The organism is Aphanothece sacrum FPU1 (assembly GCF_003864295.1).
Taxonomy (GTDB): domain Bacteria; phylum Cyanobacteriota; class Cyanobacteriia; order Cyanobacteriales; family Microcystaceae; genus Aphanothece_B; species Aphanothece_B sacrum.
The window spans coordinates 457,836-573,178 of the sequence record NZ_BDQK01000013.1; the positions used below are offsets into that span (position 1 = coordinate 457,836).

Genomic DNA, 115,343 nt, shown 5'->3' on the forward strand with positions numbered 1-115,343 from the left:
TGTTAAATTCTTGAGATTTGTGGGCATAATAGTATTATGCCCCTACAGGGTTTTTGTAGGGGTTTAACACTGTTAAATCCTATCAAATTTACTCTGGATTAATGCCTAATTCCTTTAATTTTTTTGCTAGTTTCTCAGCCCGTTGACGTTCATTCTCAGCCCGTTGACGTTCCTCCGTATAACTCGAAAAGGGTTGTCCATCAGGATAAGAAATAATTAATTCAGGTTCTGCTAATTGAAACCTTATACCTAAACGGGGACTAACCCAATGATCAATTTTTTCAATCACTTCTAAGGTTTGAGCATTTCTTAATAAACCGCTAAAATCATTTTTATCTGGGTCATAAATATAATATTCTTCCACGCCATGATGCTCATAAAATAGCAGTTTTCTATTCATTTCTGTTTGAGTATTTCCTGGAGAAAGTATTTCAAACACTACTTGAGGTGCAATATTATCTTCCTTCCATTGTTGATAAGAGCCTCTGTCACCTTTAGGACGACCAAACACTACCATTATATCAGGGGCTTGTCTTTTTTTGTTATTATTTTCTGTAGGATACCATAGTAAATCTCCTGCTACAAATACCTGTTCATCCTTGGCAAATAACCAATCTAAATTAGCTTTAATGGTTGTAATCCAACGAAACTGAACCGTATTATCCGACATAGGATTACCATCTCTTTCAGGATAAATAATTTCGGGTTTATTAAGGCTTTCTAGTTGAGAAACCATAGGACTAATTATTAAGCATTTAAACGGCTTGCTTTCATATTAACATAAACGAAACTCTAGTGCTATAGTTATCTCTTAAAAATCAGCGATCGCCATGACTCCTAACAAGTCCCGTAAACCATAGAAAGGCTATCTTAAAAAAGTTGATTCTTTAATACTTACGCAAGCAAATTTTATTAAGATTTTAGCGAAGACAAAGAGTAATTTTTGCGTCTGATGTTGTTCCTTTTACAGAAATAATATGTTCACCAAGCATGGTAGTTCGGTAAAAAATTTCTGATCTTATTCTATCACTTAAGGAATTAATTTGATAAGGGGTTACTAATTTGCCCTGGTGAGTGACTGCAACGGTTAAGTTTTTATTAGCTTGAATGGTTAATTGATTTTCGTTTTGAATTAAAAGAGCAAATCTCTTTTCACTCTCTACACTTCCTTTATAAGTGGCACAAAAATCTTGATTAGGAAAATAGAAATTAGAGCGAGTTGCTGCTAAAGTAGGGATGATGTTCACAGCCCATATAGTTGAGATCGCCAATGTTGTTATAAACGCTTTCAATTTATTATCATCCTTGTGATGGGGACTATATTGAGTTGAAAGACGCAAGGAAGGTAAATATGTTGCAATGATTAAAGTAAAATAGTTACCTTAATATAAAATTACTTTAAACTAAAAAAAGACGTTGAGAGGTTGAAATATGGAACTTGAACAAATTAAAACAATGATTGAACGTGCTTTAGCCGATAAGAGATTATCTCCTCTCGAAAGTGACAGCATAAAAGCAGCAATTTATTCTGATAAGAAGGTAACACCAGAAGAAGCTGAATTATTTAGAAACCTTCAAGAGCAAATCTGGAATGGAGATGTCATCATTGAAGAATAATGCCAATTTGGTCTAGTTAAAAGATTTGTCTACTGCTTTTAAGAATATAGGGGTCAACGGCCGTTGACCCCTATATTTGTCTTATGGCTGAAGACTGATCGCTGATCGCAGTAAGATAACTGAATTTAAGCCTCTGAAGCTACACTTTCATTATCAGTTACATAAAAGAAACTCAGATGTAACAGATTTCTTTTCCAAGGATGAGCTTGTATTTCTCTAATTAAAGCATTCCCAGTCCAAGAAAGCTCAGGAATAGTCACTTCTATCACAGTTTTATTGGCTTTAACATCTCTTAAAAGCAGAAGAGCTTCTTTATGATTTACCGTTAAAGAAATAGATTCCGTGCCATTATGTCCGTACAAAGTAGCCGGAATTCGTCCATCTCGACGCAGGGCATTCGGTTTACTGTGTTCAGGTCTTTTTTGACATTCAATAGTAACAGACATAGATTTTTCCTCGATAATGGATGAAAAAGTTAGGATTCGTGGTTAACAAACTTAACGGGGTCTCCGTTAACATTTAATAATGCTCGTTTTGGCCCATGAATGGGATCTTCAACAATAATTGTTTGATCTCGACTGGCCCCCAAAGAAATGATCGCAATAGAAACTTCCATTAGTTCCGCTAAGAACTTGAGATAGTTCAAAGCAGCTTTGGGTAGGTCTTCTAGATTTCGACAATCTTCGGTTGATTGTTGCCACCCTGGCAAAGTTTCATAAATTGGGGTACAACGGGCAAAATCACTGGAATTACTGGGAAAATGATGACAGACTTCACCATCTAATTCGTAGGCCACACAGACTTTAATTTCTGCTAATTCATCGAGGACATCCAGTTTAGTAATAGCTAAACAGTCTAACCCGTTGACTCGTACCGCATAACGGCCAATGACCCCATCAAACCAACCGCAACGACGACGACGGCCTGTAGTAGTACCAAATTCTGCCCCGCGATCGCCTAATAACTGTCCAATTTCTTCATGTAATTCCGTGGGAAAGGGGCCTTCTCCTACACGAGTTGTATAAGCTTTCGCCACCCCAATGACCCGATCAATAACCGTAGGGCCAATACCTGACCCAACACAAGCTCCTCCCGCAATAGGATTAGAGGAGGTAACATAGGGATAGGTTCCGTGATCTAGGTCTAAGAGTGTGCCTTGGGCCCCTTCAAACAGGATATTTTTACGTTTGAGGATGGCATCATAGATCTTGAGAGAACTATCCACCACATGAGGTCGCAACTGTTCCGCATACTCTAGATATTCCCTGATCACCTCTTGGGGGTCAAGGGGTTCTAAGTTATACAGTTTGTCTAAAATGACATTTTTATAGTTGATCGTCCACTCTAGTTTCTCTGATAAGTCATCAGGATTCATTAAATCGACCACTCGAATCCCTGTTCGTTCTGATTTATCGGCGTAAGTCGGGCCAATACCTCGTCCCGTTGTCCCAATCTTCTGTTTTCCCCGTCTTTCTTCTGAAGCTTTATCCAACAAACGATGATAAGGCATCGTTACATGGGCCGTCTGGGAAATAAACAGGTTGTCTATTGATATCCCTAATGCCTTGAGTTGAGCCACTTCTTCTAGTAGAATTTTGGGATCGATTACCGTCCCTGAACCGATGATACATTCCGTGTCAGGATAGAGGATGCCTGAAGGAATTAAATGTAGCTTAAAGGTTTGCCCCTGCACTACAATGGTGTGGCCCGCATTAACCCCCCCTTGGGGACGTACCACCACATCGGCTGAACGGCTCAATAAGTCTGTAATTTTCCCTTTTCCTTCGTCGCCCCACTGTGCGCCGATGACGATTACGTTAGCCAAGAGTTTTGTAAAAGAGCTAAAGTTCACACAATCTATAATTATAGATAATCAATGTCACTTCTGTCAAGAATTGCTGCCATACTTTAGACCGTTCCTAGAAATGCCAATGGTTTTGAAACTGGTCAGGAGAGTTTAATATTTGGTAGTTGGGTAAGAACTGTACGCTATTAACGACAAATAATAAGACAGAAAAATGCTTCATAACATCAATAATCAACTATAATAGTTGAGATGTCTTTTGCTACTTTACCATAAATTAAGACCAATAAACACCGTTAAACCCTCTCTTAAATAAATTGGTAATTCATAATTCATAATTTTTTGACTCATGACTCAATCAAGCAGCAAACAAAGGATCTCTATTACCGTCGATTCTAAATTGCTTCAAGATATTGACCAACTGACACACAATCGTTCTGCTGCTGTCGAAGAAGGATTGCGACTATGGCACCGACAGCAGATAGAAAACCAGTTACGCGCCTTCTACCAAGCCCAAAAACCAACTGAACGGCAATTTGACCAAGACTGGGGAGAATTCGCTCAAACCCAAATGGAAGAAATCCTAGACTCTGAAGGAGTCTAACATGGAAGATGACAATTATCCCCGCCAAGGAGAGATTTATTTAATTCGCGCCCTTAAAACCATAGGAGATACCAAAAAACGTCCCGCCGTTGTCGTTTCTATCAATGTCAGAAATCAGCTTTCTAGTAGTGTTTTGGTTGTTCCCGTTACCAGCGATTTAACCAGTGGAGAAACCCCAACCCATATTTTGATAAAACAGGGAGAAGGTGGACTCTTAACAGACTCTCTCGCCTTGTGTGACAATATCTCAGCAATTCGCAAAGTTTATCTCGAACAGGGTCCCTATGGCGCAATTTTGCCTGAATCTCTACAACGAATTCAACAGGGAATTTCAATTGCGATCGCTATATTTTAAGAAGCTGTTTTTCGATTCTACAGGACTTGATGACTTTTTAGAATTCATAATTCATAATTCATAAAGATAATTAAGTGAAAATTAAAGATATTGGGGAACAAGGATTATTAAAAAAGCTTCAATCTTTCTGTCCAAGTGATATTATAGGAGATGATGGAGCGGTTTTATCGATTAATCCTCAACAACAATTAGTCATCACTACAGATGTTTTAGTCGATAATGTCCATTTTAGCGATCGCACAACTCCTCCTGATACAGTCGGATGGCGGGCAGCTACCGCTAATTTATCAGATTTAGCCGCTATGGGAGCCACTCCTATCGGTATTACGGTAGGATTATGTTTACCTGGAGATATGTCCGTCCATTGGGTTGAACAGCTTTATCAGGGCTTAGCCGAATGTCTACAAAGATACAATACCCCTATTGTTGGTGGAGATATTTGTAGTTCTTCCGTCACTACTATTAGTATTACCGCATTTGGCCAAGTAGAACCTAGCCGAGTCATTCGTCGTTGTGCTGCTCAGCCTGGGCAAGTTATTCTAATTACAGGATATCATGGAATGTCACGGGCTGGTCTAGAATTATTGTTAAATCCCAAATTGGGGCATAATCTAACACCATCAGAGCAGGAATGCTTAATTTTAGCTCATCAACGTCCTAATCCTCGTTTAGATGTCCTTCCTTATCTGTGGGATAAGATGGGAACGACTCAGATAGGGGGGATGGATAGTAGTGATGGGTTAGCAGATGCTGTGATTCAACTTTGTCGCATGAGTGGGGTGGGAGCAAAAATTGAGCGATCGCGGCTTCCTATTTCTCCGATTCTATCACAATGGGTATCTCCAGAACAAGCCTTAGACTGGGTTTTATATGGGGGAGAAGATTTTGAATTAGTTCTGTGTTTACCAGAAAATTTGGCCCTCGAATTACTCAAAAATTTAGAGGAAGGGGCGGCGATTATTGGTAAGATTATAGAGGAACCTCAAGTAATTTTAATCAAAGAAAATGGACAAAGAGATTTGAATTTATTTCAAGGATTTCAACATTTTTCTTGACTTAAATTAATTAGTTTATTGAGGATGGTTGTTTAATTATAGATTTATTAAATGATAAACATTTAATAAATTGAATTCGTTATGTCGCAGAAATTACGTAATCCCTATTGCAAAAAAAAAAAACTAGATCTATAATAGATTTTTATATAATTACTAGGGATTCAAAAATGGAAAATAATAATAAGCAAAATTTTGCTAAACCAACTTGGCAATTTAATTTAGCTCTTTACAGCTTTATTATCATTAGTGCCTTAATGATCTACGGATATAATTATCTTTCCTCTCAAATGATTCTGGAAATCCCGCCAATCATGGCAAAAGTTAATCCCAACCTCTATATTAAGGATTTTACAGTCCAAGAGAATCTTCTCTTTACCCCAAGGTACTATTATCAAAATCTCATCGCTTTTCTGGTTAATTTAGGTCTTAATTTTTCCTGGAGTCATTTTGTTTACTACATTATGTCTTTTTCCTCTTTTATCTTAGGATTATATGCCTTGGGTAAACACTTTGGTAATTCTCAATTATCTGCTGGAATTCTGGCTTTTCTAGGATTAATGGCCATTGAGGGAACGGTGGGCTATGTTTCTCTTTTTAGAACAGAACCCATTCCAGCAATTTTAGCAATGGGTTTCGCTATTTGGGGCGTTTATTTTAGTTTTTGTCAACGCTGGATACTTGGCTATTTCTTTTTTGGCTTAGCAGCCCTAATCCATATTTTAATAGGTCTTCTTGGCGGAGTTATGTTAGCTCCTTTATTATTGCTTAATACTCTCAAAAATCGTCGATTTCGTATTTTTATTTCTGCGGTAATTATCTTTACTATTTTTCTTGGTTTGATCTATATACCAATGCAATTAACAGGAACTACTAATACAGGAAAAATGAGCAATCAAGAATTTGTCTATCTCTATGGTTATCTTCGTGTTCCTCATCATATAATTCCTTCTGTATTTCCTATTCAAAATTGGCGCACTTTTATTAATTTTATGCTAGGGGGAATTTTGTTGACATTAATTTCAGATAAATTAGAGTTAATCGATAAGAAAAGCATAATTATTGTTATTTCAACTGCATTTTTTTGTCTTTTTTTAGGATATATTTTTGTTGAAGTATATCCCTTAGCTTTGGTAGCTAAAATGCAATTAGCCAGAACTACTCCCTTCGCTATGCTAATGGTGTTAATTGTTATTAGTGTATTAGCCCAAGAATACTATCAACAAAGGAACATTGGGTTAATTTTATTCTTAATTATCACAGCAACAACTCACAATGGATCATTCTTATTATTTCTCTTAGCCTTTGTTTTCATTATTTTAAAACTAACTAATAATACTCAAATTATTCAGTCTAGATTAACTGCTTGGATAACTGGAGTAGGTGCAATTCTCTTTTTGGTTTTATACCCTCTACCTAGTTCTTTAACTGAGATCATTAATCGTTTATTTTTCAAGTTTCTTTTACTGTTTATTTTTCTAATTCCCTTTTTTCTAGAACAATGGCTAGGTTATGGTCAAAAAATCCAGGTCTTAGTTTACGGATTATCTTTAGGAACTATTGTGTTTTTTGTGTTAGGATTAGCTCAAGCTTTACCAACAAATTTAGCAAATCTTTTTCTCAAAAACCTGGCAATTACAGAACAACCTCCGTCCAATAATAGCTTGGAAATAATTACCTTGAAATTTCGGGATTTAAGCCCTCAAGATGCCTTAATTGTAGTTCCTCCATCCGAAGCGGAATTTCGCCTATATTCTCAACGTTCTGTCGTTGTTGACTTTAGAAATTTTCCTTTTAGTGATCAAGGTTTACAAGAATGGGCTATTCGTATTAAGGCAATTTTAGGAACGAATAATCCTCCCTTATCTTGGCGTAATGTCGATTCCTTTTATCAAAATCGTAGTGCTTCCGATTTAGAAAAAGCGGCTAGAAGCTATGGTGCTAATTATATCCTAACTCAAAAAAAATGGCATCCAAATATCAAGGGAAAGATCTTTATCCAAGACAATAAATGGATAATTTACCAACTCAATTAAGGAAAACAAAACTGGGAAATCTTTACTCTTAAGTAACAATTTTTGTTATCATCAATTTTTAACGCTAACCCATGACTATAATGATTAAAAATCAGACGCTAATTACAATTTTGTGTTCCCTAATTTTGACTTCATTTTCTGGGGTATATACAAGTCAAATAAATCCAGCGATCGCGGCAGAAACTGAAGTAAATAACCCCTTAGACAATACAGAATGGGAATTAGTAAGTTGGGATGAATCTCAACCCTTGGGCGAAAAACGTCCTACCATATCTTTTACCAATTATCAAAAGTTATGTTAAAACTAATCAAGTATCTGAAAATACATTATGTTATTGTTACAATTTAGTACCTCTCATTATTGTCGAAAAGCTAGATTAGCATTAGGATACAAAAAGATTACCTATCAAGTCGAAAACTTGACCCCAGGATTACATATTCTGAAACTAAAACCGCTTACTGGGTTAACAACCATCCCCGTTTTATTACCCCAAAAAGCAGGAGAACCCGAAGCAGTCGCAGACTCAACCCGTATTTTTAAGTATCTCGAAACCTATCAAAGTGACCCTCCTTTATTATTACCTGATACCACTCAACAAACCCAAGCTTGGTTATTAGAAGATTGGTTAGATGAAAGTATTGGCACAGCGACCCGTTTTGTGTATTATAATTATCGAGCAGGGGAAGGAAAATCTATTGATTCATCATTATCAAGTCAACTGGTAATTAATGTTGTCCGTCGTCAATATGGTATTACTTCTGCGTCTGTAGAATTAGCTGCCCAACGATTAGAAACAGCTATGAATGTGTTATCTTGTTGGAAGACTCAACCCTATTTAGTTGGCGATCGCCTGAGTGTAGCTGATATCACAGCAGCAGCTTTACTTAGCCCTCTAGCTTTAATTCCTTTTTATCGTCAAACTTATCCCTGGTTGTTCGAGCGAATTGTTACAATTCATAACATATGTGGAGAAACTTTACCTCCGGGGTTGGAGCGATAATGAGATTAGCAGTCAACAGAAAGCAACTTTATGGGGTCATAGGCATGAGTTTAGTCTCATCCCTGTTAAGATTAGAGATAGCAGTGGCTTTACCCCCTCCAGACGAAATTCCTGAAGAAGTGTTACGGACAGAAATTATTACTGAGGGGCGATCGCCATTAAATGGAACACCCGTAACTGCGGCCGAATATGCCCAAATTGAGCAAAAATTAGCAGAAAGTGCCTATCCACCTCAATTAAGCTCTAATTTACAACATCTTATCTTCTTATTACAGGTAAGAAAGATGTTAAAAACATTTTTTCCCTTATAAGGGTATTTTTGTTAGGTATTATTATCCATTTCTATGATCAATATCACATCATAATTCAAAGAAACGGAGTTATAACTAATGTATAAGTTCCATTAATTGAGTGATTTTGAGGAAATAACATGAAAATAGTTATTAAACTTAGTTATATATTTAATTCTACTTTAGTTTTGGGGTTAATATTTATTTTGTTGGGAGATAAATTTCTTCCTCAACCTTTAAGTACCGCTAGTGCAAATACTCGGAATAGTATTCAGACAACTGTTATTAAGTTTATGAAAAATGAACGACAAGAGTATAAGAGTTTAAAAGGTGGAGAAGCAAAAACTCCAGTTAAATTTCGTAAAATGGGTACATATTTTGATGATCGTGTACAAGAAGCTGAAAAACAAATTAATGTCAATAATAGTAATTAAATGATGTTTCCTAGAACGAGTTAAAGTCCTTTATTTGTAATAATAAAGCATAACTTGTCCGAGGAAACACTTTTACTAGCTTCTTGAGATCGAAAAGTAGTTGAACCCAAAGGATAAAAGCGAATCTCTGCTTCAAATAAATAAGCTTCTAATAACATTCCGAGTAATTTTTTATAAGATTCATGACGGCGACTCGGTGACATTATTTGTAACATTCCTTCTAGATATGTAACTCTAAATTGAGATTTATCTCCCATAATATTTAACCATTGTTCATAAATTGACCAACTCACTCCACTAATAATTAATAATTCTTCTGATTCATTGTTTTGTAATTCAGATAAATTAAGAAGCGTTTCTAATTGATTCAGATTTTGTGTTAATAGTAAACTCATTATCTTAACTTTCCTCTATTCTCTCAATATATTCTATAATATAACTAGGTAACATAGCCATAAACTATCTATTATCTATTGTTAATTATCAAATGGACGTTCCTCGATTACATCCTGATACTCTAGAAGAAGTCAAACAAAGAGTTGATATTTATGATGTCATCTCAGATTATGTAGTGCTTAAAAAACAAGGTAAAGATTATGTAGGTTTATGTCCGTTTCATGATGAAAAAACCCCTAGTTTTAGTGTTAGTCCTACTAAACAGTTTTATCACTGTTTTGGTTGTGGGGAAGGGGGAACTGCCATTAAATTTCTCATGGAACTGGGAAAACAATCTTTTACTGAGGTTATTTTTGAGTTAGCAAAACGATATCAAATTCCTATTAAAACTCTCGAACCAGAAGAACGTCAAGAATTACAACGTCAACTGTCTTTAAAAGAACAACTCTATGAAATTATCTCTTTAACTTCTAGCTTTTATCAGCACGCACTTTATCAACCTCAAGGAGAAATAGCCCTTAATTATTTAAAAGATAAACGTCAATTAAAAGATGAAACTATCCAAAAATTTGAATTAGGATATGCCCCGTCTGGATGGGAGACATTATATCATTATTTAGTTGAACAAAAACGTTATCCTCTGACTTTAGTTGAAGAAGCAGGGTTAATTAAACCCCGTAAAAATGGCAGTGGATATTATGATCAATTTCGAGATCGTTTAATGATTCCTATTCGGGATATTCAAGGGCGAATTATTGCTTTTGGTAGTCGCACATTAGAGAATGAAGAACCTAAATATCTTAATTCACCAGAAACACCGTTATTTAATAAAGGTAGTATTTTATTTGGTCTAGATATAGCAAAAAATACAATTCGTTCTTTAGATAAAGTTGTTGTTGTAGAAGGGTATTTTGATGTTATTAAGCTTCATGAAGTAGGAATTACGAATACGGTAGCTTCTTTAGGAACTGCCTTTAGTCAAACCCAATTAAAACAACTATTAAGATATACTGAGTCTAAACAAGTTATTTTTAATTTTGATGCTGATAAGGCAGGAATTAAAGCAACACAACGAGCAATTAAAGAGATTGAATCTTTAATTTATTCGGGACAAGTTCAATTAAAAATACTGAATCTTCCTGATGGAAAAGATGCAGATGAATTTATTACATCTCATTCTGATTCCCTGACAAATTATCAAAAATTGATTGATAATGCGCCTTTATGGCTTGATTGGCAAATTCAACAATTATTAGTGGGTAAAGATCTAAAAAAAGCTAATGAATTTCAGGAAGTGACTAAACAAATGATAGAATTATTAAATCATTTATCTGATAGTAATCAAAGAACTTATTATATTAATTATTGTGCAGAAATTCTGAGTCAAAGTAAGGATAGATCAATGCTTTTTTATGTTGATAATCTATATAGACAATTGAAAAAGCCTCAATTAGTTAATAAAAAATTTTCCGTGAATAAGGTTGAAGATACTTTACTCAAAGAAGCAGAAGAAACTTTGTTAAGAATTTATCTACATTTTCCTGAATATCGCTCAGAAATTTTGAACCATTTAGAAGAAAAAGATCTCGTTTTTAGTTTATCTAATCATCGATTTTTATGGCAGCAAATCTTAGAGATAGAAGAAAAATTAGAAAGACCCGATAATCAAGAATCTAATCAACTGATTTATCAATTACAAGAAAGAATTTTACAATTATCTAACCCGATAAATAATATTAATCATTTATTCCGCTTAAATGAAACTAAAGAGTCTGAGGATAGGGAACGTTTTTCATTAGTCATTAATGCGGCTATTATTTCTATGGAAAAGACAAGTTTAGAAAAATATTGTAGATATTGTTATGAGAAATATATGAATCTTAACATAAAGATAAATGTCCCCTTTGACTCACAAGAAGATTTCTCCACTTTTCAATATTATTTCACTGAACACAGACTCAGCAAACAAAAAATAATGAAACTTGAACGGTTATTAACTATCTCTCAACTCGATATTTATGGTGGATAGAGGTGGTGATGAGGTGATGAAGTTGTTATAAATTATGAATTATAAATTATGAATTATGAATTATGAATTATGAATTATGAATTATGAATTATGAATTATAAAGGTTCTACCGGACAAGTTATGCTAAATTATTACAAATGATATAGCTTAACTCTTAAGAGTTAAGCTATACAAACAAAGGTTGCCTACGCAACCTAGAATGGCTGTCCGCGCAGGCGGACTTAGTCTTTATAGGATAAGACTTGAGTCTGTTATTAATTATTAATTTAGCATAGTAAGTCCGATAGAACCATTATAATTCATAATTCATAATTCATAATTCATAATTCATAATTCATAATTTATAATTTATAATTCATAATTCATAATTCATAATTCATAATTCATAATTCACCCAAAAGGGTGATTCTGATGGGGGAAGAATTAATGATGAACTTAGGGCTAAACTGGGCTTAAGTAGAAACACAGAGGAACAAGGCTATGATGACAAAGAGTTTGCTAAATCAAGCCCTTCAATGGATCGTTAATCAGATTGCACAAGAAGTTCCCCCTAATTTGTCAGTCTGTGAATTTGACTGTAATGTCCCTGTTTGTACTCAAGAAACTTGGCTAAATTGTAGCAATTGTAAAAAGTAGGGGCTAACGGCCGTTAGTCCCTACAGAGTGTATTTCGCCATTAAAAATTAACCCCTAAAAAGGGTTATTGTCCTTCGCATCAGATACCAATTGATCTAATTCTTGCTGCATTTTTGTGACAATTAAATTATAACAAGCATTCACATAAGCGTGATCATTAGCAGCTTTCCTCCCATATCTTTCAAACACAATGGGAGGACAAATGCGGGTATAAATAGGAATAGGTAAGGGAATATTGGGCAAAGGGCCAAAAGCCAACCCCCAAGGTAATCCTAAATAAATCGGAAAAACTTGAGGATCAACATTATGTATCCAAGGCATTATTCCCCATTCATTTAATTGTTTAGCTTGTTCATAACAATCACCAATCACAAATAAAGTTTCGTGAGATCCTACTGAAATCGCGGGAATGATAGGAACTTCTTGCCGTAAAGCTAACTTAATAAAGCCTTTACGTCCAGCTAACTCAATTTTATGACGATCATGATAGGGACGAAAGACATCTTGGGCCCCTCCAGGATAGACTAAAACACTGGCCTCCCGTTCTAACGCCGCGATCGCCATTTTAGGATGGGCGCGAACAGCCCCTGTTTGCTCCGCCAAACGAGCTAAACTAGGATTAACAGCCCAAGCATTGGGGTGCATCAAACCATAAGTCAGGCGTTGAGTCCCAAACCGACGAAACCAATCATACATCATCATTGCCGTATCAGGAGAGGCTAAGCCCCCATTATGAGACCCCACCAGCAACATTGGCCCTTGGGAGGGGATGTGATGCCAACCGTCCGTTTTAACGCGAAAATAGTGACGATATAGCCATTCCCAATAAGGCATCAACGACGCGATCACCTGGGGGTCACGTTCATCTAATGACCAACCTTTTTCTGGGGTAGAGGAGTTGTTTAGCTTCATTTAACTTCTAACAGGAAATTCTCTTGATATAATCAGCTTTTGGACTAGCTTAACAGGTAATAAGGATGACAGACTGGCAAGAGATAGAAGGCGGCATTACAGCCCCTAAAGGATTTTTAGCAACCGGAATGGCCGCCGGACTCAAACCGTCAGGGGCCCCTGATCTAGCCTTAATCGTCTCAGATACCGAAGCGATCGCGGCTGGAGTTTTTACTACTTCTCAAGTACGGGCCGCCTGCGTTGATTATTGTCGTCAACGTCTTCAAGATAAAGCCAGTAGCCGCGCTATTCTCTGTAATGCGGGCCAGGCCAATGCAGCAACAGGGGAACTAGGATTACAAGATGCCATAGAAAGTGCCAAACTGTTAGCCGAAGCTTTAAATATTGACTCTGATGCTATTTTACTCGCTTCTACGGGGGTCATCGGTCAACGTATTCGCATGGATGCCTTACGTAAGGCCATTCCTCAGTTAGTGAATACCCTTTCTGAAACGGGGGGACAAGCAGCCGCAAAAGCTATTACTACAACAGATTTAGTCACCAAATCTATCGCCTTAGAAACCGTGATCGAAGACCGTCCGGTTCGTGTTGGAGGTATTGCTAAGGGTTCGGGGATGATTCATCCGAATATGGCGACTATGCTGGCTTTTGTGACTTGTGACGCGGCGGTTTCTACTGCTTTATGGCAAGAAATGTTAACCCGGGCCGCTAATCAAAGTTTTAATCAAATTACGGTAGATGGGGATACTAGTACCAATGACAGTTTGATCGCTTTAGCTAATGGGCAATCTCGGACTTCTGCTATTACGGATATGAATAGTAAAGAGGCCCAAAAGTTACAGGGAATGTTGACGGCGGTTTGTCAACATTTGGCTAAAGCGATCGCCAGAGATGGAGAAGGGGCCACCTGTTTAGTGGAAGTGCAAGTTTCTGGGGCCTCCGATGATGAAGGGGCCAGACGCATAGCGAAAACTATTGCAGGTTCATCTTTAGTCAAGTCAGCGATTTTTGGACGTGATCCTAATTGGGGTAGAATTGCAGCAGCAGCAGGAAGGGCTGGAGTTAGTTTCCATCAAGAAGATTTACAGATTAAATTAGGGGATTTTCTGATGATGGAAAATGGTCAACCTTTGGCATTTGATCGACAAGCGGCAAGTAATTATCTTAAACAAGCCGCAGCAGGTACTTATCTTAAAGAAGATACAGTATTAATATCAGTTTGTCTGGGTAATGGTTCGGGAACGGGTATTGCTTGGGGTTGCGATTTAAGTTACGATTACGTCAAAATTAATGCCGAATATACTACTTAATTTGTGTATTTTGGCTAACAAATTTTTGATTATCCCTAAAGCTTTGATTGGGGTCGTTAATGACTTGTAGCGTCCCCATCAACAATCGTATCCAAACCAAAATAGTGGCGGTAATAACAATGAATTTTAGAGGTCTATAAATCATTTTAAATCTCCTGCACAACAAATGTTTTAATTACTTCCATTGAAACAAGATTTTTTACATGATCACCTCCCCATAGCAGATGAAATGGGATTCATTCTTTTGGGGGATGGCATTCAGCTAAAAGGAAAAATGTTTAGATAAGTAGTTTGTGTAGGTTGGGTTGAGGAACGAAACCCAACAATCTGAGTTAGCCCAATGATAGCCGTTGACCCTTACAAAGATGTGTCGCTTACATTTTTTGAGTTTGACTTAAGTTAAGGCTAATAAATATATTATACGCCTACTCAACTTAATTGCGGCAAACTTGAGCTAAAATCTCACCTGTAGCACTAATTAATTCAACTTGTAAAGCCATTTGTCCAGCCGCATGAGTGGAACAACTTAAACAAGGATCATAAGCCCTAATTCCAGCCTCTACTCGGTTTAACATTCCTTCAGGAATTTCTGAACCTTGAATATAATGTTTAGCAATTTGAGCAACGGTTTTATTCATGGCTAAATTGTTATTTCCGGTAGCAATAATCAAATTAATTTTCTTAATTAAGCCATTTTCATCTACTAAATAATGATGAAATAATGTACCTCTTGGGGCTTCACTCACTCCAATTCCTTCTAACTGATTAATTCCCGCTTCAGCACGAGTTCTAGAAGACAAAATATCAGGATCATCAATTAACCGTTCTATTCGTTCCAAAGACCCTAAAATCTCCACTAACCGAGCATAATGATAATAGAAAGAAGAAGTGGCTACACCCCCAACGCGATCGCGGTATTCTCTTAATTCTTGATCTGCTTCGGGAGTGCCAAAATTCTCACAAATATTTAATCTTGCCAGAGGGCCAACTCGATAAATTCCATCAGGATATCCCAAAGGTTTATAATAAGGAAATTTCAAATAAGACCACTTTTCTACTGATTCCCCAATATAATTTTGATAGTCATCTTCAGAGAGATTATCCGCCACAATATTACCTTGACTATCCGTAAAGCGAATGTGACCCCCATAATGTTCCCATTCCCCATTTTTACCTACTAAACCCATAAACAGAGAGGGAAAATTACCAAAAGATTGTATCTCAGTTTGAAAGCGATCTAAAAGTTGTTTAAATAGATTTAAAGCCGTATAAAGAGTCTCTTTAGACTCAGGTAAACGATCCTTGATCCACTGTCTTCCTTCTTCCGATAAAGGGGATCTGACTCCTCCTGGAACTGACCAAGCAGGATGAATTTTTTTAGCCCCTAATAACTCAATAATTTTCTGACCAAACTGTCGTAAACGAATACCACTTTTCGCCAATTCAGGATCAGCCGCAATTAAACCAAAAATGTTACGATTAGCAGGATCACTATCCCATCCTAAAAGAAAATCAGGACTACTTAAATGGAAAAAAGATAGGGCATGAGATTGAGTAATTTGAGCTAAATTCATTAAGCGACGTAGCTTTTCACCCGCAGCAGGAATTTTAACCGCCAGAATTTTATCTCCCGTTTTCGCCGCACATAACAGGTGACTAACGGGACAAATGCCACAAATACGGGCAGTAATACCAGCCATTTCCCACATAGGACGACCTTCACAAAACTTTTCAAAGCCTCGATATTCCACAACATGAAAACGAGCATCTTCCACAACTCCCGCGTCATCTAAGAAAATGGAGATCTTGGCATGGCCTTCAATTCGAGTTACAGGGTCGATGACAATAGTTTTCATGATAATCCCTCGCGCTTAGCCTCTAAACTTAGTGTAAACCCATTGTGGTGCGGATTTCAGCTAAGCAACAAAAGATTAACAATCAATTTTTTTCAGGGGGGTTGAATTTTCTAAATAGGTATGCTAATATTATTAATCGTGGGATAAATGGGTCGATGCCCGAGTGGTTAATGGGGGCGGACTGTAAATCCGCTGGCTATGCCTACGCTGGTTCAAATCCAGCTCGGCCCACCACGATATTTATGCCGAGTAGTTTGCCCGTGTGGCTCAGTGGTAGAGCACACCCTTGGTAAGGGTGAGGTCACGAGTTCAATCCTCGTCACGGGCTTATATTTGTGAATCCCTATATCACAAAGTACCCCATAAGTACCCCAAAACCGTAAGTGTACTGTAGAAGCAAAAGTCTTTTGGTACACTTTATATTGTATTTACTAGGAATAATTTAAGTATTTCCCTTAGCTTCCAACTGTAAATAATCAACAAATATAGCCTTATGAACTGGTGGCAAAAACTCAAAAATAATCCCTTAGCCCGTTTTGGGGCTATTTTATTGCTAATTTTCTATATAGCTGTCATAACAGCCGATTTCGTTGCACCTTACGATCCCTATACTTCCCAAATAGACGGTTCTCTGTTACCCCCAACTCCCATTTATTGGCAAACTCCACAAGGAAAATTTATCGGACCTCATGTCTATCCCACCACCCAAAGTCCGACGGATGTGAAAACTGGTGAACGTACTTTAAATATCAATTTTGCTGAACCTTCCCCCATTCATTTATTCCTTAAAGGTGATCCTTATCAACTATTCCAAATTCGTCTCCCTTTACCTCCGAACTTTAAGGAAGTAGAACTATTTTCTGGGATTAGATTTGATCGTCATCTTTTTGGAACCGTTGGCCCAGGAAAACTTAATTTATTAGGAACTGATGAACAAGGCCGAGACCAATTTAGTCGCATAATATTTGGTGGTCGAATTAGTCTATTTATTGGGTTAGTCGGTATTGTAATTTCTTTTCCTTTGGGAATGATTATCGGTGGAATTTCTGGTTATTTTGGAGGTTGGATTGATGGATTTTTGATGCGTCTGGTCGAAGTTTTAATGACTATTCCTGGCATTTATTTATTAGTAGCATTAGCCGCAATTTTACCCCCTAGTTTAAGCAGCGCACAGCGATTTTTATTGATTGTTCTGATTACTTCTTTTATTGGTTGGTCAGGACTGGCCCGGGTCATTCGCGGACAAGTTCTCTCTCTCAAAGAACAAGAGTTCGTACAAGCTGCACGAGCGATGGGGGCCACTCCTTGGCGCATTATTTTGCTTCATGTTCTCCCCCAAACCGCTACTTATATCATTATTTCAGCAACTTTGGCGGTTCCTGGATTTATTGTCTCTGAATCTGTATTAAGTCTGATCGGGTTAGGTATTCAACAACCTGATCCTAGTTGGGGTAATTTATTGTCAGTGGCCACTAATGCCTCAATTTTAGTACTGCAACCTTGGTTAATCTGGCCTCCCGCTCTTTTAATCATTTTAACCGTACTTTCCTTTAATTTACTTGGTGATGCTCTCAGAGACGCTCTTGATCCGCGCAGTTTAGAATAGGGACATTAAAGGAAATTTTTGTATATTTTTGTTACATTCTCAAGATTGAGACAAATTTTCCCTTGACTTTTTCTCAATGGTTAAGCCAAAATTACAATAAATTAGAGTGGCCACTGTTTTAAATGTTAACTTTTGCTAAAATTTGATTCATATTGCTAAACTGTCTAAAGATTTTTGTCTAAAGTCAAGGCAGCAATAGTCGTCTTCCATCTGCCATATTTACCCCCAAAATCCCCCTATGAGCATGGAAACCCTAGAGTTCATTATTTTTCCTGATGGTCGCGTTCAAGAGAAAGCGACAGGCATCGTGGGGGCCTCTTGTCAAGAGGTAACAGCAGCGATCGAAGCACAACTCGGCCGAGTGATGTCTCAGGAAAAAACCGATGATTATTACACTCAACCGATTCACCAATCAGCAAAAACTAGCAATCAAGCCTCTTTGATAGACTGGTAATTTTGTTTTGTTAATCCTTCTTTAATTTTTTGAGTTATAAGGCTTATGTCACATTTTAGTCAGATAAAAACCCAAATTCGTAATCTAACTTCTCTCAAAGCATCCCTGAAAGATATGGGGGTTGATTGGACAGAAGGGCCTCATTCTGTGAGAGGTTATCAAGGACAAACCCGCACTGCTGAGGTTGTTGTCTCACAAGATAATAACTATGACATCGGGTTTAGCTGGAATGGTAATGAGTATGAGTTAGTGGCTGATTTACAATATTGGCAACAGCCTTTATCGGTTGAAGGGTTTCTCAAGCAGGTTACTCAAGGCTATGCTTATCATACCGTATTGAATGAGTCTGCTAAGCAAGGATTCCAAGTTGCTGAGCAACAAAAGAACGAAGATGGTTCTATTCGCTTAGTGGTTCAACGCTGGAGTGCCTAATGGCTGATTTTTCCTCTACCCCTGATCGCTCCGGTTTAGAACCGGAGTTAGGGGGAATTTTCCGAGATATCCCCGAAAGAACGGGATTTGAGCCTGAATTGGGCGGTCAATTTCGTCAAAACGGTGTTTACGTTGATGAAGTCACCTGTATCGGTTGTAAACACTGCGCTCACGTGGCTCCCAATACTTTCTATATTGAACCAGAATATGGGCGATCGCGGGTTTATCATCAAGATGGTGATCAAGAAGCGGTCGTACAAGAGGCTATAGATACTTGTCCGGTGAACTGTATCCATTGGGTTGACTATACTAAAATCAAAGATCTTGAGGAGGTGCGTAAACTTCAGCAAATTAAACCATTAGGTTTTCCCCAAGTTCATCGTGATCCCAAGCCAAAAAAGGGTCATAATTCTTGATTAGTCAAGTCAATTAAATGTTCAATTTTCTTGATGTTTTGATCCCCTGCTAAATAACCAATTCCACGATGTAAGTGTAGGCGAAATTGATGGACTAAGGTGTCTTTATCGGTTCCTAATCCATCATTATAACATCGTTGTTTTAGGGCAATTAATAATATATCGGCCATTTCTCCCCCAAACACTCGCCAGGTCATTTCTACGTTACTATCGCTCTTGATAGGAACGGGGGAGGGTATACTCGTTTCTGCTAAGGAACGACAAAATCCCCATCGACATAGGATATTCCATTGTTCGATTTTTGTGTATCTTTTGAGTTTAATTAGTTGTTCTTTTCCTGTTTGTGATAGTCGAATTTGTTTGATCGGGGATTCCATTTTAAAAATTATGAATTATGAATTATGAATTATGAATTATGAATTATGAATTATGAATTATGAATTATGAATTATGAATAAATACAAAAAGATCTGTTTTTAAGCAGTTTTACTAATTATAGCAGTTCTCATACCATCGTTCCCGTACGGGCGAGTTTTTTACATAAATTTTGATATTGTAACCAGTATGTTAGATAAACCTGTCCCTACACCACACTTCCCACCTTCTGCTTTCTCTTGATAGGATAAAGAAGGGGCTTGCTTTTTACGGGATGGTGTGGGATAATAAAGTTAATGCTAAATAATGGGAGGCTTGAGGTTAGAGAATAAACGTCACCACTCCCATTATCCAGAATAATACCACAAGGCCAAGCGATTTGCAAGCACTTCTCGAAAATTTTAAATTTTTTTTGAATGGAATTACCAAAAATAGCGATTTGGATGAACAGTAGTTTGACGTTGAGCAGAATTATATTCTAACAGATATTGATGAGCGATCGCGTCTTGTTCTTGTAATTGTTGTAATTCTTTTTGAGTAATTTCGGTATCGGTGGAAAGAAGAATAACTTGATGAGAAGCAGTGGGAAAATAGCGTTCAACTAAATTATTACGGTGAGAGGAGTCTAGTCGTCCGAGGGGAGTATCAATAGCGATAGGTAAATTTCGTCCTGACACTCTAGCGAGTCCCCATAAAAACGCGATGGCCAATAATTGTTTTTCTCCTGCGGAGAGACGATGTTTCGGTACAGATTTTCCGTTAGGATCATAAAGAGAGAGACTAAAATTATAGGTATCAATAACGACACGATGAACCAAATCTGATTTATGGAGTAAATAACGAAAACATTCTGTTACCTCTCCTTCTAATTTATTCAATTTTTTCAACGTTAGTCGTTCTTTAAACAATTGTAAGGTATTTTGCACCTTAGCAGCAGATTTAATAAGATGTTCATTATTTTGTTTATCAATAGCTTCTTCACTATAATTTCTCAGTTCTTTTTTAATTTTCTCAATCGCTTTTTGTGCGTCTTTAAGTCTTTGTTCTCCTACTTGATAAGCAGATTGACATTGACCGACTTCTTGTTGTGCGAGGGTAAGAGTATCGGTTAATTTTTGATAATCTTCAGGAGAAGCAGCGACATTAACTTCTCGTTCTTTGCTATCAAGTTCACCTTCTAATTGTTGTAAAGTTTTGGTTGATTTTTGAGCGAGTGCAAGTTGTAAAGGTAGTTGATGGTCTAATAAATTAACTAATTGTTTTAACTCTTCTTCACTAATACCGAACCAAGTCTTATTATTAAGAGTATTATCTTGATTTAAGTTATCATATTCTTGTTTGAGGAATGATTGAATTTTACTAAATTTATCCTGAGTTAACTTAAGAGTTTCCAGATAAGATAAAAGACGTTGATCTCGTTGTTCTAAAATAGTTCTAGCAAGTTCAGCTTGTTGTAATTGTAGTTCGGTGTCTATTTGAGATTTAGCTTGAGTTAGTAAGGGAGAAATTAAAGATAAGGGTAAGGTATTAGATGCGAGTTCTATCATTACTTGTTTTTCAGCATTGATAGTATTTTTTAAAATCTCAATTTGTTGATCTAAATTACTTTTTTCTGCGGCAATTTTACCCCCTTCTATACGAAACTTTTCTGAAGCTTCTTTAAATTTATTTTGAGCGCGTTTTAATTGAGTTTGTAAAGATGCTTGTGCTTGTTTAGCATCTGCTTCTTCTTGATTATAATGATTTAGTTTACCTTCAATTTCTTCTAAATTTTTTAATTGAGATTTATTAGCTAATGCTTTACGTTTGCGACTGACTAATACTTCTAAATCAACGGCTAATCTTTCGACTAATTCTAATCCTAATAAAGACTGAATAGCATCAATAACAGACTGGGGAGGTGTATCTTGTTCTGCTAACTCTTTAACTTGTTCTCCATCGAATAAAAAGAGATTAGAAATACCTAAAGGAAGTAAGGTTTCGATATATTCATCCCAGGTATTTGCTAAAGCAGTATCGGGCCATTCTCCATTTAATATACCTAAAGTATCTTTACCGTCTTTTGGGTTATTTGTCCACTGTCTAGAAATTCTAAAAGTTTGCCATTGGTCATCTACAATATGTTCAAATGCGAGTTCAATGCGGGTAATATCTTTGAAGGTTGCTTGATTATTAATTGCTTGAAGTAAGAAGTCAGTATAACTTAAATTATTGCGGGTTGAACATTGGGCCCGTTGTCCATATAAAGCAAGACGAATAGCATCCATAAGAGTTGTTTTACCTCCTCCATTCATTCCCCCAATAAGAATGATGGGTCGATGATTATCCTCCGTTTCGGGACGTAAGTTAATGATATTTTTGCCTGCATATGGGCCAAAGTTTTCGAGAACTAATTCTGTGAATATCATAGATTATAAGGAGGTGATGGGGTGATGGGAATTATTTGGGTAATAACCATTTTTCGGCTGTTTTAGACATATTAACTAATCTACCAATAATATTGTCATAGGTTAGGTAAAGTTCTCTGCCTTTTTCGACTTCTAAGTAATTACATTTAACAGCAAACTCAATCCAAGTTTGAGTTTGCTGCTGCTTCGGACTGACAGTCAGTTAGTTTAGCTATAAATGCAGCTTCATACCGTCTTTTTCTCCATGCTTCTGCTAAGTTAGCACAAATTGAACGGGAAGAACGACGAATTTGATCAGTTAAGGAAAATCGTTCTTCTATGGGGAACTTTTTTGTTAAGTAAAATATCTGCATCGCTGCATCAAACGACATTTGATACACCTCCAACTCTCGATGACTTTTAATAAGTTTACTCATCATTGTTTCTCCTTTATTCTTACATAAATATCAAAAATATTCATATCCCATTACCTCATCACTCCCCTACCTCATCACTACATCACTCCATCACTCCATCACTATCATCATCAACTTGCTGACCAAATTTAAGAGTACCCCAAGTTAGTTGTTTAGGTTGGGGGTTTTCTTCATGGTTTAATGTCTCTTTAAGTGCGTGTTTAACTTGAGTAATGTCTCCTTCTTCGACGGCATTTTTTAGGTTACGTTTTAGGTGTGCATTTTCAATAGCATCATCTTTGGAACGGGAACTACTATCAAAACATTTTTGCAGTTCTCCATAGATACCAATACGACGAGATTTTGTATAAAATTGTCGTTCTGTGTCCAGTAATTTAGTCATTAATTCTAAGTGCATGGTATCTTCTTCACATAACTCTGATAAGATGTCCCATTCATCACTTCCTAATAAATTGTTGCTAACTCCTGGACGAATATCCTCAAAAGGTTCTCCGGTGACTTCTTCATAAATGCGGGGTAAACTATCATCAAATTCGTGTTTTTCTTCTAACCATATCCGACGTATTTCGCTTAATTCTTCTTGGGTAATGAGGGTGATGTCTTTCATGTCTTCTGGTGCAGTTTGACGAACTTTCACTTGTGCTTCTAATACTCCTTTTAACCAATATTCTCGCCAATATTTTGTATAGGGGCCAGGAATTGGAGCAATTTCAGTTTGTTCATCCGCGTTACGTTCAAAAAGTTCTACTTTTCCATAAATCCGTCGAAAGTCTCTTTTCTCTCGATCATTTTGAATATCTAATTCTTGACGAAAATCCATTAATGGTTGTAACCATTCTTTTTCTTCATCATTTCTGATCATTGCAGCTAAAGATTTATCACTATCCACTAAGGTACAAACCCAACAACCAAAACGAGAACTACCACAACTAGGTGTAGAAGTATCCACCACTAATGGACATTCATTATCAGCAGTTGCTCCTCGATACAAAGTAAATAAATCCTTATTATCTCCCCCCCAAGGATTTGACCACTGCATTAAATACATCCAAACTTCATCAGTTCTCCAATCTTCTATAGGACTATAAACTAAAGAATTGGGTAGACTTGCATTAGGACTTAAGCGATCGCGTACTCGCTTTTTTTCTAGTTCTTTCATTACTTTTGCTCGTCTAGAACTTTCGGACTTACGAGTTCCAAGAACAAGAATTGTCTCACCACAAGTTCGTATAACATCACGAATAAATTGATTGGAAGCATTTATTTTTAATCTACCAGTACACCAACGAAATTTAAGTCGAGGTGCTGGATATCCTTTACCAATTAAACCGGCCCAATATCTATCTTTGGTTTCTGGGTATAATAAATGAGGTTCAAAAGGCATATTTTTCTCTTTTGCGGCCGTTTCCAGTTTTTTCATACATTGACGTACCCAAGCAGAAACAATAGGATTCTCGACTAAGGTATCGGTCGTAATGACATGAATGGTTTTGTGACGCTTTTCGGGACTCAGTGCAGCAATCGCACTCCATACTAACTGCAACACTGCTGAACTGTCTTTTCCCCAAGACACACCAATAATCCAAGGAATATCATCAAGACAATAGAGATCCTGAATTTCCTGAGTCAGCATTTGAATGTCTTCAACTAACTCAGTAACGGTACGAGGGGGAAAAAGCGAGGTTTGGGTTGCTGTCATCATATCAGTGAATCAGGTTCACTCTTAAGGATACTATCGCTTAATCAAAAATGACAAAAGAAGATAATTTACAGGAACTAATTAGCGAACTTCAATCAGCAGGAATTAAGCACAATCCTAAAGAAATCATTAAAGCTATTCGACTATCTGACGGTAAAATAATTTTTTTAGAGCAAGGAAATCGTAAATCAGGGTTACAACATATTTTAGAGAGACATGGGGTTGATTTTATGAATCGGGGAATTGCTTATCATAGAATTGCTGAAGTCATTATCAAGGCTATTATAGAAGGAGAGATTATCGGGAAACAAGGAGAAACGCGAAATATCTATCAATTTGTCTTTGATGGAACAGTACAACATATCTCTATTGATATTGGAACTAATGGATATATTGTCGGTGCTAATCCCACTCCAAGAAAATTAATGAGTCTTTTAAGACAAGAGTAATCAAGATGACAAAGAAAATTAAATTAATGGCCGATTATAATTATTATCCACTTTGGGATATGGAAGATCCTGATAATATTGATCCTAATGAATTACCTTTGACACAGGAAACTAAAAAACGCTTGTTGCAGTGGTCAAAAACTTATGATCAGATTTTGAGTCTAGATGATCCTTCATCGTCTGATTTTGCTAATGAGATAGAAGCTAAAGTCTTTGAATCAGAAGGAATTCAGTTGTGGAAACAATTACAACAAGAACTTAAACCAGAGTACGAAGTTTTCTATTTTAGTGAAGAACGGGGAAAACTTTTAAGTCCAATTCTTCTATATTCATCTATCCGCATTAATTAAGAATGTCAAGTAGCAGTGTAAAAATTAAATTCGCAGTGCAAAAATGGACTGCAAGATAAACCATCAGTGTAAAAATTAACTCCAAAGTCAAGTAAAACAACTATTTGCCAATTTCTCGATGATCATAAAGAAGGGTTAAGGTAGAAGAAAGACGAACCCCCCAACGATTGAGGTCACAAAAAATCTGTTGCGATCGCTCTAATCGGGTATTAATATATAAAATCAGAGGAATAGTTTCATGACGTAATTGAGGATTTTTTCTGAGTGCCATTTCTAAAGCTAAACGTCGATGTAAACCGTCATGAATCATTAAATTCCCGTCCATAGGAATACGCAACCGTCCTAACTTACGTTCTTCGGCCACCTCACCCAAAGGTTTAAAGGTAGTATCAGCATCAATAGTAGCGGTAATGGCACTAAAAACATAATCTTGAGGATTATCTACAATATAATTAGTCATTTTCGGAAGACGACCCTTATTTATCTGTCGTTGGGTTCGTTTTTCGGGGTCAATATTTTGAATGGGTAAGGGAAACAACTTAGGAAGAATACCCAAAGGACACATCGATACATAATATTCCTGTTCTGCCTGAATACCGCGAATCACAGGTAAAACGTACTCAAACCCTGTCATAAGTCCTATCTCAATTTTTCACTAGGGCTATTATGACATAAAACCTTCTTGCAGTTTTTAAAAACATATGTTGACTTTTATATTTCTCTTAGGTACTTTAAGAATTGATGTTTAAGGGGTTATGGAGTGATGGGGTGATGAGGTGAAAAAAAGAGTATGAGGGATAAAATAGGATAATGTACGATAACGTCTGTAAATTTCTCGCAGAAAGCTTTAGTGAAGATTTTGCCCGTTGGTTATTAGGAAAACCTCTGACTTTAACCAATTTAAGTCCTTCAGAATTATCCTTAGAACCCATTCGGGCCGATGCACTAATTTTGTTAGAATCATCTGAGATAGTCCTACATTTAGAATTTCAGACGGGAACTGACCCTAACATGGCCTTTCGGATGCTAGATTATCGGGTGAGGGTTTATCGTCGTTTTCCTCATAAACAGATGCGTCAAATTGTGATTTACTTGAAACCTAGCGCGTCTGAATTAGTTCAACAACAAACATTTATAATTCCAGGAACTCGTCATGAATTTGAGGTAATTAGATTATGGGAAATTCCCACCCAACAACTGTTAACATCATCAGGACTATGGCCTTTAGCAGTATTAAGTCAAACGGAAAATCGAGTCAAGGTATTAGAAGATATAGGCAAAAAAATAGAAACTCTAGATAACAGAAGACAAAAAAGTAATGTAGCAGCATCCACCGCGATTTTAGCGGGTTTATTATTAGAAGAACAGGTAATCAAACAAATTTTGAGGGAAGAAATCATGAGAGAATCAGTGATTTATCAACAAATTGAAGCAGAAGGTATTCGTAAGGGTAAAGCGCAAGGAAGACAAGAAGAAGGAGTTTCCTTAATTATACGTCTTCTTAAACGTCGTATTGGGGAGGTTTCATCTGTATTAGAAAGCCAAATTCGTAGTTTATCCATTGAACAATTGGAAGAATTAGGAGAAGCTTTACTGGACTTTAAAAGTCAAGAAGATTTAATGAATTGGTTGACTAACAAATAAATCAATAACTATCAATTATGGAGCAGGATATCACTCATCAAATATTACAGCAAGAAACAGAAGAAAAACAGGCCCTTGCTTTACTTTTAGACCGTCATCTGTCCCGTCAAGATCAAATTATCGTACAAAAAACCCAGATGGGAACAACCCAAGGATATATTGCTTCCGTTTCCTTGGAATGGTTGGCCAGTCGTGTTCGTTTTGCCTCCCAATTACCTCTATTTCAGCAAAAATATGACCCAATTACTGATAATATTATCCGTGATGCTGAAACCGTTGAAGAATTACAACAACGTCCTTTAGACTGGTCGCGTCAGTCCCATTTGGCCCAATATTTAGGGGTGGTTAATAATCATAAATTTCCCCCTATTCTAGTGGTAATTAGTAGTGAATGGGTCAATAATCCTAATGCAACAGAATGGGGCAGTGATCGCCGTGCCTTAGTCAGTGTAGACGATTTTACCCCCTTAGATGGACAAAACACATTAGGACTACTAAATATTAACTCAGAATTCTCAATTTTTGCTCTAGATGGACAACATCGATTGATGGGAATACAAGGGTTAATGGAATTATTAAAAACAGGACGTTTAGAGGTTTATAATAAATATAAAAAGCCTACAGGAAACACTATTACAACACAAGATCTCATCGAAGAATATAATCTAAATTCCCCTGATTTGCAAAAGTTATCCCAAGAAAAGATCGGAATTGAAATTATTCCCGCAGTAGTCATTGGAGAAACGTATGAAGAAGCAAGAAGACGAGTCAGATCTATTTTTGTTCATGTCAACCGCATGGCCATTTCTTTAAGTAAAGGTCAGTTAGTTTTATTAAATGAAGATGATGGGTTTGCTATTATTTCTCGACGACTTGCTATTACTCATCCATTGTTAAAAGATAGTGATGAAAATGATGGGAACCCAAGAGTTAATTGGGATAGTGCTACTATTTCTAGTAAAGCAACGGTTCTAACTACTTTACAAGCATTACAAGATATGGCAGAAGGTTATTTAGGAGATAAATTTATTCACTGGAAAAATAAAGATAAAAAGAATTTAATTGCTTTACGTCCTGATGATGAAGAATTAGAAGAAGGGTTAGACGCTTTACAAGAAGTTTTTGATTATTTAGCAGAGTTACCCAGTTATAAACGATTAGAAAAAGGAGTAAAAACCTTTGAATTAAGACGATTTAGTCATGAACAAGGGGGAGGAGAAGCTAATATGTTATTTCGTCCCGTCGGACAAATTGCTTTAATGCAAGGGTTAGGATTTTTAGTATTTCGCAGAGAATTAGATTTAAAAATAATCTTTAAAAAGTTAAATCAATTTGATGCTAATGGGGGTTTTAGTGGTATAGAAAATTCTAACTCTCTTTGGTATGGTATCCTGTATGACCCCATGAAAAAACGGATACAAGTTTCAGGAAGAAAATTAGCAACTCGTTTATTAATTTATATTTTAGGAGGGGTTGATAATGAATTAGAAATAGCTGAAATTCGTAAAGCATTAGCAGAAGCAAGAACTATTAAAGATGCAGCTACAAATGAAGAAAAAACTATCGACTTTCATGGTAAATTTGTTAAACCTAGACAAGTGGGATTACCTGATATGTTATAATAATTTATAGACGAAGGACGGTAGGGGTGGAAAACTGCATGAGTTCAAACCCCCGACACTCCCACACTTGATGTCCCTCGCTATCGGTTAATAACATGGAACTTGAGATAATCCAAACAAATAAAGAATTATTATAAATATCTAAAGTTTTGAGGAAAAGTGCATTTTGTATGGTAATAATAAAAATGCTCCTTTAAAATTGTATAGAAAGTTACCATTATGACTCTTCAATTAGGTGATATCGTCCCTGATTTTACCCAAGAATCTAGTCAAGGAACCATTTCATTTCATGAATGGTCTGGAGATAGCTGGGTTGTCTTATTTTCTCACCCTGCTGATTATACTCCCGTTTGCACCACCGAATTAGGGGCCGTTGCTAGTCTCAAGTCAGAATTTGACAAACGGGGCGTAAAAGTTTTAGCCTTAAGTGTAGATAGTGCGGAGTCTCACAAAGGTTGGATTAGCGATATTAACGAAACCCAAAATACCACCGTTAATTATCCTATTTTAGCTGATGGCGATCGCAAAGTATCAGATTTATATGGGATGATTCATCCTAATTCTCTGAATAATCTAACAGTCCGTTCTGTCTTTGTTATTGATCCTAACAAAAAACTGCGTCTAACTATTACCTATCCTGCTAGTACAGGACGTAATTTTGATGAAATTTTGCGGGTTATTGACTCTTTACAATTAACCGATAATTATCAAGTTGCGACTCCTGTTAATTGGAAAGATGGAGATGATTGCGTTGTTGTTCCTTCTATTCCTACAGAAGAAGCGAAGAAAAAATTCCCTAAAGGTGTTAAAGAAGTTAAACCCTATTTACGGATGACTCCTCAACCCAATAAGTAATATATCTCTGATTTGACACTCCCGCGCCGTAGAACGGCGGGGATTCTTGAGCTAATCACTGCCCTTTCAAATTTCTTCTACTTAGGTCTGACACGATTATGTCTGAACCGAGCTTACTAGAATATCACTTGCTATCTAGACACCCTTTTTGTGGTTCACTCTCCAAGCGTTTTCCTATTTCAAGGAAGATTCGGGTATGCCCTACCCTATCTGTCTTACGACAAAAGCTTTTTCGTTTTCATTCACCGTTGTTTATCGGCTACTGCGCTATGTTTTACGAGGTTTTCGCTACCCTACTTTTTTGTCTCTTATGCAGACTTTTGAGTTCAAGGGTTCAAACTCAATTGAGTTGTATTACTACCACCCACTCAGGGGATTCAAACCAATTACAGTTTAACATAAAGCCGTCCTAAAAGGGACGGGGCTTTAAACCCAATTTTCCGGTAAATAGTCAAGGTAGGGGTTAACCACAGGCAAGATGCCTGTACCACATTGACACCTACATCAAATTTTGCTATTATTTAAACAATATAAAAATGAAAATTCTTGATCCTAATCAATCTTATACTTTTAGTAAAATCTTTGAATTAAAGGCAGAAATTGATGAATTAGTTGCTGATTTTGGCTATACTTTCTCTCGAAAAAAGCTTAATTTACCTCAATATCAAGGCAACTTAGATCGACTAGAACAATTATGCGATCGCATAACAGAAATCTTACCTAATGTCAGTTTAAGTACACCAAACAGCTAGACGAGAAATTCTCATTTCACCCGTAATCACTGAATTAGTACATTATACTAATGCTCAACTGAGAATTGAATATTCACTTAAAGTTTCTGAACAGTTACAAGGATATTTAGATTACTTTCTTTATAATCATAATCAGTTAATTATTATTGAAGCAAAAAAAGGTGATTTAGAGTACGGATTTAATCAACTTGCTGTCCAATTAATTGCTTTAGATAAATGGAAAAATGATGAGCAAAAAGCTACATTATTAGGTGCTATTACCATTGGCAATATTTGGCAGTTTGCTGAGTTAAATAGTTCTCAAAAACATATTAATCAAGGGTTAGAAAGTTATCGAGTTCCTGAAGATTTAGAACCCTTAATGAGAATACTTGTTCAAGCTTTAATTGGTTAAATTTATTATTAATTGGACACAGTGTTGTTAATTATTGCTCAATCATTGATAATAAATAATGAACAATTGACAATGCTATGACTGACTCTAACCCCATCTCTGGAACCCCTAAATCTCTACCTAGTCGTCTTTATTTGAATGGATGGACGATTTTAGTCATTATTATTGCTATTTTAATTGCTTTTCCGATTTTATTTGTTGTTAGTAGTATTTTTACTGATGCGGGGAAAGTATGGCAACATTTAGCCTCCACTGTCCTCGTTGATTATATCTGCAATTCGCTGTGGTTAATGTTAGGGGTAGGATTAGGAGTAGTGATCATCGGGGTAGGAACCGCTTGGTTAGTGACCATGTGTCGCTTTTGGGGGTCTCGTTGGTTTGATTGGTTATTATTGCTCCCCTTATCTGCGCCAGCCTATCTCTTAGCTTACACCTATACGAATATGTTGGATTATTATGGCCCCGTCCAAGGGTTACTGCGTCAACTATTTGGCTGGAATAGTATCCAAGACTATTGGTTTCCCGACATTCGTTCATTATGGGGAGCGATCGCCATGTTAACCTTAGTATTGTATCCTTACGTCTATCTTCTGGCCAGGATGGCATTTTTAGAACAGTCTTTATGTACCCTAGAAGCGAGTCGTTCTTTAGGGTGTAGTCCTTGGCGAAGCTTTTATCAAGTTGCCCTGCCTTTAGCCCGTCCTGCCATTGTAGCAGGTTCAGCTTTAGCTTTGATGGAAACCCTCAACGACTTTGGAACCGTGCAGTATTTTGGGGTTAATACTTTTACTACAGGAATTTATACTACTTGGTTTGGGTTAGGAGAAAGAGTGGCAGCGGCCCAACTTGCAGCTTTTTTAATGTTATTTATTTTAGTATTAATTGGTTTAGAATTATGGTCACGTCGTCAAGCAAAATATTATCAAACTAGCAGTTCTCTCCTTCATCTTCCCCGTTATCAACTAACCTCATGGCGAGGAATTTTAGCTTGGTTGTGTTGTTTTTTTCCCTTCTTTGGTGGATTTTTAGCCCCTGCTATTTATTTATTTCATTTACTTATTTCTAATGCTTCAGAAGCTTTTGCTAACAATTTTTGGCAATTAGCAAGTAATAGTTTAATCTTAGCCATTATAAGTGCGATCGCTGGTTTATTATTATCTTTAATTATGGCTTATGGACAACGATTACAGCCTGATTTTATGATGGGGTTAGGAGTAAGATTTGCTGCTATTGGTTATGCTATTCCTGGTTCAGTTATTGCGGTAGGGGTATTAATTCCATTAGGGCAATTAGATAATATAATTAATCATGGTATGGAAAACCTTTTTAATATTAAGACGGGGTTACTTATTAGTGGAACAGTTATTGCCTTAATTTATGCTTATTTAGTGCGATTTCTTTCTGTTGCTTTTGGGGCTATAGATTCAAGTTTAAATAAGATTAAACCGAACTTAGATGATGCTGCCAGAAGTTTAGGTTATACACCTACTAAAACATTAATTAAGATTCATACTCCTTTAATGTCTGGGGGAATGTTAACAGCAATTATGTTAGTGTTTGTTGATGTTATGAAAGAGTTACCTGCTACTTTAGTAATTCGTCCATTTAATTTTGATACTTTAGCTATTCGAGTCTATCAATATGCTTCTGATGAACGTTTAATAGAAGCAGCGGCCCCTGCTTTAGCTATTGTATTTGTAGGAATGGTTCCGGTTATTTTCTTGAGTCTTCAAATTGCTAAATCTAGAAGAAATTATGAATTATGAATTATGAATTAATACAAATTGTGTAGGAGTCAACGGCCCTCATTAGTGTCAACTTAAAATTAAACCCCAAGACACACAAGCTTTCCCACCATGCCATCCACACCCTGCCAAGGATGGGGTTAACTGTACAAAGCCAGCATTGGCTGACTAATTTTACAGAAAGTCCGCGAAGGCGAACTTTGTTGGTATAGCCACAGGCTTTAGCCTGTAGGCGTTTTGGACTAAGTTGACACTAATGACGGCTGTCATTAGTGTCAACTTAAAATTAAACCCTAAGACACATAAGCTTTCCCACCATCCCACACACACCCTGCCAAGGATGGGGTTAACTGTACAAAGCCAGCATTGGCTGGCTAATTTTACAGAAAGTCCGCGCTCGTCGGACTTTGTTGGTATAGCCACAGGCTTTAGCCTGTAGGCGTTTTGGACTAAGTTGACCCCTACATTAGCCATTGAACCTGAATAGGTTTGATTATTTTACAATTACTATTATAATAATTAATCATCAATTATTGATATAATATGGCAGTAAACCGTCGTCAATTTCTGACAATTTCCTTAACAAGTTTAGCTTCCTTAACTTATTTATCTCAACCCGTAATGTCTGCTAATTCCTCAATTATTAAACCTAAAAGATTAAAAGCAGGGGCAGGAGTTGGCTTAATTAGTCCAGCAGGTGCTACCTTTATTAAAGAAGATATAGAAATTGTCAAAGAAGCAGTAAAATCATTAGGATTAATTCCTTATACTGCCCCTCATTTATTAGATAAATATGGCTATTTAGGGGGAAAAGATAAAGATAGGGCAGGGGATATTAACCAATTTTTTGCTGACCCTAACATTGAGATACTTCTTCCCATTAGGGGTGGTTGGGGATGCGCTAGAATTTTACCCTATTTAGACTATAATTTAATTCAGAAAAATCCTAAAATTATAATAGGATTTAGTGATTTAACTGCTTTAATTATTGGTATTTATGCTAAAACAGGATTAGTGACATTTCATGGTCCTAACGGTTTTTCCTCTTGGCGTACTGAACAAGTAGACTCCTTTAAACAGGTATTATTTTTAGGCAATAAAGTTACTTATAAAAATCAACCTGATGGGGATGATGCTAACCGTTTAATGACCGTAAAAAATCGAATTACGACGATTACACCAGGAACAGCAAAAGGTAAACTAATTGGGGGAAATCTTGCTGTACTTTCTGGTATTCTGGGATCTCCCTATGTGCCTGATTTTAAGAATTATATTTTATTTGTAGAAGATGTAGGGGAAAATATATATCGTATTGATCGCTTTCTTACTCATCTTAAAATTGCCGGGATTTTAGACAAATTATCAGGGTTTATTTTTGGACAATGTACTAATTGTTTACCGGATGCAGACTACGCTTCTTTAACCTTAGAAGAAGTCCTTGAAGATCATATCAAACCGTTAGGTATTCCCGCTTGGTCTGGGGCGCAAATTGGACATTTAGAAAATATTATCACCTTCCCTATTGGTATTAATGTTGAAATAAATGCTAATCAAGGAACAATTACCTTGTTAGAATCAGCCGTTAATTAAATTATGAATTATGAATTATGAATTATGAATTATGAATTATGAATTATGAATTATGAATTATGAATTATGAATTATGAATTATGAATTAATACAAATTATTTTGGGAGCAACTTAGGCACAAAAAGCTTATTATATAAAACTCTTAGGATGGATAGATACGTCATTTCTGTAAATTATTTATAGTTTCTTTAAGTTCATTCATTTTTAATAAGAAATCGTTCATTCGTGACACCCCTGTATTAAATGTTTCCAAAACTTTATTAAGTCCATCTGATATTCTTTGTATGTTCTCCCCTTGCATATTTGGTTTTTTACATTCGTAGGCTATTTCTCTTAACCCATCTAATGCTTTCTGTGTTGTTTGACTATCTAATTCTGAATTTTCAACTATTCCTTGGTTGAGTTGGGTTAATAATTTTCTAACATCTCTTTGTTCGTCATTATAAGATGGAAGCTCATTTATAGTAGCTCTGATTATTTTATCTTCTATGATTGCTTTATTTTGGAAATAACCAATAATTAATATAATCCTTCCTTGACTAACTTTATATAACCATAAAGCAAATTTTTCAGGAATGGCTTTCACAAACCTATTTATAATCCATGGACAGAGTAAATTGAAAAATATTAGGGGGAGAATCATTGCTGACAATAAAATCAGCCATAAAATCCATAAATCTCCTTTATACCAACTTGATATTGGTTTATTCCAATAGCTTTTCAAAAAATTATCATACTTTTCTAATTCCTTTTTTGCTTCAGCACTAGCATTTGTCTGAATCCAAGTATTTATGACGCTTAATAAATCGTTAATTTTGCCATTTTTATAAATGATTACTCCATAATCTTCATCACTTAAAAGCCCATTTTGTGGAACAAGAGCATATTTTTCCGGATTATAATTGTTTTCATTTTTTTTAATCATTGCTTTCAAAATAATTTCGTCGGTTATATATGCAATAATATTTTCTTGTTCTCTAACTTCCTCAAGAGCTTTGACTCTGTCAGGAAATGCTTTTATTGTCGCCTTGGGATATATTGCCTTTACTAAAGTATTTGTCGTTGTAGATGGGCCAATAACAGCTATTATTCCTTCTTCATTGTTAAATAACTCATCTCTATAATATTTATTCAAATTTTCATTATCCGTTCCTTTTTTTAGTAGAATTTTGGCTCCCGTTGTAAAAAATGGAATTGAAAAAGAACCAGGATATGGCTTATTATTTAAGTCTTTATATTTGGGATTATTAATGTTTAAAATTAGATCATCTAGATTCTTTCGCCTCTCAGGGGTAATTGTATTTGCACTGCATTCAAGATCAAGAGGTACTGTTTCGTTTGTATTTTTATCCTTTCCAATACCTTGAAACCGTTGTTCATAAGCGACTGTTGCTTGTTTTATCTCATATTTTTGATAGACATTTTGTTGTAAATAATCCATTAAATTTTTACAATAACCTGAGAAGCCTTCATTTCCCTCAATACCACTAATAGGATAGGCATCAAGTAAGGCTCCAAAAAAGATTGTATCTTGTCTATTTGTAGGACTTTGACTTGTAGGAAGTTGTGATATATCTTGAGACCTTGGAACAACTCCAACAGAATTCTGAGATAGTATTAATAGTATAATTAAAATTACTGTCAAAAAATAGTATCTTTTAAATAATTTTCTTATAATTGTCATTTTTCCTTCCTGCCCAAGTCCCTCTTGTTTTTCTCCTTTTATAGCTGACTTGAAGCCAATTAAAGATAATATATTAGAATATTTTAAGTATTAGGACACACTTAAAGTTAACGGTGAGAGAAGGCAAGGCAACGGTAAAAGGTTTGAATCTTCGTATTGAAAAAAACTGTATAATAAGTTACAATATTTACAATGGTGGGTTACGACGCGCCCTGAAAATTATTAGTTTTTCATCAAAATCATGGCCGCGTCTAACCCACCCTACGAAGTATAAGATAGGGTTTTAACTACTAGATTCGGTAGAATCTAGCTGATTATTTTCGACTTTCGTAATACCTTGTATCCAAGTTGTGAAAATATGAGATAATAATCCAAGGGGGCCAGCTAATAGACAAAAAATCAAAGAATGAATTGTCCAAATACCTTTATTTTGTCCTTCTAAATAAACATAACGACCCACAAATAAATCCAAGACAATAAAATGAACCCATCCGGTTAAAGTAATACTTTCTTGGCTAAATAATTGAGCTAAAATTGGTAACGTGGGATTAGCAAAAGCGGCTGCTGATTCACCATTAAACGTGCCGATAAATAAATAGAGATATAAAAGGGCAAAAGGCACAAACGGGAGATAAGAAGTCATGACTTTTTTAGTCACTCCCCAATTAGGTAAAATAATCATTAAAGTCCAAAAAGGTAAGACTAAAAGATTAGCCCCATTAAACAAAAGATTCAGATCAAGCATGGTAACGTTTAATTAAGTTTATCAATTTTCAATTATCTTATGAAACGGGTCAGGAAAGATCAGGTTATCATGGAATAAAAGGATAGAGTGGAATTAAACCAACACACTTTGATCTTAGGCTCATTTTCCTATGCTCAGTCAACCTTTACTTTGGTTAATAGCAGGGGCTATCCTCTGTTTCATGGAAGCAGTATTTCCGGTGGCCTTTGTGGCCTTTATAATGGGAATTAGTGCCATTGGAGTAGCAGCGATCGCGTTAGTAGTTCCTTATTTTTCTGTGCAGGTTATCCTTTGGTTAAGTTTTTCTACTTTATTAGTAGTTGGATCTCGCCAGTTTCTGCCTAATAAAAAAGCCTTACAATCTCAATTAGGGGATTCTCAAGAAGGGGAAACCTTAACCGAAATTATACCCGGACAACCAGGACGAGTGCTATATGAAGGTAATTCTTGGCGGGCTATTTGTGCGGATGAAAATCTAGCGATCGCGCCTCAAAAAAAAGTTTATATTGTGTCCCGTGAAGGGAACACTTTAATTATTTTACCAGACTTTTTAACTAAGTCTGACAATTAATTTTATTGTTTAGAATAATATTAGGAGATGTCATCATGGGTCAATTTTTCTTATTAGTCTTCTTAGTTTTAGGGGGATCAGCCCTTTTTGGTTCCGTGAAAATTGTCAATGAAAAAAATGAGTATTTAGTAGAAAGAGTAGGGAGTTATAACAAAAAACTAAATCCTGGACTTAATTTTATCATTCCTTTTATTGATAGGATTGTTTATCAAGGAACTATTCGAGAAAAAGTTATTGATATTCCGCCACAATCTTGTATTACCAAAGATAATGTTTCTTTGACAGCAGATGCAGTAGTTTATTGGCGAATCATGGATATGCAAAAAGCCTACTACAAAGTCGAAAATTTGCAATTAGCTATGGTCAATTTAGTATTAACTCAAATTCGTTCAGAAATAGGTAAACTCGAACTTGATGAAACCTTTACCGCGAGAACTGAAATTAACGAAATTTTGTTAAGGGAATTAGATCTTGCCACTGATCCTTGGGGAGTGAAAGTAACTAGAATAGAATTAAGGGATATTATGCCATCAAAAGCGGTACAAGAATCAATGGAATTACAGATGGCTGCTGAACGCAAAAAAAGGGCTGCTATTCTAACATCTGAAGGGGAAAGAGATTCAGCTATTAATTCTGCTCAAGGACAAGCGCAAGCGAGGGTTTTAGAAGCAGAAGCACAGAAAAAAGCAGCTATTCTTAAAGCAGAAGGAGAACGTCAACAACAAATTCTCAAAGCAGAAGCAACTGCCCAAGCATTAGATATTATCTCACAAAAATTAAGTACCGATCCCTATGCACCTGAAGCCTTACAATTTCTCTTAGCCCAAAATTATTTAGAAATGGGTGTGACTATTGGCAGTAGTGAAAGTAGTAAAGTTATGTTTATGGACCCGCGTAATATTGTTTCTACTTTAGAAGGTGTACGTGCAATTGTAGGAAATAAATCTAATGACTATCAAAATTTAGCCGAAGAATTAGAACAACTTGAGCGTAATTCTGCTGAATAATTTTTTATTCAGATAATTACAGGATACAAGATTTTAGGGACAAAATACCATTAAGTCCTGAATTAAGCCAAAAACCGTTGTTGAAATTGCTCCGCTTTTTCGGGATCAGGAATTTTAGCGGATAAAGCTTTGATAAAATCTGCTTCAGACAAGTTAGGATTTTTCTTAAAAGTTTTTTGACAAATTAAACTCGCCATCGGCCCAATTAATTCAGCTAATTCTTCTTGACAACGATTAATAAACTGAGGATCTAACTCATTTGTGTGAGTAATAAACGACTGATCATCAGCTTTAGGTGGCAGAGGTAAAGGAACCATTGGGGGAGGAACGGAAGGTTTTGACTGAGTATTAGAAGCAACACGAGTAGGAGTATCTAATATGGCATTCCAATGAGCATCATCATCGCCTGGTTGACTAGGAAGATCATCAGGTGGTCGAGTCAAAAAATTATCAATCCCGTATAAATTGTGATAAAGAACTTCTAAAACCCTGATAATAGAAGCAGCAGATTGGGGACGTTGACTAGGAACACGAGCCATAATGCGATCAAGTAAATCTCCCAATTCAGGAACCAGATCAGGCACCGCATCACGCCAGTATAATTCATCTTCCTGAGAATTATACAAGTCGCTTGGATGTTTACCCGTCAATAAGTAAACAAAGGTACGTCCTAATGCAAAAAAATCCGATTGAGGAATTGCTTGACCATTGAGTTGTTCTGGGGGACTATATCCAGCCGAAAAGAGTCCAGTTACTTCTCCTGCTGACTGTTTAGATAAATAAGTTTCTGTAACTTCTCGTGCAGTGCCAAAATCGATCAATACTAATTGGCCATCAGCACGTAACATAATATTTGAAGGTTTGATGTCCCTGTGAAAAAAGTTATGCTGATGAATCTCCTGTAAAATTCGTAACAGTTGCATGAGCCATTGAATGCCCAGCTTTTGGGAAATACACTTACCACGCTGAGAAACATATTGTCTGAGATTAAGTCCCTCAATTTTTTCCATCACCAAACAGTAAATTGGAGTATTACTGTTGTGGAGATAAAAAGTAAAATAGGCATCAGGGTCTACTTTCGGAATACCAGGATGGTCAAAGCGAGTTAAAAATTGAGCTTCTCGTTCAAACAGTTCTACATACTTAGGATGGTTATGTAGAAGGACTTTTAAAACTTTTAAGGCAGTTTTATCTGAATTAGGATTAGTTGGGCTACGATCTTGTACTTCATAGGTTTTGCCAAATCCCCCTCCCCCTAATTCTTTAATAACACGATAGCGTCCGTCAAGCAGTAACTCCGAGCCACAGCTTTCACAGAATAAGATTGTATCCTGATTCTCAGGATGGGAACAGTGGGGGTTAATGCAAAGGCTCATCCGACATTGCCATGTTTTATGTCTATAGTATAAGTTAAGGTTTCCCCAAAATCTCTAAGATTTGACCACGAAGACCGAACAAGTGGCCTCAGCAACGACTTGACTACTCACAGAGTCTTCTATAACTCGTTCCACCCCTTTGAGTCCTCTTGTACCAATGACAATAAGATCAGCGTGGTGAATATTAGCCAAACGGATAATTTCCTCAGCCGGATCACCTGTGGTTATTTCAATTTGACTTCCTGGTAGTTCAGATTGATATTCCTGAAGCTCTTGTTCTACTTTTTGATAAATTAAGGAAGCTGATTGATGAGGCCGATCTGGTTCGGATTCGTTACCATCAGAAGATGGCAAGACATGACACAGAATAATTTTAGTGTGAGCTTCAACAGAAATAACCTCTAAGGCTTGAAATACTTTCTCTGAGGTCTTGAAACAGTCTAGGGCTACCAATATTGTTTTAACCACTAAAATCTCTCCTGGCGGGCTGTCCTCACTCTAGGATAACCTGATTTTGTTTTGATGCAACTTGGCCCTGGTTGAATCAAGGAGCAACCCTTAATCGCTGATTTGTGATAGGATAAGAAACCTTATGATAAAATGAAACCTAAGACTTGAGGCTTGAGAGATACTCTCGATGCTATTTAGCGGCTAAAGTCTTAATAAGGCGGTAGGCTATACCGTATCAGCCTGTGGAATGGGTGCTGCCGACAGTCCATAATGAAGCAGGAAGTAAACTTCAATGTGACGTAATATTAGACCACGTTGTATCAGTTTTATGTAGCAGATTGCAGCATTTAGTTCATTAACTTCAATATCTATGACTTTGACATCGACCCAAAAACAAACCCTCATGAGTCAATACCAAATTCATGAGACGGATACAGGTTCTCCTGACTTACAAGTGGCTATGCTCACTGAACGCATTAACCAACTAACTGGCCATTTACAAAAAAATCCTAAAGATCACGCCTCTCGTCGAGGACTGCTCAAAATGATCGGTCATCGTAGACGTTTGTTAGCTTATATTAACCAAAAAGATACAGAACGTTATCAAAATTTAATTAAACGTCTGGGCATTCGCCGTTAAACTAAGCTTTATAGTTACGACAAATCTATGTTTTCTAAACCTTCCGAGGGTTCTTTACCCTTTGAACCCGGTCAAAAAAAGAAAAAAGGCCCTAATCCCCCCCCTATTTCCCGGCCCCTTCCCCCTAAATCGGCTAAAAAATCTGATAAATCTCGTCAAGAGGCCAACCCTGGTACTATTCCCCAGAATGTTAGTCAAAGGATGATACGGCGTATGGCCATCTTTTCTGGCATTCCCACGGCATTAGGAATGTCCTCATTTTTTATATTTTATTGGATTGTTAGTCATGATTGGCTAGAAATTCCCACCTATGCTGTTGCTGGCGTAAGTTTTGGCTTATTTGGATTAGGAGTGTTAGGCTTAAGCTATGGCATTTTTTCCGCCTCTTGGGATGAAAATATAGTCGGTGGATGGTGGGGATGGCAAGAGTTTACCGCTAATTGGGGTCGAACCATCAACGCTTGGCGAACCGCCAGACAAGAAGCAAAAAAAAATTAGTGGGTTTTGACAATTAGATTGTCTAATAGGGTAAATAGAATCTATTGGGCAAGAAATCAGGCAATAAAGAACTAGTGATAGAGGAACACAAACCATGATCGTTGTGATGAAAGTTGGCTCACCAGAGGCTGAGATTGAATACGTTAGCAAAGAATTTCAAAGTTGGGGCTTAAGTCCCGAAAAAATCGTTGGTAAGCATAAAGTTGTCCTTGGTTTGGTGGGTGAAACTGCTGGACTTGACCCCTTACAACTTCAAGAGATTAGTCCCTGGATAGAAGATGTATTACGGGTAGAACAACCCTTTAAAAGAGCTAGTCTCCAGTATCGTCAAGGAGAATATAGTGAAGTGGCTGTTGCTACTCCTAATGGTGTGGTAATGGTAGGGAAACATCACCCTATTACGGTAGTCGCGGGCCCTTGTTCGGTAGAAAATGAAGCCATGATCGTGGAAACCGCTAAACGGGTTAAGGCTGCCGGGGCCCACTTTTTGCGAGGTGGGGCTTATAAACCTCGTACATCTCCCTATGCTTTCCAAGGACACGGTGAAAGCGCGTTAGAATTGCTCGCAGCAGCACGGGAAGCTAGTGGACTAGGAATCATTACGGAAGTCATGGACACGGCTGATCTCGACAAAATTGCTGAGGTGGCTGATGTGATTCAAATTGGGGCCCGCAATATGCAAAATTTCTCTCTCCTCAAAAAAGTGGGGGCCCAAGATAAACCTGTTCTCCTGAAACGGGGTATGGCTGCTACTATTGATGATTGGCTGATGGCTGCTGAATATGTTTTAGCTGCTGGTAATCCTAATGTAATTCTCTGTGAACGAGGTATACGCACCTTTGATCAGAAATATACCCGTAATACTTTAGATTTGTCGGTGTTACCTGTGTTGCGTAACCTGACTCATTTACCGATTATGATTGATCCTAGTCATGGTACTGGTAAATCGGATTATGTGCCTTCAATGGCGATCGCGTCTATTGCGGCTGGTACAGATTCTTTAATGATTGAAGTCCATCCCAACCCTGCCAAAGCGATGTCTGATGGCCCTCAATCTTTGACTCCTGAAAGATTTGATCGTCTGATGCAAGAGTTATCTGTGATGGGTAAAACTGTAGGACGCTGGACAGAAATGGCTGTTGCTGTTTAAATTCAATGAACAGTTAATAGTTAACTAGGGTTAGGGGCTTGACATACTCCCCCGTTACAACGAAGTTTAACGGGGGAGTATGGTTCTATCGGACAAACTATGCTAAACTATTAATGAAGTCGCCTTGGTAATAATTTAGCATAACTTGTCCGGTAGAACCATAGTTTTGCTTAGTAAATCACAAACTTCTTGATCTGTCGTTTGTGAAAAATTTTCATACCAAAGACTAATAGAATGTAGCTTTTCTGGCATTTCTAGACAAACAATTTGATCAACTTCTATGGCTAATTCTTCATACACTGTTGGTGGAGCGACAGGAACAGCAATAATAATAGCGTGAGGTTTTTCTTCTTTTAAAGTAGCGATCGCGGCTTTAATTGTTGAACCAGTAGCAACACCATCATCAACAAGTATAATCGTTTTTTGGTAAATTTCGGGTAAAGGTTTGTCCCCTCGATAAACGCGATCGCGGCGTTTTAATTCTTCCGCTTCAACAAGCGTCACTTCTTCAATAATATCAGAAGTAATCTTTAACCAGTCTACAACATTATGATTAATTACCCGAATTCCTTTGGGGCCAATCGCGCCCATTGCCAATTCTTTATGATGGGGAACCCCTAATTTCCTAACTAAACAAATATCTAAGGGGAGATGAAGTGTTTGAGCAATTTCAACGGCAACAGGAACCCCTCCCCTGGGTAAAGCTAAAACCAAACAATCAGACTGATTAGCATAACTTGTGAGTTTAATAGCTAATCTTTGGCCAGCATCAATGCGATTGCGAAAAATAACCTTCATAACCCCTTGCTGCCCCTCATTGACCATTTACCAATTAACTCATAGTTTTAACCCAACGCCAGTTGACACACCTATTGATTTAGCGTAAAAAACTACTAATAACCCAAAAGACAAAAAAGATAGTTAAACTAACAGGTAATTGAGTGGTTCCACCGGCTAAATTAGAGATCTGTAATAATTGAGCTAATCCAATTCCTAAACCTACCCCAATAAATAACCCGACTAAAGTCATTAAAAAAGCACGGCCAAACCGTTGTTCTTTGCGGTTAAGGAAATAAATATTGGCAAAAAATCCCAAAGATAATAATAAAGGGGCTAAAGAAGGTTGACCTATAGATGAAAAACCCGCAATTCCTGATAAAATCGCAAAAACACCTCCAGATATGAGAATATCTTTCGATGAAGGAGTATCAATAAATCGTTGTAACCACTGAGGAGAATTATTAGGGGAAATAGTGGGAGGATTGGCCGATACTTGGACGTTTCGTTCTGGAAAGCGAATCCGTTCGGGTACTTTTATCCTACCTTCTTGGCGCATTCTTAACCGTTCCATGATAATAGAATCATACGCAGTCTCAATACCTTCGACAACCTTACTATCATCCCGATACTGTTGAGTTAAACGATTTTTTGCTTCTTGAATCTCCTCAAAAGAAGATGCTTCCGTCACCCCAAGTTTTTCGTAGGGAGTTTGTTCGTTCATGTAAAACCTCCTTTAATATTTCCCTCATCAAACCATTAAGTAAGTTTACGGTCAATAATTCTTAAGGGCAATTAATGAATAATCCCAGAACTATCATTGACCTTGAAAATTACCCTCTTCCCGTTAGTTTAACTTGAGAACTCAATCTCCGGCCAATTTTAGCGAAAAATTTTTAGCCCAACTAACCGTTATCGGAACTATTAACCGTTGTCGTCTCCATTTTTGTAGAAGTCTTCTGGGGTTGTTTTTCCTCTAATTCAGCTTTCATGGTCACAGATTGCTCTAATTGTTCAGCTTCTCGCTTAAACTCATTCTCAAAGTCTTTTGAGGCCTCCTGAAACCCTCTAATTGCTTTTCCTAAACTACGGCCAATTTCTGGCAATTTCTTAGGGCCAAAAACTAATAAAGCAATGACCAAAATTAAGGCCATTTCTGGGAGTCCAATACCAAAAACGTTCATAATACTTCCTTTCCTTGCTAATTGCCAAAAAACCCGGATTAACCGGGGTAATTTAGCTCATCTGTTGTTCTCAATGCGAGATAATGACAGACTTTAGAACCCTATCACTTAACAGAAAAATATTACCAGTTGTTATCGATAGCTTACCAGGGAAATGAGAGATAAGCTGATCGACAATAACTAATAACTGGTTCTAACCACCCCAACCTACACTAAATCCATCAAGTAAGAGGGAAGAATTGTAGATTTGCAGAATAATCAACAGAAAAACTAAGAATAATCCCATGAAAACTCCCATCAGAGGGGTAGTTCCCCATCCAGGGACTACTTTTCCGTACTCAGAATTCAGAGGTCTGAGTATCTCTCCTAACCAAGTGCGCTGTGACATAGCTTACTAATGTTATCTCTAAATTAGATTCTGTAATGTTCTGTAATATTATAGAAGATACGGTATCACATTTAATGAAACTTATGGAACCCGCAACAGTTCTTAGCATCACCATCGCGGCTATTCTCGTCGTTATTACAGGATTTGCTATTTATACAGCGTTTGGCCCTCCTGCGACTCAACTCGATGATCCTTTTGAAGATCATGAAGATTAAACTGATTGTTTTATATCATAAAACTTTTTGTCCCTATTGGGAATAGATCAGCACTACAACACTGCTTCCATCAGCACTTCTTGTAGGTTGGGTTGAGGAACGAAACCCAACACAACACTTATCTTAACCGAGCAACATTTAGGGGCATAATATATTATGCCCCTACAGTGTATTGTCTTTATTTACCTTTAGGTTGGTTTTTAGCTTGTTCTAGAGCAATTTCTTTCATCGCTTCAAAGGAACTTCTATTAGAGGTTCCTTCAATAGCTTTGACGGCTAAATCTTGCACTTGTTTGAGAGAAGATTCTAATTGTTGACTTAAGCTATGATTACGAGTTTCTTGATTTTTAATGGTTTCTTCTAAAGACTTAATTCTGAGTTGATAATTTTGCTTTTCTCCTTCAATTTCTTTACTGCGTAAATCAGATTTTATTTTAGCTTGATAATATCCAATTCCTTTACCTTCTTCTTTTCCTTGTTTAATTTTCTGCTCTAGTTGTTGTTCTAAATTTTCAGCTTTTACCTTTGCTTCTGCATAGTCTTGCTCTCGTTTAGCAATAGTTTCTTCTCTTTGTTTCCATAGTTTTTCTTGTGTTGCTAATTGTTCTTTTAATTCTTGATACAAAACTTTCTTTTGAGAATCGTATTCTTCTTGATCTAATTTTCGTGTTAATTCCAAATTATAACGGTATTCATCATTATCTCGCTGTTTAGATTTAAAATGATTTTGTTCTCTTTCTCGTTTCTCAATAGTATAGGTTTCTTTCTCTTTTTGCCAATTTTTTCGTAATTCCTCTAATTCTTTCTCTAAACTTTCTTGTTGTTGACTCAATTCTTCTTGATAAGTTTTAGCATTTTCTTCATAAGTGTCAATTAAAGTTGATAAACTATCTTCTTTTACTTCATCAATTTCGTATAATTCCTCTAATTCCTCTAATTCTTCTGTTAATACTTTTTCTAGACTTTCTAAAGCAGAAGCTTCTGTAATTAATTGTTCTGATAAGTGACTGACTGCACTCCCAAAACTTGCTTGCAATTTTTCTAAGTTTTGAATCGTTAGAATAATATTATTGTTCATTGTTACTTCTTGTTTAATAGGTTTACTTTCAGGATTAACTATTTCTTTAATAGGGTTAGAAATAGGTTTATCTTGTTTTTTTATACTGGTATTTAGTTGTTTAATTTCAGTCTCTAACTGAGCTTTTTCCTTCATTAATTCTTCATAAGCTTCCATGATTTGAGCTTTGGTACTTTTAGAATTAATCTTTTCTGTCATGATTTTTCTCCTACATTTGAATGATTACATTTTTTTAACTATTAGAGGAATTAGAACTACTTTGAAAAGCTCTTAAAGCTAAGTTTTGTGATTGAGTAGTAACCCCTTGTAATTGAGTGGTTATTTCTGTAATTTGTTCTCTATTTCGTTCAATTGTTGCTTCGAGAGATTGAATCGTAAAGTCATAACCTTGTTTAGTTAATTCCCACTCTTTCTCTAATAAATCTGCCTTGACTTTTGCCTCTCTTTCTGCATCCTTTATCGCATCTCCTTTGGCTTTATTATATTCTTGTTTTAAAGTTTCTTCTGAGTCTTCTATTTTCTTCTGATTTGCTTGAAATTCTGGTTCTTTTTCTCCTAAAATAGTCTCCCTTTCTTGCCATAATTTTTCTTTTTCGGTATTATTTTCTCGTAATTGTCGCTCTTGTTGTCGTTTAGTATTTTCATAATCATCTGTTTCAATTTTTCGGATTTGTTCCATATTATATTGATAATCTTCTGCTTCTTGTTCTCGTTGTTTAGTGATTAATTGAGCTTCTTCTTCAATTTTAATAGCAAAGTTTTCTTGTTCTTTTTCCCATAATTCTCTATATTTTTCCTGTTCTTTTTCAATGGATTCTCGCTGACGAGTTATGGTTTCTTCTAAAAGTCTCAATCGTTCTTGATGTTCTTTTCTTAATAAATGAAGTGCATCTGCAACTAATCTAACTTGTCGTAACTGTTGCAGTTGTTCTTGTTTAACAGTAATCGCTTTTTTGAGTTCATCTAATTTAGAAGATTCTGTAGTTAAAGTTTCTGAAAGTCCTTGCAAAATACGACTAAAATCTAATTGTAAAGAAGCCATACCATTGACGATATTGTCAACCGTATATTCACCAGTTTTTTCTAAGAGTTGTTTATTCTTTTCCTTTTCTAGTTCTTCTTCTTTCGTAAAAACTTTTGATTCTCCTTGTTTATACTGTTGCAAAAATTGAGCAAACATAGTCATAATTTGCTCTTTGGTTTCTATTGCTGTTGTTTGAACCATAATTCTCATTCTCCCTTAATTAATAATGATTGAAATTTCTGCAATATTAATCATTATAGCAATTTATTTGCTTTGATGTGCTATAAAATTGATTTTTTAGTTAATATTATTATCTTAAATCCATAAGAAGATTAAGGGACTTCATATTCATATTTTTTAATATTACTTTTGAAGTCCACAATAATAAACTTTAACTCTTCATAGTAGGGGTCAACGGCCGTTGACCCTTACAAAATAAACAAAGGTTGCCTACCCAACCTATAATTTAGTCAGCGAAGCAGGACTTAGTTCTAGTAGAATAAAGCATAGCAGCCTTATTAATTAAGTAGAAGGGCCGTTGACCCTTACAAAATAAACAAAGGTTGCCTACCCAACCGATAATTTAGTCCGCAAGGGAGGACTTAGTTCTAGTAGAATAAAGCATAGCAGCCTTATTAATTATTAGTTTAGTATAGTAAGTCCAATAGAACCTAGTTTCTGATTCATAATTAATATATGCCCCTTCCTCGTCTGATCACCCTCATTATTGGGTTAAGTTTTATTTTTGGATTGATTATTTGGTTAATTAATTCAATTTATCGGTTGTACATTCAAATTTCCTTTACAGCACCCCTTTTAGCTAATATCCTCATTTTCTTAATTATGGGGCTTTTAGGGTTGCTTATTTATGGATTTATTTATTATTTTAATCTTTATTCTTCAGGTAAAACCAAAAAAAATAACCGTCAGCGTCGTCAGTTAAAATTACCTGAACAAAAAACAGAAGCTGCGGAAGAAACCCTTAAAGCTGTACGTCGTCAAGTACAACAAATTCAAGATAAAGTAACTCAAAAAGCCTTATTAAGTCGTTCTCATGAAATTGAAGCAAATTTAACAAAAGGTGATTTACAAGTCGTTGTTTTTGGCACAGGTTCAGCCGGAAAAACATCTTTAGTCAATGGGTTAATTGGTGAAATTGTCGGTAATGTAGAAGCGACAATGGGAACCACTCAAATAGGAGAAACTTATGGTTTAAATTTGAAGGGAATATCCCGACAAATTTTGATAACAGATACCCCAGGAATTTTAGAAGTCGGAATAGCAGGAACCGACAGAGAAAGGTTAGCTAGACAGTTAGCAACTCAAGCTGATTTACTCTTATTTGTTGTTGATAATGATTTACGGCAATCTGAATATGAACCCTTACAAGCTTTGATTAATATTGGTAAGCGATCGCTCTTAATTTTTAATAAAATTGATTTATATACCGATGAAGAAATAGAAGCTATTATTCAACAATTACAGGAAAGAGTTAAAGGTTTAATTCCGATTTCTGATATTATTCCCATTGCGGCAAATCCTCAACCTTTTGAACTAGGAACCGGAGAAATTATGAATCCACAACCAGCAATTATTCCCTTAATTAAACGTCTAATTGCTGTTTTACGAGCAGAGGGAGAAGATTTAATTGCTGATAATATTTTACTCCAATCTCAACGCTTAGGAGAAGAAGCCAGAAAAATGATTGATCGTCAGCGAAAAAGACAAGCTGATCAGATTATTGATCGTTATCAGTGGATTGGTGCAGGGGTTATTGCTGTTACTCCTTTACCCGTTATTGATATGTTGGCAACTGCCGCAGTTAATGCTCAAATGGTGATAGAAATTGGTCGAGTTTATGGCTGTGAATTAAATAGCGATCGCGGTAAAGATTTAGCCCTCTCTTTAGGCAAAACTTTAGTCAGTTTAGGGGTAGTGAAAGGAGCGGTAGAATTGTTAGCTAGAGTGTTACAATTAAATATAGCTACTTATATTGTTGGTAAGGTAATTCAAGGGGTAACAGCAGCTTATTTAACCCGCATTGCTGGAAAAAGTTTTATTGAATATTTTCGTCATGATCAAGATTGGGGAGATGGAGGAATCACCGAAGTGGTACAAAAACAATTTCAACTCAGTCGAAAAGATGAATTTATTAAAGCATTTGTTAAAGACGCGATCGCTAAAGTTGTACAACCTTTAAGTGATACTTGGGAAGAAGATACAGAAACCTTAGAAGAATTAGAAAATATTCCTCTACAACAAAAAGCCGTTTTAGAAGATGATGATTGGTAATTTATTCCAGCTAGAAAATGTAGGGGTCAACGGCCGTCATTGGTGTCAACTTAAGGTGAAAGTCAATAGGTGTAAGCTGTCCCATTATCTCACCCACACCCTGCCAAGGGTGGGGTTAACTGTACAAAGCCCTAGCATAGCAGGCTAATGTTAATAAAAGCCCGCCTTCGCGGGCTTTGTTGGTATAGCCACAGGCTTTAGCCTGTCGGCGTTTGGGACTAAGTTGACACTAATGACGGCCGTTGACCCCTACTGGTTGTTATCAATGGACAATTAATAACAACATTCTATCGAGATTCAATATAATTTAATTTAGTCCTCATTTTCATCAAATATTCGTTCAATTATTCGTCTATTTTCTATTTGTAATCCTCTCACTTCTGTTTGGATATCTCGAATTTCCGTTTTTATGTCTAGAATTTCTGCTTGTATATCTCGAATAAAGATAACAGATTCTTGAAACATTTCTGTTAAATTTCCCATTTGTTGAGTTAAACGAGCAATTGATTCTACATTTTGTCTATTTTGTTCTCGAATTTCATCAATTGCTATACTATGTCCATGAATCAGTTTAATACTGGTTTCTAGGAGTTTTTCCATTTGACTCATTCTAGCTTCATAAGTAGGTTCTGCCATATTTAGGTTATTACGTCGGTGGGTATAAATTAGGATAACATATTTAAGTACTTAAGCAAAATTAATTGCACAGCCAGGGCGGGTTTATTTTACTTCTTTGTGAGAATCATAAAAGAGAATCATAAAAGAGGGCGGGTTTATTTTACTTCTTTGTGAGAATCATAATTTCTGTAAAAAACCCGCCCCTACAAAAACCCGTTTCTACAAATTTTATGTAATTAATTTTGTCTATCTACTTATTATTTAATTAAGGAGTAATTTACCCAAAAATTCTTCAGTTAATTTAACAAAAGCTTTAGCCCCACTAGAACCTGGAATAGCTGTAACAACCGGTTTAAAACTATCAACAGCTTTAGCAACATTAACATCCATGGGAATAGAAGTATTAAATAATTGATGAGGTTGAAAATCTTGTTGAACCCGTCGCATAACTTTATTATAATAACGACTCAGTAAACCCCCACCGGATGAAATAAAGACCACTCCTAATAAATTGAGGTTCAAAGATTGAGTGGTTTGATGACTTTCTTTGAGTTTAGCAACTCGTCTTTCTAACAGTTGAATTCCCACTATTGATAAAGGTTCTGGACGGGCCGGTAATAAATAATAATTACTCGCACATAATCCACTTCTAGTTAATAAATTATAACCTGGAGCGCAGTCCATAATAATAAAATCGTAATATTCAACCACCGCATCTAAAATCTTTTTAACTAAGAATCTTTCAAAATGATTCCAAACATTTTCAAAATCGGGATTTTCTATCATTGTCGCTTGTTTATGAAGCTGTTGAGAAACAATATATTCATCATAAAGTTCTAAATCTCCAGGCAATAAATCTAAGCCTTCAATATCAGAGATATAAGGTTGAATAATATCATGAATATCTAGTTTACTATGAGGATTAGGTTGAATAATATTATCCAATAAATAACTCAGGGTGCGACGTTTTTTTCGAGTTTGAGCAAACTCATGAGGAGACATTAAACTAAGAGTTGCACTAATTTGAGAATCTAAGTCTAATACCAGTACCCGTTTGCCATGATATTTGGCTAAACAAGTGGCTAAATTAACTGTTAGAGTAGTTTTGCCTACTCCACCTTTCATGTTAACGGTACTAATAACTAATCCCATGAATAACTTCCTTGATTACTTGCTAAGGTCAATGCTGTAATTAGCTTTAGTTTACCAGAAAATGATAATAAAATCTTATATTTCTTGGGGTGGGTTAGACGCAGCAATGATTTTGATAAAAAACCCATAATTTTTAGGCTGCGTCGTAACCCACAATTAATACAATTAATAAAATTTGCACTTAGGTTAAGGTTTACTTTATAAATATTCTCTTAATTGTTAATTTCTAATTCTCTTATACTTACCTTAAATTTTTTATTTAATACTGAAAAAAATCTTAAATATCAGCATAAATATTATCTTAATTGTTAATTTCTAATTCTCTGATAGTTACCTTAAATTTCTTGTTTAATACCAAAAAAAATCTTAAATATCAGCCTAAATATTATCTTAATTGTTAATTTCTAATTCTCTGATAGTTACCTTAAATTTCTTATTTAATACCAAAAAAAATCTTAAATATCAGTCTTAATTCTTGCAAAAATATCATCTCTAAAGAAATGTTTAAAAGGGCTTTTCATCCCGTCAAATTGCCTTATTATATACAGGTGTACTGTATATTTTGATTTTTCCATGAACACAAAACTCTCTGTCGTTTTTGCCCTAGTAAATTCTGTTGCTATTCTTGTAGCAGTACCTAATATTGCCAGTGCTGCTTCTATCACTCATGAAGCTTCGTTTCCAACTGGGGGAGGTTTTGCAGATACAGATTTCAAGGCTAATTTCTTCTTACCTAAATTTAATTCCAGTTTAGGGACACTTGAAAAAGTTATTGTAATGTTAACGGGTAGCGTAAAAGGAAAGGCAGAATACGAAAATAGAAGTGCGTCTTCGAGCGCAATTACACTAAATCTCACTGCTAATATAAAATTAAAAGAAACAGCCAATGAACAAGAATTAGCTTTTGTTAAGCCATTAGTGGATGTAGAATTGACTGCTCCTGCGTTTGATGGCATAAGAGACTTTTCTGGAACATCAGGAGGAGTTTTCGAGGGGTCTGCCACCAAGATGGACACTAAGACTTACGACTTTGTTGACATCCTTACCTTGTTTACTGGCTCCGGGGATATTGGTTTAACCCTAGATGCTGAAGCTAATTCTATCATTCAAGGTTCAGGAAAGATAAGTAGTGAGTTGGACACATTTGCAGGAGGAAATGTTAAAATAATCTATGAATATCTTGAAAAAGAGGATGATGTTGATCCCATGGTTCCCGAACCTTTAACTATGTTGGGCGCAGGAACTGCTTTAGGGTTTGGCGGTTTCTTCAAACGTAAACTCGCACAGAAGAAAAAATAATTATCTCTTAGCCAGTAATTCAAGAAAATTACCCCACTTTTAAGGTTGGTTTGCTCTCCCGTATCTATGTAGGAGTTACGTAAAAGCCTTGTTTTTAGTTCTGAGTTCGTAACTCCTACTTATGAATTATGAATTATGAATTATAAATTAATAAGAATTGAACTTAGCTTTCCGGGGCGAGAATCTGTGAGGTCTAAATTTCAAAAATCCCAATTTATAATTTATAATTTATGTATGGCAAGTCCCCCTTGGTGAAGGGGGATTTAGGGGGATCATATTTTTTGACGAACAGTCTCTAACACTCAGAAGGAACCCGACTTAAATCAACAATAGGTTGATGAGTTAAACAATGCCAATAGCAAGTAAATAAGTTAGACTGTTGATAGTTTAAAGAAGCAATAGTTGGGGCAGCCGGGAACGGCCATAAACGATCAAAAACAATAGTTTCACCCATCAAGCGAAACTGAATTAAATACACAGAAGGAGGTGCATCCAGGGAATCTAATAATCCTTGAGCCAAATCATACAAAGGACGACGCAAATGAGACTCAAAATCAACGGGTTGTTGATAAGAATTAGGAAAAAATCCTTCTCCAATCACTTCCCCATAAATCAATTCTTTTTTAGTTAATGCTACAGGTAACCATAAATTACCCAAGCAGGAATCTTTTAGACTCGTTTTATAGCCTAAATTTTTCTCAACCCATAGTCGTTGACTTTTGACATCCTTACACTCTTGATAAATCTTTTGTCCAGGAAAAGGCAACCAATTAGGAATATCAATGGTTAGGGGACAATAGATTACATTAGCATTGGATTTGGGCAAGTTGAAACTTTTTGACCATAACGTAGCTGCCGAAATCACCTCAACTTGAGTCGAAGGTGAATCGGCAGCGATCGTCTGTTCCAGAGCAAATACCATTTTTTCGGTAGCAGGAGAGGACATATAAACTGTCCCTTCTGCTTTTACCTCAGCATTGACAATGATTAAAGCTTTTTGCATTTCCCCAGATGATTGAGCGATATTTTCCTTGCAGTTAGAGTAAATAAACCAGATGTACTCTATGATAACTCACTATGATTAGAGCAGTCCTAAATCATTTGTGATAAGTGGCACAGGCATCTTGCCTGTGGGATACAAAAAGATCAAATTCTATTGTCTCACAAATCAAATAGGATCGCCACAATTATCTCACATTCTGGCAAGCCACATCTTGCCTGTGAGACCATAATTATCTTGAAATGTCGGACTGAAGACTCTGTGAACCAAGAATACCCCGTCGAGCGCGTCAGCTTGACGGTGGGAGTGTCAATTCAGATTAACGATAAACAGGTAAAGTAAAGTGAAAACAACTACCTTGTCCTAGTATACTATCAACCCAGATTTGTCCATAATGAGCGCGCACAATTTTACGACACAAAGATAAACCCAATCCGTAACCTTCTTTTTCTTGATCTCGTTTAAGACGGAAATGACCTTCAAAAATTAGCTCTCGTTTTTCTTCAGGAATACCAGGACCCGTATCACAGACACTGACTTGGATTTTTTGAGTAGTTCGGTGCAAAATTGAAACCGTTACTTCTCCCTCCTCTGGAGTATATTTAATCGCATTATCTAATAAATTGACAATCACTTGACGGATTAATTCTTGATTTCCATAAACCAGGGGAATATCTTGGGGTATATCTTGACTCAAGGTGAGGCATTTAGCGTTAAATCTATCCTGATATTGTCTGAGGATTTCTTCACATAACTCTGGTAAGAATACTTGACTATATTTGACCTGTAACTGACCATTTAAGCTTTTAGAAGCTTGAAGCATATCAGTAATCAGACGATTCATAACGCGGAACTGTTTACGGGCCTGTTGATAAAGTTGTTCTTTTAATTGAGCATGACGTTGGATATTTTGGTTATTTTGAGCTATTTCCAGGGTTTCTACGGCAATAGAAGCCGCCGTTAAGGGACTACGCAAATCATGAGCGAGCATGGCCAACACTTGATCCTTAAATTTTAGCTGCTGTAACAGTTCTTCTTTTTCTTGGTTCAGGCGAAAAATTTGATCTGATAGACGGATGAGTTCGGATGAATACTTCAGTGAGTTCAAACTCTCAGATGTTTTTGCGATATTTTGCCCATTTTTAGACTGCTCTATTTTTTCTTCTTCAATGGCTAATTTCCATCTGGGCCACCATTTTTTGAGTTGATTGACAATGTTACTCCCGGCTAAAGTCTGTCTGGGTTCGGGGGCCACTTTAACTAAAGCTGGAGTTGCTACTAAACGAAAATGTTCGACTAAATGAGGTTGTTCATGGATTTCAATGACTTGCAGTTCCCAGAGATTATCGGTTTTCACACTATCAAGATAACCTTGTATTTGCCGAATATGCTCATAAGAACTGGGACGCTCATCGACAAACAACAAAAGCTGAATGGACACAGGAGCGGGAATGTCTGATTCAGAGGTTGTTTTGAGGTTGGGGGGTTCTAACACTGGAAGTCAAAAATAAATGCTTACAATAGGGTAGACTCTAGGATGAGATAATAAAGATTTAGGAATTGGATTGATTTTAATGTGGATTAGCCTAATTGGACAATTAGTTTTTTGAGTTGGCATTTAACCTAATCAACTGAACTATACCTGATAAACGACTAACCTCCACCAAGCCATAACTTTTTTGGCATCCCTTCTATTTTAAAATCTTAAGATAGTATAAAATCAATTACACTTAATCTTAAAGCTTAACTCTAAAAACTTAAATCGTAAACCGTTGGAATTATTATGGCTCTTGGCTACGTTGCCCTCGTCCTTCACGCTCACTTGCCTTTCGTTAGACATCCAGAAAGCGACTATGTATTGGAAGAAGAATGGCTCTATGAAGCTATTACAGAAACCTATGTGCCTCTCCTTCGCGTTTTTGCTGGATTAAAACGGGATGGGGTCGATTTTAAAATGACTATGAGTATGACTCCTCCTTTGGTGTCTATGCTCAGAGATCCTTTGTTACAAGAACGCTATGATGAGCATTTAGCGAAGTTACAAGAATTAATTGAAAAAGAAATTGAGCATAACGAAAATAATGGTCATATTCGCTACTTGGCTGAATTTTATGCCAAAGAGTTCCAAGAAATTCGGGAAATTTGGGAAAGTTATGACGGGGATTTAGTCGCCGCTTTTAAACAATATCTCGATAGCAATAACCTGGAAATTATTACTTGTGGGGCGACTCACGGTTATTTCCCTTTGATGAAAATGTATCCTCAAGCAGTTTGGGGCCAAATCAAGGTTGCTTGTGAACATTACGAGGAAAATTTTGGCCGTCCTCCTAAAGGTATTTGGTTGCCTGAATGTGCCTATTATGAAGGGGTAGAACGAATGCTGGCTGATGCTGGCTTACGTTATTTCTTGGTTGATGGTCACGGCATTTTATATGCTCGTCCTCGTCCTCGTTATGGCACTTATGCCCCTATTTTTACGGAAACGGGAGTGGCGGCATTTGGTCGAGATCATGAGTCTTCTCAACAGGTTTGGTCATCTAAAGTCGGTTATCCTGGTGATGCTGAATATCGGGAATTTTACAAAGATTTGGGCTGGGAAGCTGAATATGAATATATTAAGCCTTATATTATGCCTAATGGTCAGCGCAAAAATATAGGGGTTAAATATCATAAGATTACCAGTCGTAGTGCAGGACTCTCGGATAAGGCTCTCTATGACCCTTATTGGGCTAGGGAAAAGGCGGCTGAACACGCGGCCAACTTTATGTATAATCGTGAGCAACAGGTGGGACATCTAGCAGGTATTATGCAGCGTCCTCCTGTGGTTGTATCCCCCTACGATGCGGAATTATTCGGTCATTGGTGGTATGAGGGCCCTTGGTTTATTGATTATTTCTTCCGTAAGTCTTGGTACGATCAAAATACGTTTGAGATGACCCATCTAGCGGATTATTTAAAGGGTAATCCTACTCAACAGGTTTGTCGTCCTTCTCAGTCGAGTTGGGGTTATAAGGGATTCCATGAGTATTGGCTCAACCATACTAATACTTGGATTTATCCCCATCTTCATAAAGCGGCTGAACGAATGATTGAGATTAGTTATCTTGAATCGGCCGATGAGTTACAAGAAAAAGCTTTAAATCAGGCGGCGCGGGAGTTATTATTGGCTCAATCTTCTGACTGGGCGTTTATTATGCGGACGGGAACGATGGTTCCTTATGCCATACGTCGCACGCGATCGCATTTATTGCGCTTTAATAAACTCTATGAGGATGTGAAGGCCCAAAAGGTTGATTCTGGTTGGTTGGAGAAAGTTGAAGCTATTGACAATATTTTCCCCAATATTAACTATCGGGTTTATCGACCTTTGTAGCTAACACCTTAAAAGGTGCAGCTAGACAAACAAAGCCCGCCTGCGCGGGCTAAATTTATGGTTAAAAAGCCTGCGACGGCAGGCTTTGTTTATATAGCCTCAGCCTTAAGGCTGAAGGAATGTCAATAAGCTTAGTTACTGCCGCTAAATACGACCAAAGGAAATTTTGATTGAGCTTCGGCCATGGTAACAATTCTGCCCTGATTCTTGAGATCTTGCCAATAATTAATGACTTCTGTTGCTTGGTTCAACACTTCTATTCTTTCTGTTTCAGATATCCAGTGTTTCGCTTCTAACTCGTTCTTGAGTTGTTCCCACGCATCATTACGAGGCCAGAAAAAATAAGCCGTCAAAGGACTTGTTCCTTTTCCCACAATGTGATCAACTGCGATCGCTACATTTGCATCTAACCAAAGTACCTTTAAAATAAATCTTGAATCCAATAATGTCTCCAACTGATAGACCTCATCAATAATCATAAACAGTACAATTCTCTATTATACCTCAATTTACAACAAATTGTCCACTAAATTACAACAACACGATTATTATAAAGGCTCATGGCTTTCTCAACTCCTTGTTTAAGACTCATTTCTACTGCTTCAATGACCAAAGGAAACATTTGGTTCAGGTTGGCTTTTTCTTGGGGTGAAAATTTTCCTAATACATGGGAAATAGTGGCATCAGAATGATTAGATTTGCCGATACCTAAGCGCAAACGAGGAAAATCTTGACTATTGAGATGAGAAATAATAGATTTCATGCCATTGTGTCCACCAGCAGAACCAGATAGACGTATTCGCATTTTTCCTATAGGTAAATCCATGTCATCATAAACTACCATAATAGCATTAGGTGAAACTTTGTACCAATCAGTAACCGCCCTGACAGATTGTCCTGAAAGATTCATATATGTGAGGGGTTTAAGGAGTAAAATCTTTTGATTTCCTCGGAGTGTTCCTTCTGCTAATAAGCCTTGAAAACGGCGATTTTCTTTCCAAGATAACTGCCACGCTTGGGCTAAAGCATCAACTACTTCAAAACCGATATTATGGCGTGTTTTGTCATATTTTGGCTCAGGATTGCCTAAACCGATGATTAATTGCGGGATAATGATACTGGGGGATTGTTCTGCTGACATGAGTAATACAAATTTAGGGGAAATTTAATCAATATAAATTAAGTTTGATACAGGCAAGATGCCTGTATCACAATGGTGTTCTTGTCACAGCTTATTTATCATCATTCTCGCCATTATTAACGGCTTCAGATAAATTGGGTTGCATGTTAATATTAGGAAGAAATTTGTCAATCATTGGTTTGAAATAATTTATTCCTCCTACTGAAAATATTACTACAAGCAACCATTTAATGAAAGTCTCTTGAGAGAAAAGAATAATGATTCTAGGAAACGTAATAACAATGCTTCCCTGTGTGTTAGAATTATCCTTTTCTTTCTCTTGATGATTGTGTTTTTTCCTGAATGAGTTAAACATTGTTTCCTCCAAATGAATAATTTGTCTGACCCGATATTGCTACTTTAAGGTGTTCTTTTTTGATAATCTAGATATAGTAAAAGTACAGTCCTTTTTATGTACTTGACAATTTTATTAAAATATGTATTTAAAACATGAGAGCATCCAGACAAGGTAAAACACTTATTGACAAGACAATACAAGAACACAATCAAAACAATAAAGATAATAAATATACTAGAACCAATGATAGTCTAGCGATCGCGGATGGTGCTATTCAATATATAAATACAGTTAAAGTTCAAAATGGTTGGACAGATAAAAGTAAACTTTGTTTAGAACAAATTAAAGAATTAAAGATTATTAATAATGGGGTTCCTTTATCTAAAGAAGTTTGTCAAGCAAAAAAGATTCAGTTACCTATTCCTCTTAAAGATATAAAAGAATACGTTAAAAGTCAATATTGGAAAGTATCTGGTTTTTCTGATAGAAGTTGGAAAGATTTTGTAGGAGGAAAAGTACCAATTAAGGATTATGTATTTATTGCTTATTGTGCGATTTTAAATTTGTCTATTGGTAAAGTAGCGAATTTTGGGACTTGTGGTGATTCCTCTAAACGTTTACCAAGATTACTTTATGAATTTAATCATCATTCCCCAAAGAGATTATGTAATCAAGCTACTGCTCAAAATAACAATTTAATGATTTTAAAAATTGCGACAAGACCTGATAATAAACTAAAATTATATTGGTTGCTTAACCGTTTAAGGATTGCTTTAAAACCTGATGATGAGATTGAACTAAAGAAATTTGATATGAACAGTCCTACTTATAATAAGATAGATGATTTATTCAAAGAAATTATAGAAAAATTTGGATTACCTCAACGAACTCAAAGTTTGTCTAAACAAGTTTATAAACAAATAAAGGCAAAGGATAAGTCAACTTTTTTGGTATTTTTCAATGTGGATAAAAAACCGAAGTCTGATTTAGATTTGTTATTAAATAAATTTTGGAAGCCTTTAACTGAAGAATGGACTAAAGAGCAAAATGAACATCATTTAATTATGTGTTGGATTGATTATCAAGAAGATATAGACTGGCGAAAAATGTATTTTTTTCATGATAATATGAGTCAAGAGCTTGATAATTCATCTTTATTTAACTGTAACATTCCCGATAGGTTTACTTTAGAAGATATTAAGCATTGGTTAAACTTAGATTCAGTTAGCCGTTTTACCGCACAATATAATACTTTCAATCTTTCTAATATCAGTGATATAATTTGGCAAGAAAGTGAGCAAGGAAATGCAGAATTATTACTTAAGTCTATTTATCAACAATGTGATTTAACATGGGAGGAGCATCAAGATTTATGGCTGAAACTATAATTTATCCTAAAAATCCTGAATTTGAAGGATTGCCAGAATATCAACCCACACTTGGTGAAAAAGATCCAGAAACAGGAGAGCCATTATATCCTTATTTAGCTAATATTTATACAGGATTAGTGTCAGCAGTTAATTTATCTATTAAATTAAAACGTCCTTTAATTTTAGAGGGGGAACCTGGATGTGGAAAAACTCAATTAGCTCGTGCTGTTGCTTATGAATTTGCTAAAAAGTATAATATAAAGAATTATTCTTATACGGAATGGACTGTTAAATCAACTGATCGTGCTAGTGATACTTTATATGTTTATGATGCTATAAAAAGACTTTATGATGCTCAGTTAGTGACAACAGATCCTTTAGAAAAAGATAAGATTTCTGAACATTTACGTGATCCAGAACATAATGAATATATTACTTGGGGTGCATTAGGAAAAGCTTTTATTGCTTCACAAAATGAGCAAAGAATGATTGTTTTGATTGATGAAATTGATAAGGGTGATACTGATTTCCCTAATGATTTACTTTTAGAAATAGAATCTAAAAAGTTTAAGGTTAGAGAAAGAAACATCAATCAAGAAATTAAGGCGATGTTTGATTATGCCCCTATTATTTTTATTACCAGTAATGCTCAAAAACAACTCCCTGATGCTTTTTTAAGACGTTGTTTATATCACTATATAGAATTTCCTAAAGAGGCAGATTTAGAAAAAATCATTAAAGCTAGATTTGGTAATGAATGGTCAGATGATTTAACTAAAATTGCTTTAAAAAGATTTGTTAAGTTACGACAATTAATGGAGGAAGAAAAGGGAGATTTAAGTAAAAAAGTTAGTGTTAGTGAGTTAATTGATTGGATTCAATCTCTTAAGTTTCATCCTACTAAAAGTAAAACTAAACAAGCTATTACTAAAGAAATTAATCAATTATTAGAAAAAGAAGTATTGCCTTATCATCATACTCTTTTAAAAACGAAAGAAGATTTAGAGTTTCTTGATTATTTAGCAGATGATCTCAGTTCTACTGCATAAATTATGCTAAATTATCACAAATAATAGACTTTAACTCGTTCATAGTTAAGCTATACAAACAAAGGTTGTCTACGCAACCTAGAATTTACTCCGCGCTCGTCGGACTTCGTTTTTATAGGATCACGAATAAGATCTCTTATTAACTATTAGTTTAGCAGAATAAGTCCTGTAGAACCGGAAATGCTATATATTTTAACTAACATGAATGCTCAATCTTTACCTCTTTATCAATTATTTAATCGTCTGAGACATGAGGGTTTTTCTTTGGGAGTCTCTGAATATAATTTATTATTGGAAGTGTTGTTAATAGAAGAATATTCTGAGTCATTTAGTTTAAGCACTCTTAAGGATATTTGTCAAGCTATTTGGGTAAAATCTTGGGCTGAAAAGCAAAAGTTTGAAACAGTTTTTCAAGAGTTATTTGTTTTTCCAGAGACAAAAAATAAACCTGCTAAACAAATTAAATTAGTTGAAGTAACAAGGGAAATAGATACAACATCAAAATCGGATAAAAGTGATAAAATTATTGAGGAAAGCGAGACTGATGATAATGAAATAGATGAGTATTTTTATTTTTCTCCTCAAAGCGAATCTTCTCAATTTCCAGATAAGGAAAAAGATATTGTTACAGCCCTAAAAACTGGTAAAATTAGAGATTGGACAACTTTTAAATCTAGTCGTATTGCTGATGAATATTTACCTGCTACTGCGGAACAAATTCAACAGGGATGGTATCAATTACATCAACCTATAGCATTAGGAAATCGCCGAGAATTAGATCTAGAAGCAACTATTAGAGAAATTCAAAGACGAGGAAAATATCAACCTCCTATTATTAAATCATCTCAAGTTCGTTCTCAATTAGTTTTATTTCTAGATCAACGGGGTTCTATGCAACCTTTTCATGTGCTATCTAGATTATTAAAAGAAACTGCTATTCGTGTCGGTTGTCTTCGTCCTCAAAATTGCTATTATTTCTATAATTATCCTATTAATGAACTTTATAATGATCCTGATTTTATGCAGGCTGTTCCTTTATCTCAAATGATGGCTAATCTTCATCCTAAACGAACTATGGCTATCATTTTTAGTGATGGGGGAGCAGCTAAAGGTCATTATAGTTTAAAAAGGTGGGAGGCAACTCAAAAATTTATTGCCAAAATTAGGTCACAAGTTCATTCTCTTTGTTGGCTTAATCCTTTACCAGAAAGTTACTGGAAAGGCACAACTGCTCAAGAAATTAATGAAACCATTATACCTATGTTTCCTCTGGATAAAAAAGGATTTAATGATGTTATTAAACAGTTAGAAATATGTTATAAATAAAGAAATGCTCCCAGGCTGAAGCCTGGAGCTATAGGAACGAAGCCTGCCTACGCAGGCTTAGATATTAATAATTCATCGGATAGCCCGCGCAGGCGGGCTTTGTTTCTATAGCCCAACCCTTTAGGGTTAGGGTATTTTAGAGAATGAAATAGGATTCGGATTTGTTGGGTTTCGTGCCTCAACCCAACCTACGTTATATAATTAGAAATTGGTAACATTTTATGAATCAAGATATCACACAAAAACAAATAGAAGCCTTTCAAAATCGTTTTGGTGAACCTCATTTACAATTAGCTTTTTATGCAGCTTTTCCTTTAGGTTTAACACCAGATTTACTTTATCGTTTACGCGATCGCTTTGAAATTTCTGTACCTTGGTTAGCCATATTTGATTTACTCTCATCTAACTTGTGTTACGAATCAGGAAATGAACTTTATTTTATGAATCAAAATGTGCGTCAACGTCTTTTACAATCTTTAGATGAGACGCAACTAAAACAACTTTCTGATTTTTTACTTGATTATGTAGATCGACATTTAAAACATTCTAAAGGACAAACTTTAGCACAAGCACAACGATGGACAGCATTAGCTTATACTGAACCAAATAAAACAGCAAAAGAATTAGCTAAAACTCTTAATCAACTGTTAGAAACAACCCCTTCTTCAGAATGGTTACAAAAGGCGACATTTATAGAAACTATTGCACCGAAACTGATAGAAGCAAAGTTTGAACCCTTATTAACTTTATCTCGTGGCATGGCACAAACGGCAAAAGGGAACTTTTCCCAAGCAAAAGAACTTTTTGAGGAACTATCACCAACAGAGTCAGCAAATATTGTTAATATTGCAGGAATTTCTATTAATTTACCTCAAGCTGTTCGAGCAAAGCGTTTTACTTTTGACACTCCTACAGTTAACCGCAAAGGTGAAATTATTAAGACCCAAACCTATACAGCTAAATACTTCAGCGAACAGTTAGAAAAGTCTACAGATAAAGAAATAATTCTCGACATGGTATATATCCCTGGTGGCACTTTTACTATGGGTTCTCCTAAAAGTGAAAAAGATAGCCATAATGATGAACGTCCCCAACATAATGTAACCGTTCCTCCCTTCTTTATGGGGAAATATCCAGTTACTCAAGCGCAATGGAAAGCGATCGCATCTAGAACAGATTTAAAAGTCAAAATAGACTTAAAGTTAGATCCATCAAATTTTAAACAATCTTATAAAGACCAAGACAGAGAAATAGACAGATGGCAAAGACCTGTTGAAGAAGTTAACTGGTATGAAGCAGTAGAGTTCTGTCAGCGACTCTCTAAGCTAACTAGAAGGCACTATAGATTACCTTCTGAAGCAGAATGGGAATATGCCTGTAGGTCAGTTAACAGTGAACAGTTATCAGTTATCAGTGAAAAGTTAGCAATAGAAGAATGGAATCAGAAATATAACCAACCGTTTCATTTTGGGGAAACTATTACAGGAGACTTAGCTAACTATTCTGCTCAAAATACATACGCTGAGGAACCAAAAGGACAATATAGACAACAGACAACCCCTGTAGGTCAATTTCCCCCTAATGCCTTTGGATTATATGATATGCACGGTAATGTGTGGGAATGGTGCGCTGATGACTGGCATGATAATTATGAGGGTGCGCCTACTGATGGTATTGCTTGGCTTGATAGTAATCAAGGAGAAAATGTCAAGTCTGAAAAAGACTCATATTCTGGCAAAAATGATGATAATTCGTCATATTCGGTGCTGCGGGGCGGTTCCTGGGGCAACTATCCTAATAACTGCCGTTCTGCTTTCCGCGTCATCAGCCTTTCGCGCGACAACCACAACTACAATCTCGGTTTTCGTCTGGTATGCCTGTTCGGTATAACTCTTTACAGTGAGAGTTGGCAGGTGAGAATCTGTCAAGAGTGCGCCAAAGAGTTCAGTCTACTCCTGAGATGCTGGCAACGGTATCCAGAAATAAAACTGGGTTGGGAAGCTTGGTAGGGTCAAACCGAACAGTTTCTCAACTCTCCACCAATATAGAAGCCCCACCTATAGGATAGGTTATCAATACAATTTTACAAAAATTTGGCTAGATTAGCTCTGAATAAGCTAAACTCAAAGCAGCAATTACTTGTCTAACATCACATTATATGCGTGTTCGACACTTCTGCTAAACTCCATGCGAAATAGTTCATTTTTTACAAAGGTATTTGATTGAATGGAAAATGTGATTAAAAAGTCAGATTTTATTCTGAAACCTTACATGAAAAGCAACGACTTTAGAGCAACTTATCAAATTCTCAATACTGTCGTTCCTTATTGTCTATTATGGTTTCTCGCAGTTAAAGTAGCCCCAATTTCTTGGTGGCTACTTATACCTATAATGGTGTTGATGACCCTATTTTCAGGGCGTTGTTTTTCATTAATGCACGATTGCGGACACTATTCCCTTTTCAGTTCAAAAAAAGTGAATCGAATCATGGGTTTTATGTTCGGTATTCTTAATGCTATCCCCCAATATCCTTGGTCAAGAGGTCATGCTTTTCACCACAAACATAATGGAAATTGGGATAAATATCGTGGCCCCTCTGCTTTGATTACTACTGAGCAATTTGCCAAACTTACGCCACGGAATAAGTGGTTTTATGCTTTTCTGAGACATCCTTTGATGTTGTTTCCTGGCGGTTTTTTCTACCTTGCAATTAAACCAAGAATCGCTCTAATTGCAGGAACTTATGATTTTATTGGTCATCTGTTTACTTGTTGGAAACAAGAACCTAAAATGACTATATCAGAAATTATAGCTTCTCATAAATCAAGAAATTGGTACACGAGAGGAGAATTTTGGGATTTGCTGTTCAACAATATTTGTGTTGTCAGCAGTTGGGTTATAATGAGCTATTTACTAGGAGCAGGATTCTTTTTAACAATTTATTCAATAACCTTGACTTTTTCATCGGCAATGTTCATTTATTTTTTCTTTGTACAGCATAATTTTGAAGGCTCTTATGCTCACAAAACAGAAGATTGGGACTACTTGCAAGGAGCGATTGAAGGTAGCAGTTACTTAGAATTACCAAGTATATTGATGTGGTTTTCAGCCGACATCGGTTATCATCATATTCATCATCTTTCTGAAAGAATTCCTAACTATAATCTCCAAGCTTGTTATAAAGCCAATATGCACCTTCTCACACAATCCAAAATACTGCACTTAGGAGATATGCTTGGTTGTTCTAAATTTATTCTTTGGAATCGTGACTCAAATAGTCTTGTATCAATTGAATCATTTCGTCAAGAGGCTCAATTTAAAACTCAAAATTCCGAACTTATTCAAAATGCTAAACAATTAGTATGATTTAATTAGGTACATACAATTAATTAAACAAAAATTGTCTAGGGGTAAATCTTTGTAGGGGCGGGTTTTTTACACGAGTTATGGTATTCACAAAAAAATTAAATAAACCCGCCCTGCCGCCGCGTACATGATACTCACTATTGTTTTTGTCCAGGGGGAATAAACCGAATTTCTATTCGTCTTCTCGCCTCATCTGAGTTACGATTAAGAGGGGCTAATTCTCCTGATGGCAAATACAATTGTGCGGCTGAATAAGCACGAAATTTAATGTTTTTAAGCTTGACAGTTTTTTCAAGTTCCTGAACAACGGCTAAAGCTCTCATTAACCCTAAATCAACATTAGAACCTGGACGAAGAATATTAACTAATTGATTTCCTTTAGCTACCTTTTCTAATTGACCATCTAAATTACTTAGTTGATTATTTTCTTGTCCATCAGTATGCCCTATAACTTGAACAAAGTCAATATCTCTTTCCTTAAGAATTTTATCAATTTCTGGACTCACTTCTGCCGCAATATATTGTTTTAATTTAGGGGTTAGTTCGGCACTTCCTGATGAGAATTTAAAGTTTCCTGAATTTTCCTGAATTACAATAGGACTAGCTGATAGTAGTCTTTTATTGAGATTTAAAACATGAAAAAAAGCTAATAATAAGAAGAAACTCAAAATCATAAACGCATTGGACATTAAGTCTGTAAATGATTGAAATATATTAAGTTCTTCGGGTTCATTGATATCGAGATACTTTTTAACCATAAAGACAATTAATGTTGGGTCTACCGAACCTAGTATGTAAAACTATATACAGGGAACAAGGAACAGGGGATTATAAACATCTCATAAATCATTCCTGATTGCTATATTAGAAATTATAGAGTTAAACCCGCTCATGGTTAAGCTATAAAGACAAAACCCGCCTACGTGGGTTTAATTTAGCCTCCGTAGGGAGGCTTAGTCTTTATAGTATCAGACTTTAGTCTGTCTGTAAGCCTTGATTTAATATAATAAGTTCGGTAAAATCTTAATTTTAGATATTATTTAGCTTATCTTTAATGTCTTCAAGAGACAAAATTTTATCCTGAGATTTTTCACTCTTTATTATACTTCCTATATCAGTCCTAATCTTATCGATATTTTTCTTAATTTCTCTAATTATTTCTATTACTACAGTTTGCTTTTCATTTTCTCTTATTTTAAGTGCTTCTAATCGATCACCTAACATTTGTAAACTGATAGATTCTTGTTTAATCCGTTCTTTATTTAACTCTATCAATTCTGTAGATTTGTCAGTTAATTCACCTAATAATTTTTGATGGTCTTCTTGACTAATAGTTTGAGTATCTAAACTTTTAATTAAGCGATCGCCTAACATTTGTAGACCGAGAGATTCTTGTTTAATTCGTTCTTTATTTAACTCTATCAATTCTGTAGATTTGTCAGTTAATTCACCTAATAATTTTTGATGGTCTTCTTGACTAATAGTTTGAGTATCTAAACTTTTAATTAAGCGATCGCCTAACATTTGTAAACTGAGAGATTCTTGTTTAATCTGTTCTTTATTTAAGTCTATTAATTCCGTTGATTTTTGATTTAAGTTATCTATTTTATCCCCTAAGTTTACTATACTATCAACAGATTGATTAATATTACTTATACTTACTTGTAAAGTATTAATTAAATTATTAACGGTTAAAATTGTATCAGAAAATTTGCTTTGAGTTCCCATTAAATTGTCAGTCACTGAGGCTAACTTTTCTGATAACGCGCTATTCTTAATCATTTCTGATGCTTCCATAAAAACGATAGCAGTATTTTCTAAACTTTTACTATATTCGACAAAATTATCATGTTGAACAATTCTTTTGAGAGATTTAACTTGCTTTTCTAACAATAAAGCCGACTGATAAAATGTTATTGAACCTCGATCTAATGTCCCCGCAGTTTCAGTCATCTGTTCATAAACTTGTTGAGCTAATTTAGCCGTTTCCTGATTACCTTTAGTAATTTGTTGTGCCACACCGTCTAAAGATGATTGAACAGATTGAATAACACTTTCATGGAATTTAGTTAAGAATAAATTTTGTTGATTTACCATACGATTAATGGATTTATCAAATCTAGTTTCTCTTTCTATTGTCGGTTGTAGAATATTATCCAGATAATCTTCTAGAGAACTCATTAAAAAATATTTAGCCAAAGTTGTATTATAACGAAGATTAATCACCGTTAATACAGAACTACAAACTAAAGCAATTAAGCTAGTAATAAAAGCAATTCCCATGCTTTGGAGAGGTTGTTCAAACTTTTCGATGAAATTATTAGCTTCTCCACTAACTTGACTAATAGTTTGACTTAAAGTTGATAAATTAAGAGTAATACCTAAAAACGTTCCTAATAAACCAAAAGCTAACAGTAAATTTGGTAAATTTCGACAACAATAATCCCATTGTTCGCAAGAAAGAGAATAACCTAAAAACTTAAATTTATCTTGACTATATATTCCATGTATTAAAGCTTCAGTATTAACCTTATCTACCCTTAAACTAGCCCCTTTAAATCTTTTTTCTAAGTTTTTCACTATGTTAGGTTTAGCATCTTCATTACTATGAGAGATCACCAAAGATCTAACATCATTAGCAGACTTAACTAAATGTCCGTAAAGGCATCTTCGTATAATCCCCGCTAATATTGTAATCAGAAACACAAAAATAGAAGGTAAAATAATTGAAGGAGGAAACAATTTAAAGGATTCAAACATCAACAAAACCTCTTGATAATATAAAATTAATTAAAACCCTAAACAATTAATATGACTCATCAATCTAAAGCAGTTGTTCTTTTATCCGGAGGATTAGATTCTGCTACCTCGGCAGCGATCGCGGCTAAAGACGGTTATCATGTAATTGCCCTATCTTTTCGTTATGGACAACGACACCAACGAGAATTAGACTCCGCCCTAAAAATCGCTCAAGCATTAGACATACAAGAACACTATATCATTGATGTTAATCTGGCTCAATGGGGAGGTTCATCCTTAACCGATACCTTCATAGAATTGCCCCAAACAGGCGTTAATGCCCATATTATCCCTTCTACATACGTTCCGGGCAGAAATACCGTTTTTATTGCCATCGCCCTGTCTCTGGCAGAAGCAAAAGAAGCACAAGCTATTTATTTAGGCATTAATGCCGTAGATTATTCAGGATATCCTGATTGTCGTTCCGACTATTTACAAGCTTATCAAATGTTAGCTAATCTTTCATCTAAAGCAAGTTTAGACGGAAAAGCACCTCAATTAATTGCACCATTAATTAAAGATTCAAAAGTTGATATTATCCATCGTGCCATCAGTTTGAAAGTGCCTATTTCTGATACTTGGTCTTGTTATCAAGGAGATAGCGAACCCTGTGGATTATGTGATTCTTGTCGTATCCGCGATCGCGCTTTAATTGATGCAGGATATCCTGAATTAGCAACAGTAAAAGGACAAGAACTTTATAATTTATAATTAAAATTATACCATGATATTAAGCCAAATTAACACAAAATTAACCTTTGAAAAATGGTTCTATCGGACTTACTATGCTAAACTAACAATTAATAAAAGGCTAAAGCCTTATCCTATAAAAACGAAGTCCACCTTCGTGGACATCCATTATAGGTTGCGTAGGCAACCTTTGTTTGTATAGCTTAACTCTTGAGAGTTAAGGTCTATCATTTGTAATAATTTAGCATAACTTGTCTGGTAGAACCATTTTGTCTACCTACTTAGATATAAATATAATCTTATTCATGCCAACTAGATCGCCAAGCAGCTTCAGCTTCAGCTTGAGCATATTCTTGTTGGGTTAACCGATAATATTTTCTCATTTTTTTGAGCTTTTCTAGACAACTACGAATCTCTTTTCGTTCAATACTTAAAGTTGTATCAGCAAATTCTATTTCGGATAATCTTAAGTTAATAGCTGAAATTTTAGTTATTTTTCCATCTGTTTCATTATCATCCTCATCATCTTCTCCTTCATTTTCTTGATCAGTTTTGCGTTCAACCAATAAATTTAAAATATTAGGTGAATTTCCTGAAGTAACCCCTGCTTCTTCAGCTTGTAAAGCCATTTCTAATATCTGAGGTGGTAAGTTACTGCTAATAATTTGTGCTTTTTGTAAATAATTATTAGCCTCTTGAGATAAATGATTTAAAGTCTCCCGAATACCTTCTTCTACTCCCTGACACCAATGTACTAACATCTCAGGATTATTAATCTCAGAAATCTTGAATTTTTCCTTTGACTCTGTTACCTTAAAAGAAGGTTCTTGCTCAGGAGATAATCGTAATAAAATTTGTTCTGTCAGCGTCGGTTGAGGAGGACTAACAAAAGGAGAAACCTCTAAATAAGAGAAAAATCTACTTTGAATTTCCCCATATAACTGACGAAACTTTTCTTGAAGTTTTTCCCGTTGACTAAAGGATAATTTTAAAAAAGTTTCAGGATAAATTTGCGTACAAATCTGATAACAAGCTAAAATAAATTGATTTTTAGTTGACTGACTCAAAACCTGTAAATAGTGACGATAAAGCCGATCTAATTCAGTTGCTAATTCTGTTGATTGAGTCTCTAAACTTTCTAGTTCTTGTTTAATCTTCTGAAGCGATTTAGCCATAATTCTCAAACCTTCATACTAACGCTTTAATTAGAAAATGACTTACCTACAGACGCTATTTGTAGGAGCAATTCATACAAAAAATACAATTTATAGAAGCTTTGCATAAGTCCTGTAGAAAAAGGCAAAAGTTGAACAATTATTTCCTATCTTTTGCCTTTTATCAGTACGATAAATCGAGAAAAGTTTACTTTTTCTTCTTACCCTTTTTAGGTGGAGGTGTTTCAGCTTTTTTCACAGGTTCAGCAGCAACAGTTTCAGGTATTTCCTCAACTTCAGGAGCTACAGCTTCAACGATTTCCTCAACCGCAGGTTCAGGAGACTGAATAGTTGGAGCAGTTTGAGCCGCAACTTCATCAGCAAAATTAGTCTCTTCTTTTGCGATACCTTCCCCTAAAACAAATCGAGTAAAGCGTCGAATCTGAATATTTTCCCCCAATTGAGCAATAGTTTGTTTAACCAATTCTTCAATAGTAACGCTTTGATCTCGAATAAAAGGTTGATCCATCAAACACAATTCTTTGATTCGTTTTTCAATGCGTCCTTGAACAATCTTTTCTCGAATATTCTCAGGTTTACTGGCCAAATCTTCTCGGCCCATCTCGATTTCTTTCTCTTTAGCAACGATTGCTTCAGGAATTTCCGTACCCGTCACATATTCTACATTAGGACAAGCAGCTACCTGCATCGCCACATTACGTACCAATTCCTTAAACTCATCACGACGGGCCACAAAATCAGTTTCGCAGTTAACTTCCACCAGGACACCAATACGTCCCCCAGTGTGAATATAACTATCCACTAAACCTTCTGCAGTTTGACGGCCGGACTTTTTCTCGGCTGAGGTAATACCTTTTTGCCGTAGCCATTCCGTCGCCTTAATCATATCACCCTGGTTTTCTTGAAGTGCCTTTTTGCAATCCATCATACCAGCGCCAGTTTTTTCTCGGAGTTCTTTAACCAGTTTTGCTGAGATTTCCGCCATGTTAACTTACGTTCCTACTCTACTAATATCTTGACACGACAAGGGAGTTGTTCCCTCATCAGTGTCTCTTAAATCTTAGTCTTTTGTCTGACTAAGCTTCTGTTTCTTCATCGTCTTCTTGTCCATGAGACTCAGCCGCTATTTCTTCGCCCTCGTCTTCTTCTTCATAATCTTCGTACTCTCCTTCTTCGAGATTATCTTCAAATTCTTCATAATCTTCTTCCGAGTCGAGTTGACCATGACGACCTTCGTAAATCGCATCAGCTAATTTGCCTAAAATTAGCTTAATTGAGCGAATAGCGTCATCATTAGCCGGAATGGGAATATCCGCATAATCGGGATCACAATTGGTATCTAGTAAAGAAATAATAGGAATGCCTAATTTTTGACATTCTTGAATTGCGTTATATTCCCGTCTTTGGTCAACAATTACGACAATATCTGGGGGTTTACGCATGGTTTTAATGCCTCCCAGGTATTTATTCAGTTTACCGAGTTCTCGACGTAGTACAGAACCTTCTTTTTTGGGACGACGATCAATCTGTCGATTTTCTTCCATAGACTCTAATTCTTTGAGCCGTTCTACCCGATTTTTGATAGTTTCCCAGTTGGTTAACATTCCTCCTAACCAGCGTTGGTTAACATAGTTTGCTCCACAACGGGAAGCTTCTTGAGCGATAATTCCTGCTGCTTGACGTTTTGTCCCTACAAAGAGAAACTTTTTGCCTTTTTCGGCGGATTTACGCACATAATCGTAAGCATCCTCCATTAATTGGGCGGTTTGCACTAAGTCAATGATATGAACCCCGTTGCGGGCCGTATAAATATACGGGGCCATTTTCGGGTTCCAACGGCGGGTCTGATGACCAAAGTGTACCCCAGACTCTAACAATTCAGCGAGAGAAACAACTGGCATATTAATATGAACTCCTATTCGGGTTTATCCTCCATCTAGGTGTATTTCTCACAAGAAACACCCGAAGTCCCAGATGTGCGATATTTAGACAACTTTTCTAGCTTAACACACAAGAGAAATATTGAAGGACAATGTAATGAGTCTCAACAAGCACAAAGAAACATGGCTTTTGCTAAGGCTAAACGCTTTGTTAAAAACGCGAGTCAGCAAGGTGGTGTCGGACCTGAAGCGCAGCCTCCCTCATTTCAAAATCCTAGGCAAAATGCGAATGATCTTTCAGAGATTCAGACTGACAGAGCGACTGAATTTTTAATGGCAGTATGTCCAGCACTTTCAGAAACTACTGTTAAACGACGCGCTCAGACACTACAATCTTGGTTAAAGATATTTCTTAAATACTGGTAAGAGAAGAAAGTACAGAATTTTTTAACTCAATACGGTACATCGTAGGGGCCTAATAGGTTCCCCCGAAATCTTGGTAGAAATTGTGTGCTGGAGCTACAATATTTCAACGGGGGGGTTACGACGCGAATAATAACTTATTAGTTTTTCCTCAAAATCATTGCCGCGTCTAACCCACCCTACAATCAGGTAAGATTTTATATCAGCATAAGTACAGGAGAGTATTTTAATTAGGACGTATTCCCCCAAATAAACCAATTTCAAATATTTTCATAAAACAATCAACATCAACAAAACCGATATTTCTTAACCATTCACATTGAGTTTCGACTAAAGTTAAAATATTAGCAGTTTTATCAGCACGACTATAATATTGTTTATCAATTTCTTCTCTTGATTTGTGAGGTTCTTTATCTTGATGAAAAGCATAAAGAGAATCAACAAATAGCTCATCAAATGCTTTTTCACCTAACTTTGAATGAGAAGCAATATGTTCTAAATTAAGAAATAATCCCCCAGGTTTCAGAATTTGATATATCTCTTGATAAATTTCTTGTTTTCTCTTATCGGGTTGATGATGAATAGCAAAACCTGAGACAATTACATCAAATGGAGCATCTTCACTCAGAGAATTTATCCAGTTATTTTCACCAAAGTTTTGAGTAATAAAATTAGATTTATATTGAATTCCTATATTATCTTGTGCTGCTTGAATCATGTCATCTGAAAGGTCTAGAAAACAGCCTGTAGCATCAGGATAATCTTGATAGATAGCTTTTCCTAAAACTCCATCGCCACAACCTAAATCCAGAAAATTATTAACCTTAGATTGGGTTAAATTGATGAGACGAAGAATGATTTCAATTTGTTCTTTAGCTAAGGGAATCGCGCCTCTAACTCCTGTTAAAAAAGCTTGAGAGACTTCGGCTTTTTGCCAAACTTTATAATCTTGATTTTCAGACATTGAGGTTAATAAAGAACAGAACAAAGATTTGATTTTTTAACTCATTCCTAAACTTTCTAAAGCTAATTGAATATTTTTCCGTACAGATGTAGCTGAAGTATTTAATGCTTGTTTTTCAATTTCAGTCAAAGTCACTTCTAAAATTTGTTTTACCCCACTACATCCTAATAAACAGGGAACCCCTAGAAAAATATCATTTAACCCATATTCCCCTTGCAAATAAGCTGCCGTCGGTAGGAGTCGAGACTGATTTCTTAAGATAGTTTCTACCATTAAACAAGCGGAAGAAGCAGGTGCATAATAAGCCCCCCCTGTTTGCAATAATTTGACGATTTCTGCCCCTCCGTTGCGGGTTCTTTCCACTAATCGATTAATGGTTATTTCGTCTAAAAGTTCCGTAATGGGAATGCCATTAACGGTACAATAACGAGGTAATGGTAACATTAAATCTCCATGGCCTCCCAACACCATCGCGGTAACATTGGCAGTAGAAATCCCCAACTCCATCGCAATAAAGGTTTGTAGACGGGAAGAATCTAATACTCCTGCCATTCCCATCACTTGATATGGGGGTAGATCAGTTGCTTTCCACGTGAGATAGGTCATTACATCTAAGGGATTGGTAATCACCAAAAAAATCGCATTAGGAGAGTATTTAATGGCTTGTTGAGCCGCGTTAACGACAATTTTGGCATTAATTTGGGTCAAATCGTCTCGTGTCATCCCTGGAGTACGAGGACGGCCAGCCGTAATTACCACTAAATCAGAGTTTGCGGTGTCCTCATAACTATTAGTGCCGATAATTTGGCTATTATGTAACTCAATGCCTTGGGCTGCAATTAAATCGAGGGCAATTCCTTGGGGTAATCCTTCGATAATATCCAATAACACCACATCAGCCAGATTTTTCTCGGCGATACGCTGAGTTAGGGTTCTGCCTACATTACCGGCCCCAATAACAGAAACCCTTGCCGATTGACAAGTCAGAAAAGAATCGTCAGAGACATTCATATATACTCAAAGTTAAGCAAACTCAAGCTAATTCTAGTTGATCGATGCGTAACCAAACATTCGGTGTGGGAACGGAGAATTTGACTAACGCATATTCATCATTGAAATCTACGACTTCTCCTTTAGTTTCAAATAGATAGGGAGGAAAGCGCGAATCGCTGGCCTTTGCTTCTAGACTATTTTCTAGTTTGTCCCGTACGGCACGAACTAAAGTACCTTTTTTTATTGTATCTGCCATAATTGTCACTTATGCTGAGTTTTTTTCCCGACTTTTGAATTTTACCAAAAATTTACGGTTTTAGTGCTTAATAGTATTAATTCTCAAGCTTGGGCCATACGAATCTGAAAACAACACCATTGTTGACGTTTCCAAAGGGCCGCCACTATCCATCCATGTTGTTCTAGGGTATCGGCGATCGCTTGAGACTGTTCTAATAAAATGCCGCTTAAAATGCCCCAAGCATTAGGTTTAGCTAGTTTAGAGAATTGGGGAATTAATTCAATAATCACTTCAGCTAAAATATTACAAATAATCCCGTCTACTCCTTCTGGCACTAATTCTAACAATTGTTCAATACTCCCTTGATTAATCACAAGGGAAGAAGGATTAATGTTGTTGAGATGACGGTTATGAAGGACTGCTTGCACCGACAGAGGATCGATATCTACCGCATAAGCTTGAGCCGCACCTAATAATATAGCACCAATGGAAAGAATGCCTGATCCGGCACCGATATCAGCTACAGTGAGTCCACTGGTGGGCTTAGATAATCGCATTTCTAGGGACTCTAAACACAGTTGAGTAGTTTGATGGGTTCCTGTACCAAAAGCAGCCCCAGGATCAAGACGAAGAATCAAACGATCGCTTTTTTCAGGGGGGGTTAACCAAGCTGGATAAATCAAAAATAGATCCCCTACCTCTGTGGGTTCCCAGTGTTGTTTCCAACTTTGGGCCCAATCTTCTTCATCGATTAACTTCCAACGGGCCAGAGGTTGAGGTAATTCGAGAATGAGTGCGTCTTGTTGTAACCAAAGGGATAAGGCGGACAAATCGAGAGATTGATACTGAAGTTGGGGGACATAAGCCCGAATAACGTAAGATTTTCCCTTAATTTCCTGAACCATGCCCGAACAGCCAAATTTTTCTAATCGCCAAAAAATGGAGTCTTCTAAATCAGGGTGACATAAAATTGTAATTTCCCACCAGCTTGTTGACATGAGAATGGGGTATGAGGAACAGTGAACAGTTACCAGTTATCAGTTATCAGTTATCAGTTACTACCGCAAACAAGTCCATAGCTTGAAGCAACGAATATTTTTATTTCTATCCCCCTAAAAGGGGGAGGTTTTCAAACCAAAATTTCTGATAACTGATTTGTGTAATACTTACAGCTTAACTGTATAAGCGTCTCGAATACCAGCGACTTTGGTAATTTCAGATAATAATCCTTCGGGTAAGGGATCATCAAGACTCACTGCCATAACTGCATCACCGCGAACGATTTTCCGTCCTACTTGCATACTGGCAATATTGACGTTAAAACTACCCAATAAAGAGCCAATTTGCCCAATAATCCCTGGCATATCTCGGTGTACCGTAAATAACATATAATTACTCGGTGGCACATTAATGGGGAATCCATCTACATCAGTGATCCTGATTTCGCCGTCACTCAAAAGCGCACCCGTAACAGAATGTTCTCCCATTGAACCTTGGGCCGACAGATGAAGGGAACCAGAATAGTCACGAACCGAAGCGTCACGGGTTTCGATAATGCGTATACCTCGTTCTTTAGCTTCGATCGCGGCGTTAACATAGTTAACCCGTTCTCGTAAGGCTTGAGAAAGCAGTCCTTTCATGGCGGCCACAACTAAGGGTTGAGTTTTATTAGTGGCTAGTTCTCCTTGAAAACGAACGGTTAAGCGTTCAATACGTCCTCCGGCCAGTTGACCGACTAAATTACCTAAAGTTTCGGACAATTTCAGGTAAGGGCGCAATTTTTCCATGACATCGGGGGTTAAACCGGGAATATTGACCGCCGAACGGGCAGTTAAGCCTAATAATACATCCCTGATTTGTTCAGCTACATCAATCGCTACATTTACTTGCGCTTCAGCCGTAGACGCGCCTAAATGGGGGGTTAAAATTACACTTTCTAAACCTCGCAGTTTAGATTCTCCGAGGGGTTCTTCTTCAAATACATCGAGGGCGGCCCCTGCGATTTGACCAGCTTCTACCGCTTCTGCTAGGGCATCTTCATTTACAATACCCCCACGAGAACAGTTAATTATACGGGCGGTAGGTTTCATTTTAGCTAAAGCCTCCCGTCCGATGAGGTGGGTAGTTTCGGGAGTTTTGGGAACGTGAAGGGTAATATAATCGGATTCAGCAAAGAGTAAATCCAGGTCAACTAGGGTACATCCTAACTGTTCAGCACGGTCTTGAGAAATAAAGGGGTCAAAGGCTAATATTTTCATGCCCATTGCTTTAGCCACGTTGGCCACATGGGAACCAATTTTTCCTAAGCCTACCACGCCCAAAGTTTTCTTATAGACTTCTGTCCCCATAAAATTCTTACGATCCCATTTATTAGCTTTCATGGATTGGTTGGCTTGGGGAACATGACGGGATAGGGATAACATCATAGCTAGGGCGTGTTCAGCCGCCGCAATGGTATTACCTTCGGGAGAGTTAACTACGACGATACCCTGACGAGTGGCAGACGGTACATCGATATTATCTACCCCGACACCAGCCCGTCCAATGATTTTGAGTTGGGTTCCGGCTTCAATAATCTCTTTAGTTACGCGGGTTCCAGAACGAAGCATGAGGGCATCGTATTCAGGGATGATTTTGACCAATTCTTCGGCGGATAACCCTGTTTTAACGTCTACTTGCGCTACTTGGGAGAGGATATCAATGCCTACTTGGTCAATGGGGTCGGATACAAGAACTTTTGCCATAGTGCTTTGTCTGTGTCGGGGTGATCAGTTATTGTCGTAAGTCTCATGGTTGCAGTAGCTTATTGTAGCGGTCTATGTGCGCTTTTCTCCTAAATCGTTAAAAAGATTTCCAGTTTTGCTGTTTAAATAAGACCAGGGGTTCTAAACTTCTGGGTTAAAACCAAATAATGTTCACTAATTTAAAGGGGAATTATTAATTATGTCTCAAGAATTATTAAATGAGTTAATGAGTCAATCTGAAGCTTTAAACATTGAAGAAAAGCTGCAGTTAATGCGTTATTTATCAAGTAATCTAAAAACAGATAATAATTTGACCGAAAAACCTCGGCGTAAATGGCGTGAAATTAGCAAACTATAATTTAGCTTTACCTGATGCTTTACATGGATACTGAAGAAACAACCAAAATTTTAAGACAGTGGTTTGAAAGCTGGGTAAAGGATGATATTGAAGCTGTTCTGAACGGCTTATCAGAAACTGTTGTTTTCTATGCTCCCCAGAACGAATACAATCAGGTGATCCCCTATCTTGGGAGGAGAGTGGGACGTCAAGCAGTGGCCGAAGCCTTTGAAATTCGGGCCAAAACCGTTGAACTTCTAAGCTATGATTTACAGGAATTTATTGTTGAGGGCAATAAGGCCTGTATCATTTCTCATACTCAAGAACTCTGCAAACAAACTCAGCAAGTTTTTGAGGTTGAAGATGCCCAATTCATTGTTTTAGATGAAGACGGCAAAATTGCCTCCTGGAGCTTTTACTTTGACCCAAATCTAGAAGTTGCCGCCTTCACAGCCAAATTGGACAAGTGCTTAATTCAGGATGTACAAGGCAATCAACTCCCTGATACTAAAAGGTGGCATTGTAGAAAGATAGGCAGAGGATGTAGAGGTCGCAGAGGAGGCAGAGGAGGATGGAAACAAAGCAAAAACAGACTATAACGCTTTTCTGGGACTCTGGCAAAAGTCTTATCGAAAAGCCTTTGATACTACTTCTCATTTATGGAAATTTCCGAAATGGATTCACTCAAACTACTGCAACCCTTAAAGCTTAGAGATTTGGAGCTACCGAATCGCATGGTGATGGCTCCGCTAACTCGCAGACGAGCTGATTATGATCTCGCGCCGACTCCCCTTAATGCTCTGTATTATGCTCAACGGGCTTCTGCGGGGTTGATCATTAGCGAGGCCACCCAAATTTCTCCCCAAGGCACCAGTCTTCCACGGACGCCCGGAATTTATAGCCCTAAGCAAATTGCTGGTTGGCAATTGGTTACTCAAGCCGTACACGACCGGGGTGGGCGCATTTTTCTCCAACTGTGGCACGGCGGACGGTGTTCTCACCCATCTTTACAACCTCATGGTGCATTACCTGTTGGTCCTAGTGCGATCGCCCCTGGAGAAGAAACCGCGTTAACCGCCACCGAAGATGAAGTTCCCTTTGTTGTTCCGAGATCACTTTTAAGCAGCGAAATTCCTGGCATCATTGCCCAATATCGTCAGGCTGCTGAAAATGCCTTGCGAGCAGGAGCCGACGGGGTGGAAATTCATAGTGCCAGTGGTTACTTACTGGATCAGTTTCTGCAAGATAACAGTAACCATCGCACCGATGCTTATGGGGGCAGTATTGAAAATCGGGCCCGTTTGCTAATGGAAGTCACTGCCGCCGTTATTGAGGTATGGGGACCATATAGGGTAGGTGTGCGTCTGTCTCCAAGTAGTACGTTCCAGGATATGAATGACTCTAACCCGGAAGCTTTATTTAATAATGTAGTGGCTCAGCTTGATCAATTTAAGCTTGCTTATCTCCATATTGTAGAACCCCGAATTAAAGGCAGTCATGACGACTTTACCGAAAAAAAAGTACAGCTTGGTGTTCACCATTTTCGACCCCTATATAGCGGGACCTTAATAACGGCAGGGGGCTATACTCGCGACACGGGAGAGGCTATTATTAATCAGGGTGATGCTGATCTAGTCGCATATGGTAGATTGTTTATTGCCAATCCTGATTTACCTAAACGCTTTGCTCTCAATGCCTCCCTCAATCCCTATCATCGTCCAACATTTACGGGTGGTGATGAACGAGGATACGTAGATTACCCATTTTGGGAATAATCTGAACCATATAAATCATCAGACCTATTGCTAACGTGAGGTGGACTATGATTACTCAAACGCTGATCGGATTATCAGCCCTTTTTGCGTCGGGAATACTGTTTTGGCTCTGGGAAATTAAAGATCCTCTGCGACCAGTTGCATACCGCTCTTGCTTTCCCAGAGAATTCGGTGCTGCCATGATCTCCGCAGTGTACAGTATTATTCTTGCCTATTTTTTTGTAGCACTGGTCAAACTAACTATTTCTCCGTCCGTGATGACCTTTATTGGTTGGACGGGGTTGTTATCTTGGCCTTTGTGGATGCGCTTATTGATTGCCTATATCTTAAAAGACTTTAGTTTTTATCTAACTCATTGGATCAAGCACACAAACGATATCCTTTGGCTCACTCACAACTGGCACCATTCCATTGATCAGCTTTGGTGGTTGGCTGCCCAACGAGAAAGTTTAACGGACGTACTACTTTTCAAGGTGGGATTTTTGGCCTTTCCATTGTTGGGAATTCCCCCTGAAATTATGATTTTTGTAGGAATTCACTACATCGTCCATGATAACTGGATTCATCTGAATGTTAAGTGGCGTTCTTGGATGAAGTTCATCGAGTGGTTCTATGTCACTCCTCGAGTTCATAGCATACATCACTCCCAAACCGGCTCTGTCACCAAAAATTTAGGCGCTCTGCTGACCATCTTTGACCGTCTTTTTGGTACCTATGTTGACCCAGAAGAAGTAGCCCTTGACCAAATACAGTTTGCATCGGGAGACAACGCAGTCGTTACACCACGCAAAATCATTGGGGTCTAGTGCCGCCAAGCGGCCCTCAAAAGGCAAAAGTAAGAATGGTTAGATAGTCGGGAGAAGAAATGATTACACAAATTATGATCGGGTGGCTAGCAATTTTTGTCACGGGTGGGCTGATCTGGCTACTCTGGGAAAAGCCTGATCCGCTAAGAGACATTAGCTATACCGAAGAATTTCTCAAGGAGTTTGGTGCTGCCCTGATATCACTTGTATTTATCATCATTATTACTTATGCCTACGCTGATATCGTTAAGTTTTTAATCCCTCCCTTTCTAATGGAATGGCTCGGCAGGTTCGAGGTACTTTCCCTGCCTCTATGGGTGCGGGTCATTTTCGCCTATGTCATTAAGGATTTTTGTTACTACGTTTTTCATTGGTGGATGCACCATAATAAATATCTCTGGCAAACCCACCTTTGGCATCACTCCATTCAACAGTTGTGGTGGTTGGCTGCCCAAAGAACCAGTTTCACCAGCCGTTTTTTATTCCAAGTGGGATTTCTGGCCTTTCCAATCCTCGAAATTCCCCCAGAAGTTATGTTTTATTTAGGGTTGTTCGGTGCTCTTCACGAGAATTGGACTCACTCAAATGCGAAATGGCACTCTTGGATGGGGCTTTTGGAGTGGATTTTTGTTACCCCTCGCTACCATAGCCTGCACCATACTCAAGTTGGTGCCTACAATATGGGTAGCTATTTCACCATTTTTGATCGCCTCTTCGGAACCTACCTTGCTCCAGACTCTTTTGACCCCGACGAACAAACCTTTGGAACGGTGGATCAGCCAATCACTTGGCAAAAGGTGGTTGGGATTTAGGCATCTTGAACAGGGAATAAGTAAGTTGTTGGGCAAGTGCTTCATTTAGGAAATATAGCTTGTTCTGAGAGGAAAAGTTTAATGCAATACAAAAGACTCGGTGATAGTGACTTGGTGGTTTCTGAAATTTGTCTGGGAACCATGACTTATGGCCAGCAGAATACTTTGGAACAGGCCGAGGCACAACTCAACTATGCAGTTTCTCAGGGGATCAATTTCATTGATACGGCAGAAATGTATCCGGCACCTGTCTGTGCAGAAACCCAAGGCAAGACGGAGGAATATATTGGCTTCTGGTTACGCAAACAGCCACGGGATAAGCTGGTTATCGCTACTAAGGTATCAGGCCCGTCCATCGGCAGAATCTTACCGTTGACCTGGATTCGGGAGGGGAAAAATCGAATTGACCAAAAGAACATCCAGGAAGCAGTAGACGGCAGCCTCCGAAGACTACAGACGGACTATATTGATCTTTACCAAATCCACTGGCCAGATCGGTATGTGCCGTTGTTTGGCTCTCCCGATTACGACCCCTGCCATGAAAGAGAGACTGTGCCAATTCTAGAGCAGTTGGAAGCTATGAGAGGGCTGGTTCAGGCAGGAAAGATTCGCTATCTGGGTGTCAGTAACGAGACACCTTGGGGAGTAGGTGAGTTTTGCCATCTGGCTCAACAGTTTGGATTACCCAAAATTGTCTCGATTCAGAATGCTTTTAACTTAACCAACCGAGTTTTTCAGATTCATTTGGCGGAAGCCTGTGGTTTTAACAAGGTGGGATTAATGGCCTACAGTACCCTGGCTTTTGGTCATCTCTCAGGTAAATATATTGCCCAAACGCCAACCGGATCGAGAGTTGATTTGTTTCCAAGCTTTGACCAGCGCTACCGTAAACCAAACTTTCAGGAAGCAGTCCAAGCCTATGTGGAACTTGCCCATCAAAATGGATTAACTCCAGTGCAGATGGCACTGGGGTTTGTGCGCTCGCGCTGGTTTGTTACCAGTACCATTGTCGGGGCATCTACCATCGAACAACTAAAAGAAAATCTGATCTGTGTCGATATCGAATTATCTCAAGAAATCCTAGCCGCCATCGACCAGATTCATGCCCGTTATCCCAACCCAACCCCCTAATAATTTTGGCTGCACCGCGGCCTTAGCAGAAAATGTTTCCAGAAATCTAAGGGGAGCATCCCATTTTTGTAATTCGACAGTGTGAGTGAATTTTAAATTCGCGAATAATTATCGCGAAGTAAAATCTAAATGTTTATCACAGTCTTTCAAATCTGACATAATAGGGGTGTAAACCGGAAAATTATCTTGTTATGACTCCATCTGAAAGAAAAGAGCTTGACGCTTGTTTAAGAAAGGCTAGTGAAATACTTTATAATAATGCAGAGGGAGCATCCCATTTTTGTAAAAATAGGAAGTTTATTCGCGAGTTAAAATCGCGAATAAAGGCAATTTATTTACTTTCTTGTTCCCCATCAAAGGCGATTTAGAAAAAGAATTGATGTAGAATTGGTTAATAAAATCAATGAAAAAATGGTCAAAAGAGGTCAAGAAACAAGAGAAAAGGAAATAAAAAAAAGTATTTAACCCAAGAAAAAAGAGAAGCAATACAAAATCAAGGTAAACTAATTTTAGATGCTAAGCTGTTGTGCATTTAAACTGCTTATTGGTTAAATTGAAGGAAATAGCTACAACTCTCTTTCTTTTTGCCTTTTGCCTTTTGCCTTGGAAACATCTATCGCTATCACTTTTTTAGTGGTCAATCTTTCCAGACTGCTGCGGCAGTTTTTGTCGCTTTATTTGTCCTTATTATTTAATAGCAAAACTATTGAACTAAACCAAGAAAATAACATTAAAAAAAATTATGTTTACAACCAAAATATAGCAGTAAAAATTATTGATGGAGAAGAAAATTGTCTGCTAAAAGCAGCCTAAATTTTTGAGACACTTTTTCAGCAAACCCTACTTAATGAGATTAATTGATTTCAGCAGGGCTTCATGGTTTTTGTCAACCTCAGCCGCAAACCGATCAAAAAACTCAAACTCCTGAAATTCCTGAGAACTAGTCTTATATCCCGCATCTCGCAAGTTTTGCTGGGTATCTAGATTCTTTAGATATTCGGCTTGATCTGGTGTCAGGGAAAGACCCAATTGGCGATAAACAAGTTCCACAGAATCTTTGATATTTTGAGTAAGTCGATCAAACGAGAAACCAAGCTTTTGTTCAGGGGATAAACTATCGAAAAACTCAATGGTTTGGTGCGCCGCTTCAACTCGCACAGTTCGCTGCATTGGCTCCCAATTTGGAATCAGTGTTACATCGACACCCGACTTGCAATAAGCTGACTGACAGATTAAAGTCAGATAAGAGTTCATAAACTTTTCTGATGGTCGAGTAATTGTCACAAATAGGGCATCGGGGTAGAGTGACTTCATTATATTCACTCGCTGGAGACATTCATTATCCTTGGATACGTAAATGAGATTTCTACCCCGCAAGTACAGAACCTTTTGAATTACCTTGTACTGAGTCTGTAGCATTCGCTCCTGGGTTTTACGGGAAAGCTTAGCAAAGTTATCTATATCTTCTAGTAGCTTAGGATAAGGAAAGCGATTAATCACATAAAACTGATGGAAAAAGCACTCTTCAAACAAAAAGCCATCATCTTCGTAGTCATTCAGATAGCTGTAATGCATTTTTTCAGTTAGATCTGCTTGGTGATTGTTTCCCCAGTAATTCACCAGGCTCATCCGCTCTAAAAAGCCTGTTGACTGCAAGATCTTTTGCAGTAGAATGGAGGGATAGCGCCACTCTAGCAGTCGAATGCCAAAAAACGTTTTTTCGTCGGAAGCAAGGGTTCGGTGTAGAAATGTGGTAGCACTACGGGGTTGAGCAACAATAAAAACAGGAGTACGAATCGTCTGTAGTCGATATTGAGGAAACAGTAGGTCATCAAGACACCAGCAAAGGGCGATAAATGGCAGTTTAAATGCGTAGTTGAGTAAATAGAAAACCTGCTTTTGCCTATCTTTAAAGCTAATTGATGGCTCTGGATCAAACAGCACATGGTGCCAGATTCTAAGGTAGGTAGGCCAATGAGGAAAAGGGGTCAGAAGCATAGCCCCGATGAGAACTGAACAAACTGCCAAAAAAGCAATAGAGATCGAAAACAACATAACTGAAAATCAAAAAGTTAAATCGAAAATAATATAACTGAAAATCAAAAATGGACTTAGCTAAAATAGTCTTCCAGAGAACCTTCACGAACGGTATCGAGGGTGAAACAGTGGAACCCGCCGCCAAAAATTCTTCGATGTCGATGCTGTACAGGAATGGGGGTAAACCCGTGCTTTTCCAGTGTTTTAATCAGTTCTGGAAATAAAGAGTTAACGATGATTTTGTCTTCATCAATCGACAATACATTTAAATCAATGTATTTTGTGGTGAGGATCAAATCATCATCTTCGTAGGTGGGGAAGATGTTCTCCGTCGGCTCTGGTGGGTAGATGATATCCCACTTTTGTAGTGGCGCAGGTAAGCGACTCAAAAACTGGGGATTACGTAGCAGCAGCGTACCGGGCTTTAAGGGTAGGATAATGCTGTCAATATGGTTGTCAGCAAATTGATACAGCATATGAAAATTAAATTGCCCTTCAAAATGTCGCTGCAACCATTGATAGGCCAGATAATGATTTTTAGTTGCCACGTTGATCAGAATATCCTTGCCAAAGCGGATGCACTGAGCGGCATCAAACATCATCTCATGACCAATATCAAATTCTGATTCATTTTGAGGATAAACTTTCTGCATCGCCGGCACATTTTGACCCGAAATGTAGGAGGTGTCAAAGGATTTATCTGTCATAATGGGCTTTGGCATATTCGTCCATTTTGCGCCCTGCTCAAAGTATTTGTAAAAGATTGGCTTTAGCAAGTCATTTTCAAAATATCTAGCGCGAACCTGGGGCGGAGTTTCCAAGATTTCGTTGCCAAAAATAATCGCTTGATCTCGAATATTTAAGGCGGGAATACAGTCAGCTTTCCAGTAAGGTGTCTCAAATTTTATGGCTTTACTCAGAGCAATCGGTCGATGCACCTTAATGTCCAACTGCTGCAAAGTGCTTACCAGTGACTCAACATCTTCGTTCAACTCTTCTAAGTATTTTCTCTTGAGGGTATGAGTGACAAGGCCCTGAGATTCCTGAGTTTCATTGGGACGATCACTTGCACCATTAGTTTCGTAATAGGGATAGCAAAATGCTGAATAGGCAACATCGTGAAAGAAAACCTTAAAGGATAATTCTAAATCCTGCGTATCGTAGTTAATGGGGGAACCAACAACAACCTCTTTTAGGGTAGACCATTCATTGAAACTATTGACCATAGCAGTTGATTCATCCTTAATTTCATTAAAACGCAATTCAGTAAAATTTTACATTAATTACACCAGATCTCTTGAAAAAATATCTATGCCAAGATGTTAGGGATATACAAATAACGTAGTTAACCAAGGTCAAATAGCGTCAATTGCTTATAATTCGCTCTCTGATTGACCTTACTCGTAAGTTTACGAGTAGGTTCTAGAGTCTGGGGTTTATCCTTACCCGACGGTGCCTCAGTTTTCAACAAAGAATCCTGAAACTTCTGAGTCCGTTTTAGCAAGATTACTTTTACATCGGAATGCTTCATGTATCGAGTGATTTCAACATCACTCATTCTTGCTAGAACATTATCAGCAGCGTTAGTGTCTGAGTGCATCACAACCCCATCGTGTCCGGTAAACTTGTCACCATTTCTACTGCCCGTTAAGGTAGCAAATCTGGAGTCAAGCTGTGATGTGTATGCACAATTGACACTAACAACCGTACAACCTGTACGGGTTGAAACTTGTTTTAGAGCATTTGTAACTATTCCCTTGCACCATGAAGAAACGTTTCTTTTCATACGCTTTCTCATGGGTTTTTTGCTTTTTATTTGCTCCGTCAAATCTTCAAAAGCTACCTTGATTGCATTTGTCATCAAGTCATGTGTAGCAGTAAAAACGATTGTTTGAATCTTACCTTTAAAAGATGTTTCTCTGTTATTCCACTTGCTAAAGCCAAGATTATTGCGCTTAATTCTATCGGCTTTAGCACCATTCCCTTGAGAAATAGCTTTATTAAAAACTGACCTTATTTTGTTCCGTTTAACTTGTTTTGCTGTTCTGTAATCAGTTTCTTCTGTTTGGATTTTACCAAAGTTATTACCTAAAAATCTAGCACCATCATTAGAAGATGTTGCATAAACTTCTGTATAACCCCTATCACATCCAATTATTTTACCTTCAGTCTTTTTTGATGCTTTTTGGATATTAGTCGTGTAATGTATTTCCCATCTACCATTTCGCTTGATTAACCTTAACTGACATTTTACTTCTGTTGGTAAGGTCGTTGGTAGCTTGAGGGTTTTACCTTTCGTTAGTCCACCAAAACGCAACCACACCACACCTTTGTCGTCTATTTTAGTGTCAAAAGCCTTTATAATAATTTGGTTGCAAACTTTTGTGTGACCTCGATACCAAAACTTTCTAACCAAGGTGCAAAGTTTGGGGTGTTCCAACCATTCACGGCTCTCTAACGTAAGTTGTAAAACTCCTTTTTTAGCCTGAAACGGTTGGAACGATTGACCCAAATATTTCATCACCTTTTCGACACAAGCCGCCTGAACTAAATGGATATCATCAATTACGTCATAGAGGGTTGCTTCCCATAACTTAGCGGGTAATTGGTACTTGTCTTTCGATGCGGCGGTTCGCGCGGACAGAAGCTTCTGTCCGTCGACACGCCGCGTGCGTAGCTGTTTGTCAATCTCAAATTTAGAAACGCCCCAGGCTTTTAATGACCCGAACTCGTTCCACAAATCAGAGCGTAGTTGTCCCAAACGCAAAGCAATTAAATCAAGTTCGTCAGATTTCCATTTATTTAGTTTTTGAGTCCCTAAAATTGCGATTCTCGTAACGGTTAACTGATTTTTAACTTTGAGTTTCATTGGCTGAACTTACTACGCTTTCTATCATTATACTTTTTAAAAAGTTATCTCGCTATTTTATCTAATAGGCTAGGAATTGGGAAGGTCTCTGTTCTGAAAAGAAAAAAATTGTCAAACTTCCTCTTTATTTCAATGAGGGTAAAACAGATTCAATGCAAGATTTGTTAAAGTCTTATATTTTTCTACGCTAAAATAATTGATGTATAAATACGCGATCGCACCCCTTTAGCGATGAGGAAGTTTATTTTGTGGTAGCATCTAATTAAATGCGTATTATATGCGAAAGTAATGCTTAACCTTTCAAAAGACATTCATTCTCTAACTGAGTTTAAACGAAATACGACTGAGTTTATCGAGTATCTCAAGCAAACCAAACACCCCTTGGTGCTTACGGTTAATGGAAAGGCAGAACTCGTTGTGCAAGATGCTGAATCCTATCAAGCACTTCTTGAGGCGGCAGAATTGGTTGAGACGCTTAAAGGAATCAAGCGCGGTATCGAAGAGATGAAACAAGGCAAAGGCAAGAAGGCAGAGAGAGGACTTCTTCTCTGAATTGTTCGATAAACTGGACAGTTCTCAATGAGCCAAAAGTATCAAATCGTCATACAACCTGAAGCACAAAAGGGAATTGAAAAAGCTTATCTGTGATTCAGTAATGATTCTCCCCGAAAAGCGAGGTTGTGGCTGGAAGGATTGTATAAAGCAATTCTCTCCCTAGAACAAATGCCTTACCGTTGTTCACTGGCTTTTGAAAATAATTTCTTGGAGGAAGAAATCCGACAACTTATTTATGGTTTGCTGAATAAGGATAAAAGCCTGATACAATAAAGGTTATAGTCGCACTCAGTGGGGAAAAAAGATCACTATAAGTGTCAGCAAACCCGCTAAAATTCGTAGCCAACCCTTACACCTCTTTATTTAGAACAAATGTATCGTAAGTCTCAAGAGCCTTCCATTACCCCAGAAAATTTTGAATTGCCCTTTGAGGGCTCCATCCCTGTTTGGATTTAGCGATCGCTGTTGGATTTAGCGATCGCTGTTTGGGTTTAGCGATCGCTATTTGGGTTTAGCGATCGCTGTTTGGGTTTAGCGATCGCTGTTGGATTTAGCTATCGCTGTCACTGTACCTCATGAGTTTGAGAAACGCTATAGTTTTTCTAGGAGTTTTCTGGTGGATTTGTAAGAAGATTTAAGTGATAAGAATCTTCACCACGAACTATGATGCAAGGAATCGGATTTCCACTAAACCCTTTGATCTCAACATCAGGTTTGGCAAAACGAGCCACAAGACCGAAGCGGGTTCGAGAGTCGTTATTTTGACTAACACCATGCCAAATTCCACCTCTCGTAAAGCAGTACTGACCTGCTTTCATCTGTATGGCTTCAATTTTGTGAGGTGCGTTTTCTGGGTGCATTCGATCAGCCAACTTGATCATACTCCCAGCGTCGGTGAGATCGCACTCTCCTGCTTCTGCCAAGACCACAAGGTCTGCATCATACTTGTGGGTTCGAGGGATAACCAACAGACAACCCGTTTTCATGGTCATTTCAGTTACTGCGATCGACACATGAACGCCTTTGATCCAGCCATTAATTACATCAATATGCCAAATTTGACCAGTTTTTTCTACAATATGACCATCATGACCAGGCTCTCTAGAAATAGTCTCTGCCATCCAAAATAGAAGATTTTGTCCCAGAAAATCGGCCACATCATCTAAAATTGGCGGCTCTGTAGATAGGTCATACACTAACTTAGATGTAGTATGAGCAATCCTGCGATCCATCACATGACTTTCCATTGGAGAAGATGAGGTTTTTTGCTCCTGATTTTGAGCTTCTTCAATAGCTTGACTCATAGCATCGCGTAGAGCCACTAAACTAGGAGTTTGACCCAGGGTAAATGGCCCGACAAAGCCTTCTTTCTCGAAAAAAGCGACTTTCTGCTCAACTTGATTAAAGTTAGTTTGGCTAGTGCTAGATTTTCCAGAATATCCAGTAGTTTGCATGATTAAACTCCTCTTATTAACATGACTGCACAAGGACTTAGATGACTTAAATTTTATGCCTCTTTACAACTGAATCTTACCTAATTTACTAAACTTAACGGGCTAACACTGGTTTTTTCGTTGATATAGCCTCTTCAATAATATCAACAGCTTTTTCCACACCTCCTGACCTCTTAATAACTACTTGTAAATCTAAAGCTCTCTTCCTGTAAAAATCATCCACTAAAACTTTCTTCAGCGTCTTATGAAGATTTTTTACCGTAAGTTTATTCAAAGGTATAAGTTCCCCACAACCAGCCCACGCAACTCTTGCAGCCATACCGTGTTGATCGCTGAATAATGGAATTGCTACCATAGGTAATCCATTGTATAAACTTTCTAAAACTGTATTAATTCCTCCATGAGTAATTGTCATAGTTGCTTTTTGCAGTAATTCTAATTGAGGAGCATTATTGACAAGCAAGGTATTTTTAGGAAGTTCCCCAGGAAAATCACAATTATTTATTCCTCCCCGTGAGATCACTAACTGAACATCCAGATCTTTGCAGGCAGAAGCCATCACTTCTATGACCCACTGAAGACCACCTAGCATACTTCCTAAAGAAGCATAAATTAACGGCTGATTTGTTAACTTATTATATGGGAAAAAGATGGGACTTCGGCTTCCTGAATAATGGTATGGCCCAGTAAAATGAAAATATCTTGGCAAGCATTGCCTGGGAAATTCCAGTTCGGCAATTTGTTGGCTGATCTGAGCTAATGGAGAATAATCATCATCAAAACTTGAAAGTAAAGGCAAATTCCACTTTCGACGATAATAATTAATCACCTTCAAGACAGAAGCTTCTCTTTTTTTCAGGTATACATAACCAATTTGATTCCGCAGAATTCCCCACGATGAAGAATCGTAAGACCAAGTTGTATCAAAAGGAGGAACAGTAGCTTCAGAATGGGATATTACTGAGCTAAATATGCTGACAAAAGGAATGTCAAGATACTGAGCAACTGTTGCCCCTGCTGAAGCTTTTGAATCAATTAACAGTGCTTCTATACCTGCTGACTTAATAGCTGCTGGAGCATGGGTTAAATACTTTTCTTGATAAACTATGCTCTGTCCCGGTATCCAACCAATCTTGATTCGCAGAGAATCAATTTCCCTTTGTTTAGAAAGTAGAGTCGAGAATTGAAATTTTTGGGTTACATTTGGCGAATTATACTCTAGAGATGATTCAGGAGTGTCAGGTTGCCAAACTGCTTGAAATTCCAAACCTTCAGCCAAAGTTTTTGCTTGTGTTTGAAACCCTGTTTTAGTGATGGGAACTCCTACTAATGTAACCCGATGACCACGCCGTTTTAACTCCTGACCTAAAGGAATTATTGTATTGAGATGCCCAGATGCTGATGGACAGATAAGACCAAAATGAGTCATGGGATTTGTTTTGATTGTTGATCACAACTACAGGCTTTATTATTCCCTAATCAATTACCTTCCTTACTAAGCTGTTGTGCATTTAAACTGCTTATTGGTTAAATGCAAGAAAAAAGCTACAATCCTCTTCCATGAAAGCCTTTTGCTTTTTGCCTTTTGCCTTGCTAAAACGCATTGTAAATGCGTTTTAGCTTACGAGCTACCTGGCTACATAGAATTTATTGTTAACAACAAAACCATCTAGCTTTTGTTGTTGGACATAGTAAACAAGATCGCTCATCTCGTTAATAAAACCCGTTCCCAAAAAATTCAAGGAAGTGTTGCACAGAACTCCAAATCCACTTAAGCCTTTGAATGCCATTAATAATTCATGTAGCTGGGGATTTTGTGAACTATTTACTGTTTGAACCCTTGCAGTATTATCCACATGAGTCACTGCCTTTAGCTGGTTTGTTTTAAGCTTCTGAAAATAGAGCATATAGGGACTAGGATCTGACCAATCAAAATGTTCTGATACGTCCTCCTCTAAACAAATTGGAGCAATGGGGCGATACCCTTCTCGTTTCTTAATCTGATTTAATCTAGCCTGTATTTCCTCTTGGAAGGGAGAAGCGAGCAGTGACCGATTTCCCAAAGCTCTTGGCCCAATTTCATATTTCCCTTGCACCCAAGCTATAATATTATCTTCATAAATGAATTTGGCAACCTGGTCATAATTTAAGTCGTAAACCTCAAACATACCATCACAATTGATGTCTTCTATAAACTTTGTTCCCGCATAGACATCCCAGCTAATCTTGGCGTTACCAGAATAATAAAACTGGGCATCTATCGCTGTTCCAATAGCAGAACCACTGTCATTTGTACAGGGAGGAACAAAAACTTCTGGAAATAAACCACAATTTTTCCATTGTGTATTCCAATCGCAATTTAATCCACACCCACCACTAATAAGTAGCGGTAGCTTTTCTGTCAAATTCTCTTTGGCAAACTTATAGAAAACATCAAAAATCTGATCGGATATTTTTCCAGCTAGATTTTTAAATTGAGGGTGTTCTACGCCAATATTTAAGAAGGAAGACCAGGCGAAATCTTTGTCAGTGAGTTTCCAAATTTCACTAGGATGATTCATGATGAGGTTGATGAACTTCATTTCTTCATCATTGGGTGTTGAATGATCGCAAAAAGCTGCTAAAGCCATCATTTTTCCGGCGGCAGAGAGGTAACTTCCTCCTTGTCCAGTTCCTCCATTAGAAGACCTATCGGCTACGCAATATGGAAAACTATATCTAGAACCTGGCCCTTCCAAAACTTGACCCAGGGAAGTGATATTAACATTTTTATCAATTTTGTAAAAGTTGCCAAGTACCCCCTCCCAAACCAGTGCATAACAAGGTCTTCCTTGCTCAAATGGAGACATCCCATAAGAACACATCAAATGGGAACGTTCATGAGAAGAGGAGAATCGTTTGATATCCTTGCCTAGAAAAGTTGAGTTTTCAGACAGAATGTTGTCTAAACCATCATAACCGCTATCACTTACGGTGGATATATTGTCTAACGGACCTACTCCTTTGTACCAACCACTTACTGCCACTACTTCAGGCAGTTCTTTGAGGTAAGACATCGCCTCCACAAAAAGATTGACGGTAACAGCAGAATATCTTCTGAAAGAGTTTTTCTCACCTTCAAAGGAAAACATCAGTTGTCCTTCATTGAGATAAACAATGGTGCCATCGTGACCAGGTTTAAAGGATAGAATCTTCATGATCTTTGAATTAATTTGTAATCTATTCAGCCTGTGTTTTACAAAACTAGCAATGACTTGAAATCAACGATCTTGTACTTTTCTTGTTACACTATGAACTGCTATGAATGTAAATTACCCCTCTTTTTGCTCCTTCAGCTTGATCGTTGTAATAGTAAGCATATTCATTACCGTAAATTGCCTCGATACTTGGCTTAATCCATTCAAATGTATAGTCTTGACCGTTATAGGAGTCGTATCCCAAGTCAGGACGATCGGGAATTTTCCAATCATGGATAACAATAACTGGTTTTATTTCTGCTTCAGCGATCGCTTTTAGTTCATCAAGCAAAGGTGTCTCAATATGGGAATGAGCATCCAGGTAGAACAAAGTATTGCCATGATCTCGCTTCAGCAAATTCCTTAAGAGTTCGGGACTACAGCCCTCCATAATAGTAACATTAGTTGAATCTTTGAGATATTCTGTAGCTTCAGGAATATTTTCTGAATCTACTTCGATCGTATAGACCTGATTAGCAAGCTGGGCTAATTTTTTGGTTGTCCCTCCTAGAAAAGTTCCTGTTTCAATTATGGTGTTTATCTCAAATTTCTGAACCAGTTTTTTGATTTCTTCTTCAATATAGGAATCTCCTTCAAAACCTGTCAAGTTACGACTTAGTTCTTCTTGAGTTCTGCGAGACTTTTTCATTTTTTATATCTCCTTTTGGCAACACAATTGAGTTTCGTTTAAATTTAATTTACTTACAAATTAATTTCTTTCAATAGTATACACCCTTCTTGAAGTAAATCAACCAAATTTTGTGAATATCTCTAAATTTTGCTGTTTATGTCATGTAATACCAGAGATAAGACTTTCTCTAGCTTTAAAGGATCGACCCATGTTTGCCAATCACTGCTGACATTTTCTCCAAAAATATGCCAGTGTTTGTGTCCCATAAAGCTAGAAATAATTCGAGATGAATGATGCCAGTATTCTTTGTTATAAATTTCAATAATACTGGTTCCTGAATTACAAAAAAATTGGTTATAAATTCCTGCTCCATGGGGTCCAAGAACAATTTCCGCCTCGGAAAAAATCCTAATCTGTTCAGCTAAACTCATTTTTTCACAGTGTATAACCTGAAAGTTGTATTTTATTAAAATCTGTAATACCTCCTCTTCATTAACTATCTTTCTCGAAGATTGAGAGCGAGAAACATAAATTCGTGTTGAGGCTAAACGGACACTTTCTTCATCTATAAATGAGGAGAGCAATTTATTTCGGATCGCTAAAAAGTGCATTTTTTGGGGTCTACCTGCTTTTTCTGCTGCACGACACAGGATGAGGTTTTCAACAGTGATGCTTTCTTCTTGGATTTGTATTGTTTGCTCTTCCTGAATGCTCAATAGTTTGAGAGAGTCAACAATATAATGGGGTGAGCCATCAGGAATAATAAACTTTAAATCCTTCTTAGCAATGCTATCTAAAGATTCTATCAGAGCAAGTTTTGGCAGACAATCCATCAGCCAATGAGCAAAGTTTAGGCTATGGCTCCAGTAAGATAAGAGCGATATGTATGTTCCTGAAAGGATCTCACTATCGTTAAATTTGTCTTTTATTTGTCTGGCTTTTAAATTAATATTTATTTTTTGACCCTCAATAGATTGGCAAATGATTTCCCGATCAGACGTAATCACTAATCCAGTCTGGTTTACAACTAAAGCACGAGGGATAGAACATCTAAAGGTTTCGCCAATTTCATAATTTGTGACGCAATGAAGATGATAAAAATATTCTTCTCTACCAAGTTTAACAAGTTCTTCTGAAGTGTGTGTAAGAAGCTCTGACCAATGTGAAATAACGTACAGTATGTCTTCTTCAATAGTATTTGAAGGATAGCTAATCTGAATGCTTGGAGGAGTAATAACCTCGAAGAGCCACCCACGCTTTTTAGCTAATTCCTTGAGGTTTGTATTAATACTAAGTTCTGATTGTTGTTGAGAATCTACTTCTTGTTGAAAATGGGATGAATCAAATGTCATAAAAAGTTACTGCTGAGTATTTAAAGCCGGTGAGTAAAGATTCCCTCTCCTGAGGAGGTGACAACCAGGTTAAAGTGTGGACAGGGGTTAGGGGTTAGGGAATAGGGAATAGGGAATAGGGAAAAATCGACGCTCAATCCTAATTCAACCACAATAGACATCTCCACGCATCCCAGATTTCACCCCGAGGTAGTCCTGTAAAAGTAGTGATGTTATAATTTACAGGCGATCGCCAAATTATAATGATGAATAAAATTCCAGATAGCTCCGATATGATTTTCTATTTTTTTAGAGAAAGATAAAGTCTGTATAACAAACAGCACATTGCCTATAAACAGATGGTAGAGATTCCCAAAGTCTTTTAGCTCCAATTTCTCCTCGTTCTCCAACATAACAGCCGACAATTTCTCTAGTCTTTTTATCCAAAGCTAACCAAATTCATTGTTTAGAGTAACTTATCAATGAGTTCTTTTGTCTCGTTTTATATAACTAATTAGTAAAAATAGTAAATAAACTTTAAAAAATCAACATTTTAAAATTAACTAATTTCCTTTATCACTACATATTTACTACTACCCTATTACGAGAGTTAGAAGTGATCGAATCTTTGATCAATTATGATAGAGCTTAAGAACCTATCATATTTGTCCCATTGATGGGATCCACCTCAAATTTTAACTTAAATGTCGGGCTAAGTCCCGCGCTATAAACGAGCGGGGCGCATCGAACCGCAGGTGAGTAGCCGCAATGTTGAGGCAGTTCGGTCTTGGACGGCAGTCGCTCAACTTGGGGAGACCCCAAGTTGAGCGACTGCCTCCGTTTTCCGTCGAGGAGAAACTGCCGTTTAGCGTCGGGATACAGCCCGACCAATATATCAACGTGCGAGAGCATCGGCCTTGTCCGATAATTTATGTTAGCATATTCTTTATTGTGTGCTAACATGGATTCATGCTCACTCTAAACTACTCATACCGAATCTACCCTGATAGTAATAAAGAAGTAATGTTAGATGAATGGCTAGAAATTTGTCGGCGTTCCTATAACTATGCTTAGAAACTACTACCCTGGGACTCAGGGGAAAGGAAACCGTCTGTCAAGTCGAGGTGTCGGGGGTGATGAGCCTTTTCGGACTGGCGTAGAGGAGCCACTGCGGTCTTGGGGTCTCCCCAAGTAGAGCAAGTGGCGTGTACTACACCTCTGTGGGCAGAAATATCTCAATGTGAATTGGGAAGCCCGCGCTATACTGCTAGACGCAGTTAGCGTCGGGAGGATGTCACCCTCTGTTCAAATAATCAACCGTAAATCATGGAGCTAAAGGAAATACCCTGGGTGATTGCCCAAGCAGGTGGCAAAGGAACGCGATTAAAGCACTACACTTGGAATAAACCCAAGTGTTTGCTTTCAATTGCAGGTCAACCACTTATATATCATTTATTTGAGCGTTTTTCATCAGCAAATTTTCTTGTCATAGGAGATTATCTCCATGAAGTTTTAGAGAAATATTTAAGGGTTTTTCCTCCCCAAGCTTCCGTGCAGTTAATTAGAGCAAAAACCAAAGGTACGCTCTCAGGAATCGATCAAGCCTTAACCCACATCCCTGAGCATGAGCCATTTTTATTAGTCTGGTGTGACTTACTGCTTGAAGAAGTACCTAATTGTCAAATTGGTGAAAAGAATTGGATTGGCCTCAGTCGTTCTTTCAATTGTCGCTGGTCTTATGATAAAGCCGGAACTTGTGTAGATCAACCTTCAACAGAGCGAGGAATTGCAGGATTTTTTGTATTTCAAAATAAAGCAGTTCTCAAAGATATCCCATCATCAGGGGAATATGTTCGTTGGCTCTCGAAAAAACCCATACAATTTGACGAATTTTTTCTTGATAACACCTATGAACTAGGTAATCTGGATAATATCACACAATATCAACAGAGAAAACTTGTTAGTCGCTTCTTTAACTCTGTTGAGATTTCAGGAAACCGAGTGATCAAAAAAGCACGAGTTCAAGAATTTGAGCAATTAATTGATAGAGAACGCAATTGGTATCATGTTGTTCATTCACTTGGATTTAATCGCATACCAACATTGATTGCCGAACACCCGATGACTATCTCTAGGATTCTAGGGTCACATCCTTTTGAGTTAAAAGTTGACTTTCAAGGGAAAATAGATATTCTCACTGACATTTTTCAGACTTTAACTCGGCTCCATAGTTGCGCCAAAAAGGTCGCCGATCCTAAAGTTATAATGGAAGTCTACCTTCAGAAAACTTATAGTCGTGTTAATAATGTTGCTCAACTAATTCCTTTTTTCGACCAACCGACAATTCAAGTTAATGGTTTTTTATGTCGAAATCCCTTTCATCCTCGACATGAGAACTGGTTTTCCCAACTCGTTGATGAAATTCAAGTTGATGAATTTACACTCATTCATGGGGACTCAACTTTCTCTAATATACTTGTTGATGATCACAACAAAGCTTGGCTAATCGATCCAAGAGGTTACTTTGGATCAAGCTTGCTTTATGGTGATCCGATGTATGATTGGGCAAAACTGTACTACTCAGTTGTCGGAGATTACGATTGTTTTAACCGTCGTCAATTCCAGCTTCAAATTACGGGGAAACAAGTTGATATTCAGATAAAAAGCAATGAATGGAAAGATTTAGAGCCAATGTTTATAGAAAAAATTCCGACACAAATGTCTGTTATTCGCCTATTACATGCTTTAATTTGGCTATCATTGTCAGGATATGTAAAAGATGACTATGATTCAATCCTAGCTAGTTTTTACAACGGACTATTTTGGTTGGAGAGCGTAGTAAAATGACAGAATTAGTATTAAGTTGTTTACCCAAAACTTGGTTGATCGACATTGATGGTGTTATTCTTAAACATAACGGCTACAAGCAGCATCGGGAAATCTTACTCCCCGGTGTTAAGAAATTTTGGCATCAAATCTCCAAAGAAGATTTTGTTGTTTTGCTCACCGCCCGCACAGAGGAAATGCGTGAAGCCACATTGTCTCTATTAGATAACCACGGACTGCGCTACAATATTGCCATTTTTGGTGTGCCTACAGGAGAACGAATTTGTATCAACGATAAAAAATCATCAGGACTGCTCACCAGCTATGCTGTAAATTTATGGAGGGATGTAGGATTAGATAGTTTGAACGTTGTCGAAAATCCAGACCTCTGAATTTGGAGTAAATGTAAGGATTCAGGTGGCATTCATGCTTGAAATTGAGGCTAATTGATGGATATGAATAATCCCTATTGGGATCTTATCTTTGACCACAAAAACATTAGGGACTCCTTTCTCTTTGAAAAAAATGAGTAATTCTGACATTGTCAGATCAGGGGAAATAGATAGAGGAGAAGGTGTCATGTGTTGACTAACAGGTTCTTCCAAAGAAACTTCAGCTTCTAAACTTCGACGAAGATCTCCATCTGTAAAAATCCCAACGTATTGATTTCGATGATTAATAATACCAACACATCCTAGACTTTTAGAGTTCATTTCAATAATTGCTTCTTTAATGGATGCGCTTAAGTCAATTAGAGGCATTCTATCGTCCACATACATCATGTTCTTTACTGGAACCAGTCGCGCCCCTAAATTCCCCCCAGGATGAATTTCCTTAAAATTTTCCGATGTAAAACCCCGTAAAGACATAACAGCTATAGCTAACGCATCACCTAAGACTAGTTGACAGGTAGTTGACGTAGTAGGAGCCAAACCGTTAATACCTGCTTCAGGAAAATCGGGAATTTGCAAGACAATGTCGGCAAAATGGGCTAAAGAACTGGTGGGATTCTTCGTGACTATAATAATTGGTACTTTTAGGCGTGAAGCATACTGTACTATATCTAATAGCTCAGTTGTTTGGCCGGAAGCGGAGAGTGTAATCAGAACGTCTCTGCTCTCTAGTAAACCCAAATCTCCATGACTGGCTTCTGTTGGATGAATAAAGATGGAAGGCATCCCTGTGGATGTAAATGAAGCCGCAATCTTCTGGCAAATATTACCGCTTTTGCCAACTCCAGAAACGACTACTTTACCTTTACAGTCTCGGATTATTAGTACAGTTTTTGACCAGGAATCATCAATGGTTTCACAGAGTTTTACCACTGCGCTAATTTCTTTTTCAACAACATTTTTTAGTTGGTTTTTAATAATTTCATGAATCAACATTTTCTACCCAAGGCTTTAGTATAAGAGTTAGCACTGCTTGACTTAAATTCACAACCCAATTTCAAAGCTTAAAGCTTCTTTGACGAATCATTCTCCTTAGTTTTCTCCAACAACATCATGTCCCAATTTTTGTGAAAACTGAATTCCTTCATATGTTTGAGGGAACTTAATAGTTCTTCTTCATATTTGTAAGCATACTCTTTCCCTTCAATTAATTTAGTTTTTACGGAAGCCCAGTTAGTTGTACTTTGTTTGTCTCCGGTTAAATAAGCCACATTTTTGAATCTAGCAACTTCTACTCCACAATAGTCTAAATGACTCTTGAGATGTCTTTCATGATTTAAATTATTTCCATCTAGGTCGTTATAGATATAAACTAATGCTTTCAAGCTAAGCATAAATTCAAATAAGCTTAAATAATCAGCAACATTTTGGTCACTACAAATTGCGTGTCGATCATTGTAGCCGTTATAGTTTTCTCCTGTAGGTATCCAGAGCAATTTTGGCTCTAGTAAATTTAAGGGTGGATGTTCTACCAGCCAGAATAAATCTGTTCTTGTTATAATAAATCTCTGATAATCGGAGCCACCCTTTTTAAGATTCTGTAGTCTTTTAAAGAGTTGCCAATAATTAAAATTTAAGTGAAAGCCGGAACCCCTACGCCCCTTTAATCCTCCTAGCCAATTTCCTTCAATGTCAAAGTATTTATGCCATTGTCTCTGTTTTTCTGGAGTTAGTTGATGGAAAAATTTATCTAAAAAGTTTTGATATCCGTTTTTCCCATCCTCGTAGATACAGATATCAACGATATTACAACCCCTAAACTTTTCTATACAAGCTTCATCTTCTGAACTCATTTGAGATACGCAGAAGATTAAATCAGCATTTAAAGGTTCAATTACTTTCTCAATCAAATTTTTATAGGTTAAATCTACTGCCCTCAAAGTGCCAACCAGAATGACAACTGGGCGATTTTCTACCTCTGTTACATTTTTGGTTGATGTCATATTATCCATGGTAATTTCTCAATTAAACACTATAGCAATCAGTAATCAGTTGTGAGAATTATAGCAGTAGCCAAGGCAACGCCGGACATTTTAAAAGCTCAAACAAGGGCGATGACAAAGGTTTTACTGTTGCCTTCTGCTATAAATCTGAGTCAAAGGCAACAGGCAACGGGCAACAGATAAGAAAAAATATCTCAGGAATCATTCCTGATTGCTATATATGTGAATTGTATTGTTCTGGTTTCAATTTGATCTGTTCATGCAATACCTGCTTGAATTTGGAGAGATCTACTTTAAAATCAGCATTCTCATCAAACTGATCATGGGTGATAAAGTAATGTTCCTGATCAAGTCCTTTGAATTGGGTAAAGAAAAATGGTGTTGGAGAACTTTCTGGGTACAAAACTAATATTTTAATTTTTCCCGAAAAGAGAGTCGTTGCTAAACCCGCACCGTGAGGTGCTATAATAACCTCCGCCTGAGTAAAGAGTTTCACTTGTTCTCTAAACGACATTTTTTCAAGAACCACCACTTTAAATCCATAGTTCTTTAGATACTGAATCACTTCATCTTCATTGATGACTCTGCGATGTTTTGCCTGGGAGCGGGAAATATAAATTCGTTCAGTGGGATGTTCCACGGGAGCGAGAGCAAATTTCTTGAACACACAATTTCTAATATATTCATAATACTCAGAAGGCAAAAATCCATTTTCACAACGGCTAACATAAGATGGCATAATCAGACGGTCTACTTTAACCCAAGAGCCTTGTGGCACAGATATCGTGTCAAAATTTTCTGGCAGGACACAGGATAAAAGTTCTTTAAAGGAATCAGACAAAGAGTCAGGTACAAGAACTGTTAGTTTTTGATTAGGTCTTGCAAGCATCGCCGAATAAATTCGGGGTAGGGAGTCATATAAAAAGTGCCAGAAGTTTTCTGCTGAAAGCGAAAAAATATAGACGGCTGTGATCGGTAGATGTTGCGACCAGAGAAGTTTCAAGCGATCAAAGTACCCCAGTCTCCATCTGGCAATTGTAACCCGATACTGCATACCCGAATCAACAATTACTCTAAAGTCTTTTGTACAGATAGTTCCTAAACCTATATGTACATAAGCAGGAACAACATCACATACAAATATTTCCGAGCGCTGAAAGTAGTCTCTTTTATAATAAAGACAAATTTCGAGAAAATCTCGGTCAATATCATTGACTCCAAACGGCACTTTTGCAGGGGAAAACAGGACTTGGTAGTTTTCAACATCATCTCCTAATGTTTCTTGGGGATGAACGGTTTTCCTAAGTCGCAGTAGCCGCAGTATAGGAATATAATCTACAAGGATAAAGATAAAATTTTCCTGAGATAAAGGGGTATTAGGATGGTCAATTAAATGGGTTTTTATCGCTTTTAATCGTCTTTGCCTCCCTTCATTGAGCAAAGCCAAATAACGCTGAGAGATACGCCTTTGAATTTGAGCCTGAGTTTTCATCGCGGTCTTTATAAGAAGAGCTTGACATACTCCCGCCGTCAAGCTACGCTGTGACGGGGGATTCTTGAATTCACATTTAAGATTTCCTGCTTCACAGATTCATAGATCAAAGAGCAGTGTGCTTGGTCATCTTAAGCCGCCTTGGGATTAAGATAGTATTGCGACGTTGAGGAGAAACGAGTCGATGATTCGTTAGCTCTAGCTGATAGTGAGAAACAACAGTCGCCAGAGCCAGTTTTAGTTGATAAAGAGCGAGTTCTCCTCCAATACAACTTCGTATTCCCCCACCAAAGGGCAAAAATTCATAGGGAGAAAATCGACTATCGAGAAAACGTTCAGGGTTAAAGATTTTGGGGTCTGGATAAATATCTTCGCGCTGATGAATGAGGTAAGTTCCCACCGTGATTAACACTCCAGAATCAACCCGACGACCATTGATTTTAGTAGCTGCTTTCACCAGCCGAGGAATCATAAACATGGTAACGGGATACATCCGCAGAGTCTCATTACAGACTGCACTCAGATAGGGGAGGCGAATAATATCAAGCGGGTCGGCAGAATTTCCTAAGCTATTCAGTTCTGCCAACAATCTAGCTTTAATTTCAGCGTCACAATAAACCCGATACCAAGACCAGGCAATAGAAGCTGCGGTCGATTCGTTACCTGTAAACAAAAGCGACAATACCTGTCCCAATAATTCCTCGTCTGATAGAGCATTTCCCTTTTCATCAGTTGCCGACATTAACAAAGTAAGAAGATCTTCCCATTTTAGATCAAGACGGGCGCGACGTTCCGCAATTTCTCTATAAATTAACTCTTTTATTTGCTGACGCTGCTGAAGAAACTTTCTCCAGGGACTTATCGAACCTAAATCCCGTTGTAAAAATCGAAAAAATAAGGGAATACCAGCAATATTGGCGGCAAATAAACTTACCATCTCAACCATGAGATATTTGATTTGTTGATAGCGCTCTTGGTGGTAGGAGCCAAACAAGAGCTTAATCATCACCTGCATGGATATATCCTGAGCCACTTCCAAAACCGAAAAAGGCTGATGGGCTGGCACTATCTGCATTACATCGTTTACTAAGTTACAAATTAACTGACCATAGGCTTGAATGTGTTTCCCCTGAAGCATAGGGATCAACAGCTTTCGCATCTGTTGATGGCGTATGCCTTCGAGGGTGAAAAAAGAACTGTCGCCAAAGATCGCCTTCAGTTCGCTGTCAAATGATGTCGTACTCAAGTGTCCATTACGGTTTTCAATAATTTCCTGAGCCGCTTCCGGCGTATAAAATACCATTAGGGGACAACCAAAATCGATTCCCTTTGCCCAAAAAGCATCCGGATCTGCTCGGTAAGCCCTTTCCCAATAGCCAACTGGATTAGCGATATATTCAATTCTCTGCATCCAGACTGGTGTCTTTAATGATTCAACCTCTTTCATAAAGCAGTTTCCCTCAATAAATGGCTCCTTTACACTTTAGGACATCTTATATGGCACTACGCATTAAAGTTAGGACGTTGGCATAAGCTGAAATCTTATTGTATTGTAAATAGGGTTTGCTGAATAAGGACAAAAACCTGATACAATAAAGGTTATAGGGGTACTAAGTGGGAAAAAACATCACTATAAGTGTCAGCAAACCCTCAAAAATTCGTAGCCAACCCTTACACCTCGTCAGAAATCAAGTTGATTCAAAGGCTAAGCTGTGGCATGATTGAGGGGATAAATACGAAAATTAAGTTGATTTAAAGGCTAAGCTAAGGACATGGCACAACTCAAGGACTACACCCCGTGGCAAGTTCAAGAACTGCTCGATTCTCAATACTGGAATTACCACCTCACTCCAGAGGAAGTGGGAGAAATTGAAACAGCCATTCACAACTTGAAAGTCTCTGGCCCCCAAGCCGTATCCTTTAATCAACTGAAAAAGACACTGGCGGCTGTTTCAGAAGAACTGGAGAATGGGACAGGAACCGTGCTTTTGAAAGGGTTTCCCTTTCAAAAGCATTGGGAGGAGGAACTCGCTGATATTTACCTTATCCTATGCCGGCAAATGGGTATTCCGATTCGACAATCGGGTTCCGACTGGGATTCTCCCTCCAGAGAAAAATCTCAGTTTGTCACCTATATCAGGGCAGAGGCAGATTCTTCTAAGAATGGCCAACAGTCTAATGATGCCTACAAACTCCATACGGATCGATATGATCTGTTGAGCTTACTTTGTCTTAGACAGGCACGAGTGGGTGGAGAAAATCGGTTAGCCAGTGCGGTCACCATCTATAACGAAATGCTTCAATCTCATCCTGAACTTGCTGAGGGTTTGTTTCAAGGAATGCCCTGGCTTTATGAGGGAGAAGGGGGGTGGATCAGCTACCCGACATGGCAAATTCACAAGGGGAAGTTTACCACCCAGGTGTCTAGTACCTATCCACGTTTGAGTCAGTTTGTCGAAGGAGCACCCCGACTTACTGAGAGTCATCAGGAAGGATTAAATTTATTACAGGTTATTGGTGATCGAGTCGGGATACAGCTAAAGTTAGAGCCAGGGGATTGGCTCATGGTCAATAATCATGTGGTTTACCATGCCCGTGCTTCTTGGGAAATCGAGTCGGGAGACTACGATCGCTTGCTGCTGCGAGTCTGTTTCTCCCCACATAATAGTCGAGAATTACCAGACACTGAGGCATTTAGACGCATTTGGGGAGCGGTAAAAGCGGGTCAGCCTAGGGGTGGTTTTTTACCCAATCATAAGCTGTCTCCAGATCAGGCGATTAATGAACCTTTGTCTCTAACTGAATCTTACTGGTTAGACAAATATCTTAAAGTTAGATGGCTAGGAATGAATTAAACAAAATCAAGGAGTATTACCAACATCGTGTCTAAAGGCATTTCAAGTAAATCTAGGGAAGATATTATGGATTTAGTCAGTCTTTCAGCAGCCTGGAAAGGGAATGAATTACTGAATTCTCCATACTGGAATTATCGATTAACCTCGACGGAAATTGCCGAGATTGAAGCCGCTATTCATGCTCTCAAAGTCTCTCATGATCAACCTATTCAGTTCAATCAGCTTAGCAAGACTCTAGCAGGTGTTTCTGAAGAGCTAGAAAATGGGAAGGGAGCCGTTCTCTTAAAGGGCTTTCCTGTCAATCAATACTCAGAAGAGGAAATCGCAGAGGTTTACCTGGCACTATGTAGACAGATGGGACTGCCAGTGAGAGAATCTAATTCAGACTTTGACTCTCCCATCAGAAAGAATACACAATTCATTACTTATATTCGGGCTGAGGCAGCAGATTCATCGGCAGAGGGAAAACAGTCAAATGATGCGTTTAAGTTTCACTGCGATCGCTGTGATGTCAATAGCTTACTCTGTATTAGACAGTCCAGAACGGGTGGGGAGAATCGCTTAGCAAGTGCGATCACTATCTATAATGAAATGCGTTACTCCTATCCTGATATTGCCCAAGAGTTGTTTAAAGAAATCCCCTTCTTTTTTGAAGGGGAAAAGAACTGGACTAATTATCCACTTTGGTGCATTCACAAAGGGAAATTTACAACCCAGTATTCCAGTGCCTATGTGAAGTTGAGTCAACTGGTTCTAGGCGCGCCTAGACTCACAGAAAAGCAGAAGCAGGGGTTAACGCTTTTAGAGGAAATTGGTCTCAAGGTAGGAATAACGCTCAGGGTAGAACCGGGGGACTGGTTGCTTACCAATAATCATGTGATTTATCACGCCCGCACCTCCTGGCCTATTGAGTCAGGGAAATATGATCGGTTACTTCTACGGGCTTGGTACACTCCGTTTAATAGTCGTGAGTTGCCGGACAAGCCATCGTTCAGAACAATGTGGGGAAACGTGAAAGCAGGTTGCCCCAGGGGTGGATTTTTACCGAATCATCCAACTCCCCCAGACCAACCGATTACCGAACCGTTATCGGAAACCGATGCCTACTGGCTTGCTCAGTACATGAAAGGAAGATGGAGAGGAGCCGATCAGATCAAATGATATATCAGCAGAGAAATTTCAGAATTGATAATATCCAAACATCTTCCCACCATCATTGTTATGGCATGGGGGTTGGGGTGATTATTCTAGATGAGCAATATCCGGGATTTCCTGGCGATACTCGCAATGCCAGTGCTTATCCGTTTCCCATTCAGTACGAAATTGCTGAAGGTTTAGACGGAAAAGAATTACTGTTTGAAGCGGATAAGTCTCCCTATCTGGGAACCATTCAAAAGGCGGCTAAAAAATTAGAGAAGATCGGATGTCGGGCTATCGCCGGAGAATGTGGATATTTTGCCTATTTTCAAAGAGAAATTGCTGATTGTGTCAGAATCCCAGTTTTCATGTCCAGCTTGCTGCAAGTACCCCTGGCACAACAGTTAATCGGGAATAACCAAGTCGTTGGCATTCTTGTTTTCTCCAAAGATGCTTTAACAACTGTTCACCTGGAAGCCGTTGGCATTCGGTCTGACAGTAATTATGTGATTGAGGGCATGATGGAGTCAGGTCGCTGTCCTGAAATCACGAACCTCTACATGGCATCTGATCCCCTATCACGAGGGGCTAACTATGACAAAATTGAACAAGAATTGACAGAATTTGCCGTTGACTTTTATCAACGCCATCCGCAAATGGGAGCCTTACTTCTAGAATGCTCTGGAACCCAGCCTTTTGCCCGAGCAATTCAGGAGGCAATTCAGCTTCCGATTTTTACTTGGGGAACACTATTAGATTACGCTTATTCCATTGCTGTACACCGAGATTATTACGGATATATTTGATTTTGACTGAGTTTCCCATCAATTTAAGACATTGATGCATCCAATTGACAAACTGCTGTCAAGAAACTCCAAGCGGGCTTATCCTAACACCCTAACACCCTATTTCCATGAAAGCTCAACTAGAATATTCCCCTCCGTCACTGGGACAAAAGACACCCCTTATACCATTTATTGCCCTGTTAATAGCACTCTTGGCGATCGGGTTCGCACCAATTCTGGTCAGGTTTAGCATTGCTGAAATCGGTGCTAATGCCACGATCTTTAACCGTTTTTGGATAGCTGGCTTAATATTTGGGATTTGGAACGGAGTTCAAACCTTTGGCTCAAAACAAGCATCTGACGAGACACAAAATTCATCTAGCGAAACAACATCTAAGGCGCAACAACCTTATACCCTGAAAACAGTGGTCATGTTGTTATTAGTCGGCATTTTATTGGCCTTGATTCAACTTCTGTGGGCTTATTCCTTAACCCAAACCACTGTAGCTAGTTCTGTCACTATCTTGCATGGACTGCGTCCTCTCTTAACGACTCTGGGAGGATGGCTTTTATTCAAGAATCGTTATGACAGCAGATTTTTAATTGGTATGACAATAGCCATTTTGGGAGCTATTCTCCTAGGATTTAATGACTTATCCGACTCTATCGATAAATTCCAGGGTGATTTGTTGTCTGTACTCTCTGCGATTTGCTCTACTTTAGAGCTATTAATCATGGAGCGTCTAGTTGTCAATTTCAAAACCCAGACTCTGATGCTTTGGTGCTGTATTATTGGTTCCCTGGGAATGCTCGCCGTCTTATTGTTTACCAGTCTATTCACAACAAGCGTCCATTTTTTTCCTATATCTTGGCAGGAATGGGGAGTTGTTATTTCTTTAGCCTTCTTTTCTCAAGTGATTGGTCATGGACTGATCACCTATTCTCTCAATTATTTATCATCGGGGGTTGTCGCTGTTTCTATGCTCCTTGATCCAGTGATTAGCGCTCTTTTTGCTTGGATAATTTTGAGCGAACAGGTTTCCATTTTTAACGGATTATTTTGTTGTATAGTTCTGTTGGGTCTATACGTGTCTTTGTCGAGCAAATATGCCGTCAAAGCCGATGTTGCTTTATCTGAGCCGCTTCTTAGTTAAGAAGCAGTTCATCTCAGGCAAGGAACCAAAAACGGGTTAAGGACTAAGGATTAAGGATTAAGGAGAAACTGACAAATGGTGAAGGACTTTGAACAGCTGGATGCTTCCAAAATTAATATTCCGAATGAAAAAACGAATGGACAAGCTAATGAAAATTTAAGGATGCTACAGTTGCTCAATTGCAACAAAGACACACTAAAAATGGATGATTTAGTACAGATTTTGTACGGACACTCTGCCTTCCAAAATCTGTACGCAGGCTGTGAACTGGGTCTGTTTGAGTTACTCTGGAAACACCCTGAGCTTTCCCAAGCGGAAATTAGTCAGCACTTAAACCTTGCGGACTATCCAAGCAAGGCTCTCTTACTGGGACTAACAGCCCTGAAACTGATTCAGAAGGTTGGCGATAAATATCGTAACAGCTTAGTGATTCATATGCTGTTTCTTGAAAATACTTGGAAAGAGTTCTATGATGTTGTTCTCTTTGAAGCCAAGATTGTCTATCGTGGCTCTATTGATTATGTAGAATCCCTACGACAAAATACAAATGTGGGCTTGCGACAGTTTCAGGGGCAGGGGCCTGATTTGTACAATCGATTGCATGAAGATCCCGGCTTGGATAAGGTGTTTTATAACTTCATGGGATCTTGGTCGAAATTAGTCAATCCCCTTTGGTTAGAGAAGATTGACTTCTCCAAGTTTCACACGGTTGTGGATGTTGGGGGTGGCGATGCTACAAACTCTATTGCTTTAGCCAAAGCCTTTCCCAACGTCAAGATTACTCTCATGGATATTCCTGACAGTTGTAAGATTGCTCAGCACCATATCGATCAAAATCAGTTAACCGAGCAAATTCAGGTCATGGGGACAGACATATTTGTTGATGAGTTTCCCAAGAACCAAGACTGCTTCCTCTTTATTCATGTGCTAGTTATCTGGTCTTTAGAAAAAAATACGACCTTGCTCCGTCGAGCATATGAGGCTCTCAATCAGGGGGGTTCCCTCGTCATCTTTAATATGATGACATCTGATGAAGAAGATGGGCCGTTGATGGCAGCCCTTGATTCATCCTACTTTGTCTCGATTCCCCACGAGGGGGGCATGATTTACTCTTGGAGCGATCATGAGCAATGCCTCAGAGATGCGGGATTCAGCCAAATACGTCGAATCTATTGTGACTTTTGGGCCCCAAGTGGTATTATCATCGCTACTAAATAGGCTGGGACTATTTACTAGGATAGGAGTTACGCACTGTAACGGAATATCAGGGTTTGAGATTACTTCACTATCGCTTGCAATGACGCAAAATCCTTGTTTTCGCTTGGCGAGTGCGTAACTCCTATTTAGGGTTTGCTCAATAAGAACAAAAACCTGATACAATAAAGGTTATAGGGGTACTAAGTGGGAAAAAACATCACTATAAGTGTCAGCAAACCCTCAAAAATTCGTAGCCAACCCTTACACTTCTTTGCCTAAGACAGATGTATCGCAAATCTCAAGAGCCTCCCATCACCCCAGAAAATTTTGAATTGCCCTTTGAGGGAAAATTGTCCCCAGATAATCGTTGGGTAATTATAGCAGACTTGATACCTTAGTCTGAGTTTGAAGAAGAATATGCTAAACTTTTCGACACAGAAAAAGGCGCGCGACTCTAAACCGTTCCGTCTGGCATTAGCTACATTAATTATCAAAGAGAAGTTGGGAACAAGTGATAGAGAAACAGTAGAACAAATCAAAGAGAATCCTTTAGAAGAATTAATCAAGGCGGGACCCTCCCTCAATAACTTGAGCAAAAGACAGCAAAATCTACTATTAGTTGTCAAAAAAGTTTATGAACAACAGCAAGAAATGTGGGAAAAGAATACCCAGAGTGTCCCCCAAAGAATTATCAGTTTAACTCAACCACATATTCGCCCAATCGTCAGAGGTAAAGCCGGAAAGCCCACAGAATTTGGAGCAAAGCTCTCGGTAAGTTGTGTTGATAACTATCTTAATGCAAAAAGAGGACTCCCGTTAGACCGCCCAAGCGGTTAACGGCGGGAGTGTCAAAGGTCGGTACTTTGTTGAATATTCCATAGATAACGGTAATGCCCGCCACGAGTTAGCAGTTCTTGGTGAGATCCTTGCTCAACTAATCGCCCCTGATCTAAAACAAAGATGCAATCTGCCTGAGTTGCTGCCTTGAGTTGATGGGTAATCATAATCACAGTGTGTTTACCTGCTAGGGAGGTAATGGTCTGATTTATGGCATTTGCCATTTCAGCCGAGAGGCTACTGGTGACTTCATCTAATAATAAGATGGGAGGACTGTGAAGTAATGCTTGGGCGATCGCAATCCTCTGACGCTGTCCTCCAGACAAACGTCCTCCCCCTTCGCCAACCATAGTCTGATAACCGTCTGGAAGGCTTAAAATGAAGTCATGGATTTCGGCGGATCGAGCAGCCGCAAAAACATCTTCTTCTGTAGCTTCTGGTTTGGTGATGCGGATATTATTCATAATGGTGGTGTTGAAGAGAAATGTTTCTTGTAACACAATCCCCATCTGCGATCGCAGGGATTTCTGGCTCAAGCTCCGTAGGTCATAACCGTCAATCGTGATTCGCCCATTAGTGGCATCGTAACAACGCATCAGTAGGCTAAATACCGTACTCTTGCCAGCACCACTCGATCCCACGAAGGCAACAAATTGCCCAGCTTCTATAGATAAATCAATCTCATGTAATTGTTGCTGTGTATTGTCGTAGCTGAACGATAAGTTCTCAAAGCAAATCTTCTTTTCAAAAGATAACAAAGAATGGGCATCAACAGCATCGACAATTTTAGTTGGATATTTAAGAACTTCATCAATTCTTTGCATCCCAATACTAGCACCGAGCCAACGACCAATTCGCGTATTTACCAATTGACCTAATAATTCATACATACTATGGGAAATAGTGAAGAAAGTTATCCAATCTCCCAGAGTAATTTTATTGGACAAAACGTAAACTCCCCCAATCCCCATAACCCAAACATCCAGCAAGTAGGCAGAGAATGTGACAGAATATTGGAATAGAAGAAAACTAAATACTGCTTCAGTTTTCTTGTCCTCAAGTTTTCTTAATTCACTGCTAAAATAGCTGGCAAATAAAGTTTGTAAGCCGTATCCCGTGATTATTGGTTGGGCCCGAATGCCTTCTTGGACTGCGTCGGTCATCAACGCGTTCTGGTTGATCGCCTTTAAGCCTTGCTTAGTCATCTGATTTATCAAGTAAAGCGTCAGTGGTAGCATGATAATCATCGGTAAGGTGCTGGCTACTGCGAGGGAACCACTGATACGAATCATCATCCCTAAGTTAATTAGGCTCATGATAATCTCGCCGACGCTTCGGATCATCTCTTGTCCTAGGACAGGTTCTATCTGGTAAATATCTACAGAAAAGTGGGTTAATAAATTTCCTAATCGAGCCTGTTTATAGAAGTTTTGTGAAAGGGTTTGCAGTTTCACAAACAAGTCATGGCGGATATCATTGGCAACACGACTAGAAAGTCGCGCAGACAAACGACTACCTAGTAGGTATAACCCAAAAGCTACTGGTAGCAGGGTAACTAATTGAATCGCTGAACTTACCAGAACAGAACCGCCTTGATCAATGGCGATGCCTAGCTTGTGAGCTGCAACTATTTGATAAGCAGGCATTCCCATCATACAGATAGCACTAACGATGGCAATAGCTATATAAGGAGACCAGTAAATCCAGACATATTTGAAAAACAAGCGAAAACGAGCCGCGAGTTCTTTGACTAACAAGCTCCCATTAGCAGAGTTGTTTTTTTCATCTTCATGGGACAGTTCATTCCCTTGCCAGGGTGATCGATCTTGTAGTTGCAGTGGGGTATCTTGAAGCTTTTGAGATACAGGTACCCAATGATCGATCGAAAGAAGTTGGATAAAATCTTTTATCCATTGAAGAGGTTGGGAAACTAACTGTGGGTGATTTGAGTTGCTAGCAGATGAGGCATCTGTATTCTCTAAATCCATTAGCTTGCTTGAAGGTTGTCTCCAAAAGTAGCGTAACCCCCCCCAGGAACAAACCACTGCATCTACTTTAGCCTTCAAAGCTGGCAAAATATTTTTTTCAAAAAAGTCAATAAACTCTGTAGTATAAATTTTGGCACTATCAGCGGTGACATGAGCTTCATCAAACAGTTGTAACCGTTCCGGCTTACTGACTTGGAAAAATGGAACATCCATGTACTCGGAAATTTCTCGTAGGCGATTTATACAGTAATCAAGTTTTGGGATTTGAGTATTCATAATCATTGCATTTGGAAAGATTTCCTTGAGCTTTTGACTCCAATAGTCTATTAGACATCTCCAGAAATTGGTAGTCCTGTAAAAGTAGTGATGTTATAATTTACAGGACTACCCCTTAATCTATTCTGAAAATCAAATCTCGCTTAACTAAAATTCTCTATATTTTCAGTGCGGTCTGCTTGGCAAAGTTGTGGGTAAACAATAAATATATTTTCGTCACAGAAAGCTCATGGTTCATGGATGATAAGCCGTAATAACCAGACTTCTATCGGGACTATAAATTGCCTCAACACGACGGAAACTAGAATGATTCCACCAAACTTTAATTCTATTTCCCTTGGCTGAAGCAGACCCAACAACGGTATAACCAGCATTGAACATCAATTGTTCAAAAACTTCTGCAGGCATTATTTTAGATGAAATGGGAGAAAGACCATCAATTTGATGCTTATCGAGGGTCATAACTCCCTTTATAGGTTGTAAAAATTTGATAACCAGGTAAAACTAAGCTGATACCAGCAAAACTATGTATTGTTCCTGGATAACTTTCTTCTGCATCACTACCCCCAAATCGCCAACAAAAAGAACCCAACCAAAGATAAAACCCTGGAATCAGTGCGTCCATAGAATAGGCAATATTTTTTAACTGAGGGTTAACTCCGTTTGATGATCGCTTTTTTTCGGGAACTTTTATTTTCATTATTTTAAACTTATGCTCATTTAAGAACTATACCATATTTTTGTTAGCATTGACGATCACAATTATCACAATGTCCACACTTAAACCCTTTAGTGCGATCGCCAATTTAGATATAAATTCTTGATAAGTAATAATTTCAGTTATTTCTTCACAAATGATTAAATTTATCATTCCGTCTTCTATGTAAAACAATAATTTGTGTACCGTTCCATCATTGGAATGCTCCTATTTAATTTCACGCTCTAAAATCAATTCAACAGTCTTATAAAGTGGTTCAATTTTTGTTGCGATGATATCCCAAACAATCTTAGGATTAACCATAAAGTAAGCATGAGCAATAATATCCCTTAAACCAGCAATTTTTCGCCATGCAGTCTCAGGATATTTTTGCCTAATCTCATCAGGAATTTGCTTAGCTGCTTCGCCAATAATTTGCAAATTATGAATGACTGCATCAAAAGTTTTATTATCCTCAATTAAATCATCATAGTTCATCCCTGCTGTATAATCTTGAATTTTTTGAATACTACTCAAAATATCAGTTAAATAAAGCCTCAGATCACGAGACATAAACCGTTTCCTCTAAAATACTTTCTCGAATCTGGGGTTTAATATCTTCCTTGATTACTAAATCAATTTTGCGCTTAAATAAATCCTCAAGTAAAAATTTTAAATCCATATAATTATCAAAAGTTACATCTCCTTTAAATTCTACCAATAAATCTAGATCACTATTGGCTGTCGCTTCACCCCTAACAAAAGAACCAAAAACTCCTAAACTCTTAACTTGGTATTTTAACTTTAGACTCTCTAGGTAGCTTTTCAAAATATCAAAAATTTGTTCAAAATCGGATTTGTTTGTTGTCATTTTAATCTCCAGGAAATATTATCTAAATTACTTAAAAATTAACCTAAATTTTGATGAGTTAAACCACGATCTTGATATTCTTCTGCTTCAATAAATATTATACCATGGACTTCGTTTCTATAGCATAAGGCTTTAGCCTTTTATTCATTATTAATTTAGCATAGTAAGTCCGGTAGAACTGTTTCTCTGAACTTGTATGTTAACACACACAGCTATCCTAGCTTACAAATAAAATTAGCAAAAAATAACTAATTTGTCAAGCTATTAGTTTGAAAATATTTTTTCGGTTAAAAAATATTGATTAATTTCCTTATATTTAAAATTTTTCTTGTTATTTAATACCTTATTAATTAGCTTAGATCAGGTTCAGGACAAGTAAAATTCATCCGTTGTTTTGTAATAGGATGAAAAAAAGCAAGATAATAAGCATGAAGATAATAACCACAATCTCCTGGAACCGCTAATTTTTCAGCATCATTTATCTTAGGAATTCCCCCAATAGTATATAAAGGATCACCCAATAAAGGATAACCTATCGTTGCTAAATGTATTCTAATTTGATGAGGACGACCAGTTAAAATTGTGACTTCTAAAATTGTATTTTTATCACTACGTTTTAAAACTTGACATTCACTATAAGCAAACTTTCCTGATGGAGTAGCCGCATAAATATAACCTAAACTTGGATAGGGAATTTTACCAATAGGATGATCAATAATAAAGTTATCATGTAAATCACTTTTTCCGATTAATGTTCGATAAACTTTACTAATTTGACGATAACGCATTTGTTGGGTTAAATTAGAACGAGCAATAGGCGATCGCGCTATTAACATTAAACCTGATGTTCCTCGTCCTAAACGATGAATCGGAACCGGTTTATCATGAGGATAACGTTGTTGTAATTGCCATAATAAAGTATGTTCTAAAAATCCCCCTCCTGGTAACACAGGAAGTCCTGACGGTTTACTAATAATTAATAAGTCTTTATCCTCATATAATACCTCAAAAGATAAGGGGACATCCGGTTCTTCCCAAGGAGGTCGATGATAGGTTAAAGACTGTCCAGCTTGTAAATAAGTTTGTGGAGTTACTAACTTATTATTTACTAAAATTTCTCCTGATAAAATACGTTCTAACCATTCTTCTTGGCTAGAATGAGGATACTTTTGTGTATAATATTCTAACAGGGTTAATCCCGTATCTGATTGACCTATTTGTTCTCGATAAATCCAACCTTGATTAATCAATTGTTATATCTTCTCCCTAATCTTTAAAACAGCATAATCGAGGGCAGATTTATTGAATTTTTTTGTGAAAATTATGGAATTTTGCAAAAAAACTGCACCTACAAATTTTATGGAATTCATTTTTTGTAGGGTCAATTTATGAATTGACCCTAACACTATTGCTGCTGCGTAAGTCCTGTATCTAAAATTTCACTGAAAATAATCAATAATCAATAATCAATAATCAATGATATAATGTAAAGAGACAAATAATTTAAAATTATAGCTCAATAAGAGCCAGGAAGAAACTTGAGACGATCCAAGAAAAAAAATGCACCCAACCAACTCCCCTCCTCATCTGATAAATATCGCATTAATAACAGAATTAAATCACCAGAAGTCAGAGTTATTGGTGAAAATGGAGAACAACTAGGATTACAATCTCTACAAGAAGCTCTAGTTTTGGCCTCCCAAGCAGGGTTAGATTTAGTGGAAGTCTCTCCTACTGCAGTACCACCTGTTTGTAAAATCATTGATTATGGTAAGCTTAAGTACCAATTACAGAAAAAGGAAACACAAGCTAAGAAAAATCGCACTGAAACTACAGTTAAAGAATTGAAGCTGAGATATTGTACTGATACGGGAGATTTAGAAACTAAACTAAAACACGCTCGCAAATTTCTCAAAGATGGTTGTAAAGTTAAGTTTTCTATGAGATTTAAGGGTCGTGAACGAGCATTTGTAACATTAGGTCGAGAAAAATTAGAAAAGATTGTTGAAAAACTCTCTGATGTTTCTGCATTAGATGGAGGAAGTGATTTCAGTGGTAGTCAACTGCAAATTTTACTAGAACCTAGTTAACCTCAAAAATTAGATATGTAGTGTAAATTAATGAATTTACACTACAAAAATACTCATTAGACTTAATACTTTGTAATTGAGCTATTGTCTCACTTTTAGTCATTTTATCCCAAATTACAATAAATAAGGTGCGTTACATTTCATTAACGCACCCTACAAGATCGGCGATCGCACTAACATCCACAATCACACTACGAATTTTGCCCGTAAACTGCTCTTTCGACACCTTCTGGTAAAGTGTAACATAAAATACATTTTGTCGGGTTTTGAGCAATAGACTTTCATCAATATAACATTTATTGTCACCTCCTCAGAATTGAATGCTTTATCTTTGTTGTGCAACATTCAACCCTTCGCAATGACAATTTACTCCTCTTTGCGGGCAGCAGGAGGCGCAGGAGGGGCTACTCCATCGGTATTTACTGAGGAGGGGACAGGCTGAGAAACAGGGGCAGGAGCGACATTTTGAGGGGCTTGTGGGGCAGGAGCTACCGCCGCCGCACTAGGAGGAGAATAAGTAGTACGTCGTCGGCGACGAGTTGAAGTTGAAGGGGCCGAAGTTTGAGGACTTTCTTGGTTAACCTGAGTACGACGATAACGCCGTCTATATCGCCTTTCTTGACGAGTTGTGGGCTGTTCTTGGGTTTGTTGGGTTTCAGAGGTCGTTTCAGGGGGTTTAACCACCTGATAATAAGCCTTTTTCGGTTTGATGGGTTCTGCTTTCAGACTTCCTTTGCGTCCGTTGAGACGGGGTAACTCAGGGAAAGACTCAACAGTCATATTTTTGACCGTTTCTTCCATAAACAGTCGCCAAACAGTAGCGGAGGTACTACTCGCACCCGAAGTCGGTTGGTTGTTATCGTTTCCTAACCAAACTCCAGCCACAAGTTGAGGAATATAACCCACAAACCACAAATCTCTAGCTTTATCAGAGGTTCCCGTTTTTCCGGCCACAGGTCTTGTTCCCAGTTGAGCAGAACTACCAGTCCCCGCTTTTACCACTCCTTGTAACATCCAAGTCATAATAGAACTCGTATCAGCATCAAGGGCCGGTTCAGGTTTAAACTGGGCTTGATAGAGAACTTTGCCGTGACGATCTAAAATACGATTAATACCATGAGATTTGTAATGAGTCCCTTGCTCAGCTAAGGTTCCGTAACTACTGGTTAATTCTAATAAGTTGACTTCCCACGCTCCTAATGCTAAAGAATAAG

General features: G+C 37.6%; 114 protein-coding genes, 2 tRNA genes and 6 pseudogenes (1 of these 122 only partly in view). 61 read left to right on the plus strand and 61 right to left on the minus strand.

What is annotated here, in order from left to right:
- Window positions 1–88: 88 nt before the first annotated feature.
- A complete protein-coding gene (locus tag AsFPU1_RS12755; protein WP_124975311.1) occupies window positions 89–736 on the minus strand; it encodes a Uma2 family endonuclease in 648 nt (215 codons plus the stop codon).
- Window positions 737–920: 184 nt separating this feature from the next.
- Window positions 921–1,292, minus strand: a complete 372-nt coding sequence (locus tag AsFPU1_RS12760; RefSeq protein ID WP_124975313.1) for a hypothetical protein — start codon at window positions 1,290–1,292, stop codon at window positions 921–923.
- A 139-nt stretch (window positions 1,293–1,431) separates the two neighbouring features.
- On the opposite strand from AsFPU1_RS12760, the gene AsFPU1_RS12765 reads away from it, so the two are divergent.
- A complete protein-coding gene (locus tag AsFPU1_RS12765) occupies window positions 1,432–1,617 on the plus strand; it encodes a hypothetical protein (RefSeq protein ID WP_124975315.1) in 186 nt (61 codons plus the stop codon).
- Between the two features lie 155 nt (window positions 1,618–1,772).
- On the opposite strand, the pseudogene rplY reads toward AsFPU1_RS12765, so the two are convergent.
- A pseudogene (rplY, locus tag AsFPU1_RS12770) lies at window positions 1,773–2,063 on the minus strand (50S ribosomal protein L25); the annotation flags it as partial.
- A gap of 29 nt (window positions 2,064–2,092) precedes the next feature.
- The gene (locus AsFPU1_RS12775) at window positions 2,093–3,442 is read right to left on the minus strand and encodes an adenylosuccinate synthase (protein ID WP_124975319.1); all 1,350 of its coding nucleotides are present in this window, start codon (window positions 3,440–3,442) and stop codon (window positions 2,093–2,095) included.
- Between the two features lie 328 nt (window positions 3,443–3,770).
- Here AsFPU1_RS12775 and AsFPU1_RS12780 point away from each other — a divergent pair, with 328 nt between their 5' ends.
- The 8 genes from AsFPU1_RS12780 to AsFPU1_RS12815 all read left to right on the plus strand — a co-directional run bounded on the left by AsFPU1_RS12780 (window position 3,771) and on the right by AsFPU1_RS12815 (window position 9,193).
- Window positions 3,771–4,025 carry a ribbon-helix-helix domain-containing protein gene (locus AsFPU1_RS12780; RefSeq protein WP_124975321.1) on the plus strand — a complete coding sequence of 85 codons (255 nt, stop codon included), beginning with the start codon at window positions 3,771–3,773 and terminating at the stop codon, window positions 4,023–4,025.
- 1 nt (window position 4,026) lies between these two features.
- Window positions 4,027–4,380, plus strand: coding sequence for a type II toxin-antitoxin system PemK/MazF family toxin (locus AsFPU1_RS12785; RefSeq protein ID WP_124975323.1), 354 nt, complete (start codon window positions 4,027–4,029; stop codon window positions 4,378–4,380).
- A gap of 74 nt (window positions 4,381–4,454) precedes the next feature.
- Window positions 4,455–5,435: a thiamine-phosphate kinase gene (thiL, locus tag AsFPU1_RS12790; protein ID WP_124975325.1), complete on the plus strand. Its 981-nt coding sequence runs from the start codon at window positions 4,455–4,457 to the stop codon at window positions 5,433–5,435.
- Window positions 5,436–5,602: 167 nt separating this feature from the next.
- Window positions 5,603–7,468 (plus strand): DUF6798 domain-containing protein, encoded by a 1,866-nt coding sequence (locus AsFPU1_RS12795; RefSeq protein ID WP_124975328.1) that lies wholly within the window; start codon window positions 5,603–5,605, stop codon window positions 7,466–7,468.
- A 71-nt stretch (window positions 7,469–7,539) separates the two neighbouring features.
- Complete coding sequence (locus AsFPU1_RS22665) at window positions 7,540–7,770, plus strand: META domain-containing protein (RefSeq protein ID WP_124975330.1); 231 nt, start codon at window positions 7,540–7,542, stop codon at window positions 7,768–7,770.
- Between the two features lie 27 nt (window positions 7,771–7,797).
- A complete protein-coding gene (locus AsFPU1_RS12805; RefSeq protein ID WP_124975332.1) occupies window positions 7,798–8,469 on the plus strand; it encodes a glutathione S-transferase family protein in 672 nt (223 codons plus the stop codon).
- Complete coding sequence (locus AsFPU1_RS12810; protein WP_124975334.1) at window positions 8,469–8,780, plus strand: hypothetical protein; 312 nt, start codon at window positions 8,469–8,471, stop codon at window positions 8,778–8,780. The genes AsFPU1_RS12805 and AsFPU1_RS12810 overlap by 1 nt, the downstream gene beginning before the upstream one ends.
- Window positions 8,781–8,899: 119 nt before the next feature.
- Window positions 8,900–9,193, plus strand: coding sequence for a hypothetical protein (locus AsFPU1_RS12815; protein WP_124975336.1), 294 nt, complete (start codon window positions 8,900–8,902; stop codon window positions 9,191–9,193).
- 20 nt (window positions 9,194–9,213) lie between these two features.
- On the opposite strand, the gene AsFPU1_RS12820 is transcribed toward AsFPU1_RS12815, so the two are convergent.
- Window positions 9,214–9,588 (minus strand): PDDEXK family nuclease, encoded by a 375-nt coding sequence (locus AsFPU1_RS12820; RefSeq protein WP_124975338.1) that lies wholly within the window; start codon window positions 9,586–9,588, stop codon window positions 9,214–9,216.
- 92 nt (window positions 9,589–9,680) lie between these two features.
- On the opposite strand from AsFPU1_RS12820, the gene dnaG reads away from it, so the two are divergent.
- Window positions 9,681–11,618: a DNA primase gene (gene dnaG / locus AsFPU1_RS12825; RefSeq protein ID WP_124975340.1), complete on the plus strand. Its 1,938-nt coding sequence runs from the start codon at window positions 9,681–9,683 to the stop codon at window positions 11,616–11,618.
- A gap of 480 nt (window positions 11,619–12,098) precedes the next feature.
- Window positions 12,099–12,254: a hypothetical protein gene (locus tag AsFPU1_RS22670; RefSeq protein ID WP_172957512.1), complete on the plus strand. Its 156-nt coding sequence runs from the start codon at window positions 12,099–12,101 to the stop codon at window positions 12,252–12,254.
- A 54-nt stretch (window positions 12,255–12,308) separates the two neighbouring features.
- Here the strand turns inward: AsFPU1_RS22670 and AsFPU1_RS12830 are convergent, their stop codons facing one another.
- Window positions 12,309–13,166, minus strand: coding sequence for a lysophospholipid acyltransferase family protein (locus AsFPU1_RS12830; protein WP_124975342.1), 858 nt, complete (start codon window positions 13,164–13,166; stop codon window positions 12,309–12,311).
- Between the two features lie 65 nt (window positions 13,167–13,231).
- Between AsFPU1_RS12830 and argJ the strand changes: the two genes are divergently transcribed.
- Window positions 13,232–14,476, plus strand: a complete 1,245-nt coding sequence (gene argJ, locus AsFPU1_RS12835; RefSeq protein ID WP_124975344.1) for a bifunctional ornithine acetyltransferase/N-acetylglutamate synthase — start codon at window positions 13,232–13,234, stop codon at window positions 14,474–14,476.
- On the opposite strand, the gene AsFPU1_RS22675 is transcribed toward argJ, so the two are convergent.
- The gene (locus AsFPU1_RS22675; RefSeq protein WP_172957513.1) at window positions 14,469–14,621 is read right to left on the minus strand and encodes a hypothetical protein; all 153 of its coding nucleotides are present in this window, start codon (window positions 14,619–14,621) and stop codon (window positions 14,469–14,471) included. The genes argJ and AsFPU1_RS22675 overlap by 8 nt on opposite strands.
- 289 nt (window positions 14,622–14,910) lie before the next feature.
- Window positions 14,911–16,332 carry a Ni/Fe hydrogenase subunit alpha gene (locus AsFPU1_RS12840; protein WP_438357517.1) on the minus strand — a complete coding sequence of 474 codons (1,422 nt, stop codon included), beginning with the start codon at window positions 16,330–16,332 and terminating at the stop codon, window positions 14,911–14,913.
- A gap of 149 nt (window positions 16,333–16,481) precedes the next feature.
- On the opposite strand from AsFPU1_RS12840, the gene AsFPU1_RS12845 reads away from it, so the two are divergent.
- From AsFPU1_RS12845 to AsFPU1_RS12870, 6 genes are all read left to right on the plus strand, one after another.
- Window positions 16,482–16,566: transfer RNA gene (locus AsFPU1_RS12845), tRNA-Tyr, on the plus strand.
- Window positions 16,567–16,588: 22 nt separating this feature from the next.
- Window positions 16,589–16,660 (plus strand) — tRNA-Thr (locus AsFPU1_RS12850).
- A 165-nt stretch (window positions 16,661–16,825) separates the two neighbouring features.
- Window positions 16,826–17,938: an ABC transporter permease gene (locus AsFPU1_RS12855; RefSeq protein WP_124975348.1), complete on the plus strand. Its 1,113-nt coding sequence runs from the start codon at window positions 16,826–16,828 to the stop codon at window positions 17,936–17,938.
- A 238-nt stretch (window positions 17,939–18,176) separates the two neighbouring features.
- Window positions 18,177–18,392 (plus strand): DUF2997 domain-containing protein, encoded by a 216-nt coding sequence (locus tag AsFPU1_RS12860; protein WP_124975350.1) that lies wholly within the window; start codon window positions 18,177–18,179, stop codon window positions 18,390–18,392.
- A 45-nt stretch (window positions 18,393–18,437) separates the two neighbouring features.
- Window positions 18,438–18,824, plus strand: coding sequence for a DUF1257 domain-containing protein (locus AsFPU1_RS12865; RefSeq protein ID WP_124975352.1), 387 nt, complete (start codon window positions 18,438–18,440; stop codon window positions 18,822–18,824).
- Complete coding sequence (locus tag AsFPU1_RS12870; RefSeq protein ID WP_124975354.1) at window positions 18,824–19,240, plus strand: ferredoxin; 417 nt, start codon at window positions 18,824–18,826, stop codon at window positions 19,238–19,240. Before AsFPU1_RS12865 ends, AsFPU1_RS12870 begins: the two co-directional genes overlap by 1 nt.
- Here the strand turns inward: AsFPU1_RS12870 and dndE are convergent.
- From dndE to dndC, 4 genes are all read right to left on the minus strand, one after another.
- Window positions 19,228–19,617: a DNA sulfur modification protein DndE gene (gene dndE, locus AsFPU1_RS12875; protein ID WP_124975356.1), complete on the minus strand. Its 390-nt coding sequence runs from the start codon at window positions 19,615–19,617 to the stop codon at window positions 19,228–19,230. The genes AsFPU1_RS12870 and dndE overlap by 13 nt on opposite strands.
- Window positions 19,618–20,037: 420 nt before the next feature.
- Window positions 20,038–22,023 (minus strand): DNA sulfur modification protein DndD, encoded by a 1,986-nt coding sequence (gene dndD / locus AsFPU1_RS12880; RefSeq protein WP_125061115.1) that lies wholly within the window; start codon window positions 22,021–22,023, stop codon window positions 20,038–20,040.
- A gap of 158 nt (window positions 22,024–22,181) precedes the next feature.
- Window positions 22,182–22,442: a four helix bundle protein gene (locus tag AsFPU1_RS12885; protein WP_369692083.1), complete on the minus strand. Its 261-nt coding sequence runs from the start codon at window positions 22,440–22,442 to the stop codon at window positions 22,182–22,184.
- Window positions 22,443–22,521: 79 nt separating this feature from the next.
- Window positions 22,522–24,138 carry a DNA phosphorothioation system sulfurtransferase DndC gene (dndC, locus tag AsFPU1_RS12890; protein WP_124976758.1) on the minus strand — a complete coding sequence of 539 codons (1,617 nt, stop codon included), beginning with the start codon at window positions 24,136–24,138 and terminating at the stop codon, window positions 22,522–22,524.
- A 50-nt stretch (window positions 24,139–24,188) separates the two neighbouring features.
- Here dndC and AsFPU1_RS12895 point away from each other — a divergent pair, with 50 nt between their 5' ends.
- Window positions 24,189–24,587, plus strand: a complete 399-nt coding sequence (locus tag AsFPU1_RS12895; protein WP_124976756.1) for a hypothetical protein — start codon at window positions 24,189–24,191, stop codon at window positions 24,585–24,587.
- Between the two features lie 5 nt (window positions 24,588–24,592).
- Window positions 24,593–24,937, plus strand: a complete 345-nt coding sequence (locus AsFPU1_RS12900) for an immunity protein CdiI family protein (RefSeq protein WP_124976754.1) — start codon at window positions 24,593–24,595, stop codon at window positions 24,935–24,937.
- A gap of 100 nt (window positions 24,938–25,037) precedes the next feature.
- On the opposite strand, the gene AsFPU1_RS12905 is transcribed toward AsFPU1_RS12900, so the two are convergent.
- The gene (locus AsFPU1_RS12905; protein WP_124976752.1) at window positions 25,038–25,571 is read right to left on the minus strand and encodes a DNA sulfur modification protein DndB; all 534 of its coding nucleotides are present in this window, start codon (window positions 25,569–25,571) and stop codon (window positions 25,038–25,040) included.
- Window positions 25,572–25,747: 176 nt separating this feature from the next.
- Here AsFPU1_RS12905 and AsFPU1_RS12910 point away from each other — a divergent pair, with 176 nt between their 5' ends.
- The 6 genes from AsFPU1_RS12910 to AsFPU1_RS12935 all read left to right on the plus strand — a co-directional run bounded on the left by AsFPU1_RS12910 (window position 25,748) and on the right by AsFPU1_RS12935 (window position 33,539).
- Window positions 25,748–26,581 (plus strand): Rpn family recombination-promoting nuclease/putative transposase, encoded by an 834-nt coding sequence (locus AsFPU1_RS12910; protein ID WP_124976750.1) that lies wholly within the window; start codon window positions 25,748–25,750, stop codon window positions 26,579–26,581.
- Window positions 26,582–26,598: 17 nt separating this feature from the next.
- Entirely contained in the window at window positions 26,599–28,203 is a 1,605-nt protein-coding gene (locus tag AsFPU1_RS12915; RefSeq protein WP_124976748.1) for a DGQHR domain-containing protein, read from the plus strand.
- Between the two features lie 219 nt (window positions 28,204–28,422).
- A complete protein-coding gene (locus tag AsFPU1_RS12920; protein ID WP_124976746.1) occupies window positions 28,423–29,058 on the plus strand; it encodes a peroxiredoxin in 636 nt (211 codons plus the stop codon).
- A gap of 536 nt (window positions 29,059–29,594) precedes the next feature.
- The gene (locus AsFPU1_RS23130) at window positions 29,595–29,810 is read left to right on the plus strand and encodes a hypothetical protein (RefSeq protein ID WP_227873594.1); all 216 of its coding nucleotides are present in this window, start codon (window positions 29,595–29,597) and stop codon (window positions 29,808–29,810) included.
- Window positions 29,811–30,281: 471 nt separating this feature from the next.
- Window positions 30,282–31,970: an ABC transporter permease gene (locus tag AsFPU1_RS12930; RefSeq protein WP_124976744.1), complete on the plus strand. Its 1,689-nt coding sequence runs from the start codon at window positions 30,282–30,284 to the stop codon at window positions 31,968–31,970.
- 522 nt (window positions 31,971–32,492) lie between these two features.
- Window positions 32,493–33,539 (plus strand): S66 peptidase family protein, encoded by a 1,047-nt coding sequence (locus AsFPU1_RS12935; RefSeq protein ID WP_124976742.1) that lies wholly within the window; start codon window positions 32,493–32,495, stop codon window positions 33,537–33,539.
- 160 nt (window positions 33,540–33,699) lie between these two features.
- On the opposite strand, the gene AsFPU1_RS12940 is transcribed toward AsFPU1_RS12935, so the two are convergent.
- Window positions 33,700–35,223 (minus strand): transporter substrate-binding domain-containing protein, encoded by a 1,524-nt coding sequence (locus AsFPU1_RS12940; RefSeq protein ID WP_124976740.1) that lies wholly within the window; start codon window positions 35,221–35,223, stop codon window positions 33,700–33,702.
- A 283-nt stretch (window positions 35,224–35,506) separates the two neighbouring features.
- Window positions 35,507–35,968 carry an ABA4-like family protein gene (locus AsFPU1_RS12945; RefSeq protein ID WP_124976738.1) on the minus strand — a complete coding sequence of 154 codons (462 nt, stop codon included), beginning with the start codon at window positions 35,966–35,968 and terminating at the stop codon, window positions 35,507–35,509.
- Window positions 35,969–36,098: 130 nt separating this feature from the next.
- Between AsFPU1_RS12945 and AsFPU1_RS12950 the strand changes: the two genes are divergently transcribed.
- Both AsFPU1_RS12950 and AsFPU1_RS12955 read left to right on the plus strand, forming a co-directional pair.
- A complete protein-coding gene (locus AsFPU1_RS12950) occupies window positions 36,099–36,539 on the plus strand; it encodes an NfeD family protein (protein ID WP_124976736.1) in 441 nt (146 codons plus the stop codon).
- 35 nt (window positions 36,540–36,574) lie between these two features.
- Window positions 36,575–37,546 (plus strand): SPFH domain-containing protein, encoded by a 972-nt coding sequence (locus tag AsFPU1_RS12955; RefSeq protein ID WP_124976734.1) that lies wholly within the window; start codon window positions 36,575–36,577, stop codon window positions 37,544–37,546.
- Window positions 37,547–37,608: 62 nt separating this feature from the next.
- Here the strand turns inward: AsFPU1_RS12955 and AsFPU1_RS12960 are convergent, their stop codons facing one another.
- The gene (locus AsFPU1_RS12960) at window positions 37,609–38,922 is read right to left on the minus strand and encodes a serine/threonine protein kinase (RefSeq protein ID WP_124976732.1); all 1,314 of its coding nucleotides are present in this window, start codon (window positions 38,920–38,922) and stop codon (window positions 37,609–37,611) included.
- Window positions 38,923–38,976: 54 nt separating this feature from the next.
- Window positions 38,977–39,390 carry a universal stress protein gene (locus AsFPU1_RS12965; RefSeq protein WP_124976730.1) on the minus strand — a complete coding sequence of 138 codons (414 nt, stop codon included), beginning with the start codon at window positions 39,388–39,390 and terminating at the stop codon, window positions 38,977–38,979.
- A 352-nt stretch (window positions 39,391–39,742) separates the two neighbouring features.
- Between AsFPU1_RS12965 and rpsO the strand changes: the two genes are divergently transcribed.
- The 3 genes from rpsO to aroF all read left to right on the plus strand — a co-directional run bounded on the left by rpsO (window position 39,743) and on the right by aroF (window position 41,660).
- Window positions 39,743–40,012, plus strand: a complete 270-nt coding sequence (rpsO, locus tag AsFPU1_RS12970; RefSeq protein ID WP_124976728.1) for a 30S ribosomal protein S15 — start codon at window positions 39,743–39,745, stop codon at window positions 40,010–40,012.
- Window positions 40,013–40,039: 27 nt separating this feature from the next.
- Window positions 40,040–40,510: a PAM68 family protein gene (locus tag AsFPU1_RS12975; protein WP_124976726.1), complete on the plus strand. Its 471-nt coding sequence runs from the start codon at window positions 40,040–40,042 to the stop codon at window positions 40,508–40,510.
- 94 nt (window positions 40,511–40,604) lie between these two features.
- The gene (gene aroF / locus AsFPU1_RS12980; protein WP_124976724.1) at window positions 40,605–41,660 is read left to right on the plus strand and encodes a 3-deoxy-7-phosphoheptulonate synthase; all 1,056 of its coding nucleotides are present in this window, start codon (window positions 40,605–40,607) and stop codon (window positions 41,658–41,660) included.
- A gap of 135 nt (window positions 41,661–41,795) precedes the next feature.
- Here aroF and AsFPU1_RS12985 read toward each other — a convergent pair whose 3' ends face one another.
- From AsFPU1_RS12985 to psbH, 4 genes are all read right to left on the minus strand, one after another.
- A complete protein-coding gene (locus AsFPU1_RS12985) occupies window positions 41,796–42,458 on the minus strand; it encodes a phosphoribosyltransferase (RefSeq protein WP_125061116.1) in 663 nt (220 codons plus the stop codon).
- A gap of 79 nt (window positions 42,459–42,537) precedes the next feature.
- Entirely contained in the window at window positions 42,538–43,161 is a 624-nt protein-coding gene (locus tag AsFPU1_RS12990; protein ID WP_124976720.1) for a CPP1-like family protein, read from the minus strand.
- Between the two features lie 181 nt (window positions 43,162–43,342).
- The gene (locus AsFPU1_RS12995) at window positions 43,343–43,621 is read right to left on the minus strand and encodes a TatA/E family twin arginine-targeting protein translocase (RefSeq protein WP_124976718.1); all 279 of its coding nucleotides are present in this window, start codon (window positions 43,619–43,621) and stop codon (window positions 43,343–43,345) included.
- Window positions 43,622–43,814: 193 nt separating this feature from the next.
- Window positions 43,815–44,009, minus strand: coding sequence for a photosystem II reaction center phosphoprotein PsbH (psbH, locus tag AsFPU1_RS13000; RefSeq protein ID WP_124976716.1), 195 nt, complete (start codon window positions 44,007–44,009; stop codon window positions 43,815–43,817).
- Between the two features lie 83 nt (window positions 44,010–44,092).
- On the opposite strand from psbH, the gene psbN reads away from it, so the two are divergent.
- The gene (gene psbN, locus AsFPU1_RS13005; protein ID WP_124976714.1) at window positions 44,093–44,224 is read left to right on the plus strand and encodes a photosystem II reaction center protein PsbN; all 132 of its coding nucleotides are present in this window, start codon (window positions 44,093–44,095) and stop codon (window positions 44,222–44,224) included.
- A gap of 178 nt (window positions 44,225–44,402) precedes the next feature.
- Here psbN and AsFPU1_RS13010 read toward each other — a convergent pair whose 3' ends face one another.
- Together AsFPU1_RS13010 and AsFPU1_RS13015 are read right to left on the minus strand one after the other, a co-directional pair.
- A complete protein-coding gene (locus tag AsFPU1_RS13010) occupies window positions 44,403–45,500 on the minus strand; it encodes a coiled-coil domain-containing protein (RefSeq protein WP_124976712.1) in 1,098 nt (365 codons plus the stop codon).
- 34 nt (window positions 45,501–45,534) lie between these two features.
- Entirely contained in the window at window positions 45,535–46,527 is a 993-nt protein-coding gene (locus AsFPU1_RS13015; protein ID WP_124976710.1) for a hypothetical protein, read from the minus strand.
- A gap of 495 nt (window positions 46,528–47,022) precedes the next feature.
- Here AsFPU1_RS13015 and AsFPU1_RS13020 point away from each other — a divergent pair, with 495 nt between their 5' ends.
- The gene (locus tag AsFPU1_RS13020) at window positions 47,023–48,618 is read left to right on the plus strand and encodes a YcjF family protein (protein WP_125061117.1); all 1,596 of its coding nucleotides are present in this window, start codon (window positions 47,023–47,025) and stop codon (window positions 48,616–48,618) included.
- A 312-nt stretch (window positions 48,619–48,930) separates the two neighbouring features.
- Here the strand turns inward: AsFPU1_RS13020 and AsFPU1_RS13025 are convergent, their stop codons facing one another.
- Complete coding sequence (locus tag AsFPU1_RS13025) at window positions 48,931–49,254, minus strand: hypothetical protein (protein WP_124977280.1); 324 nt, start codon at window positions 49,252–49,254, stop codon at window positions 48,931–48,933.
- A 243-nt stretch (window positions 49,255–49,497) separates the two neighbouring features.
- Complete coding sequence (locus AsFPU1_RS13030; protein ID WP_125061118.1) at window positions 49,498–50,388, minus strand: ParA family protein; 891 nt, start codon at window positions 50,386–50,388, stop codon at window positions 49,498–49,500.
- A gap of 573 nt (window positions 50,389–50,961) precedes the next feature.
- Between AsFPU1_RS13030 and AsFPU1_RS23135 the strand changes: the two genes are divergently transcribed.
- Window positions 50,962–51,687, plus strand: a complete 726-nt coding sequence (locus AsFPU1_RS23135; protein WP_227873615.1) for a PEP-CTERM sorting domain-containing protein — start codon at window positions 50,962–50,964, stop codon at window positions 51,685–51,687.
- 295 nt (window positions 51,688–51,982) lie between these two features.
- Here AsFPU1_RS23135 and AsFPU1_RS13040 read toward each other — a convergent pair whose 3' ends face one another.
- Entirely contained in the window at window positions 51,983–52,690 is a 708-nt protein-coding gene (locus AsFPU1_RS13040) for a hypothetical protein (protein ID WP_124977257.1), read from the minus strand.
- 316 nt (window positions 52,691–53,006) lie between these two features.
- Entirely contained in the window at window positions 53,007–54,182 is a 1,176-nt protein-coding gene (locus AsFPU1_RS13045; protein WP_124977259.1) for a histidine kinase, read from the minus strand.
- 288 nt (window positions 54,183–54,470) lie between these two features.
- On the opposite strand from AsFPU1_RS13045, the gene AsFPU1_RS13050 reads away from it, so the two are divergent.
- Entirely contained in the window at window positions 54,471–56,060 is a 1,590-nt protein-coding gene (locus AsFPU1_RS13050) for a glycoside hydrolase family 57 protein (protein WP_124971227.1), read from the plus strand.
- 131 nt (window positions 56,061–56,191) lie between these two features.
- Here the strand turns inward: AsFPU1_RS13050 and AsFPU1_RS13055 are convergent, their stop codons facing one another.
- The 3 genes from AsFPU1_RS13055 to AsFPU1_RS13065 form a co-directional block, all read right to left on the minus strand.
- Window positions 56,192–56,539 (minus strand): 30S ribosomal protein PSRP-3, encoded by a 348-nt coding sequence (locus AsFPU1_RS13055; protein WP_172957420.1) that lies wholly within the window; start codon window positions 56,537–56,539, stop codon window positions 56,192–56,194.
- A gap of 47 nt (window positions 56,540–56,586) precedes the next feature.
- Entirely contained in the window at window positions 56,587–57,201 is a 615-nt protein-coding gene (gene pth / locus AsFPU1_RS13060) for an aminoacyl-tRNA hydrolase (protein WP_124971224.1), read from the minus strand.
- A gap of 91 nt (window positions 57,202–57,292) precedes the next feature.
- A complete protein-coding gene (locus AsFPU1_RS13065; RefSeq protein ID WP_124971221.1) occupies window positions 57,293–57,556 on the minus strand; it encodes a hypothetical protein in 264 nt (87 codons plus the stop codon).
- 134 nt (window positions 57,557–57,690) lie between these two features.
- Between AsFPU1_RS13065 and AsFPU1_RS13070 the strand changes: the two genes are divergently transcribed.
- The 5 genes from AsFPU1_RS13070 to AsFPU1_RS13090 all read left to right on the plus strand — a co-directional run bounded on the left by AsFPU1_RS13070 (window position 57,691) and on the right by AsFPU1_RS13090 (window position 64,649).
- Window positions 57,691–58,926, plus strand: a complete 1,236-nt coding sequence (locus AsFPU1_RS13070; RefSeq protein ID WP_124971218.1) for a hypothetical protein — start codon at window positions 57,691–57,693, stop codon at window positions 58,924–58,926.
- A complete protein-coding gene (locus tag AsFPU1_RS13075) occupies window positions 58,911–59,957 on the plus strand; it encodes an AAA family ATPase (RefSeq protein WP_124971215.1) in 1,047 nt (348 codons plus the stop codon). Before AsFPU1_RS13070 ends, AsFPU1_RS13075 begins: the two co-directional genes overlap by 16 nt.
- Window positions 59,958–60,137: 180 nt before the next feature.
- Window positions 60,138–61,283, plus strand: a complete 1,146-nt coding sequence (locus AsFPU1_RS13080; protein ID WP_124971212.1) for a hypothetical protein — start codon at window positions 60,138–60,140, stop codon at window positions 61,281–61,283.
- Between the two features lie 221 nt (window positions 61,284–61,504).
- Window positions 61,505–63,292 (plus strand): formylglycine-generating enzyme family protein, encoded by a 1,788-nt coding sequence (locus AsFPU1_RS13085; RefSeq protein WP_124971209.1) that lies wholly within the window; start codon window positions 61,505–61,507, stop codon window positions 63,290–63,292.
- Window positions 63,293–63,509: 217 nt separating this feature from the next.
- Entirely contained in the window at window positions 63,510–64,649 is a 1,140-nt protein-coding gene (locus tag AsFPU1_RS13090; protein ID WP_124971206.1) for a fatty acid desaturase, read from the plus strand.
- 137 nt (window positions 64,650–64,786) lie between these two features.
- Here AsFPU1_RS13090 and AsFPU1_RS13095 read toward each other — a convergent pair whose 3' ends face one another.
- Window positions 64,787–65,407, minus strand: a complete 621-nt coding sequence (locus AsFPU1_RS13095; RefSeq protein ID WP_124971203.1) for an OmpA family protein — start codon at window positions 65,405–65,407, stop codon at window positions 64,787–64,789.
- 271 nt (window positions 65,408–65,678) lie between these two features.
- Window positions 65,679–67,409, minus strand: coding sequence for a coiled-coil domain-containing protein (locus tag AsFPU1_RS13100; protein ID WP_124971200.1), 1,731 nt, complete (start codon window positions 67,407–67,409; stop codon window positions 65,679–65,681).
- A gap of 51 nt (window positions 67,410–67,460) precedes the next feature.
- Between AsFPU1_RS13100 and queC the strand changes: the two genes are divergently transcribed.
- Window positions 67,461–68,159 (plus strand): 7-cyano-7-deazaguanine synthase QueC, encoded by a 699-nt coding sequence (queC, locus tag AsFPU1_RS13105; RefSeq protein ID WP_124971197.1) that lies wholly within the window; start codon window positions 67,461–67,463, stop codon window positions 68,157–68,159.
- A gap of 278 nt (window positions 68,160–68,437) precedes the next feature.
- Here queC and AsFPU1_RS13110 read toward each other — a convergent pair whose 3' ends face one another.
- The 3 genes from AsFPU1_RS13110 to rpsB form a co-directional block, all read right to left on the minus strand.
- Window positions 68,438–69,313: a hypothetical protein gene (locus AsFPU1_RS13110; RefSeq protein ID WP_124971194.1), complete on the minus strand. Its 876-nt coding sequence runs from the start codon at window positions 69,311–69,313 to the stop codon at window positions 68,438–68,440.
- Window positions 69,314–69,500: 187 nt separating this feature from the next.
- Window positions 69,501–70,298, minus strand: coding sequence for a translation elongation factor Ts (gene tsf / locus AsFPU1_RS13115; RefSeq protein WP_124971191.1), 798 nt, complete (start codon window positions 70,296–70,298; stop codon window positions 69,501–69,503).
- 91 nt (window positions 70,299–70,389) lie between these two features.
- A complete protein-coding gene (gene rpsB, locus AsFPU1_RS13120) occupies window positions 70,390–71,214 on the minus strand; it encodes a 30S ribosomal protein S2 (RefSeq protein ID WP_124971188.1) in 825 nt (274 codons plus the stop codon).
- A 39-nt stretch (window positions 71,215–71,253) separates the two neighbouring features.
- Here rpsB and AsFPU1_RS13125 point away from each other — a divergent pair, with 39 nt between their 5' ends.
- Entirely contained in the window at window positions 71,254–71,619 is a 366-nt protein-coding gene (locus tag AsFPU1_RS13125; RefSeq protein WP_125061119.1) for a hypothetical protein, read from the plus strand.
- Window positions 71,620–71,842: 223 nt separating this feature from the next.
- Here the strand turns inward: AsFPU1_RS13125 and AsFPU1_RS13130 are convergent, their stop codons facing one another.
- The 5 genes from AsFPU1_RS13130 to serA all read right to left on the minus strand — a co-directional run bounded on the left by AsFPU1_RS13130 (window position 71,843) and on the right by serA (window position 76,555).
- A complete protein-coding gene (locus AsFPU1_RS13130) occupies window positions 71,843–72,580 on the minus strand; it encodes a class I SAM-dependent methyltransferase (RefSeq protein ID WP_124971182.1) in 738 nt (245 codons plus the stop codon).
- A gap of 36 nt (window positions 72,581–72,616) precedes the next feature.
- Window positions 72,617–73,591, minus strand: coding sequence for a malate dehydrogenase (gene mdh / locus AsFPU1_RS13135; RefSeq protein WP_124971179.1), 975 nt, complete (start codon window positions 73,589–73,591; stop codon window positions 72,617–72,619).
- Window positions 73,592–73,613: 22 nt separating this feature from the next.
- A complete protein-coding gene (locus tag AsFPU1_RS13140; RefSeq protein ID WP_124971176.1) occupies window positions 73,614–73,829 on the minus strand; it encodes an NAD(P)H-quinone oxidoreductase subunit O in 216 nt (71 codons plus the stop codon).
- Between the two features lie 83 nt (window positions 73,830–73,912).
- Window positions 73,913–74,809, minus strand: coding sequence for a 50S ribosomal protein L11 methyltransferase (gene prmA / locus AsFPU1_RS13145; RefSeq protein WP_124971173.1), 897 nt, complete (start codon window positions 74,807–74,809; stop codon window positions 73,913–73,915).
- 168 nt (window positions 74,810–74,977) lie between these two features.
- Window positions 74,978–76,555, minus strand: a complete 1,578-nt coding sequence (serA, locus tag AsFPU1_RS13150) for a phosphoglycerate dehydrogenase (RefSeq protein WP_124971170.1) — start codon at window positions 76,553–76,555, stop codon at window positions 74,978–74,980.
- Between the two features lie 199 nt (window positions 76,556–76,754).
- On the opposite strand from serA, the gene AsFPU1_RS22680 reads away from it, so the two are divergent.
- The 8 genes and pseudogenes from AsFPU1_RS22680 to AsFPU1_RS13180 form a co-directional block, all read left to right on the plus strand.
- A complete protein-coding gene (locus tag AsFPU1_RS22680; RefSeq protein ID WP_172957419.1) occupies window positions 76,755–76,913 on the plus strand; it encodes a hypothetical protein in 159 nt (52 codons plus the stop codon).
- Window positions 76,914–76,936: 23 nt separating this feature from the next.
- The gene (locus AsFPU1_RS13155) at window positions 76,937–77,491 is read left to right on the plus strand and encodes a nuclear transport factor 2 family protein (protein WP_172957418.1); all 555 of its coding nucleotides are present in this window, start codon (window positions 76,937–76,939) and stop codon (window positions 77,489–77,491) included.
- A gap of 75 nt (window positions 77,492–77,566) precedes the next feature.
- Complete coding sequence (locus AsFPU1_RS13160) at window positions 77,567–78,667, plus strand: alkene reductase (RefSeq protein WP_172957417.1); 1,101 nt, start codon at window positions 77,567–77,569, stop codon at window positions 78,665–78,667.
- 47 nt (window positions 78,668–78,714) lie between these two features.
- Complete coding sequence (locus tag AsFPU1_RS13165) at window positions 78,715–79,473, plus strand: sterol desaturase family protein (protein WP_124971161.1); 759 nt, start codon at window positions 78,715–78,717, stop codon at window positions 79,471–79,473.
- Between the two features lie 59 nt (window positions 79,474–79,532).
- A complete protein-coding gene (locus AsFPU1_RS13170; protein ID WP_124971158.1) occupies window positions 79,533–80,285 on the plus strand; it encodes a sterol desaturase family protein in 753 nt (250 codons plus the stop codon).
- 81 nt (window positions 80,286–80,366) lie between these two features.
- Complete coding sequence (locus tag AsFPU1_RS13175; RefSeq protein WP_124971155.1) at window positions 80,367–81,416, plus strand: aldo/keto reductase; 1,050 nt, start codon at window positions 80,367–80,369, stop codon at window positions 81,414–81,416.
- Window positions 81,417–81,776: 360 nt separating this feature from the next.
- Window positions 81,777–81,934 (plus strand): annotated as a pseudogene (locus tag AsFPU1_RS23140) (IS5/IS1182 family transposase); the annotation flags it as partial.
- Window positions 81,935–82,007: 73 nt separating this feature from the next.
- Window positions 82,008–82,229: pseudogene (locus AsFPU1_RS13180) on the plus strand (IS5/IS1182 family transposase); the annotation flags it as partial.
- Window positions 82,230–82,256: 27 nt separating this feature from the next.
- Here AsFPU1_RS13180 and AsFPU1_RS13185 read toward each other — a convergent pair.
- The 3 genes from AsFPU1_RS13185 to AsFPU1_RS13195 all read right to left on the minus strand — a co-directional run bounded on the left by AsFPU1_RS13185 (window position 82,257) and on the right by AsFPU1_RS13195 (window position 86,322).
- Complete coding sequence (locus AsFPU1_RS13185; RefSeq protein WP_124971149.1) at window positions 82,257–83,471, minus strand: sulfotransferase; 1,215 nt, start codon at window positions 83,469–83,471, stop codon at window positions 82,257–82,259.
- Between the two features lie 56 nt (window positions 83,472–83,527).
- Window positions 83,528–84,715, minus strand: a complete 1,188-nt coding sequence (locus AsFPU1_RS13190; RefSeq protein WP_227873353.1) for a hypothetical protein — start codon at window positions 84,713–84,715, stop codon at window positions 83,528–83,530.
- An 83-nt stretch (window positions 84,716–84,798) separates the two neighbouring features.
- Complete coding sequence (locus tag AsFPU1_RS13195) at window positions 84,799–86,322, minus strand: addiction module component (RefSeq protein ID WP_124971146.1); 1,524 nt, start codon at window positions 86,320–86,322, stop codon at window positions 84,799–84,801.
- Window positions 86,323–86,610: 288 nt separating this feature from the next.
- Between AsFPU1_RS13195 and AsFPU1_RS13200 the strand changes: the two genes are divergently transcribed.
- On the plus strand, window positions 86,611–86,874 hold the full coding sequence (locus tag AsFPU1_RS13200) for a type II toxin-antitoxin system Phd/YefM family antitoxin (protein WP_124971143.1): 264 nt from the start codon (window positions 86,611–86,613) through the stop codon (window positions 86,872–86,874).
- A 605-nt stretch (window positions 86,875–87,479) separates the two neighbouring features.
- On the opposite strand, the gene AsFPU1_RS13210 is transcribed toward AsFPU1_RS13200, so the two are convergent.
- From AsFPU1_RS13210 to AsFPU1_RS13235, 6 genes and pseudogenes are all read right to left on the minus strand, one after another.
- Window positions 87,480–88,331, minus strand: coding sequence for a phytanoyl-CoA dioxygenase family protein (locus tag AsFPU1_RS13210; RefSeq protein ID WP_124971140.1), 852 nt, complete (start codon window positions 88,329–88,331; stop codon window positions 87,480–87,482).
- Window positions 88,332–88,425: 94 nt separating this feature from the next.
- On the minus strand, window positions 88,426–89,760 hold the full coding sequence (locus AsFPU1_RS13215; protein WP_124971137.1) for a glycosyltransferase: 1,335 nt from the start codon (window positions 89,758–89,760) through the stop codon (window positions 88,426–88,428).
- A gap of 199 nt (window positions 89,761–89,959) precedes the next feature.
- On the minus strand, window positions 89,960–91,528 hold the full coding sequence (locus AsFPU1_RS13220) for a carbamoyltransferase C-terminal domain-containing protein (protein ID WP_124971134.1): 1,569 nt from the start codon (window positions 91,526–91,528) through the stop codon (window positions 89,960–89,962).
- Between the two features lie 91 nt (window positions 91,529–91,619).
- The gene (locus AsFPU1_RS13225) at window positions 91,620–92,216 is read right to left on the minus strand and encodes a class I SAM-dependent methyltransferase (RefSeq protein ID WP_124971131.1); all 597 of its coding nucleotides are present in this window, start codon (window positions 92,214–92,216) and stop codon (window positions 91,620–91,622) included.
- A gap of 122 nt (window positions 92,217–92,338) precedes the next feature.
- Window positions 92,339–93,550 (minus strand): glycosyltransferase family 61 protein, encoded by a 1,212-nt coding sequence (locus tag AsFPU1_RS13230; protein WP_124971128.1) that lies wholly within the window; start codon window positions 93,548–93,550, stop codon window positions 92,339–92,341.
- Between the two features lie 212 nt (window positions 93,551–93,762).
- Window positions 93,763–93,988: pseudogene (locus tag AsFPU1_RS13235) on the minus strand (IS1 family transposase); the annotation flags it as partial.
- A gap of 510 nt (window positions 93,989–94,498) precedes the next feature.
- Between AsFPU1_RS13235 and AsFPU1_RS13240 the strand changes: the two are divergent.
- The 3 genes and pseudogenes from AsFPU1_RS13240 to AsFPU1_RS13255 all read left to right on the plus strand — a co-directional run.
- A pseudogene (locus AsFPU1_RS13240) lies at window positions 94,499–94,600 on the plus strand (helix-turn-helix domain-containing protein); the annotation flags it as partial.
- A 255-nt stretch (window positions 94,601–94,855) separates the two neighbouring features.
- Complete coding sequence (locus tag AsFPU1_RS13250) at window positions 94,856–96,376, plus strand: NTP transferase domain-containing protein (protein WP_124971125.1); 1,521 nt, start codon at window positions 94,856–94,858, stop codon at window positions 96,374–96,376.
- Window positions 96,373–96,747: a hypothetical protein gene (locus tag AsFPU1_RS13255; RefSeq protein ID WP_124971122.1), complete on the plus strand. Its 375-nt coding sequence runs from the start codon at window positions 96,373–96,375 to the stop codon at window positions 96,745–96,747. Before AsFPU1_RS13250 ends, AsFPU1_RS13255 begins: the two co-directional genes overlap by 4 nt.
- A 21-nt stretch (window positions 96,748–96,768) precedes the next feature.
- Here the strand turns inward: AsFPU1_RS13255 and AsFPU1_RS13260 are convergent, their stop codons facing one another.
- From AsFPU1_RS13260 to AsFPU1_RS13275, 4 genes are all read right to left on the minus strand, one after another.
- Window positions 96,769–97,743 (minus strand): KpsF/GutQ family sugar-phosphate isomerase, encoded by a 975-nt coding sequence (locus AsFPU1_RS13260; RefSeq protein WP_124971119.1) that lies wholly within the window; start codon window positions 97,741–97,743, stop codon window positions 96,769–96,771.
- 68 nt (window positions 97,744–97,811) lie between these two features.
- Window positions 97,812–98,759 (minus strand): hypothetical protein, encoded by a 948-nt coding sequence (locus tag AsFPU1_RS13265; RefSeq protein ID WP_124971116.1) that lies wholly within the window; start codon window positions 98,757–98,759, stop codon window positions 97,812–97,814.
- A gap of 205 nt (window positions 98,760–98,964) precedes the next feature.
- Window positions 98,965–100,242 carry a glycosyltransferase family 61 protein gene (locus AsFPU1_RS13270; RefSeq protein WP_124971113.1) on the minus strand — a complete coding sequence of 426 codons (1,278 nt, stop codon included), beginning with the start codon at window positions 100,240–100,242 and terminating at the stop codon, window positions 98,965–98,967.
- Between the two features lie 106 nt (window positions 100,243–100,348).
- Window positions 100,349–101,689 carry a cytochrome P450 gene (locus tag AsFPU1_RS13275; protein ID WP_124971110.1) on the minus strand — a complete coding sequence of 447 codons (1,341 nt, stop codon included), beginning with the start codon at window positions 101,687–101,689 and terminating at the stop codon, window positions 100,349–100,351.
- A 325-nt stretch (window positions 101,690–102,014) separates the two neighbouring features.
- Between AsFPU1_RS13275 and AsFPU1_RS13280 the strand changes: the two genes are divergently transcribed.
- The 6 genes and pseudogenes from AsFPU1_RS13280 to AsFPU1_RS13305 form a co-directional block, all read left to right on the plus strand.
- A complete protein-coding gene (locus AsFPU1_RS13280; protein WP_124971107.1) occupies window positions 102,015–103,097 on the plus strand; it encodes a TauD/TfdA family dioxygenase in 1,083 nt (360 codons plus the stop codon).
- A gap of 66 nt (window positions 103,098–103,163) precedes the next feature.
- Entirely contained in the window at window positions 103,164–104,258 is a 1,095-nt protein-coding gene (locus AsFPU1_RS13285; RefSeq protein ID WP_124971104.1) for a TauD/TfdA family dioxygenase, read from the plus strand.
- Window positions 104,255–105,040 carry an aspartate/glutamate racemase family protein gene (locus tag AsFPU1_RS13290; RefSeq protein ID WP_124971101.1) on the plus strand — a complete coding sequence of 262 codons (786 nt, stop codon included), beginning with the start codon at window positions 104,255–104,257 and terminating at the stop codon, window positions 105,038–105,040. The genes AsFPU1_RS13285 and AsFPU1_RS13290 overlap by 4 nt, the downstream gene beginning before the upstream one ends.
- A 107-nt stretch (window positions 105,041–105,147) precedes the next feature.
- On the plus strand, window positions 105,148–106,173 hold the full coding sequence (locus tag AsFPU1_RS13295) for a DMT family transporter (protein WP_124971098.1): 1,026 nt from the start codon (window positions 105,148–105,150) through the stop codon (window positions 106,171–106,173).
- A 75-nt stretch (window positions 106,174–106,248) separates the two neighbouring features.
- Entirely contained in the window at window positions 106,249–107,391 is a 1,143-nt protein-coding gene (locus AsFPU1_RS13300; protein WP_124971096.1) for a methyltransferase, read from the plus strand.
- Between the two features lie 263 nt (window positions 107,392–107,654).
- Window positions 107,655–108,165: pseudogene (locus tag AsFPU1_RS13305) on the plus strand (transposase); the annotation flags it as partial.
- Between the two features lie 53 nt (window positions 108,166–108,218).
- Here the strand turns inward: AsFPU1_RS13305 and AsFPU1_RS13310 are convergent.
- From AsFPU1_RS13310 to AsFPU1_RS13335, 7 genes are all read right to left on the minus strand, one after another.
- Window positions 108,219–110,471, minus strand: coding sequence for an ABC transporter ATP-binding protein (locus AsFPU1_RS13310; RefSeq protein WP_172957416.1), 2,253 nt, complete (start codon window positions 110,469–110,471; stop codon window positions 108,219–108,221).
- Window positions 110,472–110,705: 234 nt separating this feature from the next.
- Window positions 110,706–110,933, minus strand: coding sequence for a hypothetical protein (locus tag AsFPU1_RS13315; RefSeq protein ID WP_124971089.1), 228 nt, complete (start codon window positions 110,931–110,933; stop codon window positions 110,706–110,708).
- On the minus strand, window positions 110,920–111,171 hold the full coding sequence (locus AsFPU1_RS13320; RefSeq protein WP_124971086.1) for a hypothetical protein: 252 nt from the start codon (window positions 111,169–111,171) through the stop codon (window positions 110,920–110,922). Before AsFPU1_RS13320 ends, AsFPU1_RS13315 begins: the two co-directional genes overlap by 14 nt.
- A gap of 27 nt (window positions 111,172–111,198) precedes the next feature.
- The gene (locus tag AsFPU1_RS22685; RefSeq protein ID WP_172957415.1) at window positions 111,199–111,342 is read right to left on the minus strand and encodes a hypothetical protein; all 144 of its coding nucleotides are present in this window, start codon (window positions 111,340–111,342) and stop codon (window positions 111,199–111,201) included.
- 54 nt (window positions 111,343–111,396) lie between these two features.
- Entirely contained in the window at window positions 111,397–111,741 is a 345-nt protein-coding gene (locus tag AsFPU1_RS13325) for a HepT-like ribonuclease domain-containing protein (protein WP_124971083.1), read from the minus strand.
- Window positions 111,731–112,039, minus strand: a complete 309-nt coding sequence (locus AsFPU1_RS13330) for a nucleotidyltransferase family protein (protein ID WP_124971080.1) — start codon at window positions 112,037–112,039, stop codon at window positions 111,731–111,733. The genes AsFPU1_RS13325 and AsFPU1_RS13330 overlap by 11 nt, the downstream gene beginning before the upstream one ends.
- Window positions 112,040–112,389: 350 nt before the next feature.
- A complete protein-coding gene (locus AsFPU1_RS13335; protein WP_227873352.1) occupies window positions 112,390–113,289 on the minus strand; it encodes an RluA family pseudouridine synthase in 900 nt (299 codons plus the stop codon).
- A 288-nt stretch (window positions 113,290–113,577) separates the two neighbouring features.
- Here AsFPU1_RS13335 and infC point away from each other — a divergent pair, with 288 nt between their 5' ends.
- Window positions 113,578–114,129, plus strand: coding sequence for a translation initiation factor IF-3 (gene infC, locus AsFPU1_RS13340; protein WP_124971077.1), 552 nt, complete (start codon window positions 113,578–113,580; stop codon window positions 114,127–114,129).
- 366 nt (window positions 114,130–114,495) lie between these two features.
- Here infC and AsFPU1_RS13345 read toward each other — a convergent pair whose 3' ends face one another.
- A protein-coding gene (locus AsFPU1_RS13345) for a transglycosylase domain-containing protein (RefSeq protein ID WP_172957422.1) crosses the window boundary here: on the minus strand, window positions 114,496–115,343 show its end. The gene runs 1,525 nt beyond the window's last position; only the last 848 of its 2,373 coding nucleotides appear in the window; the start codon falls outside the window, past its right edge — the gene reads right to left on this strand; its stop codon occupies window positions 114,496–114,498.

Coding starts and splice junctions, on each gene's coding strand:
- AsFPU1_RS12755 (WP_124975311.1), bottom strand. CDS start 736: ATGGTTTCTCAACTAGAAAGCCTTAATAAACCCGAAATTATTTATCCT.
- AsFPU1_RS12765 (WP_124975315.1), top strand. CDS start 1,432: ATGGAACTTGAACAAATTAAAACAATGATTGAACGTGCTTTAGCCGAT.
- AsFPU1_RS12780 (WP_124975321.1), top strand. CDS start 3,771: ATGACTCAATCAAGCAGCAAACAAAGGATCTCTATTACCGTCGATTCT.
- AsFPU1_RS12785 (WP_124975323.1), top strand. CDS start 4,027: ATGGAAGATGACAATTATCCCCGCCAAGGAGAGATTTATTTAATTCGC.
- AsFPU1_RS12795 (WP_124975328.1), top strand. CDS start 5,603: ATGGAAAATAATAATAAGCAAAATTTTGCTAAACCAACTTGGCAATTT.
- AsFPU1_RS22665 (WP_124975330.1), top strand. CDS start 7,540: ATGACTATAATGATTAAAAATCAGACGCTAATTACAATTTTGTGTTCC.
- AsFPU1_RS12805 (WP_124975332.1), top strand. CDS start 7,798: ATGTTATTGTTACAATTTAGTACCTCTCATTATTGTCGAAAAGCTAGA.
- AsFPU1_RS12810 (WP_124975334.1), top strand. CDS start 8,469: ATGAGATTAGCAGTCAACAGAAAGCAACTTTATGGGGTCATAGGCATG.
- AsFPU1_RS12815 (WP_124975336.1), top strand. CDS start 8,900: ATGAAAATAGTTATTAAACTTAGTTATATATTTAATTCTACTTTAGTT.
- AsFPU1_RS12820 (WP_124975338.1), bottom strand. CDS start 9,588: ATGAGTTTACTATTAACACAAAATCTGAATCAATTAGAAACGCTTCTT.
- dnaG (WP_124975340.1), top strand. CDS start 9,681: ATGGACGTTCCTCGATTACATCCTGATACTCTAGAAGAAGTCAAACAA.
- AsFPU1_RS22670 (WP_172957512.1), top strand. CDS start 12,099: ATGATGACAAAGAGTTTGCTAAATCAAGCCCTTCAATGGATCGTTAAT.
- AsFPU1_RS12830 (WP_124975342.1), bottom strand. CDS start 13,166: ATGAAGCTAAACAACTCCTCTACCCCAGAAAAAGGTTGGTCATTAGAT.
- argJ (WP_124975344.1), top strand. CDS start 13,232: ATGACAGACTGGCAAGAGATAGAAGGCGGCATTACAGCCCCTAAAGGA.
- AsFPU1_RS22675 (WP_172957513.1), bottom strand. CDS start 14,621: ATGATTTATAGACCTCTAAAATTCATTGTTATTACCGCCACTATTTTG.
- AsFPU1_RS12840 (WP_438357517.1), bottom strand. CDS start 16,332: ATGAAAACTATTGTCATCGACCCTGTAACTCGAATTGAAGGCCATGCC.
- AsFPU1_RS12855 (WP_124975348.1), top strand. CDS start 16,826: ATGAACTGGTGGCAAAAACTCAAAAATAATCCCTTAGCCCGTTTTGGG.
- AsFPU1_RS12860 (WP_124975350.1), top strand. CDS start 18,177: ATGAGCATGGAAACCCTAGAGTTCATTATTTTTCCTGATGGTCGCGTT.
- AsFPU1_RS12865 (WP_124975352.1), top strand. CDS start 18,438: ATGTCACATTTTAGTCAGATAAAAACCCAAATTCGTAATCTAACTTCT.
- AsFPU1_RS12870 (WP_124975354.1), top strand. CDS start 18,824: ATGGCTGATTTTTCCTCTACCCCTGATCGCTCCGGTTTAGAACCGGAG.
- dndE (WP_124975356.1), bottom strand. CDS start 19,617: ATGGAATCCCCGATCAAACAAATTCGACTATCACAAACAGGAAAAGAA.
- dndD (WP_125061115.1), bottom strand. CDS start 22,023: ATGATATTCACAGAATTAGTTCTCGAAAACTTTGGCCCATATGCAGGC.
- AsFPU1_RS12885 (WP_369692083.1), bottom strand. CDS start 22,442: ATGATGAGTAAACTTATTAAAAGTCATCGAGAGTTGGAGGTGTATCAA.
- dndC (WP_124976758.1), bottom strand. CDS start 24,138: ATGACAGCAACCCAAACCTCGCTTTTTCCCCCTCGTACCGTTACTGAG.
- AsFPU1_RS12895 (WP_124976756.1), top strand. CDS start 24,189: ATGACAAAAGAAGATAATTTACAGGAACTAATTAGCGAACTTCAATCA.
- AsFPU1_RS12900 (WP_124976754.1), top strand. CDS start 24,593: ATGACAAAGAAAATTAAATTAATGGCCGATTATAATTATTATCCACTT.
- AsFPU1_RS12905 (WP_124976752.1), bottom strand. CDS start 25,571: ATGACAGGGTTTGAGTACGTTTTACCTGTGATTCGCGGTATTCAGGCA.
- AsFPU1_RS12910 (WP_124976750.1), top strand. CDS start 25,748: ATGTACGATAACGTCTGTAAATTTCTCGCAGAAAGCTTTAGTGAAGAT.
- AsFPU1_RS12915 (WP_124976748.1), top strand. CDS start 26,599: ATGGAGCAGGATATCACTCATCAAATATTACAGCAAGAAACAGAAGAA.
- AsFPU1_RS12920 (WP_124976746.1), top strand. CDS start 28,423: ATGACTCTTCAATTAGGTGATATCGTCCCTGATTTTACCCAAGAATCT.
- AsFPU1_RS23130 (WP_227873594.1), top strand. CDS start 29,595: ATGAAAATTCTTGATCCTAATCAATCTTATACTTTTAGTAAAATCTTT.
- AsFPU1_RS12930 (WP_124976744.1), top strand. CDS start 30,282: ATGACTGACTCTAACCCCATCTCTGGAACCCCTAAATCTCTACCTAGT.
- AsFPU1_RS12935 (WP_124976742.1), top strand. CDS start 32,493: ATGGCAGTAAACCGTCGTCAATTTCTGACAATTTCCTTAACAAGTTTA.
- AsFPU1_RS12940 (WP_124976740.1), bottom strand. CDS start 35,223: ATGACAATTATAAGAAAATTATTTAAAAGATACTATTTTTTGACAGTA.
- AsFPU1_RS12945 (WP_124976738.1), bottom strand. CDS start 35,968: ATGCTTGATCTGAATCTTTTGTTTAATGGGGCTAATCTTTTAGTCTTA.
- AsFPU1_RS12950 (WP_124976736.1), top strand. CDS start 36,099: ATGCTCAGTCAACCTTTACTTTGGTTAATAGCAGGGGCTATCCTCTGT.
- AsFPU1_RS12955 (WP_124976734.1), top strand. CDS start 36,575: ATGGGTCAATTTTTCTTATTAGTCTTCTTAGTTTTAGGGGGATCAGCC.
- AsFPU1_RS12960 (WP_124976732.1), bottom strand. CDS start 38,922: ATGAGCCTTTGCATTAACCCCCACTGTTCCCATCCTGAGAATCAGGAT.
- rpsO (WP_124976728.1), top strand. CDS start 39,743: ATGACTTTGACATCGACCCAAAAACAAACCCTCATGAGTCAATACCAA.
- AsFPU1_RS12975 (WP_124976726.1), top strand. CDS start 40,040: ATGTTTTCTAAACCTTCCGAGGGTTCTTTACCCTTTGAACCCGGTCAA.
- aroF (WP_124976724.1), top strand. CDS start 40,605: ATGATCGTTGTGATGAAAGTTGGCTCACCAGAGGCTGAGATTGAATAC.
- AsFPU1_RS12985 (WP_125061116.1), bottom strand. CDS start 42,458: ATGAAGGTTATTTTTCGCAATCGCATTGATGCTGGCCAAAGATTAGCT.
- AsFPU1_RS12990 (WP_124976720.1), bottom strand. CDS start 43,161: ATGAACGAACAAACTCCCTACGAAAAACTTGGGGTGACGGAAGCATCT.
- AsFPU1_RS12995 (WP_124976718.1), bottom strand. CDS start 43,621: ATGAACGTTTTTGGTATTGGACTCCCAGAAATGGCCTTAATTTTGGTC.
- psbH (WP_124976716.1), bottom strand. CDS start 44,009: ATGTCACAGCGCACTTGGTTAGGAGAGATACTCAGACCTCTGAATTCT.
- psbN (WP_124976714.1), top strand. CDS start 44,093: ATGGAACCCGCAACAGTTCTTAGCATCACCATCGCGGCTATTCTCGTC.
- AsFPU1_RS13010 (WP_124976712.1), bottom strand. CDS start 45,500: ATGACAGAAAAGATTAATTCTAAAAGTACCAAAGCTCAAATCATGGAA.
- AsFPU1_RS13015 (WP_124976710.1), bottom strand. CDS start 46,527: ATGGTTCAAACAACAGCAATAGAAACCAAAGAGCAAATTATGACTATG.
- AsFPU1_RS13020 (WP_125061117.1), top strand. CDS start 47,023: ATGCCCCTTCCTCGTCTGATCACCCTCATTATTGGGTTAAGTTTTATT.
- AsFPU1_RS13025 (WP_124977280.1), bottom strand. CDS start 49,254: ATGGCAGAACCTACTTATGAAGCTAGAATGAGTCAAATGGAAAAACTC.
- AsFPU1_RS13030 (WP_125061118.1), bottom strand. CDS start 50,388: ATGGGATTAGTTATTAGTACCGTTAACATGAAAGGTGGAGTAGGCAAA.
- AsFPU1_RS23135 (WP_227873615.1), top strand. CDS start 50,962: ATGAACACAAAACTCTCTGTCGTTTTTGCCCTAGTAAATTCTGTTGCT.
- AsFPU1_RS13040 (WP_124977257.1), bottom strand. CDS start 52,690: ATGCAAAAAGCTTTAATCATTGTCAATGCTGAGGTAAAAGCAGAAGGG.
- AsFPU1_RS13050 (WP_124971227.1), top strand. CDS start 54,471: ATGGCTCTTGGCTACGTTGCCCTCGTCCTTCACGCTCACTTGCCTTTC.
- AsFPU1_RS13055 (WP_172957420.1), bottom strand. CDS start 56,539: ATGATTATTGATGAGGTCTATCAGTTGGAGACATTATTGGATTCAAGA.
- pth (WP_124971224.1), bottom strand. CDS start 57,201: ATGTCAGCAGAACAATCCCCCAGTATCATTATCCCGCAATTAATCATC.
- AsFPU1_RS13065 (WP_124971221.1), bottom strand. CDS start 57,556: ATGTTTAACTCATTCAGGAAAAAACACAATCATCAAGAGAAAGAAAAG.
- AsFPU1_RS13070 (WP_124971218.1), top strand. CDS start 57,691: ATGAGAGCATCCAGACAAGGTAAAACACTTATTGACAAGACAATACAA.
- AsFPU1_RS13075 (WP_124971215.1), top strand. CDS start 58,911: ATGGCTGAAACTATAATTTATCCTAAAAATCCTGAATTTGAAGGATTG.
- AsFPU1_RS13080 (WP_124971212.1), top strand. CDS start 60,138: ATGCTATATATTTTAACTAACATGAATGCTCAATCTTTACCTCTTTAT.
- AsFPU1_RS13085 (WP_124971209.1), top strand. CDS start 61,505: ATGAATCAAGATATCACACAAAAACAAATAGAAGCCTTTCAAAATCGT.
- AsFPU1_RS13090 (WP_124971206.1), top strand. CDS start 63,510: ATGGAAAATGTGATTAAAAAGTCAGATTTTATTCTGAAACCTTACATG.
- AsFPU1_RS13095 (WP_124971203.1), bottom strand. CDS start 65,407: ATGGTTAAAAAGTATCTCGATATCAATGAACCCGAAGAACTTAATATA.
- AsFPU1_RS13100 (WP_124971200.1), bottom strand. CDS start 67,409: ATGTTTGAATCCTTTAAATTGTTTCCTCCTTCAATTATTTTACCTTCT.
- queC (WP_124971197.1), top strand. CDS start 67,461: ATGACTCATCAATCTAAAGCAGTTGTTCTTTTATCCGGAGGATTAGAT.
- AsFPU1_RS13110 (WP_124971194.1), bottom strand. CDS start 69,313: ATGGCTAAATCGCTTCAGAAGATTAAACAAGAACTAGAAAGTTTAGAG.
- tsf (WP_124971191.1), bottom strand. CDS start 70,298: ATGGCGGAAATCTCAGCAAAACTGGTTAAAGAACTCCGAGAAAAAACT.
- rpsB (WP_124971188.1), bottom strand. CDS start 71,214: ATGCCAGTTGTTTCTCTCGCTGAATTGTTAGAGTCTGGGGTACACTTT.
- AsFPU1_RS13130 (WP_124971182.1), bottom strand. CDS start 72,580: ATGTCTGAAAATCAAGATTATAAAGTTTGGCAAAAAGCCGAAGTCTCT.
- mdh (WP_124971179.1), bottom strand. CDS start 73,591: ATGAATGTCTCTGACGATTCTTTTCTGACTTGTCAATCGGCAAGGGTT.
- AsFPU1_RS13140 (WP_124971176.1), bottom strand. CDS start 73,829: ATGGCAGATACAATAAAAAAAGGTACTTTAGTTCGTGCCGTACGGGAC.
- prmA (WP_124971173.1), bottom strand. CDS start 74,809: ATGTCAACAAGCTGGTGGGAAATTACAATTTTATGTCACCCTGATTTA.
- serA (WP_124971170.1), bottom strand. CDS start 76,555: ATGGCAAAAGTTCTTGTATCCGACCCCATTGACCAAGTAGGCATTGAT.
- AsFPU1_RS22680 (WP_172957419.1), top strand. CDS start 76,755: ATGTCTCAAGAATTATTAAATGAGTTAATGAGTCAATCTGAAGCTTTA.
- AsFPU1_RS13155 (WP_172957418.1), top strand. CDS start 76,937: ATGGATACTGAAGAAACAACCAAAATTTTAAGACAGTGGTTTGAAAGC.
- AsFPU1_RS13160 (WP_172957417.1), top strand. CDS start 77,567: ATGGATTCACTCAAACTACTGCAACCCTTAAAGCTTAGAGATTTGGAG.
- AsFPU1_RS13165 (WP_124971161.1), top strand. CDS start 78,715: ATGATTACTCAAACGCTGATCGGATTATCAGCCCTTTTTGCGTCGGGA.
- AsFPU1_RS13170 (WP_124971158.1), top strand. CDS start 79,533: ATGATTACACAAATTATGATCGGGTGGCTAGCAATTTTTGTCACGGGT.
- AsFPU1_RS13175 (WP_124971155.1), top strand. CDS start 80,367: ATGCAATACAAAAGACTCGGTGATAGTGACTTGGTGGTTTCTGAAATT.
- AsFPU1_RS13185 (WP_124971149.1), bottom strand. CDS start 83,471: ATGTTGTTTTCGATCTCTATTGCTTTTTTGGCAGTTTGTTCAGTTCTC.
- AsFPU1_RS13195 (WP_124971146.1), bottom strand. CDS start 86,322: ATGAAACTCAAAGTTAAAAATCAGTTAACCGTTACGAGAATCGCAATT.
- AsFPU1_RS13200 (WP_124971143.1), top strand. CDS start 86,611: ATGCTTAACCTTTCAAAAGACATTCATTCTCTAACTGAGTTTAAACGA.
- AsFPU1_RS13210 (WP_124971140.1), bottom strand. CDS start 88,331: ATGCAAACTACTGGATATTCTGGAAAATCTAGCACTAGCCAAACTAAC.
- AsFPU1_RS13215 (WP_124971137.1), bottom strand. CDS start 89,760: ATGACTCATTTTGGTCTTATCTGTCCATCAGCATCTGGGCATCTCAAT.
- AsFPU1_RS13220 (WP_124971134.1), bottom strand. CDS start 91,528: ATGAAGATTCTATCCTTTAAACCTGGTCACGATGGCACCATTGTTTAT.
- AsFPU1_RS13225 (WP_124971131.1), bottom strand. CDS start 92,216: ATGAAAAAGTCTCGCAGAACTCAAGAAGAACTAAGTCGTAACTTGACA.
- AsFPU1_RS13230 (WP_124971128.1), bottom strand. CDS start 93,550: ATGACATTTGATTCATCCCATTTTCAACAAGAAGTAGATTCTCAACAA.
- AsFPU1_RS13250 (WP_124971125.1), top strand. CDS start 94,856: ATGGAGCTAAAGGAAATACCCTGGGTGATTGCCCAAGCAGGTGGCAAA.
- AsFPU1_RS13255 (WP_124971122.1), top strand. CDS start 96,373: ATGACAGAATTAGTATTAAGTTGTTTACCCAAAACTTGGTTGATCGAC.
- AsFPU1_RS13260 (WP_124971119.1), bottom strand. CDS start 97,743: ATGTTGATTCATGAAATTATTAAAAACCAACTAAAAAATGTTGTTGAA.
- AsFPU1_RS13265 (WP_124971116.1), bottom strand. CDS start 98,759: ATGGATAATATGACATCAACCAAAAATGTAACAGAGGTAGAAAATCGC.
- AsFPU1_RS13270 (WP_124971113.1), bottom strand. CDS start 100,242: ATGAAAACTCAGGCTCAAATTCAAAGGCGTATCTCTCAGCGTTATTTG.
- AsFPU1_RS13275 (WP_124971110.1), bottom strand. CDS start 101,689: ATGAAAGAGGTTGAATCATTAAAGACACCAGTCTGGATGCAGAGAATT.
- AsFPU1_RS13280 (WP_124971107.1), top strand. CDS start 102,015: ATGGCACAACTCAAGGACTACACCCCGTGGCAAGTTCAAGAACTGCTC.
- AsFPU1_RS13285 (WP_124971104.1), top strand. CDS start 103,164: ATGGATTTAGTCAGTCTTTCAGCAGCCTGGAAAGGGAATGAATTACTG.
- AsFPU1_RS13290 (WP_124971101.1), top strand. CDS start 104,255: ATGATATATCAGCAGAGAAATTTCAGAATTGATAATATCCAAACATCT.
- AsFPU1_RS13295 (WP_124971098.1), top strand. CDS start 105,148: ATGAAAGCTCAACTAGAATATTCCCCTCCGTCACTGGGACAAAAGACA.
- AsFPU1_RS13300 (WP_124971096.1), top strand. CDS start 106,249: ATGGTGAAGGACTTTGAACAGCTGGATGCTTCCAAAATTAATATTCCG.
- AsFPU1_RS13310 (WP_172957416.1), bottom strand. CDS start 110,471: ATGAATACTCAAATCCCAAAACTTGATTACTGTATAAATCGCCTACGA.
- AsFPU1_RS13315 (WP_124971089.1), bottom strand. CDS start 110,933: ATGACCCTCGATAAGCATCAAATTGATGGTCTTTCTCCCATTTCATCT.
- AsFPU1_RS13320 (WP_124971086.1), bottom strand. CDS start 111,171: ATGAAAATAAAAGTTCCCGAAAAAAAGCGATCATCAAACGGAGTTAAC.
- AsFPU1_RS22685 (WP_172957415.1), bottom strand. CDS start 111,342: ATGATAAATTTAATCATTTGTGAAGAAATAACTGAAATTATTACTTAT.
- AsFPU1_RS13325 (WP_124971083.1), bottom strand. CDS start 111,741: ATGTCTCGTGATCTGAGGCTTTATTTAACTGATATTTTGAGTAGTATT.
- AsFPU1_RS13330 (WP_124971080.1), bottom strand. CDS start 112,039: ATGACAACAAACAAATCCGATTTTGAACAAATTTTTGATATTTTGAAA.